Origin of the sequence: Sphingosinicella sp. CPCC 101087 (assembly GCF_004151485.1) — a bacterium.
Taxonomy (GTDB): Bacteria; Pseudomonadota; Alphaproteobacteria; order Sphingomonadales; family Sphingomonadaceae; genus Allosphingosinicella.
Genome location: NZ_SBFF01000012.1, coordinates 55,753 through 171,095, shown reverse-complemented (window position 1 = coordinate 171,095; position 115,343 = coordinate 55,753). Strand labels below are relative to the sequence as shown.

Below are 115,343 nucleotides of genomic sequence, written 5' to 3'. Positions count from 1 at the left end.
TCGCTCGCGGAGATGCGGTTGCCGAGCGCTTCCCGCGCATCGACGCAGCCCGCCGAGCCGAGCGGGAAGATGATCTTCCATGGCCCCTGCATCAGATCGAGCGCGGCATGCTCGACGAGGATCGTCGATCCAGGCGGGACATTCGCGCGGATCCATTCGCTGGCGATCTGACGCGTATCGTTGCCGCGCTCGAGGCTTCGTCCATGGCTGGCCTGAAGCATGGGCACGGCCAGCGCCAGGGCCAAAGTGAAGGACGCGATCCATCGCCATGGCGCGGCCATGAGCCGAGCACAACGCACCGCCGCCCACGCCAGGCCAAGCGACAGGAATGGGAGCAAGGGTACGAGCCACCGCTCCCAGACCAGGCTCTGCATCGAAATCAGCAGCAGGAAGGCGATAAAGGCGGGGCAGACGGCAACCAGGAACGGCCTCGACTTGAGCGCCGCGCCCAGAATTCCCGCAAGGGCCAGGGCCAATCCGGCCCAGCCGAAGGACGAAGCCAGCGGGCCCGCCAGATACCAGCCGAGATTGCCGACAAAGCCGTAGCCGGTGGAGCCGGGATGCACCGGCCGCGCTTCCCCCGCGAGATCGCGGAGCACGACATCGTAGCTGATCAGCAGGAAGGGGGCGACCGCAACCACCGTCATGCCCGGCACGAGCAGCAGGAGCCCCAGCCCTGCTCGATCGCCTCGGCCGCGCCTCAGGCGGTCGAGAGAGGCCGCGAGCGGGCTTGCGAAGACGATCGCCGCCGGCCACTTGGTGGCGCAGGCAAGCCCGGCGAACAGCCCCGCCACGACATGGCTGCGCACGCCTCCATCCCGATAGATCCGGATCGCGGCAAGAATGCACATCAACATGAACAGGCTCGCCTGCACGTCCGTGCGGATCACCTGCGACCAGCCGATATGGACCGCATTCACGGCCAGCACCGAGGCGGCAACCAGGCCCGCCCCCCTGCCCCACAGCCGTCTCCCGACGAGATAGGTCAAATAGACGCAGGCGACCCCGTTGGCGGCGACGAACAGGCGCGCAGGCAGGATGACGATAGCCGGATCGAGATAGACGGCCTGCGCGAATTCCTCGATCCCGGCGAAGCGCCCGCTGGCGATTCCGAGCATGGCGACGGCGCCCATGATCAGCGCCAGGCAATAGAGCGTGACCGTGCCCGGATGCCCGAACCATTGCGGATCGGGCGAGCCTCTTTCGAGCATCCCGAAGGCCAGCATCATGAAGAGCGGCTCGTCCGGATCGTTGAGCGCGGGCAGGCCGAATGCGATGCCGTCGAGCCGCAGGAAAGCGGCGAGGCAGAGCAGGCCGAGAATCGGTCCATGCTCGCCGAAAAATGACGAAGCCCGCGTACGGAATCGGTCGAACGGTTTCGTCATGGCCTTGAATGCCTAGACGTGGAGGATCCATGAAAACCGTAATCCTGGCGGGCGGGCTCGGCACCCGCATCGGCGAGGAAACTGCCCTGCGCCCGAAGCCGATGGTGGAGATCGGCGGGATGCCGATCCTCTGGCACATCATGAAGATATATTCCGCCAGCGGATACAACGACTTCGTGATCTGCCTGGGCTACAAGGGCTATGTCATCAAGGAGTATTTCGCAAACTACTACCTGCAGACGTCCGACGTCACGATCGACCTTCGCAACGGCAACGGCATGGAGATTCATCGGGCGCGCAGCGAGCCGTGGCGAATAACGCTGGTGGAAACCGGGGCGCTGACCATGACCGGCGGAAGGCTGGCGGCGGTACGGCCCTATCTGGATCCGGACGAGCCCTTCTGCTTCACCTATGGCGACGGCGTCGCCGATATCGACGTCGCCGATCTGGTCGCCTTCCATAAGACACATGGTGCGCGCGCCACGATCACTTCCGTTTCGCCGCCGGGGCGCTTCGGCGCGCTCACCACAGAGAACGATCGGGTGACAGGCTTTCGCGAAAAGCCCGACCAGGAGGGCGGCCGGATCAATGGCGGCTTCTTCGTCGCCGATCCTTCGGTGCTCGACCTCGTCGACGGCCCCGAAACGCCGTGGGAAGCGCAGCCGCTCGAGCGGCTCGCCAGCAGCGGCGAGCTCAGGGCCTATCGGCATGACGGCTTCTGGCAGCCGATGGATACGCTGCGCGACAAGCAGCATCTCGAGGAGCTGTGGAACTCCGGCAATGCGCCGTGGAAGCGCTGGTGAGCGCGTCCTGGGCGGACCGCCGGGTCCTCATCACCGGCCATACCGGCTTCAAGGGAAGCTGGCTGTCCTTGTGGCTGGGCGCGATGGGCGCCAGGCTCACCGGCTTCGCGCTCCCCCCGCCGACCCGGCCGAGCCTGTTCGAGGCAGCGCGTATCGAACAGGGGCTCCACCATGTCGAGGGCGATGTGCGCGATCTCGGCGCGGTGGTCGAGGCCTTCGAACGGGCCCGCCCGGACATCGTGTTCCATCTGGCCGCCCAACCGCTGGTGCGCCACTCCTACAGCGAGCCGGTGGAGACCTACGCGACGAACGTGCTGGGCACGGTGCATGTGCTGGAAGCCGCGCGCCGCGTGCCCGGCATCAAGGCGGTCGTCGCGGTGACCAGCGACAAATGTTATGAAAATCGCGAATGGGACTGGCCCTATCGCGAGATCGATCCGATGGGCGGCCACGATCCCTATTCGAGCAGCAAGGGCTGCGCCGAGCTGGTCATCTCGGCCTGGCGCCGGTCCTTTTTCGCCGAAACCGGCCCGCTGCTCGCGTCGGTGCGGGCGGGCAATGTGATTGGCGGCGGCGACTGGGCGACGGATCGTCTCGTCCCCGATCTCGTCCGCGCCTTCGAACAGGGCGCGTCGCCGCTCATCCGCTCGCCCGCATCGGTCCGCCCCTGGCAGCACGTGCTCGAGGCACTGGGCGGCTATGTGCTGCTCGCCGAGCGGCTGCTGGCGGGGGAACGCACCTTTGCCGACGGCTGGAATTTCGGTCCGTCGGACGAAGACGCCCGGCCCGTATCGTGGATCCTGGAGCGCATGCGCGCGGCCTGGGGCGGCGCGCCCGAGGCGGTCGGCGACAACACGCCACAACCGCACGAGGCGGGGCTGCTGCGGCTCGATTGCTCCAAGGCCCGGACGGCGCTCCGCTGGCGCCCGGTCCTGCCGCTCGCCGAAGCGCTCGACTGGATCGTCGCCTGGCACAAGGCGGTCGCCGCCGGACAGGATGCGCGGGCGGTGACGCTTGGGCAGATCGGCGAATATCAGGCGCGCTCCAGCGCGCGCTCGCGCGCTTCGATCGCAGCGTAGCTCGAGAGGAGGGGCGAGCGGGCCAGCGTCAGCATGTTGCCGAGGCGCAGGCGCAGCGGGATAGAAGGAAGCGGCAGGCCGTCGAGCCTCAGCCCCGCCGCCTGCGCCGCCTGGCGGAGCAGGAAGTCGCTCGGAAAGACATTCTGGCAGGCGACGACCTCGATCCTCTCATAGCCGGCCCAGCCGAGCAGGCTGCGCATGGTCCGGGGGTTGAAGAGCTGGGGATGCTGCAGGCAGAAAGGCGGCCATCTTTTCCCCAGCATCCGGCGCAGGAACGAGGCCTCGTTGTGGGTCACGATCACCAGCATCCCGCCGGGACGAAGCTTGCGGACGATCTGCCGGGCCGCGGCGAGCGGATCGATCATGTGATCCAGCACATGGATCATCATCGCCAGCCCGACCGATCCGTCGGGGACGCCGGACAGATCCTGCATCTCGCAGATGATCGTCGCCGGCCTCCCCCTTGCGGCCTCGGCCAGCAGGTGATGCACGCTCCCGTTCGGTTCGTAGAGCCAGAAATGCTCGAAGTCGCCACGCGCGGCAGCCTCTGCGACCACATGACCGACATCCGGTCCGATCTCGAGATAGCCGCCTGAAAGCTCTCCCGCCGCGGCGGCGGCTTCGAAATAGCCGCGCTGCGTCGCTTGCACCATCTCGCGCGGAACCATGTCCATATTCGGCTCGAGATCGGCGTAGAGCCCCGCAAGCATGGCAGCGGAGAAATAGAGCGGATTGTAAAGCAATCCGCAGCCATCGCAGCGGCGATAGGAAAAGAAGACCTTGTTCCTGCTCAGTCCCGACCAGAACGGGTGAAGCTGGCCCGCCGCGAGAGTCTCCGCCGCAGGATCGCTGGCGACCGCGATGCGCCCGCGCTCATCGCCGCAAGCCGGGCAACCGCGATGATCGACAGCTGCACCGGTCATGACCGCTCCCCCGCCACGCGGAAGGTCACGCGGCTGTGCCAGAACCAGCTTCCGACGATCAGCACACCGGTGAACGCTGTCTGCGCGACGACCGGCTGGATGCCTGCGAGTTCCACCAGCACGGGCAGCGTCAGCCAGTTGGCTGCGTAATTGGCGATGTAGAAGGCCGAAAAGGCGCCGAATTCCTGCGCCACGCGGCCGCGCGTGCGGAACACGCCCAGCTTGTAGGTGAGATAGGCGAAGACCAGGCACACGGCCTGGGCGATCGCCAGCGCCAGCAGATAGTGACGGTGCAGGAAGGGGACGTTCCAGACCAGCAGCGGATAGAAAGCGAGACCGAAGGCTGTGTTCACCACACCGGCGGCGAGGAAGCGGATCGGGCGGACCATGACCCTGCCCCCCGTCACGGCTCGTCCATCAGCGGGATGCGCATATTCGCCTGCAGCACCTCGCGCGGAAGGAAGGGAGAAAGATCTTCGAGAGCGGGCGAGGTGATCCGCCCGTCGGGATGCGCCTTGGCCCCCAGCTTCGGGGCGAAAGGCACGTTCTCGTCGGCGAATAGCTCGCAGATCGCCGGGCCGTCGGCATCGAGCGCGGCGGCGATCGCATCGGCCAGCTCGGCGTGCGAATGGGCCGCCGAATAGGCCAGACCGAAGGCGGCGGCGACGCGGCGGAATTCGGGGAAGGTGACGTTGCTCTTCGGCCCCCCGCCGACCTCCACCCCGCCGAAGAAGTTGCGATGGGTCTGGAAGATCGAGGCATAGCCCGAATTGTTGATGAGGAAGATCTTCACCGGCAGGCGGTTGCCGGCGATGGTCTGCAGTTCCTGGAGGTTCATCATGATGCTGCCATCGCCAGTGACGCAGATGACGCGCTTGCGTGGCCCCAGAGCCGCACAGACGCCGATTGCGGCCGGCAGGTCGTAGCCCATCGTGGCGCAGCCCGAGTTGGTCCACAGACGCTGCCCGCGCCGGAGGTGCGCGGCCTGAAAGCCGACCACGCAGGCGCTGCCATTGCCCGTGACCACGACGTCGCTGTCGCCAAGGCCACGGAACAGTGCGTCCATGGCGACATAGGGATGAACCAGCGGGCCATGGTCGCCATATTCCGGCAGCACCGCCGGGAAGCACCGCGACCTCTCGCGCGACCATGCGAGCCATTCACCGTGCTGCGGCGTGGGGCCGCCATAAGGCGCCTCGAGCAAAGCGGGGATCAGCCCGGCAAGATCGGCGACCACGGGCATGTCCGGCCGGACATTCGGCTTCGACAGCTCCACTGGGTCGATATCAACCCAGATCTTGTAGGCCGCTCGCGCGAAGCTGCTCCAGTTGTAGCTCACCTGCCGGATGTTCAGACGGCTGCCGAGCACGAGCAGCAGGTCCGCGCTCTGGGTCACCATGTTCCCGCCGCGGTCGCCCACGGTGCCGGGCTTGCCGCAATTGAGCGGGTGGTCGGTCCACAGCGCGTCATGCGCGTTCCAGCCGGTAACGACGGGCACGCCCAGCCTGTCGATGAGGCGGAGGAAGGCATCATGAGCGCCGCTGAGGCGGACACCGCTGCCGGCGAAGACGACGGGTCGCTCGGCGGCGGCGACCCTGGCCAGGATCGTGCGTGCGGTGCCCGGAAGATCGGTCTGGCGCCAGGGCTCCTCGAGCTCGGCGGGATCGAATCCGGGAAGGAGGTCTTCGGGGTCGATCATCGCCGCCTGCACGTCGAGCGGGATGTCCAGCCAGACCGGTCCGGGGCGTCCGCTCTTCGCCAGATAGATGGCCTTGCCGAGGTGAAAGGCGATCGAAAGCGGGTCGTTCACCATGGCCGCATATTTGGTGATTGGCCGCACGATCGGCTCTATGTCGAGCTCCTGATCGCCAAATTGCCGCAGCGGCAGGCCGGTACTACGCACCGTGGTTTCACGCTTCACCTGGCCCGAGATGACCAGCATGCCGACCGAATCGACGAAGGCGCCATAGACGCCGGTGATGGCATTGGTGCCGCCCGGGCCCGACGTGACATTCACCACGGCAAGGCGATTGGTCAGCCGGTAATAGGCCTCGGCCGCGATGGCGAGCGCCTGCTCATGATGGGTGAAGGTGGTCCGGAGCGCCTCATGCCTCCCAAGGGAGTGGTTGAGGTGCATCGCCCCGCCGCCGGTGAGCATGAAGACGTCGCGGATGCCGTGCGCCACGAGCTGATCGGCGACCCAGTCGGAAAGCTTCACGCGGGGCATCTGTTTTCTCCACTGGCAAAAGCGGTGCGCCGGATCGCCTCGTCCAGCGGCACGGTGACGGCGACGCCGAGGTCTCGGCGGATCGCTTCGGTCGACGGGACGAAGCGGCCGGGATTCCATCCGACATCGGCGGCGCCCATCACGTCGACACCGGGCCCGCCGAGAAGCGACGAGATGCGCTCGGCCAAGGCGACCAGCGACACGGCCTCCTCCGAGCCGCAATTGTACACCGCGCCCGGGGCGGCAGCGGCGAGCATGGTCCACAGCCAGACGGCGAGGTCGGCGGCATAGAGGTAGGAGCGCACGGCACGGCCGCTGCTCTCGATACGGATGCGGCGCCCCGCCATCGCATCGCGGATGAAGTTCCCGGCGGCGAAGTGCGTGTCGAGCGGCAGCATGGGCCCGAGCAGCGCGAAGATGCGCGCGGTGACGACGTCGAGGCCGAACTGGTGCCCGTAGATCGCGCAAAGCGTCTCGGCCGCGCGCTTCCCTTCCGCGTAGGCGGATTTGGGGTCGCGCAGATCGGGCCCACCCATCCAATCCTCGCCGACGTGCGACAGGCTTGCGGGCTGCACGCCGTACACCGCGCCCGAGCTCATGAAGAGGAACCGCCGCGCGCCGCAGCCGAGCGCAAAGTCGAGAGCGCGGCGGGTTCCGGTGGCTATCGTATCGAACATGAGCCGCGGATCGCGCGCCGTCAAAGCCGCGCTCGCGTCGGTGGCGCCGTGGATCACGTCGGTGAACCGCCCACCGGAGAAAGCGAGGTTGGCAATGTCGCCTGCGACGAAAGTGACGCGCCGCGCCAGATGCGGCGCCCGCCGTTCGAAGGCGCGCGGATCGCGACTCAGCAGCACCATCTCCACATCGGTGGGGGCGCGAGCGAGCACTTCCAGCATCCATCGACCGATGAAGCCGGTGCCGCCGGTCATGAAGATGCGTGCGCCATCGAGCCATGGCCAGACGGGCGCGAGGGCGGCCACCGCCGCCTCGATATCCTGGTCGACGATCATGCCGGCGCGAGGTCCAGGCTCGGGCGTTGCCGCAAATGCGCCCGCGCCGATTCGGCAATCGCGTCGAGCGACAATGCCCAGACCATGAGGACGATGAGGCCCGGCCGAACGAAATGGCCCCAGGTCAGCCCGAATTCCGGGCTCACCGTCCGCTCGCCCAGCCAGCTCGTGCTGGTGATCTCCAGCACCGTCGCCAGCGGCACGTCGCCAACCAGGCAGAGCGAATAGGCGCAGATGACCGCCACGGCCGGCCCGAGCCTGCGCAGCGGCTCCAGGAAGACGAGGAACAGCAGGAAGGTCTGCGTATATCCGCCAGGCGATTGCGTCACGAGATAGGCCCCCAGCAGGATCGCGGCGATGCGCGTCGCCGAGAGTGCGCAAGGCTGCAGCCAGGCGGCGAGCAAAGCTGCCAGCGCCAGCGCCTGCGTCGTGCCGATTGCCAAGGGCACGGCGAATTCGACATTCTCGATCGTGCGCGAGGACACGAATTCGAGCAGCGGCACCTGGGCGTCGCGCATGTTGAGGAACGGCGCATAGCTCGTCGAATAATTGATTTCGTTCCAGACCTGGCCGCTCTGGAACTCCACCCAATTGGCCATGTTGGAAAGTATTTCCGACGGCGTGCCCGAACCCACCAGAGCCAAAGTGAGGCAATAGAAAGCGAGCGTCGCGATCCCTGCCAGTTCCAGCCTCCGCCACTCGCGGCGAATCGCGAATTGCAGCACCGGGAGCACCAGATAGGGCTTGAAATTGATCGTGATCGCCGTCGCAGCCGCTCGCCAAAGAGGCGATTGCAGCAGCGGACCGTGGGCGAGGATGAAGGCAGCCAGGCAGACGAGGATCAGATTGCCGCGTTCGAGCGTGAACAGCAGCGGCAGGCCGAGCGCCATGGCGATGGTCCGCATGGGCGCCGTCGCCGGATCGGCACGGCGGAAGCTCAGCCACAGCAGCGCCACGTCCAGCAGGTAGAAGGCGGCAATCGCCGCCCGCCCGAGCCAATCGCAGTCGCGCGCGTGGAAGGAGGATTGGAGGTAGCAGCCGGGCAGGCTGAACAGGTCGAGGAACAGGAAGGAAAGCGGCGGATAGATGCTGCGCCAGACGTCGTAGATGCCGCGATTGTTCGCCCAATAGGCCGTGTTGAACCAGTCCATGAAGGTGTCGTTCGTGTCGAGCACGAAGGGCTGCGGCAGGTAGCCGCGCGCGCGGAAGAACAGCAGCGTCGCGGCGAGGCTCGCGATCACCGCGAGCGCCAGCACCAGCTCGAAGCAAAGCGCCATCCGGCGCGAAGCGCGAGTCATCGGGCGCTTGCCGGGAAATTGATCCGCTCTTCCTCGATCACCAGCGGCACGTTGCGGCTACGCTCGACCAGCAGGCGGACCTGCTCGGCGACGAGGCCGATGGAAAGCAGGATCAGCGCCAGGGAAGCGGCGGCAAGGGCGAGCCAGGCCAGGATGGCGGCCGGGCCATCGAGGAAGGATGCAAGCACGGCCGCGAGAACCAGTGCCGCGGCGAGGCTTCCGACCAGCGCCGCGACGAACAGCGGCAGCCGCAGCAGCGAGCGCGCGGAACCAGACAGCGCGGACATGGCAAAGGCGAACAGGCTGCGCACGTCGTTCTTGCTCTCGCCCGCGTTACGCTGGGGGCGATCGAAAGGGACCACCGCGATGCGGAAACCGGATTCCACCAGCATGCCGCGAAAGAAGGGCTCGGGCTCGTTCCAGCTTGCCAGCGCCTCCACCACCTTTCGGTCGAACAGGCCAAAGCCGGTGGCGCCCGGAATGATCGGATAGTCCGCCACCCTCGAAAGCACGGCATAGCCGAGTCTGCGTACCGCACGCAGCAGCAGCGGCGCCCGCTCGCGGCGACGCTGGCCGAGCACAACCTGGGCGCCGGCACGCCATTGCTCCACGAAGGTGGCGATCATTTCCGGCGGGTCCTGGAAGTCGGCGCCCATGCCGATCACCGCCGCGCCGCCCGACTGGTAGATGCCGTGGGTGGGCGAGCGCATCTGGCCGTAATTGCGGTTGTTGAAGATGGCCCGGATGCGGGGGTCCTCGCCGCACAGCGCGCGGATGAGCTCGCGCGTTCCGTCGGTCGAGCAATTGTCGATCAGGACGATCTCGTGAGAGGCTGACGCCTTCTCGGCCTCCGCGGTCACCGCCGCGCAGATGCGGCGGACATTCTCCGCCTCGTTGTAGCAGGGGATGACGATGGAGAGTTCGGGGCGCGTCATGCCGGTTCGTCCCCACGAGACAGGAGCCGCAGGCGGATCCCCGTCGCAGGCGCGTAGATTTCGGTGAAGGCGGCGAGGAGGAGGAGCAAGGCGAGCGCGCCGACGGCGGGGATGTTGACCTTGCGATCGGCATCGAGCCGAGCCGCCTCGATCACCTGCACGTCCGAGGCCGTCTCTCCCGCGAGCGCCTCGACCGCGACCTCCTCGTTCGCGCGGGCATAGACCTCGTAGAGCGCCTGGGCGAAGCGGTAGTCGCGGTAGAGATTGAGATAGTCGCTGGAAATACCGGAAAGGCCGGCGACGTTCGGCCCCGATGCGTCGCGGCCCGGGACGGAGGCACGCGCGATCTGCGACTGAAGCGAGGCGATCTCGGACTGGACGGCGAGGAGGCGCGGATTTTCCGGCCCCAGGAAGCCGCTCAACGTGCGAAGCTCGACGCGCTTGGCCTGCAATTGCGCCTGGAGCCCGGCGCGAAGCGAGATCTCGGTGCCGAGCTGCACTTCGGGCGCGGCGAGATTGTTCCGTCGCCGGAAGGCGTCCAATGCCGCTTCCGACCGCGCGACGCGTTCCGAGGCTTCGGCGAATCGTTGCTCGACGATGCCGCGCTTGCGCGCCGTCCTTTCCTGCCCAAGCAGGACGATGCGGTCGCTGATCGCTTCGCTATAGGCCCGGGTGAGGGCCTGCGCCTCCTCGGGGTCGTGGCTGCGCGTCTCGACCTCGATCAGCCCGCCGGTGAGCGAATGGACATCCACCCGGCGCGACAAAGCGAGGCGAGCGTTGCGCGGGCTGCCATAGGCCTCGGGGCGGGCGAGACCGAGCCGTTCGATCACCGCATCGCTCACCTCGGCGCTGCGCGCGATGGCCAGGTACATGTCGATCGGCTGCCTGCCGCCGCCGAGCAAAGCGGCAAAGCCCTGGAGCCCGCCGCCCAAGCCTCCCATAGTCGAGAGTCCGAGGCTGCCCGGGTCCTGGGGGAGAACCTTGGAGCGCGCCACATAGGGTTGCGGGAACAGGCACAGCACCGCCAGCATCGCCCCGAGCAGCCCGTAGAGAATGCGCCGCCTGCCCGCATGGCCGAGCGTCGCCTCGATGCGCCTGCGCATGCTCATTCGGCGAGCGACTTGATCGATGCGGCGCCCACCACGCCGCCGAACAAGGTGCCCACGATGTCGCGCAGGCGCGCCCAGAACTCGCCGCGATTGGCGTCGATGGGGATGAAGACGAGGTCGCCGGGCAGCGCCGAAGCCCGCAAGGTTCGCTCGCCGTCAGCCAGCACGGTTCCGTTGGCGCGCACGACGAAAATCTCGTCGTCGTCGCCCATGTTCTGGATACCGCCGGCGAGCTCGACGAAGTCGCGGATCCGCCGCCCCTCCTGGTAAGCGAAAGAGGCGGGCGTGGGGACTGCGCCGAACACCCCCACCGTCACCGGGCGAGGGGGAACGTGGATCGTGTCGTTATTCTCGAGCACGAGCTCGCCCGGCAGGTCGGCGGCGTCGACGGGCAGATCGAAGACCAGCCGCCCCGTCGGTTCGCGCTGGCCCATCTGCTCGACCACCGAGCGGATCAGCTCGATATTGGCCGGCTGGATCATTTGCGACCGCTCCGCCGAGATGAGCGGCTGCGCGGTGAGCAGCAGCTCCGCATCCTCTATCGCGCGTTCGAAGCTGGCCCGCTGCTGCTCGCGCACGCTCTCGCGCGTGATGACGCTGGCATAGGGAAAGGCCTGGTCCGTGAGCCCCCCTGCCCGCGCCAGCACGTCGGAGAGGCGCGTACCGGGTTCGAAGAAATATCGTCCCGGCCGCGCCACCTCGCCGCTGATCGTGACGAGCAAGGACTGCTGCTGCAGCGGGCGAGCGATGCCGGCGTTGCTCAGCACGCGGATGACGTCACCGCGGCGTACCGGCCGCGTGCGCGCGTCGGCGGCGGAGATCTCCTCCCAGCCGGCGCCGTTCTCCCCCAGGGAGTCGAGCACCATCAGCCGGCCGCGGTCGGCGAGCGTGCTTACGCCGCCGGCATAGAGCAGCGCGTCGGCCAGCGTCTCGCCGGGCGCGAGCTCATAGATCGCTTCCCGATTGACGCTTCCCGTCACCGCCACCTGCTCGCCGGCCGGCGCGACGAAGATCACGTCGCCGTTCTGAAGGACGGCGTCCCCGCTGCGGTCGCCTCTGAGCAGCAGATCGTAAAGGTCGAAATCGGAGACGAGCTCCCCGCCCCGCCGCAGCTGGATCGAACGGAAGCTGCCTCCGGGCGCCGGTCCGCCCGCAGCCAGCACGGCGTTCACCAGGGTCGAAAGGCTGCCTACCGTGAACGAGCCTGGCGAGGCGACGAATCCCGTGACATAGACCGTCACGCCGCCGAGCCGGGCTACCGTCACCTGCAGCTCGAAGCTGCTATATTGTCGCGAGACTTCCCGGCCGATCACCTCCCGCAGATCGGCATAGCGCACGCCGCCGACCATGACCGGGCCGATGCGGGGGATGAAAATCCGCCCTTCGGCGTCGATCGTCCGTTCGAGATCGGTTGCCTGGACCGCTCCCGTGAGGGCCAGCCTGATCCGGTCGCCAGGATTGAGGCGGTAGTCAGGCGGAATCGCCGCCGTCGGCGGGGCGGAGAAATCGCGTCCGTCCGGCACCAGCAATTCGCTGCCGAAACGCCGCAAGGGCTTGCCCGCGACGGCAGAGACGAAGCTCTCGAACTCGCCAGGGGAAGCGGCTTGCGTGAGCCTGGTCTCCCTCACGGCCATTCGGTTCGCTGGATCGTCCGGTGAGCCTTGGGTCGGGCCGTCGATGCTCACGGGCTCGAAAGACGTGACCGGGGCCGGCGCCGGAACCTGGGCGGTCGTAGCCGTGTCCATGTTCCTGCCCGCTTCCCCCGCCTGCTGCTGGGCGGAGGAGACGGGAAAGGAAAGCTGCGCCGAGCCGGGCGCGGCGAACATCAGGCCGCAGCCGACGGCAAGGCTGGCCGTGAGGACCCGAAGCCGCATCGTCAGGCCGCCCGGGCCATGGCGGGGGCAAGCCCCGCTGCGGGACCGAGCAGGATGCCGGCTGCCTGCTCCCATAAGGCGGGGCTGGCCGCGGCGAGAATGCCGCTCCCCTGACCGCCGACGCGATAGTCCGAGCGGTCCCAGTGCGTCACGCGCCCGCCCGCCTCTTCCACGATCAGCGCACCGGCGGCATGATCCCAGGGCAGCGAACGCTGGAACAGGGCGATGTCGTCCTGCCCCGCCACCAGGCGCGCATAGCTCGCCGCGGCGCACATCGGCACGGGCACGCGATCCAGATGCCGCGCCGCGGCGGCATGCACGCGTTCGCGCCCGGCGGGCGAGAGGAAGTGCGTGCCGAGCGCCGCAATCGGCCGCCGGCGGGCTTCGGGGCTGCACCTGATCCGCTGATAGCCCCGCCAGGCGCCCTTGCCGCGCTGCGCAAAGCACATCCGGCCCTCGAGCCCATCGAGGATCCAGCCCATTTGCGGCACGCCATTTTCGACCAATGCGACCATGACGCCGAAAGGTCCGCGCCCGTTGGCATAATTGGCGGTGCCATCGAGCGGGTCGACCAGCCAGACGAGACCGCGCCCCACCGCGTCGAGCAATTGGGGATCCGCCGCCGTAGCCTCCTCGCCGACGATGCGGGCCTGTGGCAGCAGCGCCGCGAGGCCGGCGCCGAGCCTGCGCTCCGCGGCCAGGTCCACGCTGGTGACGATCTCGCCCGGGCTCTTCTCGGCGATGTCGCCTTGCGCAAGGCGGCGGTAGCGCGGCACCAGGACGTTGGCCGCGACATCGTGCATCAGCGCCGAAACGCCGTCGGGAAGCGCCATGGGATCACGCCGCCATGCTTGGGACGCGCCCGGCGGCGGCCGATTGGCTGCGGTCGCGGATCATGGCGATCCGCTTCGCATCTTCCCCGGCAATGGCGCCGTAATAGTCCCGCTTATTCTCCAGCCAGGCGAGCTCAAAGGCGGCGGCCTCGGCGACCGCCTGCTCGAAATTCCGGCTTTCCGCCACAGCGCCGTCGAAGACGACCTTGCGAGTTTCGAACCGGTCCAGTCGGATCGCGCGGAATTCGCGCAAGGCAAAGCCGGCTTCGGCGGAGACGCCGCCGCCGACCACCAGTTCTAGATCCTGATCGGCGCAAGCCTGGGCCACGCGCAGCACCGCGTCGCTGACCTGGCGCGAATTGATCTCGGCGCGCGACAGACCACTAGAAAGCGTGAAGTCCACGCGGCCGAAGACGATGCCGTCCAGATGATCCGCTGCGATGGGCAGCATCTCGGGCAGATTGGCCAGCCCGGTGACCGTCTCCAGGTTGTAGAGGAATTTCGCGTCCGCGGCCTCCTCGCCCCAGGACTTGGTCCGTGCCTCGACATATTTGGTGAGCGCGTAGGTCGTCTCGACCATCGGGGCGATCAGATAGTCCGCGCCATAGAGCTTCGCTGCCAGCAGATCGCTGACCGCCTCGCAGCCGCCGATCTTGAGCGCGACCCTCAGATCGGCACGATGCGCCAGTTCGAGCAGCCGGTGCAGTTCGTCGGGTCGTGTGCCTTCCGCCTCGAACTCGGCCTTGACCGCCACGACACCATATTCGTCCCGGCCCTTCCTGAGCATGTCGAGCATGTTGCGTTCGGTTGCGTTCATCACGGGGCCTCCGATCCGGTGGGGTTTCGCGAGGGAGACGGCGCAGTCGGCCTGCGCCCGCAGCAAAAAAGTCGGCATGCGAAAAATCTCACGCGACGTGCGGAATTCTCCTCCGCCCGCCTGCGGGTCTGGCCGCTCGGCCTCGTCTGAAAGCTAATGCCTGTCCGTATCGGCCTGTCGTGCCTGTCCGCCCTTCTCCTGTGCTCGCAGGCGAACTGGGCCTGGGCCCAGGGCGCGCCGGAGCTTCCGAGCGCGACGGAGTTCCGATCGCGGATGATCCCAGGGTCGGCCGAGAGGGCAGCGCCGGCCGAAAACCCCGCCGCGCAGGACGAGGCGGTGGCGCGAACCGAAACGCTGCCGCGGATAAGCTCGCACTACGGACTGCGGCGCGATCCGCTGGGCGGGCGGACGCGGCTTCATGCCGGCATCGACATACCGGGCCCGATCGGAACGCCCGTTCGGGCGGCACAATCGGGCCTAGTCCGCCGCGCCGGGACTGCCGGAAACTATGGCCGGATGGTCGAGATCGACCATGGGCATGGTCTGCAGACCCGCTACGCCCACCTGTCCCGCATCGGTGTGCGACCCGGCGAGCCTGTCGCCGAAGGCCAGGTGATCGGGTATATGGGTTCGACCGGGCGCTCGACCGGAAGTCATCTCCATTTCGAGGTCCGCCGGGGCGGGGCGGTCCTCGATCCGCTCGAGCACCTCGCGCCGCCGCGCACGCGTTTCACGCCGCAGGCGGCGCCGCTCGATGCCGCCCGTCCCCACGTCTCTGCTTTCGCGCGCCGCCGGGATGCGACCGAACGTGGTTCAGCCGGGAGATTCTGACCCCGCCTGAAGCCGCGGCTCAGCTTCATCGATCCGACCCTCCGGAACCACAACGATATCGCCGCCTTCTGCTCGGATCCTGTTCTCCTGCCATCGCCCGCCAGCATGAGGTCGCAAGGCGAGCTCATCGCCCTTTCTGGAGGCGCGGCAAGAGGGCAGGTCGGAGCACGGTATTTCAGAAGCTGGGCATGAGGTCGTCGCCGCGGGCGCCCTGGTTCGTGGCATGGGCCGCCACCAGCGGTCCGAGGCACGGTCCGGCCGCCACATCCGTCCCGGCATCGTCCTGCTCGCCATCCGGACCCGGCAGCTCGAGCTGCTCCGGCGCCGGCATGCGGCGCCGGCGTGACGGCAGCGCCGGCTGGCGCGCCTGCTGAAGCCCACCCTCCCCAGGATCGCTCGGCGCTGTCGCGAGCCTTGCGTCGGGGAGACGGACGGCGCCCGCCCAGGCATGCGGGCGCCGCGGGGGCGAGTCGGCATATTCGCCTTCGCCGTGGACCGGCGCCGGCAGCACCCGGCCAGTGAAGTTGCCGTCCTCATAATAGCGAAGCTTCAGCGCCCGGATCGGTGGCAGCCCGGAGACGAGCACCAACGCCTCGGCGGGCGACAGCTGCATCACCTCGCCCGGCGTCAGCAGCGGCCGTGAGGTCTCCTGCCGGCTGACCATGACATGGGCAAGCCAGGGCGCGAGCCGGTGGCCGGCATAGTTGCGCATCGCCCTTTGCTCGGTCGCCGTCCCGAGCGCGTCGGAGATGCGCCTCGCGGTACGCTCGTCGTTCGACGCGAACGCGACCCGCACATGGCAATTGTCGAGGATCGCATTGTTCTCGCCATAGGCCTTGACGATCTGGTTCAGGGACTGGGCGATCAGGAAGGCGCGCACGCCGTAGCCGGCCATGAAGGCCAGTGCGGTCTCGAAAAAGTCCAGCCGCCCCAGCGCCGGGAACTCGTCGAGCATCATCAGCAGGCGGCGGCGGCGCCCGGCGTCGTCGAGCCGCTCGGTCAGCCGCCGGCCGATCTGGTTCAGCACCAGCCGGACGAGCGGCTTGGTGCGCGAGATGTCCGAGGGCGGCACCACCAGGTAAAGCGACACCGGCCGCTCGCCCTCACCGAGATCGGTGATGCGCCAGTCGCAGGCCGAGGTGACCGCCGCGACGGTCGGATCCCGGTAGAGGCCAAGGAAGGACATGGCCGTCGACAGCACGCCGGAGCGCTCGTTCTCCGACTTGTCGAGGAGCTCGCGCGCCGCCGAGGCGACCACCGGGTGGACCTCGGGCGCCTCCTCGGTGCCGAGATGGTTGGTGGTCATCATCGCCCGCAGCGTCGCGGCGAAGCTCCGCTGCGGATCCGACAGGAAGGACGCGACCCGGGCGAGCGTCTTCTCCTCCTCGGCGTGAAGGACATGGAGGATCGCGCCGACCAGCAGCGAATGGCTGGTCTTCTCCCAATGGTTGCGCCGCTCGAGCGCACCTTCCGGGTCGACGAGGATGTCGGCGATGTTCTGGACGTCGCGCACCTCGTGCACGCCGCGCCGCACCTCGAGCAGCGGATTGTAGCGGGCCGAACACGGATCGGTCGGGTTGAACAGAAGGCAATGCGAGAAACGCGAGCGCCAGCCGGCTGTCAGCTGCCAATTCTCGCCCTTGATGTCGTGGATCACGGCGGAGCCGGTCCATGACAGCAGGGTCGGCACGACCAGGCCGACGCCCTTGCCACTGCGGGTGGGCGCGAACGCCAGGACATGCTCGGGGCCGTCGTGGCGCAGATAGGCGCCGCGCAACGATCCCAGAAAGACGCCCGCGTCGCCGAACAGCCCTGCCCGGCGGATCTCGCCTTGCGTCGCCCAGCGGGCGGAGCCGTAGGTGGTGACGAGCCCAGCCTGGCGCGCCCGCCAGATCGAGCCCGCGACGGCGGCGGCGCAGCCGAGAAAGCCGCTCGCTCCGGCGAGCGCGCCGGCCTTGTCGAAGACCTCCGGCGCATAGGCTTCATAATGGTACCACCAGCGAAACAGCTCCCAGGGCCGGTAGAGCGGGAGCTCGCCGAGCCTGAACCAGGGCAGACCCAGCTCGGGCTGGTAGCCCAGCATCGCCGCCGCCCACTGGGTCGCCGCCCACAGGCCGAGGATCACGATCGCGAACACGACCAGGATCTGGCCGATCAGCAGCTTGGTGGGCGTCATGTCGAGCTCCCCTGCCGGCGACGTGCCGACAATGGAGACACAGATCGGGATCAGGCCGAGTCGGGAGCATTCCCTGTCCGCCGCACGAAGCGCCGCTTCGGCGATTCCCGCGCCCGACCGGGCGGAACCGCGCGGCCACGGATCGGAGCGCACCGGCGACGCGGCGATCATCCCTTGCGCAGATATTGGCTCCGCCGAAGCGAGCGTTCCTCCGGCGCCGGGCCAGGGCTACGCCTTCACGGCCCGCCGCCGCCCGATCGATAAAAGCCTGTCGCAGGAATTACCTAATGTCCAGCCTGCGGCATTGACGCTCGGCCATGCACATTGTCTTACAAATGTATCACAAAGCTATTTCGTGTTTCGTTTATGCATCGCTTGGCGTGCAGCATGAAATCCCCGACGGTAACAGTTATGGCCGCAGCCGATGAGGATTCGGCGGTCGACATAATCACGCTTGCGTTTGCGGCAGACCCCATGGCGCGATGGACGTGGCCGCACGCACGCCAGTACCTTGCCGCCATTCCGCAAATGGCCCGCGCATTCGGGGGCAAGGCATTCTCCAATGGAAGCGCCTTTTGCACCGACGGCTATGCCGGGACGGCGCTGTGGCTGCCGCCCGGGGTGCGTCCGGACGAGGAAGAGCTTGGCGCCGTGATCGAGAGCACGGTTGAGCACTCTCTCGCCCTAGAAGCCGCACCCATATTCGAGCAGATGGCCGCGTACCACCCGACCGAACCCCATTGGTACTTGCCATGATCGGCGTTGATCCGGCGCACCAGGGCGAGGGTCAAGGCAACGCCTTGATGGCGTACGCCCTCGCGCAGTGCGACCGCGATCACGCGCCGGCCTATTTGGAATCCTCGAACCCGCGCAACATCCCGTTCTACCAGCGCCACGGCTTCGAGCCGCTTGGCGCAATCCAGGTCGGTACGTCGCCGACTCTCGTGCCGATGCTGCGGCCACCGCGTTAGCCTGGGCGACTCCGAGTGCGCACATGCGTTACAATAGGGCGGCCTGGGACCGTTTTGGCGTTATCTGCCGCTCGCCTCTAACCGATACGAACTTCCGCTCTGGAACCTCGGGAAAATCGCGCTGAACGACTCGAAGGGGGGCGCATCCGCCATTCTGTTATCGCGATATGTCACATCGATTGCACGCTTCGCCGTCTCTAGGCGAAAAGGTCCGCACGATATCGTACAGTCCCGGCTCAAACTGCGCGATGGCAAGCGCCTCTTTGAAAAGAGGCAATGGATCCGGATCTTCGCGCATGGCCTGATAGTCCTCCACGCTGCGCCACTGTGCGTACATCGTGACCTTCGCGCCATCGAGGGTGCGATACAGCGTCGAAGAGATGAAGCCGGGAGCCCGGCAGACGAATCCATCCGTGGCACGGGCGAGCAGGTCGACCAGGCGTTGTTGGTTGGCAGGATCAATCGTGAAGACGTTGATGAGCGTAATCATTCTTCTTGCCCCCAGGAGCTCCGGCTTGCTCTTTTCCCCTCAGAACTGGTTGGCGCGAGCATCCTGGCGGGTGATCGCGCCATGCACTTCGAAGGCATTTCGCTCGACCCAGTTGTGGCGCAGCAGGCCGTCCGATCCCACTTCCCAGACGGCTGTCCCGGTCATTTCGAAGGGAGCGCCGTTCGGCTCGGTTCCCATCAAGCCATTGTTGCGTCCCGTCACCCGCCATCGCGACGCGACACGGCTGCCGTCCTGGTTCTGGAAGGTCTCCACGACGTGGAACTCGAAGCCGTGGACCCTCGTTTGAAAGTCCTTCACCCACAGCTTGAACGCCTCGCGACCGACGATATCGCGGCCGCCGGAGGTGATGACGAAATCCTCATGAACCAGGCAGTCGATTGCGTCGGGATTTTGCGGCTGCTGCCATACCTCGCGCCAGAAATTCTCGACGATCGCGATACCGTCTAGCTGCGTCATACTGTGATGCTCCTGCCTTGACCGACGTATTGGCGGAACGTCGGACCGCGGGTCTGTCGATCGATCCGCCCGGTCGATGAACAGTGTTGCTCGGCGATGCAGCCGGCTCAGCTCGGCCAGGCGGAGCCGAGTATGATAGAGCAGAAATTGCCGCGGACGAAATGCTCGGGATCCTTCAGCGCGAGCACGTCCGCCTTGACGTTGCCGAACGTCGTCTCGGGCTTCCTGAAGATGCCCTTGGCGAAGTGATCGATAATGCCTTCCTTGAAGTTCGCCTCGCGCGGATGATGGTCGCAGACATGATGCCGCTGATCGGGCTTGAAGTCGTGATAGGCGATGCCGAGCACGTCCATCTCGACACCAGCCGTCACGAGCGCGATGGTCGGGCCCATATGCTCGGGGATGCCGGGCGTGGTGTGCAGCGCGATCGCGGTCCAGACGTCCTCGACGTCGCGCTCCGGCACGCCATAGCTCGTCATGTAATCGCGCGCGGCATTGGCGCCGTCGACCTCGAAGCGCAAATCGGGGCTCGAATATCGGTCGGTCAGCCCCATGTCGTGGAACATTGCGCCGAGATAGAGCAGCTCCGGATCGTATTTGAGGCCGCGCCGCTCGCCGGTGAGCGCGCCCCAGAAGAAGACGCGGCGGCTGTGATTGTAGAGGAGGTCGTCCTCGGTGTCGCGGACGAGATGGGTGGCAGCACGGGCAATCGCGCTGTCGGGCACGCGGATTCCGGCGATGATCTCGGACATGAAGAATCTCCTTCGTTGAGCAATCCTCGGCGTGGCGCGAATCGTCACGCGAGGTCCTGCGGTCGTGATGCTCGGGAGGTTGCCGCGAGCTATTCTGCGGCGATCTCCGTCGGCGTAAGTCCCAGCGCCTCGGCGACACCTTCACCATAAGCGGGATCGGCCTTCGCACAGTTGGCGACGTGGCGCTGCTTCACCTCGAGGCGCGCGTCGCCCATCGCGCGGGCGGTGTTCTCGAAGAGAAGCTGCTGTTGTGCCGGCGTCATCTTGCGGAACAGGATTCCCGGCTGCTCATAATGATCGTCCTCGACGCGGTGGTCCCAGTGGTCGGCCGCGCCAGTCAGCTCGAGCGGCGGCTCGGCGAGGCGGGGATCATGATCGATCCACTCGCCCTTGCTGTTGGGCCAGTAGCTCGGCGTCGCGCCGAGATTCCCGTCGGTGCGCATCGCGCCGTCGCGATGATAGCTGTGAAACGGGCATCTGGGGGCGTTGACCGGGATGAGATGGTGGTTGATGCCCAGTCGATAGCGCGCCGCGTCGCCATAGGAGAACAGGCGCGCCTGCAGCATCCGGTCGGGCGAGAAGCCGATGCCCGGCACGACATTGGCCGGCGAGAAGGAGGCCTGCTCCACCTCGGCGAAATAATTGTCGGGCCAGCGGTTTAATTCCAACACGCCGACTTCGATCAGCGGATAGTCCGCCTTCGGCCAGACCTTGGTCAGATCGAAGGGGTTGTGCCGGTGGGTCCTGGCCTGATCCTCGGTCATCACCTGAATGAACAGCGTCCAGCGCGGGAAGTCGCCGCGATCGATGGCCTCGAGCAGATCGCGCCCATGCGTTTCGCGATCGTCCGCGACCAGAGCAGCCGCTTCCTGGTCGCTGAGGTTCTCGATGCCCTGCCGGGTGCGGAAATGGAACTTGACCCAGACCCGCTCATTCGCGGCGTTGATCATCGAGAAGGTGTGGCTGCCGAAGCCGTGCATGTGGCGGAAGCTCTTCGGAATTCCGCGATCCGACATGACGATCGTCACCTGGTGCAGCGCCTCGGGCAGCAGCGACCAGAAATCCCAATTGCTATCGGCCGAGCGCAGCCCAGTGCGCGGATCGCGCTTGATCGCGTGGTTGAGATCGGGGAAGCGCAGCGGATCGCGGAAGAAGAATACCGGCGTGTTGTTGCCGACCAGGTCCCAATTGCCTTCCTCGGTGTAGAATTTGACCGCGAAGCCTCGAATATCGCGTTCCGCGTCTGCCGCGCCCCGCTCGCCGGCAACGGTCGAGAAGCGTGCGAACATCGGCGTCGTCTTGCCGATTTCGGAGAAGATCTTCGCCTTGGTGTAGCGCGTGATATCGTGCGTGACCGTGAAGGTGCCGTATGCGCCCCAGCCCTTGGCGTGCATTCGCCGCTCGGGGATCACCTCGCGATCGAAATGCGCCATCTTCTCGATCAGCCAGATGTCCTGGAGCAGCGCCGGCCCACGCGGGCCCGCGGTCATGATGTTGAGATTGTCCGCCACCGGGGCGCCGGAGGCATGAGTCATGGGGGGACGAGAGTCGCTCATCGTTTGCTTCCTGTCTGTGAATGAAGGGGAACCTGCGCCCCGTCAGAAATCGAGGTCGGATAGGCCCGGATGATCGTCGGGCCGGCGGCCGAGCGGCCATCGGAACTTCCGCTCGGCCTCGGCGATCGGATGCTCGTTGATGCTTGCGATGCGGCGGCGCATCAGCCCGTCGGCATCGAACTCCCAGTTCTCGTTGCCATAGGCGCGCAGCCAAGTGCCGCTGTCGTCATGATACTCATAGGCGAAGCGCACCGCGATGCGGTTGTCCCGGAACGCCCAGACTTCCTTGATCAGCCGATAGTCCAGCTCCCTTGCCCATTTGCGGGTAAGGAACGCTTCAATCTCCGGGCGGCCGGAGATGAACTCCGCGCGGTTCCGCCACTGGCTGTCGGGCGTGTAGGCGAGCGCGACCGTGGCCGGATCACGGCTGTTCCAGGCGTCTTCCGCCATGCGGACCTTCTCGATCGCGGTCGCCTCGGTGAACGGGGGCAAGGGTGGACGCATGGATTGTATCTCCAGAGCTGTTCTTCGGACCGGTTCGTCCGAATTTCGCAATGGAGCCTTGGTCGGGCAACGCGGATGATCCTGCAGATCAGGACAGCCGCACGTCATTTCCTGACAAACGGCTTCATGCCGCGCCCGCGTGCCGCACTACAGGGCGTCGGGCGCCCGGAAGCTGGCGCGATACTGGGCCGGGGTCACGCCGAGACGAGTGTTGAAGATCGCGCGCATCCTGTCGGCCGAGCCGAAGCCGCAATCATAGGCGACGGTCTTGAGCGGCTGGTCGGTCCCTTCGAGCATCCGGCGCGCAGCGTCGACGCGGGCGCGCTCGATGAACTCGTGCGGCGTGATCCCCGTCTCCTGGACAAAATGCCGCGCGAGGGTGCGCGGACTCATGCCGACCAACGCGGCGAGCGCCTCCAGCGTGTGGCGGCTTCGGATATTGGCCATGACGTGGTCCTGGATGCGTGCAATCGGCGAGGCCGGATCGGCGGGAGCGGTGAGATAGGGGCTGAACTGCGACTGCCCACCCTGGCGTTGCGCGACCACCACCAGGCGCTTGGCGACCTTGAGCGCCGTCTCCGCTCCGTGCCGCTGTCCGACCAGTGCCAGGGCAAGGTCGATCCCGGCCGTCACGCCGGCCGAGGTGATGAGCCGCTCGTCACGGACATAAATGAGATCCGGCTCTACCCTGGCCTTCGGGAACTTTGCCGCGAGCGCCTGCGCATTTTGCCAATGCGTCGTAACCCGTCGCCCATCCAGAAGGCCGGCATGGCCGAGCAGGAACGCTCCGGTGCAGATCGAGCCGTAGAGGCTCGCGCGCCAGGGCGCGGCTTGGATCCATTCGACGATGACTGGATCGGGCGCCGCTTCCGGCAGGGCGGGACCGCCGGCCACCAAGACGGTATCGAAGCCGCCCGTCGCCTCTTCGAAGGTGAGATCAGCCACCAGACGCATGCCGTTCGACGCACGCAGCGGGCCGTGATCAGCCGCGATCAGCACCGTTTCGTAGCGGTTCGCGTCGTCGAGATAGATGTTCGCCTCGTTGAACACGTCGACCGGCCCGGCGACGTCCAGCGCCTGGACACCGTCATGGATCACGATCGCGACCGTTTGAGCCGGCACCTCGCTCTGACCCTTCCTGTTTTCAGACTGCGCCGTGTTGGCGAGCTGCGCTCATCGTCGTGGGCCGCTCGCCAATATACTATTCCTCCGATACCAGCTCGCGAACGAAGTCGAGAAATGCGCTCACTTTCGCGGAGACGAGGTGCGAAGCGCGGTGATAGGCGTATAGGGGAAAGGTCTCCTCCGACCAGTCCGGCAGCAGATGGACGAGCCTTCCATCAGCCAGGATCTCGCTGGCATAGAGTTCGAGCAGCTGCGCAATACCGATCCCGCCAACACAGCCGGCGATCAGCGAGCCCGTGTCATAGACCATAAGCCGGCCGGACGCCCGAAACGGTATGACGTCTCCCGCGCGCTGGAATTCCCACTCGAAAGGACGGCCGGTTGCCGGATCGCGGATGAGAACGCATTGATGTCCGTTCTCCAGGTCCCGCGGATGCGTCGGTTCGCCGAAACGCGTTAGATAGGCCGGCGACGCGCAGGTCAGCACGCGGGTCTCCAACAGCAGTTCGGCCCTGATCGCGGAAGGCTCGGGGAAGCCGAAGCGGACGGCGACGTCGAACCCGTCGGCGACAAGATCGCCCATCGAGTCCCGAACAGCGACGTCGATGGCGAGCTCGGGATAGCGATCGAGAAATTCCCCCAATCGCGGCATGAGCACGAAATGCCCAAACGCCCCGTCGACATTGACGCGCAACCGCCCGCGAACCAGCGCCTTGGTCTTTCCGGCGCTCACGGTTGCGTCCTCGATCGCGGCGAGTAGCGGCGCGACGGCTTCGTAATATTCGCGGCCTTCGTCGGTGAGCGAAATGGCCCGGGACGTTCGATTGAAGATGCGGATGCCCACGCGCTCTTCCAATCGCGCCACCGCCCGGCTCACGGCGGGCTGAGTCAATCCCAGAGCCTCCCCGGCCCGCGCAAAGCTGCCGGCCTCTACGACCGCGGAGACGACCCCGATCCCGTTCAGCAAGCGACTGTCGAAGGTCATAAGACATACTTTCAGTCATGATTTGCCTGACAAGTATGCATTTCAGTTATCCAACTGTCACGCCTAGAAGTTCGGGCAGACAGCGCCCCCCAGCAGGAAAGGCAGTTCCATGAGCAATGAAGGGAAAACGGCTTTGATCACGGGCTCGTCGCGCGGCATCGGCGCGACGATAGCCCATCGTCTGGCGGCCGACGGCTTCAAGATCGTCGTGAACTATGCGGGCAGCGCCGATGCCGCGCAGGAGGTCGCGGACAAGATCACGGCGGCCGGTGGCGAAGCGATCGTCGTGAAGGCGAACGTTGCCGATCCCAAGGCGGTGGCGGCCATGTTCGATGCCGCCGAGCGCGCCTTCGGCGGCATCGACGTCGCGGTGAACAACGCCGGCATCATGACCCTCAAGCCTGTGGCCGACTTCGAGGACGACGATTTCGAGAAGATCATCGCCATCAACCTCAAGGGCACATTCAACATATGCCGCGAGGCCGCCAGGCGCCTGCGCGACGGCGGGCGGATCATCAACTTCTCGTCGAGCGTGATCGGCATGCGCATGCCGACCTATGGGCCCTACATCGCCACCAAGGCCGCCGTCGAAGGGCTGACCCAGGTGCTCGCCCAGGAGATGCGCGGCCGCGGCATCACCGTGAATGCCGTCGCGCCGGGGCCGGTCGCCACCGCTCTCTTTCTGCAGGGCAAGAGTTCCGAGCTGATCGACCGGATGGCCAAGATGAATCCGCTCGAGCGCCTCGGCCAGCCCGAAGACATCGCGCGTGTCGTTGCCTTCCTGGCCGGTCCCGAAGGTGCGTGGATCAACGGCCAGACGCTGCGCGCCAATGGCGGCATGTGCTGAACGCCCGCGCGCAAGGAGGCGAAGCAATGGCGCATGACGCAAATTCAGTCCCCGCCTCGTCGGCCGATCCGAAGACCGGGATCGGGCTCTATGTCGCTCTGACCCTGTCTGCTGCGATCGTCGCGGCGGTGGCGGCCAACACGAGCGTCCTCCTGACATTGCCGCCCTGGGCGATGTTCATGGGCTGGGTCGCCTACTTCACCCGCCGTCCGTCAGCCAGGGAAGGCGTGCAAAGCTTCGTCTGCATCTTGCTCGGGCTTGGCCTCGGTGCCCTGGCGACGATCGCGGTCGGCGCGCTGGCGCCGAGCCTCGGCGGGATGGCGTTTCCGTTGGTGGTCCTCGCCGTGGGGACAGTCGTCATCGCGACCCGCGGCCTGCCGGTGCTGGGCAATCTGCTCGCCTACTTCATCGGTATGATCACGTTCTTTGCGGCTCACCTCGAACCGGAACTGGCCTCGATCGCGCGGCTTGGCGGCGCGACCGGGCTTGGCTGCGTCGCGGGATGGGTCGTCCAGGCCGTCGAGGAACGGATCCGCCGTCTCGTTGCCGCCTGACCCCCAAGGCCGCTGCCACCCCATCTATATGGAGAATCCCATGAACAAAGTCATTGTCATCACAGGCGCCGGAACCGGCATGGGGCGCCTCATGGCGAGAACGTTCGCCGTCGCGGGCCATACCGTCTACGCTACGATGCGTTCGGTTTCGGACCGCAATAAGGGCAAGGCCGATGAAGCTCGCGCTTTTGCCCTTGAGCACAAGGTCGATTTGCGTCCCCTGGAACTTGACGTTCTATCGAATGAATCGATCGGGGCCGCGATAGGCGCCGTCGTGACCGAGCAGGGACGAATCGACGTCCTCGTCCACAATGCAGCGCATCTGTATTTCGGGATCACCGAGGCGTTCACGCCCGAGCAGGTCATGGCGAGCCTGAACACGAACGCGGTCGGGCCGCTGCGCGTAAACCGTGCGGTTCTGCCGGTGATGCGCCGGCAGAAGTCCGGCCTGCTCCTGTGGATCGGCAGCGGCACCTCGCGCATCGTGCCGCCGTTCCTGGCACCCTATACCGCGGCGAAGGCGGCGATGGACTCGCTTGCGGACAGCGTCGCCTATGATGTCGCCCGCTTCGGGATTGAAACCTCGATCCTCATGCCCGGTCCCTTCGTGGAGGGCACTGCCCATTTCCCCAATGCCGAGCTCCCCCGCGACGGCGCGGTTCAGGAGCAATACGAGGCGCTCTACGGCGATGCGCTCGCGGGAAATGAACAAGCGACTCGCGCACTCTTTCCAAAGGACGTCGTCGCCGACGTTCAGGCTGTCGCGGAAGAAGCGCTTCGGATCGTCGACCTGCCGCACGGATCTCGGCCGTATCGGTCCGAGGTCGATTTCGCTGATTTCGGAGATCGACCGATCAACGCCGTGGCTGCCGTGATGCGTGAACGCACGCTGATCCGCTTCGGCCTTGGAGACCTGGTGCGTCCGCGCGCGATCGACGCATCTCGTGCCTGTCAGGATCAAACCTGAGGGAACGGCAGCTTTGGAGAAGCGGTAGTTGAAGTCGAAAACGCTGCAATTGGCGCGAGATCGCCCAAAGCGGGATAACGAGCATTCCGGGCGAGGGAATGCTCGCCAAGTTCAATTGGACCTCCGTTCCTTCGGCGAGAGCGAGAGCATCGTCACCTCAACTCCGAGATAGCGAACTGTCGTTTGGGTCTTCGTATGTCCAAGAAGTATCTGGACGGCTCTCGAATCTCCCGTCCGTTTGTAGATGATCACCGCCTTTGTTGAACGCAGCGAGTGCGCGCCATCATCCTCCCGCCGCAAGCCGACAGCGGTCAAGCTACTCCGCAGCATGAAGCCTCGCAGCAAACTCTGCTGCGACCCCTTCGTCGGTCATCGCTGCCAGATGACGGAGAAACGCCGCGGTCGATCGTGGCTCCTCGCTCAGACCGATGGCGCGCGAGAGGCTGTCCAGCCGGTCGCGGCCGATCCGCGCCTCGAGGTCGAACAGGGCAAGCGGCCCTTTGAAGTAAAGTGCTGCATTGGTCGCTTCTCGGTCGCCACCTCGTACGGCGATCGGCCCTGCGTCGGGCGGCATATACCGACGATAGAGATCAAGCATTGCTTCTCGGGAGGGCAAACCGAAACGCTGCTCGACGAAGCGAAGGCCCACATAGCTAACCACCGATTCAGCAAGCCATTTGTCGCCTGTCGAAAGCACGAACTCCGGCCAAAAATGATGCGCGAATTCATGGCTCATCAGATAGGCCGCTTCCGAAGCGTACATTTCAGGGACAGGTGGCGTGCGTGTTTGGCGAACGACCACGATGCCGCGATGATAATACCCACCCTGCCGTTGATGATCGAGCGAGACGACTCGGATCGGGCGCGATAACGGCCTAAACCAGTCTTCGACGAAGGTCAGCGCCGCTGCGGCATGATCGGCGAAGACCCGATTGTCGGGGAGCGCGTGATCGCCGGCCACGAATTCCACATCGCCGGCCATGCGGCCGCTGAGGCCGGGGGCACCGACGAGCACCAAGTCGTAATCGGGCTCGGTCAAGCGAATGCGGACACTGTCTCCATGTCGAGAGACGATGCCATTACTAACGAGGTGCATGTTCCCGGGAATTCCAGCGATGGTGGCCTCGGCCGTGAACGGACCCATTGCACCTTGCGTGATGGGGAACCAGAAATCCTCCCGGCCGCTCTCGATCAGGGTCCAACTGGCGGCAGATGGGCCGGAAAAGCGCACCCGGATGGCGCGCGGGATTCCCCGCACGACATGTGTCCGCAGGGTGAGGATATGCATCTGCTCCGACGTCGGATGGGGCAGTCGTCCCACCAGGTCCGCGCCGCGGATCGAATGGACGATGTGGTCGCGACGGATGAGGAACTCGAGCAGCGGCGGCGCACTGCCCGAAGGTTCGTAGACGAACGCGCCCTGGATCGCGCCACGATCGAGGTCGAAGGTCGCGTCGAGCCGATAATGTCCCGACCTGGCCTCGGCCGGGCCGAACCAAGCCAGTAGGTAAAGTGCGATCAGGTAAGTCATCGTCGTATCTCGATTGCCATCATCAAGGCGGGGGCACCGTCCTTCGAGACTATCGAGTGATGACAGAGGTGTTTCCTCCACGGCTCCAGCGCGGACCGGGCTCCCGACGATCACCCGAAACCCGAATGTGCAGCGTTCACGCTGGTCCAGCAAAATTCGCGTAGTCCAAATGCCTGTCGGCATTTGGCCGGAAGCGGACGGTCGGCTTCGGAGTGATGAACCACGAAAGCGGACGTTGCCGCGTGACCCCTGGGGCAGCTGACTCTTAATCAGCGGGTCCTAGGTTCGAGCCCTAGTGCGTCCACCACCTTTTCAAGCACTTAGCAGCCCCCTCTCCTCCTGCTCAAAACCGAAAGGTAGCAGGCTAGGTAGCGAGCGATATGGGACGAGCTGAGATTTCCTCACGCCAAATGGGATTCGCCGGCGTGGTGGTTTTCGAGGTCTCACCCTGAGACCCACTCGCGCTGAATGAGACTCACCGTATCAGCTTTGACTGCATTACGGGTGTTGGCGACCCCTGCTCACCGAACGAATGCCGACGACCAGGTGATACCGAGCTAAGCCCGCGGCCTCAGGCGCGCGCGAGCTCCACTCGCTCCTGCGAGAGCTGCTCCAGCTTTCGAAGCGCAGCATCATCGATCCTACCGTCGCGGCGAGCGCGAGCAATGTTCGCCATTAACGAACTCTTCTCTCGATCGATCGATGCGAGGCGAGCTTGTCGTGTCATGCTCCACATATAACACCTTGTGACGTGAAAAGAACCGTCAATCAGCATTGCCATTGCCTATGCGAGCATCCCGCTCCGAAGGCTGAGGCGCCCTGTTCGCGACCGCAAGCAAGGCCATGATACCCGCGACGTCACGAACCATGTCGACAGCTTGAACCTCGCCCTGTGGCGGCTCGTCCTTGAAACGGCCGAGCCGATCGCTGGTGGCGGTCGCGATGCCCCAGATCTCCTGGTCAGGACCGACGAAGACCGGAACGGCGGCCACCGACCGATAACGCTCGAAATCGTATTCGCGGGTCTTCTCGCCGGGCACTACATAGCGCCGCGTCGCGCGGGGATCGGAGGTGTCCTCCTCGATCACCTCAGACGCGTCGCGCCAAGCGACGCCCGAGTAGCCCTCGCCTCGCTTCCAAGACCGGCCGGCTGTCTGCTCACCAGCCCGATCCGCCCAGACCGCGGCAACCCGAACCAACTCGTCGCCTCGAACTTCAAAGACCGAAAGAGTCCAGTATTCAGCCGAGTCGAAGCCGATTGCCCCGTCGATGTTACGAGCGGCCACTTTCAAGATGGCCTCGGCCGCGACGCTGGCGGGGAGCCCACTCGCGAGGCTCTGCTCTGTCATCTCGCGCATGTCGGCAACGGCGGTCAGACGGTGGACCCGGCGCTTGTCGAGCGCTCGCCGGTTCGATTCGCAGACCTCCAAGTTTGTCAGTGCGGCACGCCCCTCCCGAATAGCTTTCTCGAGGAGCCCTTCCACTTTGGCGAGGTCGGCGGACAGCTCCAGCTTTTTGAAGTCGAAGACGGCGACCGCCAGCCCGCTCAAAGCAGCCACGATCGCACCGACGATCGCCATCACGGTGCCCGTAGTTCCAGCGTCAAGCCTCGACAGCGCGGCGACGCCCGCTCCGAGCACTCCGATGCCGATCAGCCAGGGTCTACCGCGCTCAAGCGTCTTCACCCGTTCGGTAAGCTTCTTCTGGACACCGCTGCGACCGTCGCGCAGGTTCTCTTCAAGGCCATCGAAGACGCTCATGTGCCGAAGCTAAACGCCTGGGCGCCGCGAGCACAAGGCACGTGATCACCGCTCTGCCTATCGTAGGCGCTCACAAGCTGTTTTTGTCCGACGCGCCGCTGGCTCGCTGCCTCCCGCGCCGACTTTCCAATTTCCGGGGCCCACGCGCGGCGCTCGCCAGCTGAGCGTTAACTGACGGCGCGGGTTTCGGCACACCAGGATGGGGGCCTAGAGATCGGCTGAAAATCGCCCCATCCCTTACGAATCGGACGCCGAAGTCGCCCAAAGCGCGAAGTTTGACTTCCTCGCTCGCGTGCGGGGATCTACCGGGGGTCGGGCCCCCACATACCCTGAGGCGCCCCCTCATCCGCTAGAGCGGATGCGGTTCGAGGCCGTCACATCAGCTGACGTGCTGCAGGGCGATCCACGGCGCCTCACCACAGAGGGGGACATTCTGGAGCGGCAACGGGATTCCCAGGGGCGGAATCGAAGAACCGCGGTAGCGTCCCATTAGCGCGAGCATTTCGCAGGCGGCACGAGTTCGTGCCCCCAAAAGTACCCCCAATACGCGGGGTGCGGCCCAACCAGCAGGCTCGATCGAGCGCTCACACTTGGCCCCTCCTGGGCGTGAATTGAACGCCCTCCACCCGTAGATGAGCAAATGCCACAAGTCCGGCTGTGGTGCCGATCAGGTCGGAATCGCTTTCGGGCGTGGCGCTTCCCCACCCTGATCGCCTCCTCAAGCCCCCAATGTGGCGTTAGCAAGGTCGGCTGCTTCGTGCCTTCTCTGACACAGGAATTGAACAGCGTGGGGCGGCGCACTTGAAAGGTAAATTATGAAAAAAGTGACTTGATAGGGCTCCCGAACTAGTTAGCCTACCAGTCACGAATCTGTGTGGCGCCGTAGCCATTAATGGCTTGGCGGCCGCTGTAGATTTGCAGTGCATTACCTGCGTTGCTCGCAATTTTGTAGCGAGCTAATTTCGTTAATGGGTTCCGCTCTTCCTTCAGACGAGAGCTGGACACACGTACCAGTGCGCTCGGGGGGGCTTACTGTGTTTCGGAAAGACATCAGCAAGTCATGGACAAGCTTACGCCGGTTGTCTGACCCTCTGGGCACAAGCAACCCACAGCTTCTTCCGGTAACGCGTCGGCAGTTTTTCCAGCTGCCGGCCGCCATCGCCTCCGCAGACGTTGTAGGTCGGATTGCCGCTGCAGCGGAGGTGCCCGAATTCAGACGAATATTTGATGACGAGGGGCGCTTGCTGGGCATCCGAGTCCGGCTTGCCGGGCGGACCTGGATGGTGCGCAAGGACGCCTTCGGCCCGACCCCGACCTTTACAACAGCGACCCGCAGACTTGAAGTCGCCAACGCGCAGCTGCCGGGCACTGGACTGCCTTTCGACCTCAGTATCGAGTTCATTCGCTCCGACGAGTGGATGCTGAAGGTCGCGTCTGCCGGGTTGGACTTCGCCCCGGGCCCCGTCGGCTTCCACAACTTCCTGGACGGGACAGAGGCGCCGGTCTCCCACGACACGCGCTCGATTGCGGCCAGAGCGAAGATCGCCGGGTGGTCGCTGGCAGGCGGTCACGGCGGAACCATTGCCTTCCTGCCCGAACTCGAATGGCTGCTCTCCCTTTCCGACGGAGTCGTCGGGCCGCGCCGTTTGACCGAGGCTCGCCAGCTCGTCTTCAAAGTCCACTCTCCGCGCGAATCTCCGTTGAGCCGGTTCGAGGAGCAGCCGACAGGCTGGTCCACAGCGGCGAGCGCTCGGAATGCGAGATTACGTCCGCGAGCCCGGCTACGCTGGTCTGTCCCAGGAGAAGAGCGAGCCGAGCTGCATCTGACGGACGTGCATGAGTGCGTCGCTGTGCGCTGCGAGCAAGGCCGCAGCCGCTTCGCGCTTGCCGGCGCCTGGCGCGTCGATTCGGCCGCCGGAGCCAATCGCTGGGGCGGCTTTCAGTCGGACAACGGCCTACTGCTCCTGGGACGCGATGGCACGCGCAAGGCGGGTTTCGTCGCCGCGCTCCCGATCTCCGACCGCGAACACGTGATATCCTGTCCGTCCGGCTCGGCCGTGGTCAGGGGATCCAGCGATCGCCACTGCATCGAGGTTCGCGCCGGCGCTTCCGACGGGGCCTGCTGCCAGATCCGCACAGAGGTTGTCGCCATCCCGATCAGGGTCGACGGAGCCGATCTCAGCCAGCTCGAGTTTGAGGGACAGGAAGCGTCGATTCAACTTGGCGGCAGCCGCAGGCCGGAAAATGTCTGGGACTGGATCACCTCGACCGGACTCTTCGGCAGGTGGTGGATCCCCCTCGAAAATGCAACGCTGCGGGTTGCCCGGGCAGAGGACCTGCTCAGCCTCAGCTTCCGCTTCAGGGATATGGCGCTGGTCCGCCGCATCGGCGGCTGGCGCCTGGAGCAGCACGGGCAAGCTCCTGTCCTGGTGGCCGAGTTTCCCCCGCAACACGTGATGGAGGAGACCATCTTCCGTCAGGTGCAGACCGCCGGCCTCGATGCGGATCGGGACATTCCGCCGGTCACGCCCATCAACGAGGAGCGAATGCGTGAAATGGACGGGTCGCTCCCGTCGGCTTGCAAGATCGAGGCGGAGAAGCGGGCGCAGGATCGGGACTATGTGTCCCCCACCTGTCCGCTGCCTCCTCTGCCCGCCGAACCGCCTCTGGCCAGGGTAGTGGAAGCGCGGCTGTCCGGCTGCAGCCGGATCGCGTTCAAGGTGAAGAGACGGCGGCGCAGCCGACGTCGCGTGGACGTTCCCTTCACGCTGGCGGGCCTCACCGACTGGGAGCGCCTCACCCTGGAGGTGCCCAAGGTCGCTCGGACCGTGATGAGGCCACGGCGGCCACGCGAAAACCCAACCGACCGGGCCGGCGCGAAGATTGACGAGATTCCCGAAACCGACCCCTTGAAGATCCTCGAGGACCTTGGTCTCGTGCCGACGACGGATCTGAGAGAGCGACTGCAGGCCGTCACGGCGCTTGCCGTGGCGGACGACGATTCGACGCAGTTCCAGACACTGATCGAGCTTCCGGCACGGCTGCTCATGTCGCCCGATCAGAATGCCGTCGTCAGCGCCCGCGGCCCTGACCTTCGCGGCAGCTTTCTGGGCTCGCCACCGCCGTCCGCGGATCGGCCCCGGTCTCGCTGGGATGTCGTCCCCTTATGGTCGACGAAGCTTGTTGCCGAACTGGGTCCCGACGTGGCGGACAGGCCCGATGTCGATCGCAACAAGAGGTTCGCTCGAAACAAGGTTCGAACCGTCGGCAGCAAGGATTTCGAACCGGAGGTCTTTCTATCCGGTCGCGACTATCCGCAGGATCATAGCACGCCATGGGGCGGTTCGACCCGCTTTCCGCTCAGTCGGAAAGATCGGCATGAGCTGGTCGCGCTGTCGACTCTCTTCGGCTTGCCGATCCTCCCGGCGCTGCGCCAGCCGCCTGCGCATGTCGGCGATTTCTCTCCGTCCGCGACATACCGGCGAGGGAGCATCGTCCGGTGGGCAGGCAACGGCAGATACTATCTCTACACCCATCCTTCGCCCCAGCCAGGCGTTCAGCCGTGCACGGCGACCCACTGGAAATTGATGGATGATCCCGCGGGCTCAGTCGATCGCGGCAACTATCAGTCGGCCCGGGAATATCAGTGGGGCGACATAGCGCGCGCCGCCGATGGCTATCGCTATCGCTTCGTCAGCGAGACGGCGGCATCGGCACAGCCTGTTTCGAATAGCGCGTTCTGGGTCCGGCTACCGGTGCCGACCGGCCCCGGCGATGCATTGCCCGAAAGCATTGTCGCGCCGGAGGCATGGCAGATCCCCGGGCTCGAAGAGCAGGCGCTTTTCATTCCTCCCGCGATCGAAGTGAAGGATCTGAGGCTTTCATCGCTTGGCGGAAACCTGGGCGTCTTCGCCCGCTTCAATCCGCCGGCCGCGCCCTATTGGAAGGACCAGCCGCAGCCCAGTTGGGATAATCCGCCGTTCGAAGCCCTCAATGTCGAATCCTGGAACCAGCGAACCAACTTGGGCCGCGACCAGTTCGTCGAGGTGATCTACAAGGGGTTCCTGTTCCCGATCGGCCATCGGGCATCGCTCGTCAAATGCACCGATCGCTACTTCCTCCCGGCGCCGGACGGCGACTATCCGGTGGCCTATCTGGTCCAGCGCTATTTCATCCGGATCAACGATCCGGAAAAGAGCTTTGCGGCGCTCGGGCACCCGTTCGACGGACGCGATTTTCCGGTTTCCAACGCGATATTCCGAACGCTCCAGACGGCGGACATTCTCGATCCGACCTCGACCGACGGCGCGCTGCAGGACGGGGTCTATCCGGGCGGCAAGCTCCAGCTTCCCGCAAGTCGCGGCATGATCTTCTGGCCGAGGCTTCGTCCCGGCCGCGGCGGCGAGGTGAAGTTCGAGCTCTTCCTGGACGGCAAGGCCGGCCTCACCACCCTCCCCCTCCTCTTCCTCGATAATACGGCGGTTCATCATCCGGACACGGTCAAGGCGGTCGTCGACTATTATATGGGCCTGCGCGGCGAAAGCGGCCTCAGCACGGCCGACCAGCACGGCCGGGCAATTCGCTATGCCCCGGAGATAGAGCCACGTTCGGCTAGCTTCGAGACGGCGCGCTGGATCCTTGGCGCCCGCGGCCGGGGGGATCGACCGGGCAAGCCCTATCAGATGGATGCCGCGATGGAGGGGGAGGACCAGCCGCCCTTCTACCCGTTCGTGCGCGAGGCCCATGTCCGGCTTCGGTCGCTTCAGGCATTTTCGGCGCGCACCAGCGACCATGCCATCGTCTCATACGACGACCTCTTCGTCCGCCACGGGATGACGCCGGCGAACCCGGCGCGGATGTTCCTCGCCGTTCACGGCTATCTGCCGACCGATCCAGCAAACTGGTACGTACCCCAAGCTCCCCCTGTTCGTCTCGACCTGAACCAGTCGGGCGAGCGATCGGGAGGCATTGCCCAGCCCACCATAGTGGCCGTCAACTGGTCGCAGGTCAGCGGACCGGTGGGGGGGCAGCAGGCGCCATCGCGGCCCTTGCTGGCCTCGGCAGGCTCTATGTCCGCCGAAGGATTTGCGGCGGCCAGTGGGGCCGCGGCCGGGGCGCGTGAAGAATTGCACCGAGCGGGTTCAGCCCCGGCCTCCGGCGGTGCTCGCGGAGGCACGTTCTGCGGCGCTGATTTCTTTCCGCAGGACGCCCTTCTGCTCGGCATCCTGTCGCTTCGCGACATCGTCAAGACGGCCCTCTACGCGCAAGCGCCCAAACTGATAGAACAGGTCGAAGCTTCGGCCGACCGCGTGGCGCAGGAACTGACGAGGCTTCTGCAGCAGGTCGATCCGATGATCCGGGCTGCCGAGAACGCGGCCCAAGAAGTCTCCGGGATGCTGTCGCAACCCACGCCATTCGGCGGGAATGTCGGGGAGCTCTATCCCGGGCTGAAGCTGGAGCTCGACCATGTGCTGGCCGAGATCGCCGATCTGAGGCGCTTCACGGCCGGCCAGTCCACCGAGAACCCGCTCCAGCAGCTGCAGGCCATTGTTGCGGCAGCGAAGCGGCTCAACCGAGCGCTGCTGGCCCTGCTCGCCGAGGTCGACCGGATCGGTCGCGACCCGATTCCCCAGGGGCTGACGCAGTTCATCGAGAAAATCGCATCCGCGGCCAGGACCTTCACCGCCGACGTGAAGGCGAAGCTGCAGGAGGAGCTGCGTCGCCAGGCGGCGGAGGGCCGAAACGCGCTCCTGCGCGAGCCTTCGCGCGAGTGGCTTGCCACCGTCCTGGGTCCCGACGCTTATCCCAATCTCGCCAATTGCCCGACCGATTCGTGCAATCTGTCCTCGCTCCTCGCGAGGCTGGCGTCCACGGCGCCCGAGGCGCTCTGCTATGAGGCGATCGGTCGGCCCGCTCTTGCCGCCCTCGGCGCCTGCCACGGATTGGTTGAGGAAGCGGCACAAGGCCGGCTCGACGACGTGCGCACGATCAGCGCCGAGATATTCGCGACCGTCGATCGGGTCCTCGAAGCCCTTGCCGCCGCGCTTCCCGGGCCGCTGGCCGTTCCGGATATCTGCCGAGAGGACGGCCCCCTGGGCGAGGCCCTCAAAATCATCAGGCAGCGCTTCAGGTCCGGGACGGACACGCTGATAGGGCCCGTGGATTCGGTGGAGAAGCTGCTGCGCGAGACCGATCCCTACCTAGCGCAGCTGGCCGAGAAGGAGAGGCAGCTTTCAGCCTGCCTTCAATCGCTTTCGCGCGAGACTCACCGAATTACCATGGTCGCGAGCCGCTCGGCCGATCGGGTCGCGCTGGCGCGCGATTCTGAGCAGGTGCGGGCACGTATCGAGCGAGCGCTCGAAACCGTCTCACAGCTTCGCCGGAAGCTCGGCGCCACCGTTGACAGGATGAAGGATACGATCGCCGCCCTGAAGCGTGAGCAGGCGACGCTTGACGCGGCCCCTGGCAGAATTTGCGACGGTCTGGCGACCCTTCTGGGTTCGGCGTCGAGATGGATGAATCATCGTGTCCGCCTTGCTGCGGACGGTTTGCTTCTGGTGCGGGAAGCGGCCCGAGCGATCGGCGCAGAGCTGCCGGCGGCGCCGCAAAGACAGGGGGAGAGCTGGAGGGCGTTCAGCGACTGTACCGTCCTCGCCGACGGCTGGCTCAACCAAGCCGCACGTCAGGCCTCCGGCCTCCTGGCGAAGGGAATTGCGACGGCCAGGGAGCTGACAAGCCTTCGCTCCCAGGCGGCGCTGGACGGACTGAGGAACGCGGTTCGTTCGGTCGCGAGCGAGCTCGCCGAACCCGCCCGATCCGAGATCGTCCAAGCGATCGGCGCCTTCGAGCGCGAATGGACCGGCAGGAAGGCTGACCTGGAGGCCCTGTACGTCTTCCTTATCAATCTTGCCGACAGCCAGACAGGCACCATCGAAACGCTTCGACTGCACCTCGTCGCCAAGGCGGAGCCTGTTCTCCAGCTGGAGCGATTCGCGTTCGACGTCGAGCGTAAGCTCGTCGGAGCGGCGACCGCCTCGCTGGCCACCGCCGAGAAGGCGGCGCGCGACACCATCTTCGCCGCCGCCAAGCCGGTCATGCTGGCGATCCTGGATTCTCTTATCGAAGTGCACACCCGCGCGGATCTGCTCTTCGAACCGCTCCGGGAGGTCCAGCAGGCAATCGGCGAAAATCAGCCCTACCGGCGGATGCTTGAGCTCATCCTAAGGCCCGAGCTGCAGGCAACCCTGCTTCAGCCCGAAACACTTAATCTGTTCAAGGTTCAGCGCGCCGAGCTCGACGAGGCAAAGCGCGCCGTGGACAGCGGAAACATGCAGGAGGCGCTGCGCAAGATAGTGATCTGGCGTGACAGGTTTGCCGCCATCCGCGACGGCGGCCAGGCGGGCGACAGGTCCCCGCCCGCCCTCTATCGGCTAACCCAGGATCTGGGCGAAGTGCTCGACTCGCTCCTGCATGGACGTCTCCAGGATCTGATCGATCTGAAGCGGATGCGACGGCAGATCGAGGCGGCGATGCTCGACCTCGTGCTGCCCCGGATCAACCTTTCCTACAGCTTTGACACGGATCTCAACGCGCTGCCGCCCTTCTTCAGGATGATCGAGTCCGGAAGGCAGGACTATGGCGGCGACCCCGGTTCGGACGTCAAGGCGCTCAAGGTAACCTTCCAGACCAGCATCGACGCGCGCAACCCGTCGGCCACTGCGATCAGCACCCTGGGGGTCCTGCAGCCCTTCGAAATCAACATCTTCGAAGTCGTCACGCTCTATTTCACGAAGACGACATTCACCATCAAGGATGGCGGCTCGCCGAACCTCGACATACGGATCGCCGAAGTGAAGCTCGGCGCAGCGGTCGAGTTCATCCAGCAGCTTCAGGAATGGCTCGGGATCGGCGGCGACAGCGGCTTCTTCATTGACCTTCAGCTGGCGCCGCCGGCCATCGAGGCCGGCTTCATGATCGACCTCGGCACGATCAGCATCGGATCCGTCGCCTTCGCGAACGTCTCGCTGGGCGCAAGCGTCGTGCTTCCATTCACGAACAAGCCGGCCACCTTCAAGTTCAATTTGGCAAGGCGCGCGGCGCCGTTCCTGATTTCCGCCGCGCCCTATGGCGGCGGCGGCTTTGTCTCCCTGCATGCGAATGCCAAGGGCATCACGGGTTTCGAAGCCTCCTTCGAATATGGCGGCATGGCCGTGGTGAGCTTCGGCCCGGCGAGCGGCCAGGTCCGGGTGATGACCGGGCTTTACATCATGCGGTCGGGCGCCAGCGCGCGTCTATCCGGCTATTTCATCGCTGCCGGCTCGATCAAGATCGCCTTCTTCGGAGTCAGCACTTGCCTGCTCGTGTCGGTCGAGCAACGCGCCGGCGGAAAAATGGAGGGGTCGGCTACCTACACCTTTTCCTTCTCCATCGGAATCAAGGACTTCGACTACGAGGTCCCGGTCCTCAGGGCGATCGCGAAAGGGTGGAGCGGTGGCAACCGGCTGACGTTTCGTGCGGTCACCGAGCAGCACCTCGCCTTGCTCTCGAGCTGGTCGAATCCGGAAACACAGCGATTCTACACACCGATGCTGATGCCGGGCCCCTCTCATATCGGCGGAGAGGCGCCCCGACGCCCCGTTTCGCGCGCGGTCGCGATGAACGCGGAATGGCGAACCTACCGAAGCTATTTCGACGAAGGGCTGTAGCATGGAAGAGCTGAGCGGGTGGGGCGACACGGACGCGGAGCTCGAAGCGGGCGATTGGGGCGGCGCGCAAGCGGAAGGCGGGATCTGGGCACCGCCACTCATCCGCTTCATTCCGCACGAAGTAAGAGGTACCGGGGCGGACCTGCGTCTGCGCGGGGCCCTGCTCATCATGCCCGGCGACGGCGAAGAGGTGGATTCCTGGCCCAGGACCGTCAGGAACATGCTCGAAGCTCCTGACGAAGTGTTTCTCCGGGTCAGCGTCGATCCGGATGGCAGACAAACGCCTGCCAACAGCGCGACCCTCGGTGCGTCCAGGCTGCGCTTTCTGACCGACTTCAGCCAGGAGAATGTGGACAAGGCCATGCTGGTTTGGCGCAGGCTGGCGCGGGGCGAAAGCGACCGCATCAGCGACCGCACGCTGGCAATCCTGCGCACGGCCAGCGCGCCGAGCCCCGCCGCCACCCCGGACGAGGCCGACGCCCGGCAGAACGTGGCTTCGATTGTCAGCGAATTTCTGGGGCCGCGTGCCTATCAATGGCGTCGCGACGACCAGCACCGCCCGTTCAGACTGGGGGCTCGCGATACCGAGGGATCCGCGCTGGTCGCGGAGGGACCCTGTTTCGTCACCGCCACGCCGTCGGCGATGCTCGAGAGCGCGTTCACCGCTCTCGATACGGCCCAATATCTGTTCAGTCTCGACCGGCCGATCGTGCAGGCCTCGACAGGCTATACGGCGCAGGGAAGGATCCCCGGCCATCGCGCCGCAAGCCCGGCCGACGAGCCACACGAACCCGCCCCCGCCTCGCTGGCTGTCACAGCCTGGTCCGGGACAACGAACCTTTTCTTGGGGATCGATGGCGGCCAGTCACTGACGTCCAGGCAGGGCGTCCCCGACCCTCACCTCGAATTTGCGTGCGGACTGGTCGCGGGCCGCGGGCTCGCCGTCGCGCAGCAGGTCGCCGCGGAGGCTAATGACGCGTGGCAAGAGGCGGGCGCCGCCAACGCGCGCCGCGATGCAGCCTCGGCGATCGCCCACCCCTTCCATCGCTATGCAATGGATCCCGGCCCCGACAGCAGCCTCCCGTCGACGCTTCGCGACGCCATCCGCGCGGCTCGTCAGGAGCAGATGGAAGCGGCGCGATCGAGCTATATGGCAGGCGGCTTTGCGCCGGAGGCTTCGGTCCGGGCGGAGACAGCCGCGCCCCGCCGCCGACATTCGATCGAGGCCGACGTCGAGCAGGCGCTTGCCGGCGTCGAGCTGGAGTTGCAGAGGCGAAATGTCTCTCTGACCAGCCTCGGCGAGGGACTGGTCAACGATATCTTCGCAAGGGACCTTCGCGTCCGCTTGCGCCGCAACCGGCCGGCGTTCCAGAAGCTGATCGCGGCACATCTGCTTGCGGCCCGCCCCGACCCTGAACCGGAAACATCCGGGCTGATCTTCCCCGTCACGCCCGAGACGGGCGCGGCCTACTCGCTCTCGGCTTCCGAGGCGCACCAGTGCCTGCTGGCGATGAAGGATGCCGATCGACGGCGCCTGTTCGGAATGCTCGCCTATCCGACCGTGGCCAGGGTGATGAAGCTGGTCGTCGATGTCGAGTTCGCGCTGGACGTGCTTCCGGAAGATGTGCGCAGCGCGGTCGGCAGCGGCAGGCGAGCAAGATTTTTCATCGCCCCGCGCAGCAACAGCGCTGGCGAGGACGTCACCTACTGGACGGCGTGCGAGCTCGCCCCGCTGGGGCCGGACCGCTGGTTGTTCACGACCTTCGACCAGGTCAAGGGCGGCATCGGGCAGGACCAGGCCGATCATCTGTTTGGAACGCTGAACCTCAACCAGTCCGACGGTCAGGGGTCCCGTTACTTCCTGACCAGCCTGGACGTCAGCGGGCGCGCCGAGCAGATGATCCAGAAAGCGGAGGGCGACGCGGCCAATACGCGCGCCGGAGGCGATCTCGAGCTCGGCGATCTTCCGGCAAGGACGGCGGGAATAGCCCTCCACGACAGCGCCCGGGCGCAAGCGGTCGAGGGCGAAATCAAGGCCAGCGACGATCTGCGCCGTCGTGGCGAGCCGAACAAGAAGCTGTTCACCAAGGATCTTGTGACCGGCTATCGGGTCGACGTCGCGGTGGTGTCGAAGCGGACCCAGCAATGGGAGTGGCGCAGTCTCACCGAACGCGACGTCAGCTTCCCCATCCCCGTCGGCGAAGAGCCGCTCGAGCCCCTGATTGCAGCGGCTCTTGCCGCCATCGCCGAGCCGGCCGAAATCCCGGCTCTTCGCCGGAGCCTCGATGCCGCGAGCGTCCGCCCGGCAACTCGCATGGTTCCCGCTTCGCCTGTGAAGCTGGGGCAGAGGAGCGAAGCCGGCGAATATCTCGCGATCGACACCATCATGCAATGGGAGATCGATCCGCTCGGCGCCCCGTGCACGGCTGGGCTGAACCTGCACGAGGACGATGTCGACGAAACCGTGGACCTCGCTTTGTATCCCGAGTTCGGCTTGCCCGGTCCTCCGCCGACCAGTGGGGCAAGGGATCGGCGTCCACCCCGAATGGAATTCGGCCGGTCCTATCGCTTCGGTCTGCGATGCACTTATGCCGGAGGCGTCGGGCTCCCGCTCGAGACGGCCCGGCTCGTCTACGAGGGGGTCGGCACCGCGCCGACCGCAATCCCCCGCCAGACCGTCGATGCGCCTTACGTCCTCAGACGGCAGGAGCGGATCGCAGCGCCGGTGGCGGCCATCCTCGATCCCGCAACCGTCTCACGGCCCGGCGACGCCCTCGACACGCTCGTCGTTCGTTCCGGGGACGACGACCTCAGGACCCCGTTGGCGCGGCGCATCCTTTATGTGCCGGGGCTTTCGCTCGAACAGGCCAGTTGCCATCCCCACCCCACGAAGCGGGCCAGGCTCGCGCTGGACGAGCTGCCGGCTCCGGCGGGTCGACCAATTGGTGGCCTTTTCAATGTCCGCTGGGACCCCGAAACGGGCGGCCTCGGCATCCGCAAAGGCGACAGGCTCGAATGGGCAAGCGCTGCATGCAACCAGGAAGTTCCCCCGCCGAAAACAGGTCCGCGTCGTGCCGCCGAGCCGGCTCCCAGCCCGCGCGAGGAACGCTGCATAGGAGTTTTCAGCGTCGAGCGAACCGACGCACAGGCGCTATTGGGACGGAAAGCCCATTATTATCCGGATCCGACCGCGAGACGGATGGCATTTCAGCTTTTCACCCGGGGCCCCGATCCGATGGCGGTTTCCGAGCCGCTGTGCGTCGACATTTACGATGACGGCTACTTCCAGGATGCGCCGAATATCCCCTCTCCTCGCAAGGAACCCGGACTTCCCGACCTTCCTGGCATCTCCAATGGCTGGGTCGCGTGTGGCTATCCTTTCGCCATGCCGATCGTCCTCGACGTCGAGAGGGCGAGCGGTGATGCCGGAACCGAGCTCGTCCTCGACGGCACCGGTTTTCTGACCGCGGCCCGCCGATTCCACCGGCTGCGCGAGGGGCAGAATCCGCCGAAAGGCTCGGTTACCGTCCGGCGCGTACGTCTTCGGCTCAGCCCGGGCGCAGACTTCGACCTGCGCTGCTGGTGCGTGCCGGACGCCGACGATCTCGATCTTTTTGCCGGCTTCGCGGCCGCGCAACAGATGCTGGCTCGAGCCGGACTCCGCTTCCGCGACCAGGCCTTCAGGAACGCCATCCTGTGCCGGCCGGTGCCTGAGCAGGCGGAGATTCTCGACCTGCGCGTGGTACACGCGGTGCAGACCCCGCTGAGACCTTCCTGGCCGAGGGGTGGCGACAGCCTCCAGCTGTTGCGCGAGGAGATCGCCCGGGAGAAGTGGCCGGAGAAGGTCGGCGATGTCACTCGCTGGAGCGACCGGCAAGAACTCGCAGCTGGAATGACCTGGGTGGGGGGCACGCTCAGCGTCGACCGACAGGTCAGCGGAAACGTCACGCTCGAGATTCGATACGAGGACCAGCGGGACGAACCCGGCGCCAGGCTTGCGACCGTCGGCGGCCGGCTCGCCTTCGAGATGGCCGGCATACCACCTTCGAGAATGCCGCTGAGCCCGCGTCCGCTGCCCGATCCGCGCATGGAAGATGTGGACTTGGTGACGGAAGGGCTGAAGACGGAACCTCTCTTCTCCCCCTCCCTCGATTCCCGCGCCTACCGGCTGGAGGTGACTCCGGTCACGGCCTCGAAATTCGCACCGCTGATGTCGGCGGATACGAGCAGCCCGCGCTTCGTGGCCCGAGGCGCATCAACCACCGTCTGGGCCGTCGCGACACGCCGGCCCGACCCGATGAGCTTCGTCGAGATGCTGCCGGCCTTCGTCTGGGAGCGAAGCCTGAGGGCTCCGAGATTCGTCGAGCGGCACATGGCGGTCCGCCTTCAGTGGCGGCGCTCGCGCCTGCTCGGGGCCCGGGCCGAAGATGTCGCCCGACCCGCCCCCGGCGGCTGGTATTCCTCGGGCGCCGGCGAGCGTTTCGCGCTTCTGGCCTGCCCCGACGGTGCCGATCCCAGGAAATTGGGTCCGCTCGCCCGCCACGTCAGCCAGTGGGGAGCGGACGCAATCCGTGAGAGCGGCGACCGCCCCCCATGGCGTCTGCCGCTCGCCCTTTTCAGGGGCGATCCGAGCGCCCGGATCCGTGCAGGGCAATGGGTCCCCATGTACGGGGCCTCCGATCGCGAAGGCATTCCCATTCCGCGTGAACAGGGCCGGTCCCTGGACCTGCTCACCATCGACCCGCAATATGACAGCGCCCAGGATCTCTGGTACGTCGATATCGACATCGATGCGCGAGCGGCTGCGCATGGCCTGGCCGGTGCGCCGATGATGAGGCTTGGCATCGCGCGTTATCAGGAGCACGCGCTGGAACGCTCCGGCAACGTGCCGGGCTATCCCTGGTGCGATCTTCACGTCTCGACCCCGGACGTGATCGATTTCCGCCTCGAGCCGTCGCGGCGGGTCGAAATCTGGCAGGGACGCAAGGTGGATGGGCGCTGGCCGGTTCACGTCGCGGTTCGCGGGCCACTCGCGACAGTCGCGGGCGGCGCCGACCGGCTTCCCGAACCGCTACGTTCCCGTTTCGACGCGATCACTGGGCCGCGATTCAAGGCGTCCCTGCGCCGCGAGCCGAAACTGCTCGTCGATGCGATCAAGTCCGATGCCGACGAGACGGTCGATGTTACGACGTCTCTGGCCTCACAGAAGCAGGGCGATCTCATCTGGGAAGGCACGCTCTACAGCCGCCGGGATCCGCGTCGTGCCCCCTATTACGTCTTCCTAGAGGAAACCGACCTGATGCTGTCGGCCCACGGGCAGGAAATCGTCGAAAGCGGTCCGCGCTTCATGGCGAAGGTAGCCGTGCCGAAGGTCTGAAACGAGAGATTGGCGATCGTCCAATGACTTCGATTCTGCTTTACACTCTCCACTCCGAGTGCCAATTTGAGACCATTAAACTTCAACGGGGAGGAAATCGTGAAGAGGTCGAGAACTCAATCGGAGCCGCCGGAACTGGAAGCGTCTCAACAAGACAAGATTGACGCCTTGTCTGCAAGAATTCTCGAGCTTGAGGAACGAGTAGAAGGACTGTCGTGGAGGGCGTTCTACGAGTCCTCGACGCGTAACTTGATGACCGAACCGGGCATTCTGATGCAGGCTCGCTACGTCGCTTCCACCACTAGTGGCTGGCTCGTGGTGCTGATAAACAACACAAGAACATCGCTGCCGTCCGGCCTCAAAGTCGACTTTATTAGAACTGTACAGGGCCGGGACTATGGGACCGTCCTCGAAGGGTATCTTGCCGGAAGCAGCTTCGATGTGACGACCGGGAACCTGCAGGTCAGCTATCGCCGCCTCAGCGACCTCGCGCTGCGCGTGAAGCCTCGGCCTGGCGGGCCGATCGACGTCGACGGCGAGATGTATGATCTTCAGCTCTCCATTTCGTACAAAGAGAATGGCCAAGCCAAAACGGCGGGCCCGTTCGCGGCTAAGACCGACCCCCAAAACCCCCTACCGGAGGGCGATCACGACCTGGAGATCGCCGATTACCCGCACCAGTCGCCCTACGGAGATCCGAGCACTGTCTGGTTCCGTATTGGGCATTCCGGCGACCGCTATCTCCATGCCGGGCGCGTATCTGCCGGCTGCATCACCTGCGCACCCCGGAATTGGCGCGCCATTTACGACATCGTCAACTGCGCTCGGGTGGACACCAGAACCGCGGGTAAGCTGAACTTTTCTCAGTCGCTTGCTGCATCCAAATCGAAGGCCAAGGCCGAACGCAAGACAAAGCGGTAGGAGCCGGCGGGAAAGGAGCGCCACTTGACTGGCGTGTGCAGACTTCAGCCGACCACGACTACTTGAATGCGAACGCCAGCAATGGGCGCATTGGGCGACATTCCGAATGCAATGTTCCTGACACAGTCCGCGGAACCCAACGAGCGCATCACGCCGACCCGGCCACCGAAACTGAGCGGATGGGCGCTTGTGGCACCGCACCCAATGTGCGGGCACACGCCCGCGAGTACGAGCCTTCTAAGCTTGGGGTCGCAGGTTCGAGTCCTGCCGGGCGCGCCAGTTTTCCGCCATTTTTCTGTTACCTAGTTTTGCGTCAGGTAACGCATAGGTAACAAGCGAGCGGCTAGGGTGACATCTCGCGGCGCCTGGTGGGACGACGCAGGCCTTCGCGGCCGCTCGTGGCCGTCAGCGGTCTGTCAGCTTTCGTTCTTATCAGGAGCTAAAGCGGACGCCCGAAAAAACTAGGTGGAAAGCAGTTTGGCGTTTGCTGATTGGCACCTTCGGGTCGGAGCCACAAAATGCGCTTGTTTTCCGACTACCAGGCTCGTGATACTCGATGCTCGCCGGTGACCAGCGACGCACGATTTGGCCACTTTGTCGGAATGGAGTTCCGCGATGAGCGCCAGTTTTAACGATCTGCTTTTGGAACGGGGCATTGTTCCAAAGGAGGTCGCGCTTCTCCGCCATCACACGCCCAAACGCGGCGCCTCTGCGGCGAGCATCGCGGACCTTTGGCGCGACGACCCGGAGGGTTTTATCCTCTACCAGGATACCCAGAAGGAGAACCGCCCTATCTTTCGCAACCGAAGGATATGGGCCTCGTTCGTCTCGCCGGTTCCGGGCGAAACACTCTTCGTCGGGCTTTTCGATGCGAAATATTTGTATACCGGAGTGGCCGATTGGACGTGTCCATATCGCGGGGACCAGCCCGGTGAAGGAAAGCCCGTCGACCGCTTTTCCACGCGCCTCCGGAGCGAACTGTCCGAGCAAATTGGGAAGCTCTGGGTTGACTGGCCGGATTCCAATGTCCGAACCTGGAAACGCAAAGCTGAGGGGCTGACCCTCCCGGTGGTCCCATCGACGCTCGTCCGGCAGACTGGACTTCCTATTCATGATGCGGCCCTTGTCGATGCGCTTGAGACGTTGGGTTTCAAAGAGCGCAATCGCACCGGCAAGGTAGTGCAGATGCGACGCGGCGATCTCGTCGTTTACGTGAAGCGGGAGACTGCTACTCGGCCCCTCGTCGTTCACCCCGGCTTCCTCGACGTGGCGGATAGCCTTCGGGCTCTAGGCGTCGACACCGTCGAGCCGCCTCGGAGCTATGTGAACGCGCACCTTCGGGAATTTCCGGAATACATCGCACCACATCGCACGACCGTCGGCCGTCACGGCTTCGCTCTCGGCGTCTCCGATAGCAATCTGGCCGCTACGATCGCGTTGCTGGAGGGCGCAAGTCGCCTCGAGACTGACGACGGCCCAGTCCGGGTGGTGGCGCCCGCCGAGGACCCGCTCACTGAGAAGGAGCGCTTGCAAGCCGCGAGGATCGGTCAAGGCGACTTTCGCAACGCCCTCGTCGTCGCCTGGGACGGGACGTGTCCGCTGGCTGGCGTTGACCACCTTCCGCTCTTGCGTGCTTCGCACATCAAGCCGTGGCGAAGCGCCACGAACGCTGAGCGGCTCGACCCCTTCAACGGACTCTTGCTCGCAGTGCATGTCGATGCCTTGTTCGATCGAGGTCTCATTTCCTTCGAGGACAACGGAACGCTGCTCATCTCCAATACACTGAGCCAGGATAATCTCGACCGATTGGGAATCGTCCGAGGCGCGATGATCTCCGGACTCGATGCACGCCATGGGGCGTACCTGGCGCATCATCGCGCCCACTGTTTCGTTCCATAGCGCGGCTCCGTAATGAGCACGTTCGCCCACATCACATTGGAGGACCGTGACGAACCCCTGACCCTGGCCTGGCCGGCGACGGGCAACGCCGCAGCATTCCTGCTTTTTGATCGCGCGGACGCTTGGAGGGGCTTCATCGCCGGGCTGGGGATCGACCAGCGAATCCCGGAGATCACCCAGCGAAAATTCGCACGGGCGCAGACGCTCTACCTGTTGGGCTGGATCGACTTCAGCCTGATCAAGGCCGGCGAGCTGGCGGCGCTGATCGCGCTCGAACTGGCCGTGATGGACCGCTACGGCGGGGAGCTCTCGAAGAGAAACCGCAGCTTCGCGGCGCTCCTCAAGCATATGGTGACAGCCGATGGGCTGACCGACAGCGACATACCCATGGTCGAGCGCTGCGGTGGGACGGCAATCGGGCAGCTCGTCGGCGACGTTCACCCGACCCTTGCCGAGCGGCGGAACACACTCGCCCACGGCGACCCGTTCGACGGCTTCCCGAGCGGCGGCCTCCTTGAGCTCGTCCGCGAACTGATCAACTACGCTTATCGCGATTACATCGCCGAGGCAGCTTCGTTGGGAGCGCCAGCATGACCACGATCCGCTGGATGAACTGCTTCGCCGACGTCCTGACGAGCAAGCACGACCTGACCATCCACTCCTTTCTGGATGACGTGATCGTGCCGGCACTCGCGACGCTCGACGCAAAGATCGCGGAACTGGGGGCGAGCGACTGGCCCGGCCATCAATTCGCTCAGGCCGACATGGAAGCGATGAAGAGTGAGGCGATCTTGGCCTTCGGCCTGTCGATCCAGTCGATCTGGGAACGGCAGTTTCGCAGCTATCTGCGCGGTTGCGCGAACGAACTACGCCCGGGCAAGCCCATCGCCGGCAAGATCGACAAGGCCAACTGGCAAGATCTGCAAAAGTGGTTCCGAAGGTTGCGCGGCATCAATTTGGACGAGTTTCCCAGCTTCCCGCTCCTCGACACCCTCCAGCACCTCGGCAATGCGTGCCGCCACGGTGACGGGGACTCGGCGGTGGAACTGCATCGGCGCCGACCCGACCTGTGGCCTGTGATCCCGCCCATGCCGCCCGGCTTTGGCGAGCCGCAGGTAGGGTCCGCGCCGCCGCCGCCTGCAGGCTCGATGGAGATCCCGGTCGCCGCCCTGCGCGAGTTCGTCACCGCGATCGCCGCGTTCTGGCGGGATACCGAATATATCTACAATGAGAGCATCGAGGGGAAGCACGAGAACCTCGAAGCCCATCTGGTCGAGCAGCGGGCGGAGCGCACCTGGTTTCCGCAGGCGCGCAGCGAGGCCGGCTGATGGGCGCGAACGCCGCCATGATCGCAATGGTTGAAGATCTCTGGCGCATCCCCCGGCCGGGGCCCAAGAACCTCCTGAGAGCGCCGCGCTTCACCGCTCTGAGCGAGCTCTGCGCGGCGGAGTATGGCATCGACAAGCCCGTGTTCGCGCTCAGCACCGCTCTGCGATCGCTTGGGCTCCCGTGCCATCTGCCGGCAGGGAAGACTCATCTGGCGCTCGATCCTGTCGTTGCGGCGAACGCTCTCGATGAGGCTTGCCGCCACAAGACGTCGGTGCGCCGTCACCTATGCCCGCTCGATCTTGCCGACGATCTGCCGGTCATGACGTTCGGGCGGTCGCGGATCGCGCAATTCAGCGCCGACGAGTTGGCCGCTCTTTTCGATGTCCCACGGATTGAGCGGACTATGCCCAACGAGCCGCTCGACGCTCGGCGGCTTGCGCAATTTCAGTGGCTGGTAGTCGAGGAGGAGATTGCCCTCGACCCGCAGCCGGAGAAGCGCGCGTCGCCGTGGATGTATATGGCGATGAACCGCGACTTCGGGGAGATCGACCCGCACCTTGGGCGATTTCCGCCGGCAGTTGAGGCTGCGCTCTTCTACTTGATCCTCGCCCCATGGGAGGACTGGTCGACGATGCAGGAGGTCGACTGGCGCGGCTTCCGGCTGCCCTGGATTCACACGGTGGACGAGGACCTGTTCATCCGGCCGGCGACCCCGCCGAGCGCGGACAGCCTTACGCTCGAACCGTGGATCGTCGGCGACGACGGCGAAGAGCTCGAGCTTGAGCGGCCGACTGAGCTTCCGCTGAGCGACGACGCCATGCGGGGGCTCGCGTTGGTGACCAATCAGGCTTGGCGAGACCTCGAGACTGCCCGCGCGACCCCCCTATTCGAGACTCCGATCGCGCACTTTCTGGTGCGGGCCTTCCTGTCGGACGGCATCGACGAGGTCATGGCCCACATGACCGCGATTGAAGCGGCGGTTGGCCTGGAGATGGATCACAAGGCGTTTATGCGACCGAAGCCGGACCCGCATAAGGGCATGAACGCGACAAACCGGGTTGCAGCTCGCATCGGCGCGCTCCTGAACGATAAGTCGAGCGTGCAGGAATATAAGGACCTGTTCGAATTGCGCAGCCAGTTCGTCCACGGCCGGGGTGGGCTGCAGAAGATGTCGACTCCGCAGCGCGTGTTGGCGAGAAGCCTGGCCCGCAGCGTCGCGGCCGGAATCGTGGACTTGGCGTTGCAGGGCCCCCGGCCGCGCGTCGACGTCCTGTCGGACCTGCTCGATCAGGGCGCACCGCTTTTGTAGGGGGGTATCGAAGGGGGGAGATATGGCTGAAATCGACAAGGCAACTGCAGCCGAGCGCCTGGTGGTCAGCGCGATCATCATGGCGGAACGTGGCGAGGATCCGTTGGCGATCCACGTCGTCGCGGCGTCAGCGCTGAACGTGTTGCGCGACCTGATCAAGAAGGCCGGCGACGAGTATGTCGAGCAGGTGCTCAAGATCGGCGCCTTCACGATCGCCTCGGCGCGGGTGAAGGGTGAGCCGGTCAATCTCCCGACCAATGCAGAAATGGACGCCGTCATCGAAAAGGTTATCGGCGGAATCGCAGCGGGCGAGGTGACGCAAGCAGCCGACCTGATCATTAACTTGGACGCTGCGAGCCGGCGCGCGCTGCTCGACTGCATCGTGAAGCCGTACAATTTCCTGAAGCACGCCGACAACGATCCGCTCGCAACGATGGACGATAGCGACATCGACCCAGACCATGTGATCGGGCACGCACTGTCGGCCCTGACGATGGTCAGTCCGGGCAAATCCCTTCCTGACACGATCAAGCCTTATCTGGAGCGACGCGATCTAATGGCCTCCGAACAGTCGTCGTAGACGTAGGCGGACCATCGAAGAGATCGACGATTCAAAGGGACTAGGGCCCGGGCAGCTTCCGATAGCGAAAGCCATGGGTCGTCTTCTTGTCGAAGACGAAGCCCGCCCAGGCGAGGTCGCCGGGGATGAAGTCATCGTCGGCTAGGATGTAGCGCGCCTCCCGTGCAGGAATTGCCGGTCGGTCTTGTAAACCGGATCAATAAGAGCGGAAGAGCAGAGGACCTTGCCGCCATGCTTCGCAAGCGGGATATTTTCTAGGACATTTTTGGACGAAGCGCTTCAATACTGGGATCTCCACGAGCGGTCCCATACGCTGCGAAACGAGAAGCGGCTCAACCGCAAATGAGGGGGTGGTCCGCGGCCGAGCTATGGCTATGCTTCTCGTCGCATGACCGGCAGCATCCGCTTCTCCACCTTTCCACGAACCGAACCGCCTCCCGCGTTCGTTCATGATATCGTGAGTGCGTTCCGCCGGTGGGAGCCGGCGATCTCCACTCAAGCCGCTCGAAAAGGGCTTAAGAGCAACGACGTTCTCGCAACACTTACGCCAGCTCTAATAGAGCTTGGTTTTGAGGTCGAGGCAGGGAGATCCCGCGTCAAGCGGCCCGTATTTTTCGGTGAAGATGGTGCATCCGCTCTGCAATATGAAATTGATTCCTTTCATCCCGGTTGGCGATGTGGGCTCGAGGTTGAAGCGGGACGTGCTTGGCTGGGTAACGCGGTTTATCGGGATCTCGTTCAAGCCTTGGTTATGGTGGACCTCGAGAACCTAATCCTGGCGGTTCCGCTCGGCTACCGGCGGAAGAGCTTAGGTCGTGATGTCGTCAGCAAGGACTACGTGAACACGTGTGCGGTAGCTGACGCTCTGTTCGGCCATAGCCGCATCCGTATGCCTTATCGCTTGATCGTCATCGGCTACTAAAGGCCGTCGAGCGACCGTCGCGTTTCTAGAAAGCTTCACTGCGTGAACTGGTGTCGCGGCGCCGGCATGTCCATCCGGAGCGGGCCTCAGCTTGCCCCAGAGCATGAGCATGAACGGTGCGAGTGAGGCATAGAGATAGGCGCTTAGAAGGCCCTAACATCAATCCTCCGCGCCGGCAACAGCACCTTGGAAGAAGGCCTCAGGGCTGTGGTGGGTGCCCCCGATAGTCCCGCAGACACAGAGGCTTAGCAGGGATGGTGGCTGGCGGAATCACCCTCGGCGTATCGTAAGGCTTGTCGGTCTACGCTGAAATCTGCTGTTGACTGAATTTGTCAACGCCTTAGTCTCAGCGACATGGAGAGCGTATGAGTTCGGCGGGATTGCACATTCAGAGGCGCCGAAAGGCTATGGGCATCTCTCAGGCGGCCTTGGCGTCCCAGGTGGGCGTGGACAAGAGCTACTTGAGTCTCGTCGAGAGCGGCAGGCGGGTTCCAACTGAGGAACAGGTTGGGAAGCTCAGCGCCATCCTGGGATTGCCGCCAGAACTCCTCCTTCTGCAAGCCGGACGCCTCCCCAAAGACGTGCAAGGAGCCATCGAGGCTGATGCGACAGCTGTCGCTGCAGCCGTACGCGTGTGGGCGGAGCAAGACGCGATCGTCTATCCGACTGAGCCTGCTACAATACCGCGATCCGGTTCACGTCAGAAGCGGGCGTCACGTGCCTCTTCTTCCATCCCGCCTTTGATCCATGTGACAAAGGCGAGCACGACCTATCGCGCTCATAGCTACCACACCAAGGTCCCGCCATCGGCGATCACTCCGTTTATCGAGGCATTCACCCGCCCCGGCGAGCTGGTGAGCGACCCATTCTGCGGCTCCGGGATGACGGGGGTCGCCGCACTGGATCTGGGACGGAACGCGCTTCTATCTGATCTGTCACCCGCGGCCGTGCACATCGCCCGAAACTACACTGCGCCATGCGATCCGGACGCTTTTAAGCGAGCACTATCGCTCGTGGAGCAGGAGGTCGCAGCGACCATGGACTGGCTGTACGTCCCGATCGGCAGCCAAGGTGAGCGGATCGAGTACACCGTCTGGAGTGATGTATTCATTTGTGACAGCTGCAGCAGCCACATCAGCTACTGGGATGCTTTGCATGAAGGGTTGGGAAAGGAGCTCGTGTGCCCTGAGTGCACGCTAATACTCGAGAAGGGGGATCTGCTTTGGACTGGCGAGGAGCCCGTGCGGACCCACGTCTCGAGAGCAGGAAGGCGAATGACGTGGCATGAACCGACCGGTGCGGAACTGGCACTAATAGAAGAGGTGGACGCGACGACCATACCGTATTGGATCCCCTCTGCTCCCTTCGGAAGGGATCGGGAGATGTGGCGCTCCGCTCATTCGGCAATGGGCATCTCGGACGCGGCCGGTTTTTACACGAAACGTAATCTTCATGCACTGGCGGCGCTGCGCCACGCGATTGTCCAAATGGCAGAGGGTCGCGTTCGTGAGGCGCTACTGTTCGCGTTCACCGCATGCGTCAACCGCGCCTCTAAGCGCTACCAATGGAACCCCAAACGTCCGACGAACGTCATGACTGGGACGATGTATGTGTCGTCGCTTCGTTACGAGTGGAACGTCCTTAGCCTCTTCCGCCGCAAGGCGGCCGACGTGCTGAGGTTCTATCAGACGCGGCAAGGCATCAACACGCAAGCCCAGGTCTTTCAGGCCTCGGCGACTGATCTAAGATGCATTCCAGATGATGCCGTGGACCTAGTGTTCATGGACCCCCCGTTTGGCTCCAACATCTTCTATGCCGACAGCTCCCTGCTGTGGGATGCATGGCTCGGCGCCCAGACGGACCAGACGAATGAGATCGTCGTCAACCAGCGGCGGCCGCGGGCAGCTGGCGGCAAGGACCTTGATCTCTACGGTGACCTCATGGCCAAGGCCTTTGGCGAGGCGGCCCGGATCATGCGGCGAGGTGGACGCGGCGTCTTGGCCTTCTCCAACACCGACGACCGCGTCTGGACCGAAGTACAGGACGCTCTCTCGGATGCAGGCTTAGAGACCCAGAGCGTCCATGTGCTGAATAAGGGGCAGCCGTCCATCAAAGGCGTTAAGGGCCAACTGGGACAGGAGCGGGTGACGAGGCTAGATCTGACCTTGACGCTCGCGCACCGGACGCGGCCCGCGCGGAAGCGCGAAGCTGCTCCGCCAGCATTTGTCGACGCCTCGATCCAGCGTGCTCTGTCGGAAGGCGCGACGGACTCCGATCATCTCTACACCGCTGTGCTGCGCGACGTGCTGCAGTCGGATCTGTCGGCCACGGGGATCACCATCCACAGCATCGAGGCTCGGCGGGCGAAGCTCGGTCGGCCTGAAGCCGCGGAGAAGATGGCCGACTTCGTCGCCGGATATTTCTCGGACGAGCCGCTTCCAGCGACGACGGGCGGCCCGGCTCCCGATGGACCTCCCGAAGAGCGCATGGTCCCGGGCTCTCGCAATACCGCGCTTTACAACGCCCACAGCTACCACACCAAGGTGCCGCCTGAGGCGATCCGCCCGTTTATCGAGCACTTCACCAGGCCGGGTGACGTTGTCCTGGACCCATTCTGCGGCTCTGGAATGACAGGCGTCGCGGCAGCGATGGCGGGGCGCCGCGCCATATTGAGCGATCTTTCCACGGCCGCCGCACATCTCGCGTGGAATCACACCCACGCCTGCAACGGTGAACAGCTGGAAGCTGCTTTCCAACGTGTGGCCACGGCAGTGAAGAGTGACTTCGACCGTTATTATTCGACCCGGGACGAAAATGGCGATCCGGCGACGATAAGGTGGACCCTCTGGAGCACGCGTCACCGGTGCCCCCAGTGCCGGGGCGACTTTCTGTTGTGGGGCACAGTGGACCGGAAGACTGGGCGCATGACGCGTGAAACGGAGTGCCCGACATGCTCCCACCGCGCCGATCGCCGGCGCTTCGAGGTGGTGAGCAATGAGCCGGCGCTGATTGCGTTCACGCGCGCTAACGGGTCGCGAGGGGAACGGGCCGCCACCGCCGACGACCGACTCGACGCCGATGCCTTCGCTCTGGAGAGTTCGGACGTGCCCTTTCCCGATGTGCCACTCGGCGCCGATCGCGAAATGTACCAGCGCTGCGCGCTTCATCTGCAAGGGATTCGATCCGTTCGGGACATGTATACGGATCGGAACCGGTTGGCGCTCGGGGTGCTTTGGAATGCCATCCAGGACGAGCCGGACACGCGGCTTCGGGCAGCTTTAGCCTTCGCCTTTACGAACACCGCTTGGCATGGCACGCGAATGCGAAGGTTCAACGCCCGCGGCGGCCATCGGCCGCTTACCGGCACGCTTTACGTGCCGCAGCTCTCCGCCGAGGCGAACGTGCTCGAGGTGATGCGCAAGAAAATTGGACAATTGCGCGCCTATTACGCTGCATTTAGCCCTTCCGCCGACGAGCCTCCTCGGGTTCTCTCCGGCAGCGCTACCGATCTCTCCCGCATTGCGGATGCAAGCATCGATTACGTTTTCACCGATCCTCCCTTCGGCTCCAACATCTTCTACGCCGATTGCAACCTGATCTGGGAAGCTTGGCTCGGCCGCGTGACGAATCCGGCCCTCGAGGCCGTCGTGAACCGCTCGCTTCAGCCGGCAGACGGGGGAAAGACGCTCACCGACTATTCCGCGCTCATGGCGCAATCCCTCACCGAGATGGCGCGTGTCCTCAAGCCTGGTGGGTGGGCCACAATCGTCTTTCACAATACCGACAGCGCGGTTTGGCGATCACTCAGCGAAGCGGCCTCGGCCGCCGGATTCGAGTTTCACGAAGCTGCGTCGCTCGACCGAAAGCAGCAAAGTCACAAAGGCTACAAAGGGCGCGACGGGCACGAGAATGTCGCCCATTTCGACGTCGTGATGAACCTCAGAAAGCCGCTCGAAATCAATCGTGATCGACCGGTGGCGAACGCCACCCTCGACCTTGCCCGCATGGTCGGTGACGCGGCGGCTATCCCGGAGGTCGCGGCGCGGGGCGTTCAGGGGGTCCACGCGGAAGTGATGCGACGCCTGATGTCGGAAGGGCGGTCAGAGTTCCCGGATTTTCAGCAGGTCCGAAATCTGTTGAACGAACCGGTCGCTTGACTCCAGCTGAAGATTAGCTGATGCGCAGCTTTCTAAGCTGCGCAATATGCGGCATCAAGCGTGAGGCCGCTCTGAACGACATCCTGACCATTCGAGAGATAGCGACACGGCTCAAGCTCGGTGAGCGGACCGTCACGGCCATGCTCGCCGCGGGCGAGCTCCCCGGCTTCAAGCTTCGTGGCCAATGGCGGCTGCGGCGCGAGCATTTCGAGCACTGGCTTTCCCGCGTCTCCGCCGGCGGCAACGTGGTGGCGGTGACGGCGGAAATCATGGCGACGAGTGTGCAGTCGGGACCGCCGGTGTACGTCGGAGCCGTGCCGCCGCCGCTCGAGCCTGATGACCACGCCGAGCCCGAGTCAGGTATCGATGCCCTCACCGAACGCGTCTCGCAGGCCGAGCTCCACCGCCGCTTCATCAAGGCGCTCGGCAGCGGCGTGCGGTCCCACACCGACCTCGACCGCAAGCCGCTCGAGGCGGACCTCCTCTCGCCCCTGCCCTCCCGCATTCGGCTCTACATCTACAACGCCACGCGCCCACCCGGAGGCCGACCGCTCGGCGAGCACAAGGTTCAGCTGATCGTCCCCGGTCAAAGACGGGGGGAACGTGCCAGTTTCGATCAGACGGGGGGCCGCATTGTGCTTCTCGCGGGCTATGCCGCCGAGGAAGACATCTTCATCCTGTGGGACGCGGGCCTCTATACCGACTTTGCTTGGTCTCGAAACGTGCAGGTGAAGGCCAGCACCATCATCGCGGCGACCGCCGGCAAGATCGCCGAGCAGGAGCGCCGGCTGAGGCCGTCCGGCAGCGGCGCGGTCACCGAGACGCTGCTGGCTTGCCCCCCCACACGGTTGGCCGACGGCCTCGTCCGCCGCGTCGGCATCACGCGCGACAGAATGGCTCGCGGCTGATCATGGCGAAGCTACGTGATCACGTATTCAAGCGGGCCTACCACAAGCCCGAAGACGACGTGGCGGAGGAATTCTACCTGCCCGCGGTCCGCGCCTGCGTTAAGTACGACCGCGCCGTCGGCTTTTTCTCGAGCACGATCTTCCTGCTGGCGTGGCCGAGTCTCAAGGAATTCGTCGCCGCAGGCGGCCGGATGCGCCTGATCTGCTCTCCCATTCTCTCCGACGGCGACCATGAGGCGCTCCGCGACGGTTATTCGGAGCGAGCGGAGATCGAAGCCGGCCGTGCGATCGCCGAGTCCTTCAACGCGCTGATGGCCACTGAGGGGCTGGCAAAGCCTGCCGTCGTTCTGGCCTCGCTGATCGCCGCAGGCGTGATCGACTGCAAGATCGCCTGGGTCGGCAAGGAAGCCGGCGGCAGGCCAAAGCGCTTGTTCCACGACAAGGTCGGCATTCTCGAGGACCGGTTCGGCGATCGCGTCGCGTTCAAGGGGTCCATGAACGAGACTTGGCCGGGCCTTGCGCGCGACGGCAACCTTGAATCGGTGGATGTCTTCGCCAGTTGGCGTGACGAGGGGGAAGAACTTCGCGTCATCGACGAGGCGGAGTATTTCGAGCGGGTTTGGGACGACCGGTGGCCTGAAATCACTGTCCGCGCCCTTCCCGACACCGCCAGGAGCGCGATCGTGTCGGCCTCGGACGCAGGGCGCTGGCCGGACTTCGTCGATGAGATCTGTCTCGAGCTGGAGCACGCGGCTCGTTGGTCGGCAGAGGCCGGGCGGTCAGGCGGCCGGACTCCACGCCCGCATCAGGTCGCGGCGCTCGACGGCTGGGAGGCGCGTGGGCGCCGCGGAATTCTGAAGCACGCGACCGGCTCCGGAAAAACCTTCACTGCGCTCTGCGCGATCAACGACGGGCTCGCCCGGCGCGAAATACCCATGATCCTGGTCCCAAGCGACCTCCTCATGAAGCAGTGGAACGAGGAGCTCCGCACGACGTTCGACGGGACCGGTTTGCAGCTGATGCTCTGTGGCGGCGGGCATGGTCGGTGGCGCGATGGGGCCCGGCTTCGTACTTGGAGCCGTCCTGGAGACGGAGCCTCCCGCGCGATCCTCGCCACGATCCAGACCGCGTCGAGTGACCAGTTTCGCGGCCTTATCGTCGGCGGGGATCATCTGTTCATGGTAGCCGACGAGGTCCACCGCCTAGGCGCGACCAGTGCAAGCCAGCTGCTCACGCTCGAAACGGGGGCGCGGCTCGGCCTCAGCGCGACGCCCGAGCGGGCCGGAGATCCCGACGGCACCGCGATGCTCATGGGCTATTTCGGCGGGATCGTGCCGCCGCCATTCGAGCTTCAGGATGCGATCAAGGCCAAGGCGCTGACACCTTATGCTTACAACGTCCACACCGTCGCCCTGGAGGACGACGAGCGAGCCGAGTGGATCAAGGCTACGGACGACTTTCGCCGCCTGTACGCGCGGTCGATGGCAGGTGGCGGAGACGCCACCGACGGCCTCTCGGCCCGCCTCAAGCTGCTGCTGATCCGCCGCGCGAGGATCGTCAAAGGCGCCCGGGCGAAGGTTGCCCTTGCAGGCCAGGTCCTGGCGGGAGCATACCGCCGCGGCCAGCGCTGGATCGTCTATTGCGACGACCAGAACCAGCTCGCCGACGTAAAGCGATCCATCTCGGAGGCGGGGGTGGACGACGTCTACGAATATCATAGCGCCATGCCCGGTGACCGCAGCCGGACCTTGGAGGTGTTCGGCGAGCGCGGCGGAGTGGTGGTTTCGATCCGCTGCCTGGACGAAGGAGTCGACATTCCGGCGGTCACCCATGCCCTCATCCTGGCTTCGTCGAAGAACCCGCGCGAGTTCATCCAGCGGCGCGGCCGCGTGCTCCGCAGGTTCCCGGGCAAGGCGCTGGCGCACCTCCACGACGTGGTGGTGGTCCCTGAGGCGAACGACGAAGATGCGATGGGCGGCTCGATACTTAAGGGCGAACTGGCACGCGCCATCGAGTTCGGGAGCCACGCCGTCAATCCCGGCGCGGTGGCGGACCTTCGGCGCATTGCGGCCGCCACCGGCTTCGACTGGGCGAGCGTCACGGGGAACGGCTTTGAATCCGACGATAGCGAAACAGACGAATTGGAGACGGCAGATGCCTAACGACGCCCACGCCCACCGGGACGCCTCTGTCGCGGACACGATCGAGAGGGTGCGTTCCGAACGGTACCCGGACATCGACCGCGATCTGGTTCTCGAGGTCCTTCGCCTCCACGCGGACGGCGTCGTGGCCGACAATGTCGCAAGATCGGTGGACGAGGCCATCGCCGCCCGCGCGGCGGAGTCCAACTGATGCTGCGGATCAAATCGCTCCACCTCAAGGATTTCGGCGCCTTCAAGGGCCAGCAGGCCTTCAACCTTCCGGACGAAGAGGGCGTCACCGTCTTTTACGGCGAGAATATGCGCGGGAAGACGACGCTGTTGAACGCGTTTCGCTTCGCGCTCTTCGGGAAGATCATCGGGCGAGGCCGGCGGCCCGTATCGTTCCATGACATGATCAACTGGGAGGCTCGCGCGGAGGGCGCCCGAAGCTTCGAGGTGAGGCTCCAGATCACCCACGCGGGTGCCGAATATCGGCTGACGCGGACCTGTCGACCAAAGTCCGGAACCGACGTGCCCGCCGGCCACGACGACTATGTCGCGGACTACTATCTCGAGCGTGGCGGGCACATCCTCCCGGCGCAGCAGGCCGCCCTTGAGCTCGAACGCATCCTGCCCGAGCAGATCGCACGGTTCTTCCTCTTCGACGGCGAGCTGCTGCAGGAATATGAGGACCTGCTGCACGGCGACACCGACATGGGCCCGAAGATCAGCCAGGCGATCGAACGGATACTGGGCCTGCCGACGCTCACGCGGTCGCGCGACAGCCTAAAGGCGGCGCTCGACAGGGCTGAGGCGCGCGTCGCCCTCGCCGCCCAGGGCGACCAGAAGACAAGAGAGTTCGGCAACCAGCTGCAGAGCCTTGTCGAGGAACGCGAGGTTCTCACGTCGGACCTCTTCCGGCACGAGAAGAATCTCGAGACCCTCAGGGCGAAGAAGGTCGCGATCGAGGACGACATGCGCCGCCGCGAGCGCATGGCTTCGCTGCTCGACAAGCGCGACCGACTGGCGGGTGAGGTCGCGAGCCTCGACGAATCTCTCCAGAAGAAGAAGGACGCCATCTCGAAGGCCATGGCACCGGCCTGGTCGGCGCTCATTCGTCCGCAGTTGGCGGCGGCCGTGACCGTGCATCGCACGAAGGAAGCGGAACTGCAGAGCGCCGTCACCCGGGCTCAGGTTCTGCACAGCCTTGCCGAGGGCCATGATGTAGCATGCCCGACCTGTCTCCAGACCGTCTCGCCGGACGCCCAGGCGAAGATCCGGGGTCTCTTGCCACAGGGCGGGCAAGGGTCGCGCGAAGCCGATCAGCGGGAGCTGGCCGGCGTCCGCCGCCGTCTCGACGCGCTTGAAACGCAGCTGGCGGAGGCGAACCCCGAGGCGCTTCGACTGCTCTGGGCCGATCTCGAGGCCCGCAAGCGCGAGATCTACGCCAAGACCGCAGAGATCGAGGAAATCGGCAAGCAGCTGACTGGAGATGAAGAGGACGAGCTCAAGGGCCTCCGCCGCGAATATGACTCCGTCGTCCGGCAGATCGCGGCGTTGGAGGAAGGGGTCAAGGCAACGGCCGGAAAGCTGGCCGACAACGCCACCTACCGGGACAACATCCAGAAGCGGCTGGACAAGCTGGCCGGCGGCCAGATGGAGTCCGAGCGCCGCCGCCGGGACCTGGCGAGCCGGCTCTATGATCTGTTTAAGGAAAGCGTTGATGTCTACCGCGACCAGCTGCGCCATCGCGTGGAGGCCGACGCCAGCAAATACTTCCAAAAGCTGACCACCGAGTCCGATTATGCGGGTCTGCGCATCAACGACAGTTATGGCCTGACGATTGTCCACCGCGATGGGAGCGACATTCCCGTCCGCTCGGCCGGCGCCGAGCATGTCGTCGCCCTATCGCTGGTTGCTGCGCTGCAGAACAATGCCCAGCTCCGCGGGCCTATCGTCATCGACTCTCCTTTCGGCCGCCTCGACGGGGGGCACCGATCGCGCATCGTTGAGGTCCTCCCCGACATGGCCGATCAGGTCGTTCTGCTGGTCTACGAAGAGGAGCTGCCGCCCGCCCGCGCCCGCGCCGCCCTCAAGGGCCGGCTCCGTTCTGAATGGTCGCTGGAACGGCAGTCTGCCCGTCACACCGAACTTGTAAAGCGATAGGAGAAGGTCATGGCCGCAGAGAGAACGATGGACAAGAAGACCATCGGGGTCACCTCGGCGAACGAGCGCGTCCTCGCCGCTCTGGCGTCGGAAGGCCTCTTCGCTTCCGAAATCGAGGCGGCCAAGTTCGCCATGGCGCACGCGATCGATTCCGGCGTAGCGCGCGGCACGACGGAGGGCGCCGGCACCAAGTGGAACGTCGGCAGCGTCGATTCCGATGCGGCCCTGAAAGCCGTCGTAGAGGCGCTGTTTCCCGACGAGACTCAGCCTTATAGATTGGTCGAGCACCTCATGAATGAGGGACTGCGCCTGTTCGATAAAGGCGATGCTCTCCCACCCGATGTCGCCGGGGTGCTATTCGCCACCAAGGGTGAATAGGGAGAAGAGCGATGGCCCGCCTCAACAAGGAAGCGCTGATCCGCCGGGCGATGGATTCGATCGCCGCTGACGGTTGGACGGTGACCCCCTTGACCAAAGGCGGAACGCATCCGGCGCGCTTCACGATGGAGAGCGAGGGAGTCCGCCACACGGTGAGGCTTTACATCTGGAATCTTTCCCACGGCGGCAAAAGTCGATCCGCCTCGGAATTCCGGATTCAGGTCACCGGGATCGATGGATTCGAGCCTGAACCCGGTGGGCGCACACTCATCTTGGGCTGGAGCGACGACTTCGGCGTCTTTGCCGGCTTCGACGTGCAGCACCGCCTCGGGAAGCTCGGCGCGTCCCCCTCGATCCAAATCACTGCGGCTACCCTCAAATCGGCCGGCGCAGACGGCGGCGCACTGCAAGACAAGACGAAGGGCGAATGGGCGGTAGCGCTCCGGCCGGATAAGCTCGGACGCTACGCTCAACACCTCTCGACGGTACACAGCGGGAAGTTAGATCCTATCCTCGCGCCGGATGACAGTCCGGCGGCAGATCCGCTTGCGTCCGAGATCGCCCACCTCGCCAGGGACAGCACGGAATTCAATCTTGACGCGCCCGAGGAAGCCGATCTGCGCACCGACCTTATCGCGGGCGTCGACGAAGTGCTCGCTGCCTTGAACACCGGCAAGCAGGACCCGCCGGCTGGCATGGGACACAACCAGCCTCCGGGGCCTATCGACAAGCACCCTGGGCTTGCTCCTGAGATCGAGGTGGCTGCACAGGAGCTAAAGGCCGATCTAAGCTTGGGGAAGCCCGACCCCCGGGAAATCGGGAGGGCCGGTGCGTTCCTCGCGTGGGCGGGCAAGATCCTGCAGATGGCGAAGCAGGAAGGTGCCAAAGTCCTCGACAAGGGCAAGGACATGGCCCGCGAATACATGGCGAAAGCGCTCTGGGGCACGACCGCCACGCTCGGCGTGACGTTCAAGGAGGAGTTAGTTGAGATGCTGCGACATTTGGCCAAGGGCATCCTAAACTGGCTGCAGCAGATATCGATCCTTTAGGTAATCAAGCGGTCGCAGATCGCTGTGGCCTAGTGTCCCTTGCTAATCTCTCCGGGTGACTCGTCCAATCGCATCAGCCGCAGTTTCGAGTCGGACGCCAGGCGTCGCCCCACGAGGTCGATGAAAGCCTGATAACGCTTGAGCCCGAGCTGCTTCGTCTCTTCGTCGAACGGCGGCTGGTGCGCGACCATAGTCAGCTGATGGTGAACGAACGTTCCGAAGGCTTCGGCCAGAAGGTCGACCTTGTTCTCGAGCCGCTCCTGCCCTCGGCTCATTCGATCCAACCGCACCCCGAACCTCTGGTCCAGCTCGTGCCCGGCACGTCGCTCCAGCACGGCCTTCAGCCCCTCCGTGAGCAAGGCCGTCTTCGACGAGTGAGACGATGCGCAGAGCCGATCGAGAGCCTCCGACAGATCGTCCGGCAGATAGAATTGGTGGCGTGTCTTGAAGGTCTTCATGGCAGCGCCAGTATGGAGGCTGGCCGTGTCCGCGCGAACAGCGCTTCCGCCGCACCGAGCGCTCGCTCACCGCAGGTGCCCCCGGCTCACATGCCGATGCTGGGGCCTTGCCGCTCCCGTCCAATGGTCCAGCTGACCCCTCCGCCGCGCACAACCCCGGAGATCTCGCGCCCAATCTGCCGCTCCAGCACCGGCCGCCATGGTACCAGGCTGAACTCAAGCGAGTGCTCGACCAGCGCGAACTTGCGATCCCCGACCTGCACCGGCCCGCGGCATACCCCCTCCACATGATCGCCGATACCGTGCTCACGAAAGGCACGCCCGCTCTCGCGCCCGACCTTCGCCGCGGCAGCCCTGAGCTCCCGCCGCTCCAGCTGGTCCACCAGGTCGGACCTGAAGCGGTAATGCTCGCCATCGAGATCGATCAGCCGCTGCGCCGCCAGCCATTGCAGGCGCCGATCGATCGCCTTCCGAACTTCAGCCCCGAATCCGCGCCCGAGCTCCACCGGCTTCTCCGCAACGATCTCCCGGTCGAGCCAGGTCGCTCCGTCCCGCTCGGGCAGAAGATCAAGGCGGTCACCGCTGAGGAGCGTGACTGTGACGGGCATGCGGGCGCGAAGCCGCTGCTCGTGCGCCTCCACCCGCTCCTGGTGATCCGGCGGGATCTGCCAGTAGCCATCGACCTCTCGCTCGACAGGAAGCCCGCTGCGGCGAAGCGCTTCCAGCCGGCGGATATGCGCCGTAGCGAACGGCTCGGTCGCCGTGGGGTCACGGAACTGATGAAGCTCGACGCTGTACCAGCCCTTGCTGGCTTCGGCGATCGCCGCGATCGTCCGATCCACCTCCCGCACGCCCGCCTGCCGCGGCTCGACCTGGACGATCGCTCCCGGCCGCGCTTCGAGCATGCTCGCCCCGACATCCACATAGTGGGTCTGGCCATCCACACCGTCGATGATGAGGAACCGCCGATCGGCATGCTCGTCCGCGAGTCCGGACGCGACAAGCCGGCCGACAACCGGCCGCGCATCGGGTGCGTCCGGATCGTAGATCCCCTGATCCTGTGGCGCCCGCGGCTGCATCGCGACGCGGAGCGCGTGGTTCATCGTGCGAATGATATCGCCGCGCCGGCCCATCTCCCGCAGCGTCGTTTCCAGCTCCGGATCGAGCTTCCATCGGCCGCCCCGCTCCTCGCTCGCCAGGCCCATGGCGCCGAGCGTCCGCAGCCGAGCCGTCCGCAGGTCCTGCTCGACCCAGCTCCCGTGCCGCGGATCCACGAGCCCCTCGGCGTCCATCGACCTGATCAGCCGCCGGTCGATGCCGGTCAGCCGCTCCTGCTCGGCCTCCCGTAGGTCGGAGCGAAAGATCTCCCGCTCGGTCCGCGGCCCCAGGTCCAGGTTGACTAGCTCGGCGGCGCGCTCGCGCAGCCCCTGCGTCAGGTACTCGCGTGCGATGATCAGGTCCTTGCCCCGATCGTCCTTCCCGCGGACGATCACGTGGCTGTGCGGGTGGCCCGTGTTGAAGTGATCGACAGCGACCCAGTCGAGCTTCGTCCCGAGGTCTTTCTCCGCCTGGGCCATGAAGCGGCGGACGAGCGGCTTCAGGTCGTCATATTCCGAGCCGTCCTCCGGCGCGACGATGAAACGGAACTGGTGGCGGTCTCCGGCGCCGCGAGCGACGAACTCCTTGCCGTTCAACCGATCCTCCCGCTCCGAATAGAGCGCGCCGCGCTCCCCTTCGCGTGTTGTCCCGTCCCGCTGCAGGTAGCGCATGTGCGCCGTGGCCCGCGCGAGCCCCTTCCGGCCCAGCTTCACGATGCTGGCCTTCACCACCACGCGCCGCGCCGCGCGGCCCCTGTGCCTTGGTCCGCTCGACAGCACACGGCCGACCCCAGCACCGCGGCCGATGCGGCTTCCGTCGAACTTCCGAGCGCCGCCGCGCGCCGTCGGTCCGCCGGCGAGCTGCGCCGCCTGCCGGATACGGTTCGCGAACCTCTTGCCGCTCCCGCGACCGCGATCACCGATGCGGCCGAGCCAGAGTTCGAAGTCGTCTTCCTGGGCCATGGCAAGGAGATGAGGCGAGGCTGCGAAGCAGCTTCAAGGTCCTCCACAATGCGCCGCAGAAAACCGCCACTTCTTGAGCAAGTGGAGGCATGCGCCCCCGCATGCCTCCACAAAAAACGATGTGCAGACGCCACATTCAGGGCCTCAGGGAGGCACTGCTTTAATCTTGCCTTCCCCTGCTCCTTCTGTCTCCCTACCGCATATTCTTTCCAGGACGTCTCACCCCCAGCACCACCGATCGCGGGCAAAGCTGCATCCGAGCCAATAAAAAGAAAGCGGGAGCGACGCTGCCGCGCCGCCCCCGCAAGAGCCATTTGGAGCGATCATCGCGCCCGAACAAGTTCGAATTCAGCCTCTCCGCGGCACTCGAAAGGCCGCTTCCAGAGCAGCTCCACCGCCGCTCCTTCGCCATCGACCAGGCACAATCCGACGTACCAGCGGCCATCCAGAACGCTCAGAATCGAGATCCGCGAGAGCTCCTGGGACGCATCTCCATCGTCGAAATCCCAGCTGATCTGCTGACCCAGGTACCGCTCTCGGACCCTCGCCTCCCATAGGAAGTCGACGGCTTCAGCCTCGATAATCCGCGCGGCCAGAACCGCCCCGAACTCCGCCCGAAGCGCGTGCACCGCGGCATCACACCCCCGCCCGATCGTCGAAATCATGTTCATCGGATGTCTCCTTCAGCATCGTCTTCCGATCGAAGACGGCGCCTGCGGAGCGAGCGGCGGAGCGGCTGTCAGGGCCGCCGAAGGCGCCGCGAAGCGGGGCGCGGGGGAGCCGATTTGCGAAGCAAATTGGGGGCACCGCGCAGCCTTGATCAGCCGCTTCGCCGCCCGCCACACTGGGTCTCTACGAGACGAGCCCCCCTCCCCCCGCAGCCTCTCCTCCCGCATCACAATGCACGAGCCGGAGAGCCTCTCGGCGGTGGGATGACAGGATGATTGAGCACGGAAAAGGCCCCGGCGGCCGAAGCCGCCGGGGCGACCGATGACCTCAGAACGGCACGTCGTCGTCCAGATCCTGCTGCGGCTCGGAGCCGCCGGACGAACTGTTCTGCCGGGCTCGGCTCAAGAACTGGACGTCCTCGGCGATGATCTCGCAGCCGTAGCGCTCGATGCCGTCGCGGTCGGTCCAGCGGGTGTAGTGGAGCCTGCCGCGGACTGAGACGAGCATGCCCTTGGTCGCGTGCTGGGCGATGATCCTGCCGAGGCCGTTAAAGCACGTCACGCGGTGCCACTCGGTGTCCTTGGCGGTGAAGCCGCTCGCATCCTTGTAGGTCTTGCCCTCGCTGTCGCGCTTCGGACGGCTCGTGCCGAGGCTGAAGGAGGCGATGTCGGTGCCGCTGTTGGCGCTGCGGAGCTCGGGGTCGGCGCCCAGGTTGCCGACGAGAAGAACGGTGTTGGTCATGGCTGAAATCTCCTGTCCTGTCGCCGGGACCACCCCGTCGACAGCCCGGAAAAAGGCGCGGCGAATGCGGCGGAGCGCACCGGAGGCGCAGCCGCAGGGGAACCTAAGGCCCTAGGCCGGCGCGGGCAGCCCGAAGGGCAACACGGGCCGTAGGGCCGCGGGTTGCGCCCCGCCGCAGCCGTGCCAGAAGGGCTGACGAAAGGAGATGGGTGTGGCCCGGTGGACGGCTACGGGAGAGCCGAACGTGACCAGAAGACGGTGCGCTCGCGCTCCTGACGATCGGCTCACCGCCGTCCGAAATCAGGGGATCAAGCGGCCTTCGCCTGCGCCTCGAGCATAGCGATCCGCTCGGAACAGATCACGTGGACGGCCTGCCCGAGCTCTTCCACGCGCTCACCGAGCCAAGCAAATTCCTCTTCACTGATGCGGTAGTGGCGGGAGTATCGCGCCTTTACGTAGGCGGCTTTCAGCTTCTCAAAAAGGTGTCTGTCGCGGCGGCTATCCTGCGACCAGATGTGCACCACCCGGCGATCAATCCGCTCGGCCTGCGTGCGTAGGAACGCCAGATTGTGGACGTGCGGCGTGTAACAGGTCGGCCTTGGACTCAATGTCCGACAGGAGCTGCCGCGCCTTCTTGCGCGGCTGGAAATCCGCCGCCAGCTGATCGATCAAGATCACCGCCATCTGTCAAACTCCATTCGAGACGTCTCTTGCGCCATGTGTGCGACGCCCGTGCTGCGCGAAAGGTTCGCTCAGGCAATCGCGGTGGCTTGCCCGTTCGTATAGCTTGGCGAGATTGCGCTGAGCATGCCGGTGTCCGGATCGCGCTGGACGGCGACCCACAACCCTTGCGCGAAACGCGCCTCGGCCGGCGAGATGGCCTTGATCTCGACGCCGGTGGCATCGAGCAGCTCGCTGGGAAATTCCCCGTCGATGACACGCAGGGTCAATTCGCGCTGGCTGCCGTCCGGCGAAATCGGCAGCAACAGGCGCGGAGCGTTGGCGGCCTGCTCGACCGTCATGCCGAAGTCGATCACGTTCAGCAGCGATTGCGTCGTCTGATAATGAAGGCCGACGCCCATCGACGACCAAGCGATTTCGGGACGGCCGTCCTTCAGCACCAGGCCGACCTCGATCGGGTTCGGCAATTGCGTGCCGGGCGGCGTCGCCGCAACCATCGACTGCATGTAGGAGGCCGGATCACCGACCGACACGCCATCGACGACGATCGCCGTCTTGCCCCAAATAAGACAATTGATCGAATGACACAGCGCAGCCATGTTGCCGTCGGCGTCGATGGCGACGACGACGTCGGAATGCGTGCCCCTCGGTATCAAACGGATCGGCGACCCCTCCTCCAGACGCGACCACAAGGCAGCGGCATGGTCGCGCGTGAGGCGCGAGGTACGGCTCATGTCGATGCCGGGGAAGGCGGCCTGCTGCTCCTCGGGGCTGTCGTAGCGCATGCCGCCCATCGCCGCGCAGCATTTGGCGAGGCAGACCAGGCTCTCGGCAGATGTCGACCAGTGACCGATCTCCCGGATGCCGGCCGCTTCGGTCAAGTTCAAGGATTCGATCAGGTTGACGGAGCCTTCGCAGGGCTCGCCGAGCAAGGCGAGCGTATAGCCCTGCCGCTCGATTGTCACCGGGTCGGACCAGATCGGCTGATAGGCTGCCAGGTCCTCGAGCGTCATCTTGCCGCCGTCGCGCTGCACAGCCTCGACACAGCGCGCGGCCCAAGCGCCGGTATACATGTAGTCGGCGCCCTCGCTCGCCACGCGCCGCAGCGTTTCGGCAAGCGCGGGCTGACGGAACTTATCGCCCTCACCATAGGGCCTGCCATCCGCCTTGAAGAACACCGCCCGCGTCTCGGGAAGCCGGGCGAGATCGTCCTTGCGGACGTCGATATAGCGGGCCAGCCCGGGCGGGACCGTAAAGCCGTCTTCCGCCAGCTCGATCGCGGCATCGAACAGGCGCGCGAAGCGCAGCTTGCCGTAGCGGCGGTGTGCGGCCTCGAGCCCGCGCATGAAACCGCCGACCATCGCGGTACGGCCCGACGGCTCGCTGTCGCCGATCATATTGGCCATGCCATCGCCGGCGGGGTTGATCTTTCCGGGGATCGATAGCGCGTCGGTTTCGCCGCGCACCGTGTTCCAGCCGGCGTTGAGCGAGGTCGTCTCGCCGCTCGCTGCGTCATGATGCATCAGCGCGAGAATGCCGAAAGCGCTGATAACCGCCCCGCCGCCGAGAACGATCTGGGCAAGCGCGGCGCTCATCACCGCGTCCACTGCCGAACCGCCCTGCCTAAGCGCTTCCTCGCCCACTCGCGCCGCTAGGCCGTTGAGGGCGGTGGAGACCGCGCCGCGCGTGCCTGTTGCCGACGGGTTACCCGGCAGGGCGGCCTGCTGGATGCTCCAGAAGCGTTCACGATCAGCGTCAGACCATGCCGATGGGGCCAGTGTCGTCAATTTCCATCCCTTCCTGATTGCCAAGCCGTGTGCTCCGCCCCGAGCCACGCCGGCACGGACCACCTAGAAAGAAGTGCACAAAGTGCCACGCAAGGCCGCGGCAGGCGCCCGCGTAACAATCCGCCGCTGACAAAACACTTTTGGACGATCACGAAAGGATGGCGCTTAAGCCGATCCGAGCAAGGGTGTAATCCCGTGGAATATCGGCCAACGCCTGGCCGCAGGTCTACCACGGAACGAGTGCAAGAATGGACGCCAAGGCACTGCTTCGATCAAGTCTGGTCTGGGACAATCACGGCTGCCTGCCGCTGCGCCCTCTGGACGAGGCATTCCTGCCGCAGCTCGAACTCTACAGGTCGAGCGGGATCGACGTTGCGATGATCAACATCGGCTTCGGCGAACAGGGAGTTGAGGATCATGTCCGGATGCTCGCCCACTTTCGGCGGTGGATCTCGGCCCGACCCAATGAGTATCTGCTGATCGAAACGGTCGAGGATATCGATCGTGCCCGCGCTACCGGACGGCTCGCCATCGGCTTTGACATCGAAGGGGCCAACGGCATCGCCGATCAGATCAGCCTGATCTCACTTTATTACGATCTTGGCGTTCGCTGGATGCTGATGGCCTATAATCGCAACAATCGCGTCGGCGGTGGCTGTCAGGACGATGACCAGGGCCTCACCGCCTTCGGCCGCGACGTGCTCGATGAAATGGCACGGGTCGGAATGGTCGCATGCTGCACCCATACCGGATACCGGACGGTGCGGGATGTGATGGACTATTCCAAAAATCCAGTGATCTTTTCACATTCGAACCCGCGCGCGGTCTACGACCACCCGCGCAACGTGCCCGATGATCTCCTGCGGCGATGCGCGGAGAGCGGCGGCGTCGTCTGCCCCAACGGCATCGGCATTTTCCTGGGGAATAACGACAGCTCGACGGACACCTATTTTCGCCACATGGATCACGTCGTGCAGCTGCTCGGTGCCGATCATGTCGGCATCGGCCTCGACTACGTCTTCGACCTTGCCGAGCTCGGCGACTACGTGGTCGAGATGAAGGGGACCTTCCCGGACGGGCTGGGATATGAAGTCGGCGCGGGCCTGCGATGCGTCTCCCCCTCCCAGATCGAGAAGCTTGTCGAGCTGCAGATCAAGGCCGGCTATGCTGAGGGCGACATTCAGAAAATCCTGGGCGGAAACCTGCTACGCGTGGCCAAAGCAGTCTGGAAATAGTCTTCCAGGTCGCCAATGTACCACTCGGACGGCAAGTCCGTGTCAGGGCCGATTTTGCCTTGGACAGGCGTCAGGCAGGCTCGGACATCGCCCGCACTCTATTGACCGTCGCCAGAATCTGCTTTTCCGCGAGGCGGAGGGTGATCGAGGCAATGAAGAAAGCGGGCGCGCAGATGACCACGGCGGCCTTGATGAGCCCGCCGCGCCCCGTGAACACATGATCCGACAGCAGGCCCACCGCGATAGGGCTGGTGACGTGGAACAACGTCGCGACCACCATCGAGATCGCGAACACCCTTCCTCTTAGGGTACCGGGAGCGAGGTTCTGCAGCAGGGTCGGCATCAGTGAATTGCCGCCCACGCCGACTCCCATCAGGATCGTCGCGATTAGGAAAATCTCCTCCGGAGACCGAGCGAGCAGATAGAGCGGCGAAAGCAGCGCGTAGATCATATAGCCGATATGCGACAGTCGGATGGGGGTTTTGTCGCCCCACTTCGATCTCAGGTATTTTGCAATCACGGCGACAATCGCGAGCCCGCCGACGCTACCGACGATGAACGTGCTACCCAGGCCCGCGCCGACTGCGCCCGCCGAAAGGCCGAAGTCGCGCATCAAGATGACCGGCAGCCATATCAGGACGGAATAAGCGCCCAGCAGCGCCAGGCCGTACGGCGCGAACACACCCAGAATCGCCTTCCAGTTGAGCACGAGGTGGGGCAGCAATTGCGGCTTTGCCTGAGGCAGGGTTTCTGCATCGTGGAACTCTGCGGCCGCGTCTTCAGGCAGAGGTACCAGAACCTGTGACGTCTGCGCGGCATCCTGCGGGGTAAGGATCGGCGGTTTGGCTTTCACGAGCGCGGCGCGGCGATTCATGCGGATCGCCGCGACGGCGAGTGCGAGGAACGGCCCGGGTATAGCAACGACGAAGAAGACTAGCCGCCAGGTTTCTCCCGCGGCGAGATCGGCGGGGAACATCGGAGCGAACAACCCAATATTGTCGATGACGGCCCCCGCGATGGCAATGCCGGCGCCGGAACCGAGGATCGTCGCGGAATAAAAGATGAAGTTGGCGGTCATCCGCTGCCGCTCCGGAAACAGGTCCGGGATCATCGCGAAGACGATCGGCGAAACGCCCGACTCCCCCGCCGCCAGCAGGGCGACGAAGAACAGCAGGCTCCAATAGCTGTTCGCCAGACCGCAGGCTGCGATCGCGACAGACCAGATCAGGATGCAGCATACCAGAAGCAGTCGCCGGTCAATCCTATCCGCCAGCCAGCCTAGCGGCACCACCGCGATCGCGGAGAAGAGCGCCGCGCCCAGCCCCTGCAGGCTGCCGATTTGCGTATCGCTGAGATCAAGCGCGGTCTTCAGCGGCTGAGCCAGCAGCATCAACACTTGGCGATCCATGACCGAGTACAACACGGTCACCGAAACAATTGCGAGGGCATACCAGGCGGAGAGAGGGGCGCGTTTCTGCATGAAATGTCCACAAGCCACGGCATTGTGGCGTTCGAAGACTGGAGCCGCGGGAGCAATCCGTTCAAGCAGGATCGCCCTCGCACCGACGCGCGCAAAAGAGATTTAGCCGAACGCGAAAGTCCCGTGGGAACCGATTACGGCATTCCCACCCAGAGGGGTGCGAGGTGCTCAGCCGTCACACGCCTGGCCCAGCGACGATCGGTCAGGCGGGCGACAGCCCCTTACGAAAGAAGTGGCGCACGACGGGCAGCGATGCCGATGCCTGCGCCGTGCTGAGATGGTCCCCGCCTTCGATCCACTCGATCTGCCACCCCATGGCCTTCAAATCCGGTTCGGCCTCACGCAGCCTGGCTGCCAGCGGAATGTCGACGCCGTGCGCGGGTACGCCGACGTCGGCCGTGCCCATATAGGTCATGCATGGCATACGGAGCTTCGTCACTTCCGCCCGCTCCGGCCAGTCGGCCAGCGGCCCGTAGAAGCCCACGGCGGACCAGAGCAGCTTCGGATCCATGCCGGCGGCACCTTCCGATGCCGTCGCCATCCGGGTCGTGATCTCCACCATTTCCCGATAGGGCGCGCGCAGCGGCGGGAAGCCGCCCACGGCCAGGGCCGATACACGCGTGCTCCGGCACGCGACCTGGAGGCCGATCGCACCGCCATAGCTGTAGCCGACCCAGCCGAAACGCTCCACGCCGGCGGCGTCGGCAATGCGGTCATATTCTTCGGCCGCGACGTCGGGCGTGAAGTCCAGTCCGAGGGGGTTTCCGGTTCGCCCGAACCCGCGTGGATAATCGGCGACGATCAGGAAGAATTCGTCCCTCAGCCCATCGATCCACCGGCTGGTATCGTCCTCCTCCGTTCGGCCAAGAGACGCATAGAAATGCGGCCCCAGGAGCAGGGCCGGGCAGGACGGATCACCATGGGTTGCGAACCAGATCTCCGTTCCGTCAGCGACTCTCACGCTCTTCATGGATTCCTCCGTCGGAGCCGCGGTCACATCCCGCCCCTTCGATGCGAATGCGATACTCTTCCACCACATTCGCGAGCCCCCGCTGCGACATTGCCGCATACTCGCTTGTGGATGCCGGTCCTTGGCCTTCGGCGAAGGTCCCTACGGCGATCACGCCGATGGTGAGGCGAGAGCCGTCCCCATCGCGTTCCCCGCAGGCACGTGACCAGCAACGGCGCCGGTGAATATGTATTCCCGCAGGGCGATACGTTAAGCTCAGACCCAGCTAGTACGTCCGTCTTCATCTAGTACGGGGTCTGGCCGTTGGGCATGTACGACATGACGAAGCCGATGAAGCCCCGCACCTCCTGCATCGCCTTGAAGCGCGCTTTAACGGTGTAAGCGTCGGTGCGCTCGAGCCAGGGGAGATAGCCGAGCAACTCCGCCGCGACCTGTGAAGTCATTTCGACCTCCACCTCGAACGGCGGTTCGACCTTGAATGGCTGGCCATACGGTTGTGCGAAGGCGCGAGCGGCCGCCTTCTTGAGCGCCTCGCACGCCTGGCGGGGCGGCAGCGACATCGCCGAACGGAACCCGAAGGATTGTTTGGTGGTGTGGAGGACGGCGTCGGGCGCGTAGCGGCGCGCGTCCTCCAGGGTCTGCCGGTCGCCCGAAACGAACAGGACCGGCTTGCCGAACTCTCCTGCAACCGCCGCGTTGATATAGCCCTCGGATGCGAGTACGCCGTTCAACCGCACCGAGCGTAGTGCGGCACCGGAAAAACTGTGCGCGAGGATGCTATCGGGCGTGCCGGCCGCGCTGTGATAGCCGATGAAGGCGCAGGCATCGACGCTCGGATCATCGATCATCTGCATCTGAAACATCGGTCGCGGCGACGAACGGACAAGCTGGATATTGTCGATCAGCTGATCGGGATCGACATTGTGCGAATTGCCATGCCCGTCCACGGCGATTACCTCGGCATAGCCCGCGTCGAACGCGGCTTCCGCTACGGCGTTGAGCTCGGCAGTCATCCAGCGGCGATAGGCGGTATATTCCCAGCCCGTGGGCATTAGCGACACGGCGGACGCGACGCCTGCAACGCCCTCCATGTCGACGGAAACGAAAAGCCTACGCATTGCCATTCTCCAATAGAGGTCGTTCGTTTGCCTGATCATGGTCGGCGCGCTGCAGTCCTATGCAGCGATCCCGTCGGCTGCGCGCCGATACTGTCGAGCTGATGTATCTTACCGGTCGCAGCCTCGTAATTGAGCATAGCGACGAGACCGGCAGGGTTGGCATGTACGGTTCGACCGCCGCCTGAACCATGGCGACAACGGCGTCGGCCGCGTTTCCGCCCCCGTTCAGGATCTTCATCATCGTCTCGGTGACGATCGCATTGTCGATGACGGCCGCCTTCAGCCCCGTGACCGAAGTCTTGGGACCGCAATTATCGATGTAGCTGCTCTTGTCGGTCATGCGTCCGTCCTGTGATCGGCCTGCGCCGCGCCTCCCCCGATCGAGTAATTGAGGGGGGGCTCCTCACCCATCAGATGCTCGACGAAATAATCCCACATCCGGCGGACCAGATACGGCTCCGCCGTCAAAGCGTGCATCCGGTTGGGGAGGTAGAGCAGGTCGTAGCTGCGATTGGCGCGATTGAGCGCATCGCAAAATTGCAGCGTGATGGCGGGAAAGGCGTTCTCGTCCATGTCGCCATAGACAAGCATCAACTTACCCCGGAGATTACCGGCGAGAAGGTTGTTGTCGAGCGCCTGGAAATTGCGCGGGACGGCACGGTGGTCGGGCTTAACCCCCAAGCCTTCGCCATAATCGGGCGCTTCCGTGATGGTGGTGATGCTGCGGTAGATGGCGTGCAGGTTGTAGATGCCCGCCGAGGAGACAGCCACCTTGAAGATATCCGGGTAGCGCAGGATGGCGCGGGCGGAGGTGTAACCGCCGAAGCTGTGGCCGTAGATGCCGATGCGGTTGCGATCGAGAGTCAGATCGCGATCGCACAGCTGGCGCAGCACCGCCGCGTGATCGTCGACGCATGTATCGGCAAAGGCGCGGTGGCCGGCGTCGTGGAATGCCTTGGAACGCAATGGCGTACCGCGGCCATCGACCGTTATCACGGCAAATCCCAATGAGGCGAAGGCGCTGCGGCCGTAAGCGCCGACCGGGCGCCGTGCGGCCGGAAAGTTGCGGGGCGTCACGGTCATCTGCGGCCCGCCGTAGATCGCGTCGATCACCGGCGCCGGGTCGTCGGACTGCCCGTGAGGCCGATAGAGGACGCCATAAAGATCGGTCATGCCGTCGGCGGCCTTGGCGACGAAGGGCTCGGGCGGGCGCCAGCCGGTCGCCAGCAGGGCGCTCGCATCGGCGGTCTCAAGCGTGCGAACGATCGCGCCGTCCTCCGCCGAGCGCAGCACCGAGACGCTGGGCGACGAAACGGTGGAATAGGTGTCGATCAGCAGGCGACTGTCCGGGGACAGCATCGCCGGCGGCGTAGCGGCGCCGAGCAGGAGCGCGATCATAGCGGTCGGCGCGCCGTTCAGCATATGGTCCGCTTCCTCCGGCGTCAGCAGGGTCAGGTCGCTTCCGTCGAGGTCGACGCGGTAAACGCGCCGGAGATAAGGGTCGCCGCCCTCCCGGCCTGACGCGGTGAAGAATATCCGGCCGCCCGCCTCGTCGACCTTGAGGATGTCGCGCACGACCCAATCGCCCGATGTGAGCGCATGGACGAGCGCTCCGCTCTCGAGGTCGTAGCGGTAGAGATGGCCGAAGCCGGTCCGCTGCGAATACCAGATTGCTTCCCCGCCGCCGCCGAGGATGCGGATATTGGGCTGCGCGTAGAGTTCGGAGCCGAGATTGATGAAGCCCTCGACCCGCTCGGCAATGAGAGTGCGGACGGCTCCGCTCGTCACGTCAACTTCCATCAGCCGCGCCTCGCGCGCGCCGTGGAGCGCGGCAGCGAAGAACAGGCGTCGATTGCCGGCCGCCCAGGCGATCGGCTCGATCGACAGAATTTCCGAGGACAACTCGGCGGGAAGGTCGAATGGGATTCGCCGCCCGGTCGCCACCTCAATGCCTGAGGCGCTGAAGATCGGGTTCGGCTCGCCGGTGAGGGGCTGACGGATGTGATAGGCCTTGGGCCTGAAGCCGCCGTCCTGGGGCACCGACTCAAGGAACGGGTAAGGCTCGATATGGCGCTCGTCGAGCCGGCCGCCGACGACGAAGGCGCCGTCGGGCGACCAGGACCAGCCGAAGGGCGGGAAGCGCAAGCCGCTGCGCTGGCGCACCACGGCGAGGAGCCCGGCATCCGGGTATTTTCCCCAGGCGAAGTCCGATTGCCCGTCATCTGTCAGCCGCCGCTCGCCCCTCTCCCCGACGAGGTAGAGGTCGTGATCACGCGCGATGAGGCCGTGGCTCTTGTCCGGCGACAGCAGGACGTCAGGTTGCGGCGCTTCGATCGCGCCGAGGTCGGTGACGACGCTTTCCGCGAACCGCCAGCGGTGATTGCCGGCGGTGAGAATGACGACGCCGTCCCCCGTGATCTCCTCGACCGCGAGCGACCATGGGTCGACCGGGGCATCCGTGGCGGCGCCCATCGCCGCGGCCACCGCTGCATGATCGAAGGCGGGGCCTGCCCGCTCTCCAGTCACCAGCACATATTCGCCCCCGTCCGGGCGCTGCCGCCGATACCAGAAGTCGCGGTCGTTAAACCAGTGCGGGTGAATGCTCTCGTTGAGCACGAGCGGCGCGAGGTTCGCGTCGAGCATCGCTTCGGCCGCGCGATAACGGTCGATCATTTCTGCAACTGGGCTGCCAACGCTCACCACGACGATCCCGGAAATTTCAGAAAAAAGGCGGCGTCACGAGCAAACCGTGACGCCGCGTTGCGGCTTGCTCTCAAAACCGCGTGCTGGCGCTGATACCGAGCGTGCGCGGCCGTTGCTCGATATTGTCGGCAATCGCGCCGTAGGGCCCGATCAGGATCGGGGCATCTTCGTTGAAGAGGTTGGACGCGAAGGCAGTCAGCTCGATCGCGCCCAAGGCAACCCCGACCCGGAGGTTTACGAGATCACGCTTCGGCCGCTCGCTGATGATACCGGCGCCGCCGAACGAACGGACGGTGATTTGACCGCGCCCGGCATGCTGATAGTCGATCCGGAAGATACCCGTGACATCATCGCCGAGTTCAGGGCGATAGTCGAGCGACGCTGAGTAGGACAGCCGGGCCGCGCCGTCGACCGGATCCCCCCTCAGCTTGTCGTTCGTGTTCGTTTTGTACTCCATGTTGTTCCAGCCGAACGTAGCACTGAGGCTCAGCGCGTTCGTCGGACGCGCCGTCGCGGAAAAGTCGACGCCCCATCCGGTGACACGGCCCGAATTGGTGGTGAACGCCGTAGGGCTTCCCGGCGCGGAGGTCACCGTCTGCACCCGCGTCCAGATGTTGCGGTAGACGCTGGCGTCGAGCACGAGCCGGTTGTCAGCCAGCGAGACCCTACCGCCGCCTTCATAGGTCCAAATGACGTCCGGCTCGTATGTCGGCGGAACGACGACCCCGCCGGCAAGCCCCGCCGAAGTCAGGTTGAAACCACCGCTGCGGAACCCCTTGGCGACGCTCCCGTAAAACAATGCGTCACGCGAGAATTGGTAGCTCAGGTTGAAACGCGGGTTGAACGAGTTGAACTTGCCGTCGTTCAAGTCTGTGATGGGTGTTCCGAAACTGATCTGGTCGACACGCCGCCGTTTGTGCTCCTCGTAGTAACGTGCTCCGACGGTAGCGGTCAGCGCCGGCAGGATTTCATAGCCAAGTTCGCCGTAGACGGCATAGGAGGTATTCCGGCTGGGTCCGCTGGCGGACAGCAGGACGAAAGGCAATGTGCCGGGCGCCGTCGACGTCGCCTGCAACAGATCCTGCTTCAAATTACGGTAGGTAGCGCCGATGGCGTAGGTGAGCGGGCCGCTGCCCTGCGAAGCGAGTCGCAGCTCGGCATTGTAGATCTTGAAATCGGACGCGGTGCTGAGCGGGACCGCGGTAATGAACCCCGGAGGGCCGAGCACCGGCAACAAGCTCGTGAGCAGGCCCGTGATATCGAGGACGTTGGTGTTGCGACGATCGATATAGCCGCCGATGCCCGTCAGCGTCGCGAAGTCGAGGTCGTAGCTCGCCTTGGCTTGGATGAAGGTCATGCGATCGACGATCGGGGTCGGGACGCGATCCGTCGTCGTGCCGTCGACGCCGAAATTCTCGCTGTCCTGCCTCGACTTCTGATATAGGCCGAGCAACGAGAAATCGAAGCGATCAGTCGGATTTATGCGAAGCGTTCCGCGGACCGAGAACAGGTCGGCCTCGTTGATGTTCCGCTCGCCGGTAAGGGCCCTGTCGATCCAGCCGCCCCGGCGCTCATAGTTCGCGGCGACCCGCACGCCGACCACATCGGTGACGACCGGCAGATTGATCGCACCGCTCAGCACGTAATTGCCGGCGCCGCCCCTGGTATCCGACCATTCGCCGTCGAGCCATCCGCTCACGCTGCCCAGATTGGGCGCTGCCGGGATGTAGCGAATGACGCCGCCCATCGAGCCTTCGCCATACAGCGTCGCCTGCGGACCGCGCAGCACTTCGACACGCTCCAAGTCCAACAGTTTGACGCTGGGATCCAAGCCGGCATTGATCGTGGTCAGCGGCGTTTCGTCATAATAGATACCGACCGTCGCCGCGCCGCTGATGTTGGAAACGCCGCGCAGCTGCGTCGAACTCGCGCCGACGCCATAGCCGTACGTGGACAGGCCCGGCACAGAATATTGCAGTTCCTCGAGCAGCTCCGAATTGCGCGCCTGGATATCCCTAGCGGTTACGGCGCTGATCGACATCGGCACGTCCTGGAGCCGCTGCTCGTACCGCTGAGCGGTCACGACGATGTCGTTGGGGGTTTCAAGCTCCTCCTCGGCGGCCGTCGTGGTTTGCGCGTGGGCGATGCCCGGCAGAAAGGCGACGCTCGCCAGCCAGAAGATTGCTTTCGTTTTCATTCCCCCGCTCCTACTTGCGTCTGTTTGCTTTTCCCCGGCCGAGTGGCTTCCAGCATAATGGCGGCGGCCGGGCCGGAGGCGCGCTTGGAGCACTCCTTCTTGGCCGATCCGCTGCTTTCGCCTGGTGGAATCACTCGGTCATGTTCCGCTCTATGGCACCACTGCCCATGCAAGCCTGCATGAAATGGAGGCGTTCCGTCGCCTGATCTTTCAGAGATGAGGCTGCCGTATCCCGCTAGTCAATCCGGGAACCGCCCGGCCGGACGCGCTCGAAAGCAATTCGGCGAAATACGAAAGTAGCTGCCGATTCGGGCTGAAACACGCGAACGATGGCCGCTCATCTTAGCGATCAGGGAGGCTCGATCTGCGCAATCGCGCACTGTCGCTTAGCTAATGGAGAAAGCAGGCTTCGAGGCGACGGCGATCCCGGGCATGCGAGCTCCGGTCACAAAGACTGTGGCGCCTCTGTAACACATTTGGAGAAAGCGATCATCGCCGAAATCGCCAATATCATACAGAGTTGTATGATTTTCGAAACTGGGCCATTCTCGCCGGCTAGCGAACGAGGTTGAACCTTCGTCGTCTTGCACTGGGTAGCGAAAACCTTGGCTGGCGGCGAACCTTGAGCGGAGAGGCAGTCCATGCAGTATCGTATTTTAAGCGCTTGCAGCGTTGTTGCACTCGCGGCGGCGGCCGCATCGCCTGCTTGGGCGCAGACCGGGCCTTCTCAGACGGCCGACGAGAGCGTGCCGGAGTTAGCCGAAGGCGACTCGGCCACCGAGGAGGCGACCAGCGCCGAGATCATCGTCACCGCCAACAGGCGGGAACAGCGCCTGCAGGATGTCCCCGCCTCCATTAGCGCGCTGACGTCCGAGAAGATCGAGAATCTCGGCATCACCGACGTTGCCGATTATGCGGCGCTGGTTCCCGGCTTCGCATACCGCACAAGCGGGGCGCCCGGCACCGGAGCGGTGATCCTGCGCGGGCTCAACACCGGCAACTACCAGACCAATGCCACTGCGGCATATTATATCGACGACACGCCGTTCACCGCGAGCGGCCTGCTGTCGTACGGCGGCATATTGACGCCCGACCCGGACCTTTCCGATCTCGAGCGGATCGAGGTTCTCAAAGGACCTCAAGGCACCCTTTACGGCGCCTCCAGCCTCGGCGGTCTGGTTCGCTTGATCTCGAAGAAGCCGGACCTCGATACGTTCAGCGGCTCGCTTCGCGTCGATGTTTCCGACGTGGACGGCGGCCAGATGGGCTATGGCGGACGGGCCTCGCTCAACGTTCCCCTGGTCACCGATACGGTCGGCCTGCGCGTGACGGGCACGGCCCGGCACATCCCCGGCTATACCGACAACCTCCTCACCGGCACCGAGAACGTGAACCAAGGCGAAAGCTATGGCGCGCGCGCCTCGCTGCTCGTCCGGGCGACGCCGGACCTGGATATCGAGGTCGGTGGTCTCTACCAGTCGACCAAGACCACCGGCTTGAACGCGACGCTGGCGGTCACCGACACACTGACGCCGCGCTTCGATCGTTTCGAATACCGTTCCTTCTTCGACACCGGCGTCGACCTTGAATATTATACCACCAACCTCAGTGTCCGGTACGGGACGTCGCTGGGCGATTTCGCGCTGAACGGCAGCTACGGCCACTATGACGTCGCCATCTATACGGACTATACCAACGCCTATAACGTCCTGCTGCCCTTCCCATCCGCCCTGCCCGGCTTCGCCAGCCCCAGCATGGACAAGTACAATGCCGAGGCGCGCTTCGCCTCCCGTCGGATCGGCCCAGTCGAGTTCATCGCCGGCCTGTTCTACACGAAGGAAGACACGGCCTATCCGGTGGACCTCCAGGTCTTCGACCCTACGACCCGGGAACGGCTCCCCGCGCCCTACAGCTCGCTGGTCCGCAACGAGACCGAGGGCACGTTCGAGGAATATGCGGGCTATACAAACGTCACCGTCTACCTGGCCGACGAGTTCGACGTCACCGGCGGCATCCGCTACAGCAAGAACGACCAGCGATATCAGTCGCGTCCGGGAATCAACGTCTTTGTGCCCACGCCGGGACGCACCATCGAGGACGAGGACAGCGCCACCACCTATGTCGCCTCTGCGCGCTGGCGCCCGACCGACAATTTGACCGCCTATGTCCGGGCGGCCAGCGGCTACCGCCCAGGCGGCCCCGCCAACACCTCCAACCCGACGCTGCCGCAGAGCGTCGATCCGGACACCGTGTGGAGCTACGAAGCGGGCGTGAAGGCGTCGACCGCCGACCGCCGCTTCTCGGCAGACCTTGCGGCCTATCGGACCGACTGGACCAACATCCAGCTTAACTCGCTCGTCAACGGGCTGCTCGCCTTGCTCAACGCCGGCAAGGCGAAGGTCGAAGGCATCGAGCTCGAGCTCAATGCGCGTCCGGTGGACGGCCTGGTGCTCGGCGCAAGCGCGGCGCACACGTCCGCCAAGCTCACCGAGATCGACGCCGGCGTGACCGCCGCGATCGGCGCGGTCGAGGGCGACCGGCTTCCGCTGACGCCGAAGTTCGCCGGCGCGCTGCTCGCAGACTATACCTTCTCCGTCGGCGGAACCGAGATGTCGGTGGGCGCGACGGCGAAGCATACCGGCGAGCGAATCAGCTCATTCCCTGGCTCCACCAACAACCCGGGGCAGGAGCTGCCCAGCTTCACTTCGTTCGACCTGCGCACCAGCGCCGTGCTCGGCGAATTCAACGTCCAGCTCCGCGCCGACAACATCTTCAACTCGCACGGCATCCAGACCGCGACGAGCCTCAAGGTGCTGCCGGGACAGGCCGGCACCGACACGCTCCTGTATTACATCCAGCCGCGAACGATAACGCTGTCCGTCGGTTACAATTTCTAGTTCCAGAAGACCTCCCGATCCGTTCCAACGCTCTCCCGCTCCCTCCGACGCGAAGGAGGAGCGGGAGAGGCTTCGGCGCCGCCATTGTCTCCGGCGCCCTTCACGGACGCAGAGCGGCTTTGTTGCTCCGGCCGAAATGTGACATTGTGCGGCAGGTCACCCGTCCCATATTGCCCGAACGAGCAGGACATCAGACGCGCATGGTTGGACGCACACCGAAGAACACCCAGCAGGACTGGATCGAGGCCGCGCAGCGCACGCTTGTAGATGAGGGGATAGCTGGGCTGAAGGTCGATCGCCTGGCCAACCGCCTCGGCGTTACGCGCGGCGGGTTCTACCATAATTTCAAGGACCGGGACGAGTTCCTCGATTGCATCATCCGCCATTGGGAGAAAAGCTGCCGCTTCCTGCCGAGCGACCCGCCGCCTGCCAGGGGGCCCGACGCGATCGGATGGTTCAACCGCGCCATTGACCGGCTGATCGAGTCTGACGGTTACGACTATCGATTCGACCTGGCCGTGCGTGAGTGGGCCCGGGCCGACAAGCGTGCCGAATGGGCTGTCGAGCGCGCCGACCGCGAGCGGCTGGTCACTCTGCAGAAGTTCTTCGAGGCGATCGGCTACGACCGCGAGCATGCCGCGATCAGGGCGCGGGTCTTCTATTACCACCAGATCGGCTATTACGCGATGGGCGTGCGGGAGAGCATCCCCGAGCGCCGCCGCAACGCGCAGCTCTACATCGACATCCTGTGCGGCGAGGAAGCGCTCGCGGCGGTCCGGTCCGTCGCAGAGAAGCAGCGCAAGGCCCGCGCCGGCTGACGGCTACGGCCGGACCTACTCCCGGATGCCGTCGGCCACAGCCGTGCGGCGCGGATCGGCGACGGCCGTCAGCATGCCCGATGCCTCATCGCGCGCGATCACCGAGAAGCTACCCATGTGGAAGTCGTAGGCGGGCGTGACGCCCACCCGCACGCCCAGCTTGTAGAGATCCTCCACCACGCCCGGCCGGAGACGGTCCTCGATCACCACGCCCTTGTTCTCCGTCATCGGCAGCATGCGCGGCGCGTCGACCGCGGCATAGGGGTCGAGCTTGAAGTCGAGCAGGTAGGTCAGCACCTGCGGCAGGGTGCAGTGGATGTTACCGGGCGATCCGGCCGAGAAGACCGGTTTGCCGTCCTTCAGCACCAATGTGTTGCCCATGATCGAGCGGCTCTTGGCGCCCTTCAGCAGCGTCGCATCCATCGGGCTCTGGAGGTGTCCGAAGGTGGCGTGGCTGCCCACCATGGGAATGCCGCCGACGACCTGACCTGGAATGCCCGAGCCCTGGAGCGTGTCCATGAACTGACACCAATTGCCCTCGGCATCGACCACGGCGATTTCGCAACTGCCCGACGGCTGCTTGTCCTCGGTCTTCACCAGCCGCGGTCGGGCCCCGCCCCCGCTGAACGCCGACATCAGGTCGCCACCGGCGGACGATCCGTCGCCCGCGAGCCTGATATGCTCGGACAGGTCAACCTTAGGCCGGGTGCCGCGGACGAGCCTTGCGAGATGCGCGTGATAGTCGTCGTCGAGCACCGCCTCGCGCGGGACTTCGAAGAACTGGTCGTCTGCGGCATATTCCCAATGCCGCGCACCCTGGCGGAGCGCATGGCCCATCGCCCACCAATGCTCCGCGGAGCCTGGCTCCATGTCCCGGATGCCGAGATGCTTCAGCACGCCCATCGCGACGGCGGTGAAGAAGCCCTGCGCCTGAGGCGGGCCGAGGCACACCACCTCATATTCGTTGTGGCGGAACCGCAGCGGGTCGATCCAGCGCGGCGGCGTCTCGGTCATGTGGCCCAGCGTGACCTTCCAGCCTAGCGCGTTGCCCCTCGCGACGAACGCCTCCGCCCAGGGGCCGGTGATCATGTGATCGGGACCGTTGTCGCGCACGCCGCGCAGCGTGTCGGCCATGCCCGGCGGCGTGAAGATGTCGCCGACGTTCGGGAAATAGCCTTCGGGCTGAAAGAAGTCGCGCCCTTCCGGGAAGTAGGTGATGAACTTCTCGACGAAGACGTTGACGCCGTATTCGAAGGTGGACACGGGATGCCCCGTCTCCGCCCAGTGCACGGCGTCCTCGCACAGGGCAGACCACGCCTTGGTCGCAAACCGCTCGTGAATCGCCTTCAGGCCGGGCATGAAGCCGGGGATGATCGCCGAGGGCGGCGAGGCGGCATAGGGCCCCATGCCCGGCGGTACCGGCCGGAACGGCGACAGGCCCGACGGGTGGCCGCCGAGGCTGTCCAGCTGGTGGATGATCCCCGTCTTCGCCTCGTAATAGAGCATGGTGACGAGGCCGGCATGGTTGGTCATGAACGGCTCGACCGCCGCCTGCACCATGGCACCGGCGATCACCGCATCGGCCGCGTTGCCGCCGTCCTCCAGCACCTTCATCATCGTCTCGGTGACGATCGCATTGTCGGTCGTGACGGCGGCCTTCAATCCCTCGGCCGCCGTCTTCGGCCCCGGATTCACGATATACTTAGCCATGTCGGCCATGATGCTCTCCTGCTTCGGCGGGCTCACAGCACCACCGTCTTGTTCCCGTTCTCGAAAATGCGATGCTCGGCATACCAGCGCACGGCGCGCGACAGGACCGAGGCCTCGATCTCGCGGCCGATCGCCACCATCTCGTCGGCGATGGTGGCATGGCTGACGCGGCGGACGTCCTGCTCGATGATCGGCCCTTCATCGAGGTCGGGCGACACGAAGTGCGCCGTCGCGCCGATGATCTTCACCCCGCGTGCGTGGGCCTGGTGATAGGGCTTGGCGCCCTTGAAGCTGGGCAGGAAGCTATGGTGGATGTTGATGCAGCGCCCGGCGAGCTGCGCCGAGAAGCCGTCCGACAGGATCTGCATGTAGCGCGCGAGGACGACGAGGTCGGCGCCGCTCTCCTCGACGATCGACAGGAAGCGGGCTTCCTGCGCCTCCTTGCCCTCGCTCATCGGCAGGTGATGGTACGGAAGGCCGTGCCATTCGACGATCCTGCGCATCGCCTCATGGTTGGAGACCACGCCGACGATGTCGATCGGCAGCTGGCCGATCTCCTTCTTGTGGATGATGTCGACCAGGCAATGGCCGAATTTCGAGACGGCGAGCAGGACCGGGATGCGGCGGGCGAGGTCGTGCAGCTCCCAGTCGAGCGCCAGCTCGGCAGCGACCGGGGCGAAGACCTCGGCCAGAGCGTCGCGGCCGAGCGGGCTGGTCAGGGCCATGCGCAGAAAGAAGCGGCCCGTGTCGTCGTCGCCATAGACTTCGGCTTCGCGAATGTCGCAGCCGCGTGCGGCGAGGGCCTGGTTGACGGTCGCCATGATCCCGGCCCGGTCTGGTGCGCGAAACTTCAGGACGAGATTGGAGATCGTCACGGCGCGGCCCCCGTGGTCGTCGCGTCGAGCAGGCGCTCGGCATAAGCGGCCATCGTCTGGTCGAAGATCAGCCTGAAGCAGGGCGCGCCATCCCGGTCGGGCCTGCGGCTGATGAACACGCCCGTATCGGAGAAGGTCGACCTTTTGGCCGCGCCGACCGGCATCTCCTTGTCGGAGAGATCGAGTGGGCAGTGGGCGGCGAGCACGTTGCGCGCGCCAACGCCGCTCAACTCGAACGCGGCGCGCGCGTGGGTGATGTCGACCATCAGGCCAAGATTGCCGGCCACGTTGTCGCAGCGCTGACGGACGCGCTCCACATCCTCCTCGGGGCCCGTCACCAGCCATTCGCCCGGTGCAAGCCACGCGCAGGCCACCGGTTCCGGCTCGATCTCACGCAAGGGCGCAGGCGCGGCGATACCGAGTGCCTCCTCGAACCAGAAGTCGGGATCGCTGCCGAGGACCTGGAGCTTGGCGATGCCGAGCCGCGGCTCCACGGCCAAGCGAACGCCCGCGCCCTCACGCGCGAAGCCGCTCGCGGCGTCGCGCGCCAGATGAAAGGCGCTGTCAGACATCGAGCCGTTCTCCTGCCGGATCGTAGAAACGCGGCTCAACGATCCGCGCCAGCCGGCTTTTACCGACGTCCCAGACCTTGACGGTCTCACCGATCCGCGCCTCGCCGCGCTCGATCAGCGCCATGGCCACCGGGCGGCGAAGCGTCGGCGAGAGCACCGAGGAGGTGACCCAGCCCTGCGTGGCGCGAGGCCCTGCGCCATCGCCAGCGAGGACGTGCGCGCCGGTCTCGATCGCGTCGCCGCCATCAAGAACCTCCAGCCCGACGAGCTGCCTTCGATCGGGGCGTAAGCCCTCCGGGGTCATGGTGGAGCGACGGCCGATGAAGTCGTCCGGCTTCTTCGCCATGCTGGAACCGAATCCGACATCCTGCGGCATGGTCGTGCCGTCGGTGTCGGAACCGACGTGCAGGAAGCCCTTCTCGATGCGCATCGCCATCAGCGCCTCGACACCGAACGGTGTGATGCCGTGGGGCTGGCCGGCGCGCATGAAAGCGTCCCACAGGGCGCGACCATATTGCCAGGGCACGGCGACCTCATAGGACAGCTCGCCCGAGAAGCTCACCCGCTGGATCCGGCATCTGACGCCGCCGACCTGGCCCTCGCGATAGGCCATGTGCGGGAAGGATTCGCGCGAAAGGTCGATGTCCGTCCCCACCGCCGCCAGCACCTCACGCGCCTTGGGACCGGCGACGTTCACCACCGCCCAGGCGGTCGTCACGTTCTCGACCAGCACCTTCAAGTCGACCCATTCGCACTGCAGCCATTCCTGAAGGATGTCCGTGATCGCCGCGGCGTGGCCGCTCGTCGTTCCCACCAGGAAATGATTGTCGGCGACCCTCGCGAAGACCCCGTCGTCATAGACGATCCCGTGCTCGCTCAGCATCAGGCCGTAGCGGCAGCGGCCGACCTTGAGGTTGCGAACGCCGTTCACATAGACCCGCTGCAGGAATTCGGCGGCATCGGGCCCCTTCACCTCGATCTTGCCGAGCGGGGATGCATCAAAGAGGCCGACGCTGCTGCGCACGGCCAGCACCTCTCGCGTCACTGCCGCATGCTCGTCTTCGCCGGCGCGCGGGAAGAAGGCGGCACGCAGCCACGAACCGTGATTTTCCATCTGCGCACCCGCCGCGACGGCCGAGGCGTGGGCGGCGGTCGTCGCGAGCGGCATCAGGTTGTCACCCACCGCGCGCCCCGCAAATCCGCCGATCGTCACCGGATCGAACGGCGGGCGGAACTTGGTCGTGCCGACCGCCTGCGGCCGGGCGCCGATCAGGTTCGCCAGGATGTGAATCCCCGTCACGTTCGAAGTCTTGCCCTGGTCCGACGCCATGCCGAGGGTCGTGTAGCGCTTGAGATGTTCGACGGACCGGAAGTTCTCCCGCGCGGCAAGCTGCACATCGCCGGCGGTGACATCGTTCTGATAGTCTACCCATGCCTTGGCCGCACGCGTGTCGCCGTTCGCGAAATGGCGGGTGGGGCCGACCGGGATCGGGCACGGAGCCGCTACGTCCTCGCCTCGCCCGGCTGCCCAGCCGCTGACGATGGCAGTGTCGAGATCGAAGATGCCCGCCGCCGCACCGATGTTCACCGCGGCCTGGGCGGACTTGCTCGGCAGGAATGCTCCGAGCGCCTCATCGAATGCCAGCGACCCGCCCGACTGCGAATGAAGATGGACCACCGGATTCCAGCCGCTCGACATGAGGATCGTATCGCAATCCATGGTTCGCAGCGTCCTGCCGCTTGCAGCATGGCCGATAGTCACGCCCTTAACCCGCCGGCGGCCCTTGGCCTTGATCGGCGCGCCGCCAATGATCATCGGAATCCCGCGTGCAGTTGCTTCCGCCGCCGCGCCGCTGCCCTCCGACCGCGAGTCGACGATGGCTGCGATCTCGACGCCAGCGTCGTGCAACGCGCAGGTGGCGTGATAGGCACTGTCGTTGTTCGTGGCGACCAGGACGCGTCGACCCGGCGCGACGCCGAAGCGCAGCGCATAGGTGAGCGCAGCCGATGCGAGCATGATACCCGGCAGATCGTTCCCCGCGAACGATATCGGCCGTTCGAACGCGCCGGTCGCCAGGATCACGCGCTTGGCGCGCACCTTCCAGAGCCGCTGCCGTGGCCCGCGACGCTTGCCCGGCGGCAGATGGTCCGTTAGCCGCTCGCAGAGGCCGACGAGACCATGATCGTAGAAACCGAATGCCATGGTGCGGTTCATGACCGTCACATTCGAGCGCTTCCGGAGCGCGAACAGGACTGCGTCGCGCCAGGCCAGCGGCTCCGTTCCGTCGATCGCGGCCGTCTCCGCTAGGAGACCGCCGCCGAGCTCGGAATCGGACTCGACGAGCAGAACGGTCTCACCCGCCTCACTGGCAGCCGCAGCAGCGGCCAGCCCCGCGGCCCCCGAACCGACAACCAGAACGTCGGTGTGCGCGAAGCGATGCTCGTACGTGTCGGGATCGGCGGCCCCAGGCGCCTTGCCCAAGCCGGCTGCCTTTCGGATCGACGGCTCGAACGCGTGCCAGTTCGGCCACATGAAGGTCTTGTAGTAGAAGGCCGCGGGAATGAATCGCTTGAACAGGCTGTTGACGGCCATCAGGTCAAAGTCGACGCCGGGCTTCACGTTGACCGAATTGGCGATCAGCCCCTCATAAAGCTCGATCTGCGTCGCCTTGACGTTGGGCACCGTCGTCGCGCCCGTCTCGAGCTGGACGATGCCGTTCGGTTCCTCAAGTCCGGCCGCGATCAGCCCACGCGGGCGGTGATATTTGAAGCTTCGGCCGATGATGGAAATCCCGTTCGCCATCAGCGCAGAGGCGAGCGTGTCGCCAGGGTGGCCGTGAAGCGTCCGCCCGCCCCAGGTGAAGGCGATCCGATTGCCGCGATCGATGCGGCCGCCGGCGTCGAGGCGCCGGCCGCTCACGCGGCTCCCCCCATGGCCGTCCCGGGTGTCATGGACGGATCGCCCACCGGCGCCCCCGTATCGTCGGGCAGCGGACAGGGCTCCGTCATCTTGTACACCGCAAGTACTTGATGCGTGACGGTATTGCGCGCGACGTTGAACCAGCGGCGGCAGCCGGCGGCATGCAGCCAGCGCTCCCGGTGCTCGCCCTTCAGGTTCTTGCGATTGTAGAGATAGTCTGCCCATTGCGCGTCCGACACCTCGGCGTGGGGGCCGGGCCGCCGGATATGGCTCTCGCCGCCGTAGCGGAACTCGATCTCCGCCCGCGGGCCGCAATAGGGACATTCGAGAAGCAGCATCGTGAAGATCCTTAGTGAGCGATGCCGGAGGCCGAAGCTTCGTCGATCAGGGCACCGGTCTCGAAGCGCTCGATGCCGAATGCACGCGCGAGCGGATGCGATTCCCCGGTCGCCATAAGATGCGCGAGACACCAGCCGCCGGCCGGGACTGCTTTGAACCCGCCAGTCCCCCAACCGCAGTTGATGAAGAGCCCGTCGACGGCGGTGGGGCCGAGGATCGGGGTCGAGTCATGGACAACATCGACGATCCCCGCCCATTGGCGAAGAAAGCGAAGGCGCGAGAATCGAGGGAAGAGCTCCACCACGCCGGCGGCGGCGCGCTCCATCCAAGGAAGGCTGCCGCGTTGCGCATAGGAGAGGTAGAGATCGAGGCCAGCGCCGATCACCAACTCGCCCTTGTCCGACTGGCTGAGATACGTGCCCGTGGCGGGCGATAGGATCACGGTGTCGAGGCACGGCTTGACCGGCTCGGACACGAAGGCCTGCAATGCGTAGGAGCTGACGGGCAGCCGCAAACCGGCCTTCGCCGCAATGACCGAACTGTGCCCGGCCACGGCCATACCCACGCGATCCGAGCGCATCGCGCCTAGGCTGGTCTCGACGCCCCGCACACGTCCGCCCTCGATGATGAAGTCGAGCACCTCGCAATTCTGGATGATATCGACCCCGAGTGCCGAGGCGGCGCGCGCATATCCCCACGCCACCGCGTCGTGGCGCGCGGTCCCGCCCCGCGGCTGATTGATACCGCCTAGAATCGGAAAGCGTGGATCCGGATTGAGACCCGGTATGCGCGCCCGGACACTCGGCTCGTCGTGGAATTCCGCATCGATTCCGTTGAGCAGCATCGCGTTCGCAGACCGGCGCGCCATCTCGAGGCCGTGACGATCGTGCGCGAGCGTCCACATGCCGCGCTGCGAGAACATGATGTTGTAGTTGAGTTCCTTGCTCAGACCTTCGTAAAGCTTGACTGAGAAATCGTAGAACGCCGCCGATGCGGGGAAGAAATAGTTTGAGCGGATTACCGTGGTGTTGCGGCCGGTATTACCGCCGCCGATCCATCCCCGCTCGACGAGCGCGACGTTCGTGAGCCCGTGGTTCTTCGCCAGATAATATGCGGTCGCCAGGCCATGCCCCCCGCCGCCGATGACGATGGCATCGTATCGTGCCTTCGCCTGCGGGTTCCGCCAGGCCGGTTCCCAGCCGCGCTGGCCGTTCACGCCTTCCCGCAACAGCGATAATGCTGAATAGCGCCTGGTCACGGCCGTCTCCCTTTGCGCATTTAATACACATCTGCATATTAGCCGCAAGAGTGGTATGACGATGCTCGATCTGTCAGTGCAGCCCCGCCGCCACAGGCGTCAGCATTCGGGGAAGTTGACGGCCAGTCCTCCGAGGGAGGTTTCCTTGTACTTGGCATGCATGTCGCGGCCGGTGCGCATCATCGTGTCGATGACCTGATCGAGCGAGACGATGTGCGTTCCATCCCCGCGCAGGGCAAGCGACGCCGCGTTGATCGCTTTGATGGCACCGAACGCGTTCCGCTCGATACAGGGCACCTGAACGAGGCCTGCGATCGGGTCGCAGGTCATGCCGAGATGGTGCTCCATGGCGATCTCGGCGGCATTCTCGATCTGGAGGTTGGTGGCGCCCATCGCTGCCGCGAGACCGGCGGCAGCCATCGAGCTGGCTGTGCCGACCTCGCCCTGGCAACCAACCTCCGCGCCGGAAATGGAGGCGTTGAGCTTCGTCACCATACCGATGGCGCCGGCGGTCAGCAGCAGATCGCGCATGCCTGCGCGGTTAGCGTCCGGCCAGAAATCCCGATAGTAGCGCAGAACCGCGGGCACGACGCCGGCCGCCCCGTTGGTCGGCGCGGTGACGACCCTGCCGCCGGCTGCATTCTCTTCGTTCACGGCGATCGCGAACAGGCTCACATGATCCATGATCGCATGCGGAGCCTGCCGGTTTCGGAATCGGTCGGCATCGAGCTTCTGCCGGATGCCCTTGGCACGGCGTTGTACGTTGAGACGTCCCGGCAGCACGCCCTCCGCCTGCATGCCGCGATCGACGCAGTCCATCATCACGTCGATGACGCGATCGAGATACTCCCGCAGCTCCGCAGCCGATGTGCTGGCGCGCTCATTGGCGCTGACGATCTCCGCGATACTGAGCCCGTTGCGCTCGCAAAGCGCCAGCAGTTCCGAACTCGTCGCAAAGGGGAAGGGAATATGTTCCGCATCCTCCGATCCCGAAGCGCCGACGAGGTGCTCCGGGGCAACGAAGCCCCCTCCTATCGAGCACCACCGCTCGGCCAGAACTTCGGCGCCGACGTCGCTCAACGCCGCGAAGCGGAGCGTGTTGGGATGCACTGGTGTGCGGCCCTCGCGGTCGAATATGATGTCGGTGGCGGGATCGAACGAGATTTCACGACCGGCTATGCGCAGCCGCTGCGTCTTTCGCGCCTGATCGAAGATCCCGTCGATCAGTCCGGGCTCTATGGCATTGGGCAGGAAACCGGCGAGGCCGAGAACGACTGCCTTGTCCGTTGCGTGACCGGCCCCTGTCCAGGCCAGCGAGCCCAGCAGGTCGCAGCGCACGCGCGCGAATGTCCGGCCGTCGAGTGCTTTCGCGAACTCGGCGGCGGCCTTCATTGGACCGACCGTATGGGAGGATGACGGCCCGATCCCGATCCGAAAAATGTCCCGAACGCCGATCATTTCCTATCGTTCGCTTTCCGCCTCGCGCAGCAGCGCCTCGACATATCGGGCGAAAGAACGCCAGACCTCGAGATGAAAGTTTGCTGCCCCCGTGCGCCAGAGCACAATCTCGGCCTTTGCGAACATGGTGCGGGTGCACATGCCCACCGGAAAGGCCGCGATGGAATGGTCGAGCGCGCAGCCCGTAGCGAGGATATCCTCTGCCCTGGGGCCGTGGACGGATAGTGCCACCTGGCGATGGCTAACGTCCACCAGCGAGCAGAGCGCGCCATCGAGCCGAGCCGAGAGTTCCGATACCCAGCTATCCGCCGGGGTGGCGTTCAATATCAGCCACTCGTCCGGCCCCAGCCAGAGCGCACTCAACCCGCTGTCCTGCACCGAGCGGCAGGCTGCGCGTGGTAGAGCTATATCGATTCTATTGGAGACGAGATCGATATCGCTCGCGCGGCACCGGATTATAGCGCGAGAGACGGGACCCACGGGCGTGATCGCCGGGCTACCGTCGTCCAGCGGCGAAGTGACATCGGGGTCAAACATTGATGCGCTTCCCCTCCGGATCGAAAAAAACCGGTGCAACGACTCCCACGGGAATGCTCCCCCCCGGCATCGAGACGTGGAGTATCTGTCCAATCCGGGCGCGGCCACCGCGCACCAGCGCAAGCGCAATCGACTTCTTGAGGACCGAACTGTGATAGGACGACGTAACATGGCCTATCGAGGTGCCTGGCGCGGACGGGCTCACGATCTGCGCGCCTTCCTCTAATGCAATCTGCGGATTCCGCGTCAGGAGACCGACAAGCTGCTTGCGGTTCGACGCCGCAAGGGCCGGGCGTGCCAGGGAGCGCTTGCCCACGAAATCCGGCTTCGCCTTACCGATCGCCCAGGCGAGGCCCACATCGTCGGGCGTGACCGTGCCGTCCGTCTCCTGGCCAACGATGATGAAGCCCTTCTCCGCGCGCAACACGTGCATCGTTTCCGTGCCGTATGGCACCATGTCGTAGAGCTTGCCGCGTTCCCAGATGGCCTGCCACACCATGGCGCCATAGCCGCTCGGGACATTGACTTCGAAACCGAGCTCGCCGGTGAAGCTGACCCGCATCAGGCGCATCGGCACGCCGCACATCTGCGCGTCGGCGATGCTCATGTGAGGAAAGGCCTCGGCCGATACATCCAGCCCCTCGATTAAGGGCGATAGGACTTCGCGGGCGTTGGGCCCCTGCACCGCAATCACGCTCCACTGCTCCGTCGTGGAAGTAAGCCAGACCCTGAGATCAGGCCATTCCGTCTGGAGATAGTCTTCCATCATGTTGAGGACGCGCGCGGCGCCGCCGGTCGTGGTGGTGACGTGAAAGCGATCGGGCGCGAGCCGGCCGACTACGCCATCGTCGAGGATGAAACCATCCTCGCGGAGGAGCACGCCATACCGGCACTTGCCGACGCCCAGCTTCGTCCACGCATTGACGTAGAAGCGGTTCAGGAACTCGGCCGCGTCAGGGCCGACCACCTCGATCTTGCCGAGCGTCGAGGCGTCGAAGATACCAACGCTTTTCCGCACCTGGAGGCATTCGCGGGCGACGGCGGCATGCATGTCCTCCCCGGGACGCGGGAAATAATGCGCGCGCTTCCAGTTGCGGACATTCTCGAACACCGCGCCTTGCTCGATCGCCCAGTCATTGAACGCGGTCACCCGCGCGGGATCAAACAGGTCGCCGCGGGCGCGGCCTGCTAGGCTGCCGAAGGTGATCGGCGTGTATGGTGCCCGAAAGGTGGTGAGGCCGATCTCCGGGATCGTGCGACCCGTAGCTTCGGAGACGATGCCGAGGGCGTTGATGTTGGAAAGCTTGCCCTGATCCGTCGCCATGCCGGTGGTGGTGTAGCGCTTCACATGCTCGATGGAGATGAACCCCTCCCGCGCCGCCAGCAGGATGTCGTTGGCGGTGACATCGTTCTGCCAGTCGACGAAAGCCTTGTCCTTTGCTCCTTTCGACGATGATGTCGCTCCGATATGGCCGCCCTCGCCGATCGGGTGGCTCACAGTGACGGCAGGACCATGGACCTCCACCCCAGTCGCAAAGCCCGCCGACCGAGCGGCCGCCCTTCCCGCCTCCATGCCGTCCGCAAGCGCCTCCTCAAGCGCGAAGCGCCCGCGGCAGGCGCCGGCCGAGCGCTCGGCTTCCGCCGATTGGCCAGGGAGGTAGGCCTGGAGCTCCGGATCCCATGCAAGCTTGCCACGCGACTGCGAGAACAGGTGCACGCTGGGGGTGAAGCCGCCCGCCATCAGCACGGTATCGCAGGCGAATGTCTCTCGCTTACTCCCGGCCGACAGCGTGATGGAAGTAACGCGCAGTTTGCCGGTCGTTCCCTCGATCGAGGCATCGGAGAGGATTCGGGTGCCGGCACAATCCGGCGGGTTGGCGACTGCGGGCCGGCTGCGGATGTCGGCGATCACCACCACCGCTATGCCGGCCGCCCTCAACTCGTGGGCGGCGCGATAGGCGCTGTCGTGAGCCGCGACGATGGCAACTCTGCGGCCCACCGAGACGCCATATTGCTGAAGGTAGGTGCGGGCTGCGTCGGCGAGCATGATGCCCGGCCTGTCATTGCCTGGGAAGACGAGCGGCCGCTCGATCGCACCCGCCGCGATGACGACCTCCTTCGCCCGTACCTGCCAGAGCCGCTCGCGCGGCCGGCCCGCCGGCATAACCGCGAGATGATCGGTAAGCCTTTCGGTCAAACCGATCCAGTTATGCGGATAATAGCCGAAGGCGATTGTGCGGGACAGGAGCGTGACGTTCGGCATGCGCGCCAAAGCTGCCAGTGACTCGTCCAACCAGACGCTCGAATCCTTGCCGGCGATCGTCACACTCGCGGCGGAGAGCAGCGATCCTCCCATGGCCGCTCGATCGTCGCACAGGATGACGCGGGCATCCGCTGTCGCCGCTTCCATTGCCGCCGTGATGCCCGCCGGACCTGCGCCGATCACCAGGACGTCGCAATGCGCGTAGCGCTGGGTATAGCTGTCGGGGTCCGGCTTGTCCGGCGCTACGCCGAGGCCGGCCGCGGCGCGGATGCGCGGCTCGTACAGCCTGTCCCACGCCTTATGCGGCCACATGAACGTCTTGTAGTAGAAGCCGGCGGGAATGAATCGGCTCAGCAGCCTGTCATTGACCGCCATTCGATCGTTCTCGAGGCTCGGGTGCCGGTTCTGGCTTACGGCGTCCAAACCGTCATAGAGTTCGACCTGCGTCGCGAGCAGGTTCGGCGTATAGCGGGCATCGTCGCGTCGGACGCCGACCAGCGCGTTCGGCTCGTCGGCACCGATACCCATGATCCCGCGCGGCCGATGATATTTGAACGAGCGCCCGACGAGATGCACGCCGTTGGCCAGAAGCGCGGATGCGAGCGTGTCGCCCTGCAGGCCCGAATAGGACTTGCCGTCGAAGGTGAAACGCAGCGGGCGCGAGCGGTCGATCAGCCCGCCGCTTCCCGTTCGGAAGAGTGTAGTGGTCACGTGCTGGGCACCTCGGGGGCGGGCTCGCCCATCTTGTAGGTGGCGAGGAAGTGATCGGTTCGGGTGTCGCGAACCGCGTTGAAGAAGCGAGCGCAGCCATGGATGTGCCGCCACCGCTCGCTGTGCCATCCCTTGGGATTGGCGCGCAGGTTCAGATAGACGTTCCAGTCCTCATCGTTCTGATCAGACGGCTGCAAAGGCCGCGCGATATGCGCCTGGCCGCCATAGGCGAACTCCAGCTCCGGTCGTTCACCGCAATAAGGGCAGCGGATGATCAACATCGCCCGACTCTCTCCTCAGTGCGCTACGGCCGCCGCCGCAGCCTCGTCGATCAGATAACCGTCGCGGAACCGCTCGATCGTGAAAGGTGCGTTGATTGGATGCGGCTCGTCGCGGGCGATGGTGTGGGCGAAAAGATGCGCGGCGCCGGGCGTGGCCTTGAAGCCGCCCGTGCCCCAGCCGCAATTCACATAAAGGCCCGTCACCGGCGTCTTGGCGATGATGGGTGAGCGGTCCGGCGTCACATCGACGATTCCGCCCCAGTTGCGCAGCATTCGCATCCGGCGAAATCGCGGGAACAGCTCGCAGATCGCCTCCAGCGTATGGGTGGCGATGTGCAGGCCGCCGCGTTGGGTGTAGCTGGTATAGACGTCCGTGCCTGCGCCGATCACCAGCTCGCCCTTGTCCGACTGGCTTAGATAGGCGTGAATCGTGTTGGACATGACGACACAGGGGAAGACCGGCTTCACCGGTTCCGAAACCAGCGCCTGCAGCGGGAAGCTTTCCAGCGGAAGGCGCACATGCGCCATGTCGAGCACGACGCTGGTGTGGCCTGCCGCCGAGACGCCAACCCGCTTGGAAGCGATGAAGCCGCGGCTCGTCTCCACGCCCGCGACTGCCCCCGCCATGTCGCGCCTGATCCCGGCCACTTCGCAATTCTCGATAATGTCGACGCCCAGCGCATCGGCGGCGCGGGCATAGCCCCAGGCCACCGCATCGTGCCGCGCCGTGCCGCCACGCCGCTGGAGCGCTGCGCCCAGCACCGGGTAGCGGACGTTCGGGTCGATGTTGAGCGGCGGGCAATAGTCCTTCGCCTGCTCCGCCGTCAGCCATTCATTGTCGACGCCGTTGATCCGGTTGGCGTGGACGTGGCGCTTGAAGACCTGGATATCGTGGATGTTGTGCGCGAGCATCATCACGCCGCGCTGCGAGAACATCACATTGTAGTTGAGCTCCTGGCTGAGCCCTTCCCACAATTTGAGCGCGTGATCGTAGAGTGCCGCGCTTTCCTCGAACAGGTAGTTGGATCGGATGATCGTTGTGTTACGACCCGTATTGCCGCCGCCGATCCAGCCTTTCTCCACCACCGCGACGTTGCGGATGCCGTACACCTTGGCGAGATAGTAAGCCGCCCCCAGGCCATGACCACCACCGCCGACGATGATCGCGTCATAGCTCGGCTTGGGAGCTGCGTTACGCCATTGCGGCTTCCAGCCTTGATGTCGGCCGAGACCATGCCGAAGGAGCGCGAGGGCTGAAAAGCGTTGCATCTGGGATCGTCAGCCGCGCGTGGTTACGTAGATGGGGAAGCGCTCGCACAGCGCGGTCACGTTGCCGCGCACGTCCGCCAGCAACGCCTCCGGCACCTCGCCCGCCGCCGCTGCGTCGAGCACGCGGCCGATGAGCCGCCCGACCACGTCGAACGCGGCGGCGTCGAAGCCGCGCGTCGTCAGCGCGGCCGAGCCGAGCCGAATGCCGGACGTCACGGACGGCTTTTCGGGATCGAACGGAATGCCGTTCTTGTTGCAGGTGATCCCGGCGTCGTCGAGCAGGCGTTCCGCCCCCTTGCCGGTCAGCCCCTGGGCCCGCAGATCGACGAGAACGACATGGGTGTCGGTGCCGCCGGAAACGATCGTATAGCCCGCCCGCTCGAGCGATGCGGCAAGGACCTTGGCGTTCTCGACGACACGGCGTGCATAGCCGGCGAACGACGGCCGCAGCGCCTCGCCGAACGCGACGGCCTTGGCCGCAATGACATGCTCCAGCGGCCCGCCCTGGATGCCGGGGAAGATAGCCGAGTTGAACTTCTTGGCCAGTTCCTCGTCATTGGTAAGGATGAGGCCGCCGCGCGGCCCCCGCAGCGTCTTGTGCGTGGTCGAGGTCACGACATGGGCGTGCTCGAGGGGATTGGGATGCGCCCCGCCCGCGACGAGGCCGGCGAAATGCGCCATGTCGACCATCAGCTTGGCATCCACGGAATCGGCGATCTCTCGAAAACGCGCGAAGTCGATCTGCCGCGGATAGGCCGAGCCGCCGGCGATGATCAGCTTGGGATGATATTCGCTGGCGAGGTCCGCCACCGCTTCATAGTCGATCCGCTGGTCGGCTTCCCGAACGCCATATTGCACCGCGTGCAGCCATTTGCCGGAAAATGTCGGCGCGGCGCCATGGGTCAGATGGCCGCCATGGGCAAGGCTCATCCCCATCAACGTGTCGCCCGGCTGGAGCAAGGCATAGACCACCGCCATATCGGCCTGGGCGCCGGAATGCGGCTGGACATTGGCGAACCGCGCGCCGAACAGCCGGCAGGCACGATCGATCGCGAGCTGCTCCGTCGCATCGACATGTTCGCAACCACCATAATAGCGCTTGCCCGGATAGCCTTCCGCATATTTGTTGGTGAGGATCGAGCCCTGCGCCTGGAGCACGGCCGTGGAGACGATATTTTCCGACGCGATCAGCTCGAGCTTATCGCTCTGCCGGCCAAGCTCCGCCGTGATCGCGGCGTCCACCGCCGGGTCCGCATCCGCGAGCTGGCCGCCGAAGAAAGCTGTATCATCCCGGCTGATCGAAGCGCTGACCATCACTGCTCCTAGGACAAGGTCGTGCAGCCTCCATATGGCAGGCGATAGGGATGAGATTGAAGAAACGTGACGATCTTCAGAATGATTGCGCCAATCCATGACGCTAGATCTGGGACGTAGCTAGCCGTTCGCCGCGGCCTGCTTCCGGTGCAGTGAAGGCAGGATGCCGAAATGCGTCTTGAAGGTCCGGGAAAAATGCGCCGAATCCGAAAAGCCGCAGTCAAGCGCGATCTCCGTCATCGACCGGTCGGTATGTTCAACGAGCCACTTGGCGCGGGAGAGCTGCAGGCTGCTGCGATATCCGCGCACGCCAATACCGATGTCGCATTCGAAGCGCCGCTGCAACTGGCGGACGCTGATGCCGAGCGAGCCTGCCAGCTTCGGCAACGGAGTGCGGTGGCCGACATCCTGTTCGATATCCAGCATCGCGCGCTTGACCAGGCTGTCCTGCGCGGGGCGGGTGACCACTTCTTCCGGTTGCCATGCGCCGGTCGGCAGCGCCGCCTGCTCAATGAGGATACGAAGGCTCTTTATCGCCTGGCTACGTCCGCAATGCTTTTCAATCAGGTGGCTGGCCAAGTGAACGACGCTGGTTCCGCCGGCGCAGGTCAGCCGGTCTCGATCGATCACGAACATGCGGCTGGATTCCGCCTGGAGCGCCGGGAACTCCTCCTTGAAATCGGCGATATGGAACCAGCTGACGCAGACCTGATAGCCGCCGAGCAGGCCCGCGCGGGCAAGAATGAAGGATCCTGTGCACAAGCCCCCGAGGGAGACCTGGGCGTCCGCTGCAGCTTGCAAGAATGCGTTCACGCGCTGCGACACGCGCATCCCGCCATGCAGCAGCCCGCCGACCACGATGATATAGTCGAAGCGTCCGGGGTCATCGAGCGTGTCCCATGGCTGGACATGCAAGCCGCAGCTCGACTCGATCGTCCCGCCTGGCTCGCCGAGCACCGCCCACTGGCAGTCGATCTGCCGGCTGCGATCCCCTTCGTCCGCGGCGAGCCGCACCGCATCGACGAAGTTCGCGAAGGCGGCCAACGTGAACCGCGGCGCCAGCACGAAGCCGATCCGCAGTTTCGGCCGTTCTGCCGTGCTGTCCGCCATTGATGTCTCCGATGCTCTGTGAGGCGCGAAGGTTATGCAGCGTGTCGTATTTGTTCAAGAACTCAACTCGAAGGCGGCCAACGCTTGGAGGCATATGACGGAAGATCAAATCTATGCCGGCCTTGTCGAAGCCGGTATCGCCTTCGAAAAGCTGGAGCACATGGCTGTCTTCACTGGCGATGAGAGCGACGCGGTCCACCGTGACCTTCCGGCAGCTCACACCAAGAACCTCTTCCTGAAGGGCAAGAAGGGCAATTTCTGGCTGATCGACCTGCCGAGCGACCGACGCGCGGACTTGAAGGAGATGGCTGAGACGCTCGGCGCCGGCAAATTTTCGTTCGCCAAGCCCGCCGAGATGGAGCAGCTCCTCCGCGTGACCCCGGGATCGGTGACACCCCTTGCCGCCTGCAACGCCCCGCCGGGCACGGTCCGTGTCGTTTTCTATGCCGGTTTCAGGTCATCCGACCGCATCGCGGTCCATCCCCTACGAAACACCGCAACCATCGCCCTTGCGTTCGGCGATCTGGTCGCGTGGCTGTAGCAAAAGGGCGCGGCCCCACAGGTCATGGACCTGCCCTGACTCCTAGATCCGAGCGATCGGCAACGCACTCGTCTGCTTGACCGCGCTCATCACGACGCTGGATGTCGTCTCCCTGACACCCGGCAGCTGGGACAGAACGTCGTAATAGAAGGCTTCATAGGCCTTGATGTCCGGCGCCACGATCTTGACCAGCACGTCGCTCGTGCCGAGCAGGATGTAGCATTCCATCACCTCCGGGATATCGAGTACCTTCTCCCGAAACGAAGTGGTGGCCGCCGCGTCGTGCGTCGCCAGACGAACCGTGGCGAAGACCACGACGTTGAGCCCGACTGAGGCCGGATCGACGTGCCAGCTGCGATGCGTGAGGACGCCCTCGTCCTTCAGGCGCTTGACCCGCCGCCAGCATGGCGGTCCGCTCATGCCGAGCTGGTCCGCGAGCTCACTAATCGACAGGTCGCCGTCCCGTTGAAGGCGGGCGAGAATCTCGCGGTCAATTCTGTCCAGGGTAGTCATGCAACGCCTATAGCCCATCTTCGGTAAGAACGTCACGCGTTTCCACGCAAGAATGGGCAACGATGTAACTGATTCAACCCTCTGCTCGGGTGTAACCTTCGGAAAGGAGGAACCCCATGTACGGCGCTTACCCAGATCTTGATGACCATGTCCTGATCGTCAGCCGCGACAATCCGAGGCTTGGATTCACAGCGTTCATCGCGATCCACAACGAAGCGCGCGGGCCGGCGATGGGCGGATGCCGCATCGTCCCCTACGCCACCGTGGCCGAAGCGGTCACGGATGTGCTCCGGCTCTCCAAGGGGATGAGCTACAAGAATGCCATCGCCAATATCCCCTATGGCGGCGGCAAGGCGGTCATCATCGCGGACCCCGGACGCGCGGATAAGAAGGCTGTCCTGCACGAAATGGGCGATTTCGTGCGAAGCCTCGAAGGCCGCTACATCACCTCGTTCGACTCCGGGACGACGCTCGACGACGTCAAGACGATCGGCGAACGGACGACCTTTACCGCGGGCACGCTCGCCGAAGCGGGCAACGCGTCGCAGACGACCGCGCGCGGTGTCTATCATTGCATGCGCACGGCCGCCGAGCTGCGCTTCGGCGCAGTCGGGCTCTCGGGATTGAGGGTTGCGATCCAGGGCGTCGGCAATGTCGGCGGTCGGCTCGCGCATCTGTTGGCAGCCGATGGCGCCGACCTGATCGTGGCCGACACTGATCGGCGGATTGCGGACCAACTTGCTGAGGATCTCGGAGCGACAGTCGGAAGTGTCGATGATATCCTCGCGAGCGACGTCGACATCATCGCACCGTGCGCGCTCGGTGCCATATTGAACAATAACTCGATCCCGAACATCCGCGCCAAGGCGGTGGTCGGCGGTGCCAACAATCAGCTTGCCCATCCGGAAGACGACCTTCGCTTGAAGGAGCGCGGCATCCTCTACTGCCCGGATTACGTGGCGAATGGCGGAGGAATCATCGACCTTCATTACCAGCGGTCGGGCTGGAGCCCGGAAGCGGTCGAGCAGCACATCCTGACGCTCGCCGATACCTTTCGCGAAGTAGCAGCGCGAGCGCGCGAACAGGATCGAGGCACCGGAGCAGTTGCCGACGACATCGCCCTCGAGCGTCTCTCCCCGGCTTCCTAGGCGACACGTCGTGACACACATCGCTCCCTTCGATCTGGCCAGCCTCTATGAAGCCCAGCACGGTCCCGTGTTCATGACGGGCATCCAGGCCCTCGTGAAGCTGCCGCTTCTGCAGCGGGCGGCCGATCGTCGGCGCGGCCTGAACACGGCCGGCCTGGTCTCCGGCTATCGCGGGTCGCCGCTCGGAGCCTACGACCAGCAACTCTGGAAAGCGGAGAAGCAGCTCAAGGCCAACGACATCCTGTTCCAGCCCGGGCTGAACGAGGACCTGGCGGCGACGGCGCTCTGGGGCGCGCAGATGCATCGCGCCTACGGACCTGCGCGGGTCGATGGCGTGTTCGGCATCTGGTACGGCAAGGGGCCTGGCGTCGACCGGACGGGGGACGTGTTCCGCAATGCCAACATGGTGGGAACATCGCCGCTGGGCGGCGTGCTGGCGGTGGCCGGCGACGACCATTCGGCGCAATCCTCGATGTTCCCGCACCAGACGGACGGCATCTTCCAGTCGGTGATGATGCCGATCCTGCAGCCGGCGAGCGTGAGCGAAATCCTCTTGCTCGGTCTGGCCGGCCTCGCGCTGTCGCGCTTCTCGGGCCTGTGGGTGACGCTGAAGACCATTGCGGAAGTTGTCGAGGGCGCCGCCGCTTTCGACCTCCCCGATGCCAATTGGATCTACGAGACGCCGTCCCACCTCGTGCCCTCGCACGGCCTCAACTGGGATCCCCGCATCATATGGCCGGCGGACCGGATCGAGCTCGAGCGCCGCATGATCGAGGAGCGGCAGCCCGCCGCGGTGGGCTGGGCGATTGCGAACGGTATCGACCGGCCGATCATGTCGGCCCCGCATACCCGGCTGTGTATCGTCACCGTTGGCAAGGCGCACCAGGACGTGATGCAGGCGCTCGACAGGCTGGGCATCGATAAGCACCAGGCCGACGCGCTGGGTCTTTCAGTTTACAAGGTAGCGATGAGCTGGCCCCTGGCCAGCGCCCCACTGATCGCCTTCGCCGGCGAGGCGGAAGAGATCCTCGTCGTCGAGGAGAAGGCGCCGATCGTCGAGAACCAGCTCAAGGCGGCGCTTTTCAACCGTCCCGGTCGCAAGCCGCGCGTGATCGGCAAGACCGGCCCGGGCGACGAACCGCTCCTTCCGGTCACCATGGAATTCTCGCCGTTGATGGTGGGGCGGGTCATCGCCGCGCGCCTGGGCAACATCGGCACGATCGATATGGAATCGCGCCTCAGCGCCTGGGAGCGGCGGGCGGCGGGACCGCCGGTCATGCCGTTCCCGGTGCGCAAGCCTTTCTTCTGTTCCGGCTGCCCGCACAACAGCTCTACCGTCACGCCCGAAGGATCGGTCTCCGGGGGCGGGATCGGTTGCCACGCAATGGCGATCGCCATGCCGGACCGCCGCACCCCCACCTTCAGCCAGATGGGCGGCGAAGGGATGCAGTGGGCCGGCGCCGCACCCTTCTCCAACACGCGGCATATCTTCCAGAATCTGGGTGACGGCACCTACCAGCATTCCGGGTTGCTGGCGATCCGTGCCGCGGTGGTGGCCGGCACCAGCATCACCTTCAAGATCCTCTACAACGATGCGGTCGCAATGACGGGCGGGCAGCCGGCCGAGGGCAACATCGATCCGGCGCTCATCACGCGCCAGCTTGCCGCCGAGGCAGTGGAGGAGATCCACCTCGTCAGCGACGATCCGGAGAAGTGGCGCAAGGCCGGCGGATTGGCCGAAGGCGTCCGCATCGCGCATCGCGACGAGCTGGACGCGGTGCAGCGGCGGCTGCGCGAGGTGCCCGGCGTCACGGTGATCATCTACGAGCAGACGTGCGCCGCCGAAAAGCGCCGCCGACGCAAACGCCGGGACTTCCCCGATCCCGACCGCCGCCTGTTCATCAACGCCGCCGTTTGCGAAGGCTGCGGCGACTGCTCGGTACAGTCGAGCTGCATCGCGGTCGAGCCGCTGGAGACGGCGTTCGGCCGCAAGCGGCGCATCAATCAGTCGAGCTGCAACAAAGACTTCTCCTGCGTCAAAGGATTCTGCCCCAGCTTCGTCGACGTGGAAGGACCTGTCCTCCGCAAGCCCGACAGCCGGCGCCTGAAAGCGATCGAGGAGGCGCAATTCGCGGCGCTGCCCATGCCGACGGTCGCGACGCCGGAGGAAGCCTGGAACATCTATGTCGCGGGAATTGGGGGCCTGGGCGTGCTGACGATCGGCGCGATGCTCGGCGTCGCTGCCCACCTCGACGGGCTGGAGGCGACCGTGCTCGACTTCACTGGCCTCGCGCAGAAGAATGGCGGCGTCGTCAGCCAGGTGCGGATCGGATCGAAGGGCAAGCCGCTCCATGCGGTGCGGATCGGTGCCGGCGAGGTCGATGCCCTGCTCGCCACCGACTTGGTCGTTTCGGCCGGGCGCGAGACGCTGTCGAAGTTGAATCCGGAACGGAGTCGCGCGGTGGTCAACCGCGATCTCGCGCCCACCGCCGACGCGGTCACCGACCGGGACGCCACGCTGCCGGGAGAAGAGATGCTGGATGCGTTGGATCGCGCGACCGGCGGGCGGTCGTTCAGCCTGGGCGCAACGCGGCTCGCGGAGGGCCTGTTCGGTGACGGCATTGCCGCCAACACGCTCATGCTGGGTTTTTCGTGGCAGCAGGGGCTGATCCCGCTTTCGCTCTCGGCAATTCGCGGCGCGATCGAGGCCAACGGCGCGGCTGTGTCGCTGAACCTGCGCGCCTTCGACTGGGGTCGACTTGCGGCCAGGGACATGGCGGCCGTGGAGGACGCGGCGGGCCTGCGTCAATCCGAGCGCCGGCCGGAGACGCTCACTGACATGATCGCGCGGCTCGGCGCCGAGCTCGAAGCCTATCAGGACGCGGATTACGCCGCCCGCTATGCCGGGCTCCTAAGCGATGCATTGCAGGCGGCGCGAGATTTCGGCGACGATGGCGAGCGCTACGTCCGGGCCGTCGCCGCGAACGCCTACAAGCTCATGGCGTACAAGGACGAATATGAGGTCGCACGCCTCTACGCGCTGCCCGCCTTCCGGCAGAGCCTCGGCGCACAATTCGCTTCGGTCAAGCGGCTTTCCATCTGGCTCGCGCCGCCCATTCTAGCGCGGATCGATCCGGCCACCGGGCGACCGAGGAAGCGCCGCTTCGGGCCATGGATCTTCCCCGTTTTCTCGGCTCTCGCCAGCCTGCGCAGCCTGCGCGGCACGGCCTTCGACCCGTTCGGCCACACCGAGGAGCGGAAGGCGGAACGTGCCCTTCGCGATGAATATCTAGCCACGATCGGCACGCTGACGGCGACGCTCGACCGCAATGGCCTGGAACGCGCGATCGCGCTCGCCAGCCTCCCCGACATGGTGCGGGGCTACGGACCGGTGAAGGAACGCGCGATCCACGCCTACCGAGAGCAGCGGGAGGCGCTTCTTGCCGCTCCGCCCGCATCGGCGCTCGAACAAGCAGCTTGAGAGGCTGCTATGATCCTCAATGATACTCAGGAGGCCGTCCGCGACGCGATCCGCGCTTTCGCCCAAGAGAAAGTTCGGCCAAACAGCGCGGCGTTCGAACACGCCAAGGCCTTTCCCGCCGACCTGTTCGAACAGCTGGCGGAGCTCGGGCTGATGGCGGTCACCGCGCCCGAAGCTGAAGGCGGCGCGGGCCTCGACTATGTTTCCTACGCCCTGGCGCTGATGGAGCTGGCTGCTGCCGACGGAGCGCTCTCCACTATCGTCAGCATCCAGAATAGTCTCATCGTCGGCGGGCTGCTCAAGTTCGGCACGCCCGATCAGCGCGCCCGCTTCCTGCCGGACCTGGTTGCGGGCCGGGCGATCGGCGCCTTTGCCCTGACCGAAGCGGACGCCGGTTCGGACGCATCGGCGCTCCGCACCCGTGCCGATCGCGTCGAAGGCGGCTGGCGACTCAACGGCGCCAAGCAATTCATCAGCAACGGACGGATCGGGCGCCTCGCCATCGTGTTCGCGGTCACCGATCGCGAAGCGCGCAAGAAAGGTATTACCGCTTTCCTCGTTCCGACCGGCCGGGAAGGCTACCGGGTCGAAAAGGTCGAGGACAAGCTCGGTCAATATGCGTCCGACACATGCGCGATCGGCTTCGACGATCTGTTCGTGGAGGACGGACTCGTCCTTGGCGAGGTAGGCGCGGGCTATCGCATCGCGCTGGCCAATCTCGAAACCGGACGGATCGGCATCGCCGCACAGAGCGTCGGCATGGGCCAGGCGGCGCTCGAAGCCGCAATCGCTTATGCGACGGAGCGGAAGAGCTTCGGCCTGCCCATCATCGAGCATCAGGCGGTCGGACATCGGCTCGCCGATTTGGCGACCCGGCTGGAGGCGGCGCGGCAGATGACGCTGCACGCCGCCGCCACCAAGGACGCCAGCCGTCCGTGCTTGACCGAAGCTTCGATGGCCAAGCTCTTTGCCTCCGAAGCGGCCGAGGCGATCGTCTCCGGTGCGCTGCAGACGCTTGGAGGTTACGGCTATCTTGAGGAGTTCGGCATCGCGAAGATCTATCGCGACGTGCGCGTGTGCCAGATCTATGAGGGCACATCCGACATCCAGCGCATGGTCATCGCGCGCGCGCTGTCGGCAAAACCGTGATGGCGGGCCCGCTGGAAGGTATTCGCATCGTGGAGATCGGCGGCATCGGGCCGGGGCCGTTCGCCGGCATGATGCTGGCCGACCACGGCGCCGAGGTGATCCGCGTCGAGCGGGACGATCCCATGCGCGACTTGATGGGGCCGCTGCTGCGCTCCCGCCGCTCCGTGACCCTCGACCTCAAGTCGGCGGAGGACGTCCAGACGCTGCGCGCACTGTGCAAGACCGCGGACGGCATCATCGAGGGCTTCCGGCCAGGCGTGATGGAGCGGCTCGGCATCGGTCCCGACGTGCTGCTCGGCGACAATCCGCGTCTCGTCTATGGAAGAATGACGGGATGGGGCCAGACCGGCCCCTGTGCTCAGACGGCGGGCCATGACATCAATTATATCGCGCGCTCGGGCGTGCTGGCTGCCTGCGCCCGGGTGGGGGAATCGCCAGTGCCGCCGATGAACCTGGTGGGGGATTTCGGCGGGGGCGGCCTGCTCCTCGCCTTCGGGATGGTAAGCGCGTTGCTGGCCGTCCGGTGCGGGGGACCGGGCCAGGTCATCGACTGTGCGATGACGGACGGCTCCGCCCTCCTGATGACTATGATCTGGGGCCTGAAGGAACGCGGCCTCTGGAGCGCCGACGCCGGCACCAACCTGCTCGACACCGGCGCGCCGTTCTACGACGTCTACAAAACTGCCGATGCCAAGTTCATGGCGGTCGGCTCGATCGAACCCCAGTTCTTCGCCGCCTTGTGCAAGACATTAGACTTTGCGGACGATGTCGACTTCCACGATCAGCATGATCGCGACTCTTGGCCAGCCCAGAGGAGAAAGCTCACGGCCCGGTTCCGATCGGAAAATCAGACTTACTGGGCACGTCTTTTCGATAATATCGACGCTTGTGTCGCACCTGTTCTCTCGATGGACGAGGCGGCTGATGATCCCCACAACGTCGCGCGCCGAACCTTCATCGAACTGGGCGGTATGAAGCAGCCAGCGCCTGCTCCTCGTTATTCGAGGACATCCTGCCCTGTCCCCCGACCTCCGCGCAATCTCGGCGAGGATCAAGAGCTGATCGAGCAGTTCGTACTTCGACGACCGCGGTCGCCGCGCTGATCACTAAATCCGCAGGAAGATTCACGCCTGAGAAGAGGTCGGTGTCGGCTGGGTTTGCCACCGGTTCCCCGAAACGGTGTCGGACACCGAACTGCTTGGGCCGCGGCATCACGCCGGTCCCGGCCGGGTTGGCGCAACGACGGTCAACATGCTGCTTGAAGATGCCGCTCAATCGATCGTCGAGCGCCCGACCATGCGGCGCAACGCCGGCGTGCTCGTCGCAACCGCCAGCGTCTTGATGACGCTTGGTGCTAGCGTCGACACGGCACCGCCGGGCGCTCGGCGCGGCGATCTCATCACGGATGGCGCGGCGGCGTGAATGGCAATCTACAAGACTCTCTCCACGCCGCTGCTCGTGCGCACCGGTGCCATTGCCTTACCGCCTTCGGCATGGGCGTCGGCGCCGGCAGTCTCTCTGTCCTGTCGCTCGCGACCGGCGGCGCAGCTGATCTCGCTGGCCTGTCGGAAGTTCATTGGTGGGCGCTGGCCTACCTCGCGGTCGTCGGCGGTGCCGGCATCTACGGCCTGATCAGAAAGAACTCGTCCTTCAGTCCGTTGATCCCTCGATCCTTATCGTCCCCTTCCGAGCGACCGAAAGAGGCGTAGAAATGCGGTCCGAGGAAGATCGCGGGACACGACCGATCACCATAGGTAGCGAACCATATTTGGGTTCCGTCAACCTCTTCATCACGGTCCCCATGGAAATGCTCAATCAGCGTCGGCTTCGATGCGCCTGCGATACACTTCCAATGCCTGCTCCAATCCCTGCCGGGACAGAGCGGCATATTCATCACGCGATGCCGGCCCGGCACCTTCCGGGAAGGTTGCGACTGCGATCACGCCGATTGTGAGCCGGCATCCGCCATTTTCCTCCTCGATCCGGTGGTCGAGCCACCCCGTCGACCCCCACTCCGGCGCCTCGATCTTCAGCAGCAACTGTGCTTTGGTTACGCAGCGTATGACGGTTTCGATGCGAACCATCTCGAACTCGCCCTTGTTCATCGCGACACGCGCTTGAGCGGTCTCGTCCGGCCACACTCCGGTGAGAAGCTTCCACGATGTCAGGTTGGGCCTGCGCGAGAGATCCGCGACTACCGCCCAGACGTCCGCTCGTCCCGCGGCAATGTGCCCGGCAGCTTCGGCGTGTATCTCAAGGGTGACTTGTGCGGTCATTACGTCGAACGATCCTTCTATTCGATACTAGAACGGGCGATCGCCGACGTTTCCAAGCTCCGCCCAAGCGACGCCAATCTAACGGGAACACGCCAAGGCGCTGCGCCGCTTCCTCATTCAGCCTCCCCGTTTCATTCGATCCAAGCGCTCAAACGGCTTGTCGCGATAGGCGTCGGATTTGCGTCTGAACTCTATACCACATGCCTTTCGAATGCCGCCAAAGTGCTTTCGAGCACTGCCAAAAAAAACTTATGCTAAGCTTTTGTAATGAGCGGACTTTTGCTTGAGCGATGTCCCGCTCAGCGATTTCGACGCTGGAGAAGTGCTAGCGCCGCAGTCATCGGCAACCTCTCCGCAAGCGGCATCGGGCCGACTTGACGGCGTATGATCGGCAAGTGCAACATCTTGCCATGTCGACGTCCAATCTTCGCCGAACGCCAGCCTTGCTGCGCTCCGGCCATGTCCGACGCTTCCCGGCCCCGCCTAGCGACGCCGCGACAGTGATTGCGCCTTATGCGCTACAGGACCATTCCATCGACAGGCTCGACGGGCGGCAAGAGTTGATCAAGGCGTTCCTGCCGCTCAGCGATCATCATTATCGCATGCAATCCATCGGTCGCTACGGTGACGGACACTATGAGTGCTGCGGCTTGTCGGACGGCTTTTTCATCTGGTTCGGCGACGTTAATTTCCACACCCCCCTGTCGCTGCACATGTCCTTTCCGGACTTGTTGCAGGTTCACGTCGCCAGCCACGGTGATAGTGAATATGTGTTTCCCCAGGGCGACGATTTCAGCCTCGAAGCAACGAATTCGTCGATCTTTATCCACCCCGCCCGGGAGCCGGCCACCGAAGCGACCTTCGCCGGCTGTCATCGCTTCGTCAGCATATCGATTCATCGGGAAGTGCTGAAGGCGCTCTATTCCGGCAGCGAACTCGAGCTGCCGGTCGTTCTGCGCCGGTTCCTGAACGGCGACCTTCAGCACACGCTTGCGCGGCCGCTTCCGTTGCGAGCCGCCTTGCTGCGCTGTCTGGACGATGTGCATGCCTGTTCGCTGGAGGGACATCACCGACGTCTTTTCCTGCAATCCAAGGCAGTCGAGATTTTGTGTCAGGCCATTGAGGCCCTTGAACATGCTGAAAGTGGGTCGATTGAAACGACGATGCTGACCGCGCGGGGCGTCATAAAGGCTCAGCGCTTCTTGGCGGAAAACTTCATCACACCGCCGTCGCTTGAAGACCTTGCGCACGAGGTCGGGCTCAGTCGCAGCGGACTGTGTGCAGGATTTCGTAAGATCGTCGGACGGTCAGTGTCCGACTACACCCAAGACCTGCGCATGCAGCAGGCGCTGGCGATGCTGAGCGAGCGGGATGTTTCGATTGCTCAGATTGCCTATGCCGTGGGGTATAACCGCCCCTCGAGCTTTTCGGTGGCGGTACAACGTCACTTCGGCGCGACGCCGACGGAACTTCGCCGGCGCGGCGCCCGTCGGGACAACTGATCACGATGCTCAGTCGCTCACTCATCGCCTATTCGAACGGGCACCCGAACCTTAGAGTCCGTTTTGAGAATGGTCATGGATGGACAATATTCCGGAGCATGAGGCTGCCGAGAGCGACATGGATCATGGCCTCCGAGACGTCGATCCGCTGCTCGTAGTCGCGAATGAGGCGTTTCCAACGCGTCGTCCAACCGAAGGTGCGTTCGACAACCCAGCGCTCCGGCAGCACCTTGAGGCCAAGTTCCTTGTCGGAGCGGCGGATGATCTCGAGGACGAAGTCTTGATAGGTCGCGGCGTCCATAAGGCGGGTGCGGTCGTAGGCGCCCTCGGCGAACGGGTGTTTGAGCCAGGGCCATCGCTTGCGAACGGCCGCGATGATCGCTTGAGCGCCGGCGCTGTCGGAGATGTCGGCGGCGGTCAGATTGACCATCAGCAATCGGCCATCGGTATCGACGGCAATGTGCATTTTACGACCGACAACCTTCTTGCCTGCATCAAAGCCCCGCTTTTCCGCCGCTGGCGCCTTGATGGACTGGTTCTCCATGACGGCCGCCGTCGGGCTCTGTTCACCCTCTGCGCGTTCACGATCGAGCATCAGGGTGATGTCGTGGATCGTACGGAACACTAGCCGGCGAACGAACCGCCTGAACCACCAATACACCGTCTGCCAGGGGCGGGAAGTCGCTCGGCAACATCCGCCATCCACCGCCTGTTCGTGCCAGATAGCCAAGCGCATCGAGCACATCGCGCAAGTCCGTCGCTGGCTTGCGACCGCGCTCAGCCGCCGGCGGCGGGAACGGCTGTATGAACAGCCACTCTTCGTCCGTCAGATCGGTCGGGTAGCGCTTCGATCGCTTTTCAAATCCAGCCACCCGGCTACGGCTCGCTCGGGTCCACATCCCAAGCTTGAATCACGACCAGACCACCCCATCAACCCATTCTCAAACGGTCTCTTAGAACGGGAGCTGCCCGTTCGGCGCGTAGATAATCGCGAAGCCGATGAAACCCGTCACCTCTTCCATCGACGTGAATTCGGCGCTGATCGTGTAAGCGTCCGTCCTCTTCAGCCAAGGAAGAAAGTTAAGCACCTCTGCCGCAACCTGGGTCGTCATTTCCAGCTCCACCTTGAACGGCGGCTGAAGAGTGAAGGGCTGGCCGGGCGGCCGCCGAAATGCTTGAGAGGCGGCTTCTTTCAGCGCCTGACAGACCTGCTTTGGCGGAAGCGACACGGCTGACCGAAAGCCAAACGATTGCTTGGTTGCATGGAGAACGGCGTCGGGGGCGTAGCGCCGCGCGTCCTCTAGCGTCTGACTGTCGCCCGAGACGAAGACTACAGGCTTTCCGATGGCGCCAGCGAGCGCGGCATTGACATAGCCTTCAGAAGCGATCTCCCCGTTGAGACGGACCGATCGAATGGATGCGCCCGAAAAGCTGTGTGCCAGGATACTGTCGGTCGTGCCCGCCGGGGCGTGATAACCGACAAAGGCGCAGGCATCGACGCTGGGATCGTCGACCATCTGCATCTGCATCAGCGGCCGCGGCCATGAGCGGACTGTCTGCACATTGTCGATGAGCATATCGGGATCGATGTTGTTGCCGTTGCCGTGACCATCCGCGGCAATGATCTCGTCATATCCTGCCTCGAGCGCAGCCTCGGCCACGGCATTGAGTTCAGCAGTCATCCACCGGCGATAGGCGGCGTACTCCCAGCCGGTCGGCATAAGCGAAACGGCCGACGCGACGCCTGCGACACCCTCCATATCCACCGAAATGAAAAGTCTACGCATGTAACCCTCCTGACAATATTCGATCGTCGTACCGACGGATTGACACTTCCAGTCGATCCCCCGCTCGTCCGGACATTGGGGGAAATCCGGAGAGAAAATGAAAAATCTAGGTTCTGATACCGTCCGCAACGCCGCATCGACGGGGATCTGCTACTGCCGTCAACGTATCGTCGGCCTGGTCACGCGCAATCACCGCAAAGCTTCCCATATGCCAGTCAAACGCGTTGAGAACCCCGACGCGCAAGCCCAGCTTGTGCAGCTCCGCCACGACACCGTCACGCAGCCGATCCTCGATGATCACGGTCCGAGTTTCGGACATTGGAAGCATGCGCGGAGCCGCCACCGCGCTATAAGGATCGAGCTTGAAGTCGAGCAAGTAAGCCAGGACCTGCGGCAGTGTGCAGTGAATGTTCCCCGGCGAACCAGCCGAGAAGACCGGTCGACCGTCCTTCAAAACCAGCGTATTGCCGATCACCGAACGCTGTTTGGCGCCCTTGACCAACACGGCATCCATCGAACTGTGCAAATGGCCGAACGTCGTATGACTGCCGACCATTGGAATGCCGCCCACGACCTGGCCTGGAATTCCCGAGGCCTGGAGCGTGTCCATGAACTGACACCAATTGCCTTCTGCATCGACAACCGCAATTTCGCAGCTGCCAGTAGGTTGCTTGCGGTCCTGCGTGGCCAATCGCGGCTTGCCGCCGGATCCCCCGAACTTCGATAGATAGTCATCGCCACTCGATGCACTGTCGCCCGACAAGCGAATATGGTCGCTTAGATCAACCTTTGGTCGAGATCCGCGGACAAGCTTGGCCAGGTGGGCGTGATAGGCGTCGTCGAGGACTGCTTCGCGGGGGACATCGAAGAACTGGTCATCATGCGCATATTCCCAATGCCGCTCGCCCTGCCGCAGAGCATGCCCCATAGCCCAAAGATGCTCAGACGACCCAGGCTCCATATCACGAATGCCGAGATGCTTCAGAACACCCAGCGCGACGGCGGTATAAAAGCCCTGCGCTTGTGGCGGACCGAGGAAGACCAATTCATATTCATGATATGGAAAGCGCAGCGGCTCGACCCAGCGAGGCGGCGTTTCGGTCATATGGTCCATTCGGACGTTCCAACCGACCTCATTGCCCTTTGCCACGAATGCTTCCGCCCAAGGTCCCGTGATCATGTAATCCGGGCCGTCGTCCCTCACGCCACGCAGCGTCTCGGCCATGCCGGGCGGGGTGAAGATATCGCCGACATTGGGGAAAAACCCGCCAGGTTGATAGAAGTCGCGCCCCTCGGGAAAATAGGTGATGAACTTTTCAGCGAAAACGTTCATTCCATATTCAAAGGTGGATACGGGATGACCACGCTCGGCCCAGCGTACCGCGTCCTCGCAAAGTTCTGGCCAGCGCTTCGTGCCGAACTTGGCATGGATGGCCTTAAGCCCGGGCATGAACCCTGGAATGATCGCTGAAGGAGCCAGGGCGGCATATGGGCCCATGCCGCTGGGAACCGGCTTGAACGGCGGTAAGCCCGATGGATGACAGCCGATGCTGTCAAGTTGGTGAACAATCCCCGTTTTCGCTTCATAATATAGCATGGTGACCAAACCAGCATGGTTGGTCATGAACGGCTCGACGGCTGCTTGCACCATCGCGCCCGCGATGACGGCGTCCGCGGCGTTGCCGCCTCCGTTAAGTACCTTCATCATGGTTTCGGTGACGATCGCACTGTCGGTGGTCACCGCTGCCTTCAACCCCGCGACCGGCACTTTGGGTCCGGAATTGACGATGTAACGGGCCTTATCGGTCATCCTCATACCCTCGAATATCCGGGACGCGCGACGGCGTGGACGCTTGAAAACGCCCCCGCCGGCGAGGCGATCGATCAAGCGGGACAATGGGTTTGGCTTCGTCGTGAAATTGAGGCGGTCTCGTCGTGCCGGTCAATGGGCGAGCCGAGCTTTTCCGACATGATCGAAAGCAAATTGGCGATGCGCGAAAGTGGGCCGCGCAAATCGGCTTTTGCCGCTTGCCAAGCGTCCCGGCGGGCGTGGAGGCAGACTGAGTCCCGGCCGGCACGCTGCTTGCGTGATCCAGTTCATGCGATGCGCAGACTGCGCGAGATTTCGAAGCTGGGACCGCTACTATTCGGCTGCGCGCGAGCGCTTCGATCACACCAGTCGCATGGGCGCGGTCGTTACCGCCGTCATCTTGCCATCGCTCCATAATCCACGCGGCCGATCGGCACAGGAGAGAATAGCGACTGCACGCAGCCCGCGAGGCGCCGCACCGGCAGCGCAGTCAGCGTGCGATAGGCGATGATATTTCGAGGACCAACGCCGTGTTCGGCACTGAAGCTGCCGCCAAAGCATTCCACGACCTTAGTGGAAACGCGAAGCCGCAGCGCGTCCGCCAGCCCGTCGGGAACCGCGCCGGCCGCGTGCGGCCAAACGAGATTGAAGTGCAATCCGCCGTCGCCGATGTGCCCGAAGTCGCAGACCAAAATCTGTGGGTGATCTCGCGCGAGTTCGGCGATCATTTCGGCACGAAAGGTTGCGACATCGCCGCGGCGCAACGAAATGTCGCAGCCGATGACGGTTCCCGATGCACGCAGTCCTTCGGTGAGCGCATGTCGTAGCGCCCACAGTCCGCCGCCGTGGTCGAGCGCGACGTCTGCCACTTGCGGCTCCACACCCTCCAAGAACGGAGCGACCGCCGTTACGAGCATCTCTTCGAGCTGATCGCTTTGAAGCAAGGCACCGCCTGAAAGCTCAATCAGCACGAAATACGGATAGTTCGCGGTGAATGGCCTGCGGAGGCGCGGCACATGCGCAAGGGCTGCCGCATATGCGGCGGCCGAGATCCCTTCGAATGCGGTGAGCAACATGCCCCATTTCTGCTCAAACGCGACCAGCAGCGCACCAATTGCGCTAGCGTCGCTCAGTGCAATTAAGGCGCTCACCGAATGAACCGGGCGAGGCTGCAGCGCGAGTGTAGCGGCGGTGACCACCCCTAACCCGCCCCCGGCGCCGATCACCATTTGCTTGAGGTCTATTCCATCGTTTTGCTTCCAGCAGTCACGGCCGAGTTCCAGTACATGAGCTTCAGGGGAGCTCGCCACCAGCTCGACGGCCAGCGTGTTGCGACGAACGTCGCCGTAGCGAAAGAAGCGAGCACCGCCTGTGTTCGCCGAAACCATGCCGCCAACGGTGGGGTCAGCCCCTAAATCGATCGGAAAGAACAGGCCATGTTCGGCTGCCGCGGCATTGAGGCGCGAAAGGGATACGCCTGCGCCGACACGCGCGGTGCGGTTGATCGGGTCGATCTCGAGCGGTTCAACCAATCGCTCGAGCGACAGCAACAACATCGAGCCTGTGTCATCTGCCGCACCGCCCGCGACGAGCCCGGTTCGGCCGCCCTGTGGCACCACATGGACTTTCTCGCGCGCTGCGAGGGCGATCACCGCCGCGACCTCTTGGACAGATCGGGGACGAACTAGAGCCGCGGCTAGACCTACAGGCCCACGCCCATCGGCATCGTAGCCGGCCAAATCGGCGCGCCCTGTGACGACATGGCCAGTGCCGACGATCGCGCATAGCGCCTCAATCAGGGCGATATCGCTCATGCTGCCTTCGTCATTTGGAAGATCCCGGCGGCATTGCCGCTATCGAAGCTGAGGTCCAGCCGGCCGGTTGACGGATCGACATCGCGACTGATGATCTCGTAAAATGATCCCGGCACTTGCCGCTCAACGGCTCGATCGGCGTCTTTGAACATGCGAATCACGGGGTCAGCGCGAAAAGCGGTTTGGCGAACGCGGCCTGTCTTGGAAATTTCGACCTGGTCCTTCACGGGGAGACCGAGGCTGCGCTGCCGATCGGCTTCGGCGGCGACGTCATCGACACGACTAGTCGCATGGTTGAACACGTTCCCTTCGGTGGCGATCCACGCCGCTTCGGCTGAGTGGCCGAGCAGAAACGCATAGTCTGCCTCATCGGGTATCGGGTGCTGTCGGCCGAATGCGGCAACAATCGTCGGCAGCGCTGCGACGGCGTCGTCCAGCGACACGGTTTCTCCCCGCCTGTATCGGTCGAGCGTCAAACGTGCGGCTGAATCAAGCGGATCGGTGCTGGCGCCAAAAACCCGGTGCGCGACAGCCGCGAATGGAGCATCGAACTGTTCGACGTGAAGTTCACTCACGAAGAATTGTGGCAGCTGCTCGGGAAGCTCGTCGTGGACCCAGGCCCGTCCGGTCATCTTCAACAGCGGCAAGGGATAGACGCCCCCCAGCCTGTAACCGAGCGGCTCCAGGATGCGCGTCAGCGCTTCCTGGCCTGCGGGCAGCTCTCCGGTCGGTCCCGTTCCGAAGCGAATTGTGCGAAGCGCCCCATGGTCGAATGCGATACGATGACCACGGGCGCGCTGGTCGGCAACGAATGCCGCGCCGGTGGGGACGCGCTCGAGCAGTCGATCGAACAAGACGGCATTGAGCGCGGCTGCGAAACCGATACGCGAGACATTCAGTTCATCGGATCCCGCAGCGACAGCGCGATCCAGATCGAGCGTTTCCAGCAACGCGTCGGCTCGATCGCCAACGAAAGCAGCGATCAACGCTGTGGCGGCGGTGCGATTAGACATGATATCCGTTTGATGACCGTCAGACATCGAACTTCACACCTTGCGCCAGAGGTAGTGTGCGGCCGTAGTTGATCGCGTTGGTCTGGCGCCGCATGTACGCCTTCCAGCTGTCCGATCCGCTTTCGCGGCCGCCGCCGGTTTCCTTCTCGCCGCCGAATGCGCCACCGATCTCGGCGCCCGAGGTGCCCATGTTGACGTTGGCGATACCGCAGTCGGAT

The 115,343-nt window shown here is 64.8% G+C and carries 89 protein-coding genes, 2 tRNA genes and 3 pseudogenes (2 of these 94 only partly in view); 38 read left to right on the top strand and 56 right to left on the bottom strand.

The window, feature by feature from the left end:
• Window positions 1-1,385 carry the 5' portion of a glycosyltransferase family 39 protein gene (locus EKM57_RS18465; RefSeq protein WP_129793999.1) on the bottom strand. 283 nt of this gene lie to the left of the window's left edge, so the window shows 1,385 of its 1,668 coding nt (coding positions 1-1,385); its start codon is at window positions 1,383-1,385; the stop codon falls past the left edge of the window.
• A 29-nt stretch (window positions 1,386-1,414) separates the two neighbouring features.
• Between EKM57_RS18465 and rfbF the strand changes: the two genes are divergently transcribed.
• A complete protein-coding gene (gene rfbF, locus EKM57_RS18460) occupies window positions 1,415-2,188 on the top strand; it encodes a glucose-1-phosphate cytidylyltransferase (RefSeq protein ID WP_129793998.1) in 774 nt (257 codons plus the stop codon).
• On the top strand, window positions 2,185-3,267 hold the full coding sequence (gene rfbG / locus EKM57_RS18455; protein ID WP_243451137.1) for a CDP-glucose 4,6-dehydratase: 1,083 nt from the start codon (window positions 2,185-2,187) through the stop codon (window positions 3,265-3,267). Before rfbF ends, rfbG begins: the two co-directional genes overlap by 4 nt.
• Here the strand turns inward: rfbG and EKM57_RS18450 are convergent.
• From EKM57_RS18450 to EKM57_RS18405, 10 genes are read right to left on the bottom strand one after another with little or no spacing between them, the layout of a single operon-like run.
• Complete coding sequence (locus EKM57_RS18450; protein WP_129793996.1) at window positions 3,222-4,190, bottom strand: class I SAM-dependent methyltransferase; 969 nt, start codon at window positions 4,188-4,190, stop codon at window positions 3,222-3,224. The two genes, rfbG and EKM57_RS18450, sit on opposite strands and share 46 nt — an antisense overlap.
• Entirely contained in the window at window positions 4,187-4,597 is a 411-nt protein-coding gene (locus EKM57_RS18445) for a GtrA family protein (protein WP_243451136.1), read from the bottom strand. The genes EKM57_RS18450 and EKM57_RS18445 overlap by 4 nt, the downstream gene beginning before the upstream one ends.
• Window positions 4,594-6,417 carry a thiamine pyrophosphate-binding protein gene (locus tag EKM57_RS18440; protein ID WP_129793995.1) on the bottom strand — a complete coding sequence of 608 codons (1,824 nt, stop codon included), beginning with the start codon at window positions 6,415-6,417 and terminating at the stop codon, window positions 4,594-4,596. Before EKM57_RS18440 ends, EKM57_RS18445 begins: the two co-directional genes overlap by 4 nt.
• Window positions 6,405-7,427, bottom strand: coding sequence for an NAD(P)-dependent oxidoreductase (locus EKM57_RS18435; protein WP_129793994.1), 1,023 nt, complete (start codon window positions 7,425-7,427; stop codon window positions 6,405-6,407). Before EKM57_RS18435 ends, EKM57_RS18440 begins: the two co-directional genes overlap by 13 nt.
• Complete coding sequence (locus tag EKM57_RS18430) at window positions 7,424-8,725, bottom strand: glycosyltransferase family 87 protein (protein ID WP_129793993.1); 1,302 nt, start codon at window positions 8,723-8,725, stop codon at window positions 7,424-7,426. Before EKM57_RS18430 ends, EKM57_RS18435 begins: the two co-directional genes overlap by 4 nt.
• Window positions 8,722-9,660, bottom strand: a complete 939-nt coding sequence (locus EKM57_RS18425; RefSeq protein ID WP_129793992.1) for a glycosyltransferase family 2 protein — start codon at window positions 9,658-9,660, stop codon at window positions 8,722-8,724. Before EKM57_RS18425 ends, EKM57_RS18430 begins: the two co-directional genes overlap by 4 nt.
• Window positions 9,657-10,769, bottom strand: coding sequence for a capsule biosynthesis protein (locus tag EKM57_RS18420; protein ID WP_129793991.1), 1,113 nt, complete (start codon window positions 10,767-10,769; stop codon window positions 9,657-9,659). Before EKM57_RS18420 ends, EKM57_RS18425 begins: the two co-directional genes overlap by 4 nt.
• Window positions 10,766-12,643, bottom strand: a complete 1,878-nt coding sequence (locus EKM57_RS18415) for an SLBB domain-containing protein (RefSeq protein ID WP_243451135.1) — start codon at window positions 12,641-12,643, stop codon at window positions 10,766-10,768. The genes EKM57_RS18420 and EKM57_RS18415 overlap by 4 nt, the downstream gene beginning before the upstream one ends.
• A gap of 2 nt (window positions 12,644-12,645) precedes the next feature.
• On the bottom strand, window positions 12,646-13,476 hold the full coding sequence (locus EKM57_RS18410) for an inositol monophosphatase family protein (RefSeq protein WP_129793989.1): 831 nt from the start codon (window positions 13,474-13,476) through the stop codon (window positions 12,646-12,648).
• Window positions 13,477-13,480: 4 nt separating this feature from the next.
• The gene (locus tag EKM57_RS18405) at window positions 13,481-14,293 is read right to left on the bottom strand and encodes an aldolase/citrate lyase family protein (RefSeq protein ID WP_243451134.1); all 813 of its coding nucleotides are present in this window, start codon (window positions 14,291-14,293) and stop codon (window positions 13,481-13,483) included.
• Between the two features lie 156 nt (window positions 14,294-14,449).
• On the opposite strand from EKM57_RS18405, the gene EKM57_RS18400 reads away from it, so the two are divergent.
• On the top strand, window positions 14,450-15,124 hold the full coding sequence (locus EKM57_RS18400; protein ID WP_243451133.1) for a M23 family metallopeptidase: 675 nt from the start codon (window positions 14,450-14,452) through the stop codon (window positions 15,122-15,124).
• Window positions 15,125-15,299: 175 nt separating this feature from the next.
• On the opposite strand, the gene EKM57_RS18395 is transcribed toward EKM57_RS18400, so the two are convergent.
• A complete protein-coding gene (locus tag EKM57_RS18395; protein WP_129793988.1) occupies window positions 15,300-17,300 on the bottom strand; it encodes a conjugal transfer protein TraG in 2,001 nt (666 codons plus the stop codon).
• A 31-nt stretch (window positions 17,301-17,331) separates the two neighbouring features.
• Here EKM57_RS18395 and EKM57_RS18390 point away from each other — a divergent pair, with 31 nt between their 5' ends.
• The 3 genes from EKM57_RS18390 to EKM57_RS22310 are packed head-to-tail and all read left to right on the top strand — an operon-like array spanning window position 17,332 to window position 18,271.
• Window positions 17,332-17,691: a hypothetical protein gene (locus EKM57_RS18390; RefSeq protein WP_129793987.1), complete on the top strand. Its 360-nt coding sequence runs from the start codon at window positions 17,332-17,334 to the stop codon at window positions 17,689-17,691.
• Window positions 17,688-18,056 carry a hypothetical protein gene (locus tag EKM57_RS22315; protein WP_206185493.1) on the top strand — a complete coding sequence of 123 codons (369 nt, stop codon included), beginning with the start codon at window positions 17,688-17,690 and terminating at the stop codon, window positions 18,054-18,056. The genes EKM57_RS18390 and EKM57_RS22315 overlap by 4 nt, the downstream gene beginning before the upstream one ends.
• Entirely contained in the window at window positions 18,053-18,271 is a 219-nt protein-coding gene (locus EKM57_RS22310; protein WP_206185492.1) for a GNAT family N-acetyltransferase, read from the top strand. The genes EKM57_RS22315 and EKM57_RS22310 overlap by 4 nt, the downstream gene beginning before the upstream one ends.
• Before the next feature lie 157 nt (window positions 18,272-18,428).
• Here EKM57_RS22310 and EKM57_RS18380 read toward each other — a convergent pair whose 3' ends face one another.
• From EKM57_RS18380 to EKM57_RS18350, 7 genes are all read right to left on the bottom strand, one after another.
• Complete coding sequence (locus tag EKM57_RS18380) at window positions 18,429-18,761, bottom strand: antibiotic biosynthesis monooxygenase (protein ID WP_129793986.1); 333 nt, start codon at window positions 18,759-18,761, stop codon at window positions 18,429-18,431.
• Window positions 18,762-18,800: 39 nt separating this feature from the next.
• A complete protein-coding gene (locus tag EKM57_RS18375) occupies window positions 18,801-19,238 on the bottom strand; it encodes an ester cyclase (RefSeq protein WP_129793985.1) in 438 nt (145 codons plus the stop codon).
• 107 nt (window positions 19,239-19,345) lie between these two features.
• The gene (locus tag EKM57_RS18370; RefSeq protein WP_129793984.1) at window positions 19,346-19,990 is read right to left on the bottom strand and encodes an HD domain-containing protein; all 645 of its coding nucleotides are present in this window, start codon (window positions 19,988-19,990) and stop codon (window positions 19,346-19,348) included.
• Window positions 19,991-20,079: 89 nt separating this feature from the next.
• Window positions 20,080-21,546, bottom strand: coding sequence for a catalase (locus tag EKM57_RS18365; RefSeq protein WP_129793983.1), 1,467 nt, complete (start codon window positions 21,544-21,546; stop codon window positions 20,080-20,082).
• A 42-nt stretch (window positions 21,547-21,588) separates the two neighbouring features.
• On the bottom strand, window positions 21,589-22,050 hold the full coding sequence (locus EKM57_RS18360) for a nuclear transport factor 2 family protein (RefSeq protein ID WP_129793982.1): 462 nt from the start codon (window positions 22,048-22,050) through the stop codon (window positions 21,589-21,591).
• Window positions 22,051-22,197: 147 nt separating this feature from the next.
• Entirely contained in the window at window positions 22,198-23,172 is a 975-nt protein-coding gene (locus EKM57_RS18355) for a GlxA family transcriptional regulator (protein ID WP_129793981.1), read from the bottom strand.
• A gap of 79 nt (window positions 23,173-23,251) precedes the next feature.
• Entirely contained in the window at window positions 23,252-24,160 is a 909-nt protein-coding gene (locus EKM57_RS18350; RefSeq protein ID WP_129793980.1) for a LysR family transcriptional regulator, read from the bottom strand.
• Between the two features lie 109 nt (window positions 24,161-24,269).
• Here EKM57_RS18350 and EKM57_RS18345 point away from each other — a divergent pair, with 109 nt between their 5' ends.
• Genes EKM57_RS18345 through EKM57_RS18335 form a run of 3 tightly spaced genes read left to right on the top strand, consistent with a single transcriptional unit; the run spans window position 24,270 to window position 26,528 of the window.
• Window positions 24,270-25,007: an SDR family oxidoreductase gene (locus EKM57_RS18345; RefSeq protein WP_129793979.1), complete on the top strand. Its 738-nt coding sequence runs from the start codon at window positions 24,270-24,272 to the stop codon at window positions 25,005-25,007.
• A gap of 26 nt (window positions 25,008-25,033) precedes the next feature.
• Entirely contained in the window at window positions 25,034-25,561 is a 528-nt protein-coding gene (locus EKM57_RS18340) for a DUF1097 domain-containing protein (protein WP_129793978.1), read from the top strand.
• Window positions 25,562-25,601: 40 nt separating this feature from the next.
• Entirely contained in the window at window positions 25,602-26,528 is a 927-nt protein-coding gene (locus EKM57_RS18335; RefSeq protein ID WP_129793977.1) for an SDR family NAD(P)-dependent oxidoreductase, read from the top strand.
• Window positions 26,529-26,646: 118 nt separating this feature from the next.
• Here the strand turns inward: EKM57_RS18335 and EKM57_RS22545 are convergent.
• Window positions 26,647-26,843, bottom strand: a pseudogene (locus EKM57_RS22545) (tyrosine-type recombinase/integrase); the annotation flags it as partial.
• A gap of 1 nt (window position 26,844) precedes the next feature.
• Window positions 26,845-28,212: a hypothetical protein gene (locus EKM57_RS21995; protein ID WP_165357544.1), complete on the bottom strand. Its 1,368-nt coding sequence runs from the start codon at window positions 28,210-28,212 to the stop codon at window positions 26,845-26,847.
• Between the two features lie 77 nt (window positions 28,213-28,289).
• Between EKM57_RS21995 and EKM57_RS18320 the strand changes: the two genes are divergently transcribed.
• Window positions 28,290-28,366: transfer RNA gene (locus tag EKM57_RS18320), tRNA-Lys, on the top strand.
• 457 nt (window positions 28,367-28,823) lie between these two features.
• On the opposite strand, the gene EKM57_RS18315 is transcribed toward EKM57_RS18320, so the two are convergent.
• Entirely contained in the window at window positions 28,824-29,819 is a 996-nt protein-coding gene (locus EKM57_RS18315; protein WP_129793976.1) for a hypothetical protein, read from the bottom strand.
• Between the two features lie 1,241 nt (window positions 29,820-31,060).
• Between EKM57_RS18315 and EKM57_RS18310 the strand changes: the two genes are divergently transcribed.
• The 17 genes from EKM57_RS18310 (at window position 31,061) to EKM57_RS18230 (ending at window position 61,660) form a co-directional block, all read left to right on the top strand.
• Window positions 31,061-38,524: a hypothetical protein gene (locus EKM57_RS18310; protein ID WP_129793975.1), complete on the top strand. Its 7,464-nt coding sequence runs from the start codon at window positions 31,061-31,063 to the stop codon at window positions 38,522-38,524.
• 1 nt (window position 38,525) lies between these two features.
• Window positions 38,526-43,901 (top strand): hypothetical protein, encoded by a 5,376-nt coding sequence (locus tag EKM57_RS21990; protein WP_165357543.1) that lies wholly within the window; start codon window positions 38,526-38,528, stop codon window positions 43,899-43,901.
• 99 nt (window positions 43,902-44,000) lie between these two features.
• The gene (locus EKM57_RS18300; RefSeq protein ID WP_129793974.1) at window positions 44,001-44,822 is read left to right on the top strand and encodes a hypothetical protein; all 822 of its coding nucleotides are present in this window, start codon (window positions 44,001-44,003) and stop codon (window positions 44,820-44,822) included.
• Window positions 44,823-45,005: 183 nt separating this feature from the next.
• A tRNA-Arg gene (locus tag EKM57_RS18295) sits at window positions 45,006-45,101 on the top strand.
• A 336-nt stretch (window positions 45,102-45,437) separates the two neighbouring features.
• The gene (locus EKM57_RS18290; protein WP_129793973.1) at window positions 45,438-46,721 is read left to right on the top strand and encodes an HNH endonuclease; all 1,284 of its coding nucleotides are present in this window, start codon (window positions 45,438-45,440) and stop codon (window positions 46,719-46,721) included.
• A 12-nt stretch (window positions 46,722-46,733) separates the two neighbouring features.
• Window positions 46,734-47,315, top strand: coding sequence for a hypothetical protein (locus EKM57_RS18285; RefSeq protein ID WP_129793972.1), 582 nt, complete (start codon window positions 46,734-46,736; stop codon window positions 47,313-47,315).
• Window positions 47,312-48,049, top strand: a complete 738-nt coding sequence (locus tag EKM57_RS18280) for a hypothetical protein (RefSeq protein WP_129793971.1) — start codon at window positions 47,312-47,314, stop codon at window positions 48,047-48,049. Before EKM57_RS18285 ends, EKM57_RS18280 begins: the two co-directional genes overlap by 4 nt.
• A gap of 26 nt (window positions 48,050-48,075) precedes the next feature.
• The gene (locus tag EKM57_RS18275) at window positions 48,076-49,359 is read left to right on the top strand and encodes a hypothetical protein (protein WP_243451132.1); all 1,284 of its coding nucleotides are present in this window, start codon (window positions 48,076-48,078) and stop codon (window positions 49,357-49,359) included.
• A 22-nt stretch (window positions 49,360-49,381) separates the two neighbouring features.
• Window positions 49,382-49,939 (top strand): hypothetical protein, encoded by a 558-nt coding sequence (locus EKM57_RS18270; protein ID WP_129793969.1) that lies wholly within the window; start codon window positions 49,382-49,384, stop codon window positions 49,937-49,939.
• A gap of 388 nt (window positions 49,940-50,327) precedes the next feature.
• On the top strand, window positions 50,328-50,861 hold the full coding sequence (locus tag EKM57_RS18265) for a hypothetical protein (protein WP_129793968.1): 534 nt from the start codon (window positions 50,328-50,330) through the stop codon (window positions 50,859-50,861).
• Between the two features lie 365 nt (window positions 50,862-51,226).
• Window positions 51,227-55,018, top strand: a complete 3,792-nt coding sequence (locus EKM57_RS18260) for a DNA methyltransferase (RefSeq protein ID WP_129793967.1) — start codon at window positions 51,227-51,229, stop codon at window positions 55,016-55,018.
• 20 nt (window positions 55,019-55,038) lie between these two features.
• Entirely contained in the window at window positions 55,039-55,926 is an 888-nt protein-coding gene (locus EKM57_RS18255; RefSeq protein WP_129793966.1) for a helix-turn-helix domain-containing protein, read from the top strand.
• A 2-nt stretch (window positions 55,927-55,928) separates the two neighbouring features.
• Window positions 55,929-58,088 carry a DEAD/DEAH box helicase family protein gene (locus tag EKM57_RS18250; RefSeq protein ID WP_129793965.1) on the top strand — a complete coding sequence of 720 codons (2,160 nt, stop codon included), beginning with the start codon at window positions 55,929-55,931 and terminating at the stop codon, window positions 58,086-58,088.
• On the top strand, window positions 58,081-58,278 hold the full coding sequence (locus EKM57_RS18245; protein WP_129793964.1) for a hypothetical protein: 198 nt from the start codon (window positions 58,081-58,083) through the stop codon (window positions 58,276-58,278). Before EKM57_RS18250 ends, EKM57_RS18245 begins: the two co-directional genes overlap by 8 nt.
• On the top strand, window positions 58,278-60,233 hold the full coding sequence (locus tag EKM57_RS18240) for an AAA family ATPase (protein WP_129793963.1): 1,956 nt from the start codon (window positions 58,278-58,280) through the stop codon (window positions 60,231-60,233). The genes EKM57_RS18245 and EKM57_RS18240 overlap by 1 nt, the downstream gene beginning before the upstream one ends.
• Before the next feature lie 9 nt (window positions 60,234-60,242).
• Window positions 60,243-60,611 carry a hypothetical protein gene (locus EKM57_RS18235; RefSeq protein ID WP_129793962.1) on the top strand — a complete coding sequence of 123 codons (369 nt, stop codon included), beginning with the start codon at window positions 60,243-60,245 and terminating at the stop codon, window positions 60,609-60,611.
• A gap of 11 nt (window positions 60,612-60,622) precedes the next feature.
• The gene (locus tag EKM57_RS18230; RefSeq protein WP_129793961.1) at window positions 60,623-61,660 is read left to right on the top strand and encodes a hypothetical protein; all 1,038 of its coding nucleotides are present in this window, start codon (window positions 60,623-60,625) and stop codon (window positions 61,658-61,660) included.
• Between the two features lie 29 nt (window positions 61,661-61,689).
• On the opposite strand, the gene EKM57_RS18225 is transcribed toward EKM57_RS18230, so the two are convergent.
• The 7 genes and pseudogenes from EKM57_RS18225 to EKM57_RS18200 all read right to left on the bottom strand — a co-directional run bounded on the left by EKM57_RS18225 (window position 61,690) and on the right by EKM57_RS18200 (window position 68,056).
• Window positions 61,690-62,118 (bottom strand): CopG family transcriptional regulator, encoded by a 429-nt coding sequence (locus tag EKM57_RS18225; protein ID WP_129793960.1) that lies wholly within the window; start codon window positions 62,116-62,118, stop codon window positions 61,690-61,692.
• 86 nt (window positions 62,119-62,204) lie between these two features.
• Entirely contained in the window at window positions 62,205-64,178 is a 1,974-nt protein-coding gene (gene rlxS, locus EKM57_RS18220; RefSeq protein ID WP_129793959.1) for a relaxase/mobilization nuclease RlxS, read from the bottom strand.
• Window positions 64,179-64,501: 323 nt separating this feature from the next.
• Window positions 64,502-64,849 carry a hypothetical protein gene (locus EKM57_RS18215; protein ID WP_129793958.1) on the bottom strand — a complete coding sequence of 116 codons (348 nt, stop codon included), beginning with the start codon at window positions 64,847-64,849 and terminating at the stop codon, window positions 64,502-64,504.
• Window positions 64,850-65,174: 325 nt separating this feature from the next.
• Entirely contained in the window at window positions 65,175-65,588 is a 414-nt protein-coding gene (locus tag EKM57_RS18210) for a single-stranded DNA-binding protein (protein WP_129793957.1), read from the bottom strand.
• Between the two features lie 308 nt (window positions 65,589-65,896).
• Window positions 65,897-66,181, bottom strand: a pseudogene (locus EKM57_RS18205) (nucleotidyltransferase); the annotation flags it as partial.
• Window positions 66,120-66,272 carry a hypothetical protein gene (locus EKM57_RS21985; RefSeq protein ID WP_165357532.1) on the bottom strand — a complete coding sequence of 51 codons (153 nt, stop codon included), beginning with the start codon at window positions 66,270-66,272 and terminating at the stop codon, window positions 66,120-66,122. The pseudogene EKM57_RS18205 and the gene EKM57_RS21985, both read right to left, overlap by 62 nt.
• A gap of 68 nt (window positions 66,273-66,340) precedes the next feature.
• On the bottom strand, window positions 66,341-68,056 hold the full coding sequence (locus EKM57_RS18200) for a gamma-glutamyltransferase (RefSeq protein ID WP_129793956.1): 1,716 nt from the start codon (window positions 68,054-68,056) through the stop codon (window positions 66,341-66,343).
• A 248-nt stretch (window positions 68,057-68,304) separates the two neighbouring features.
• Here EKM57_RS18200 and EKM57_RS18195 point away from each other — a divergent pair, with 248 nt between their 5' ends.
• Complete coding sequence (locus EKM57_RS18195; protein WP_129793955.1) at window positions 68,305-69,291, top strand: dipeptidase; 987 nt, start codon at window positions 68,305-68,307, stop codon at window positions 69,289-69,291.
• A gap of 70 nt (window positions 69,292-69,361) precedes the next feature.
• Here EKM57_RS18195 and EKM57_RS18190 read toward each other — a convergent pair whose 3' ends face one another.
• The 6 genes from EKM57_RS18190 to EKM57_RS18165 all read right to left on the bottom strand — a co-directional run bounded on the left by EKM57_RS18190 (window position 69,362) and on the right by EKM57_RS18165 (window position 77,759).
• Window positions 69,362-70,771 (bottom strand): MFS transporter, encoded by a 1,410-nt coding sequence (locus EKM57_RS18190; RefSeq protein WP_129793954.1) that lies wholly within the window; start codon window positions 70,769-70,771, stop codon window positions 69,362-69,364.
• Between the two features lie 202 nt (window positions 70,772-70,973).
• On the bottom strand, window positions 70,974-71,741 hold the full coding sequence (locus EKM57_RS18185; protein WP_165357541.1) for an alpha/beta fold hydrolase: 768 nt from the start codon (window positions 71,739-71,741) through the stop codon (window positions 70,974-70,976).
• Window positions 71,742-72,025: 284 nt separating this feature from the next.
• A complete protein-coding gene (locus tag EKM57_RS18180; RefSeq protein WP_165357540.1) occupies window positions 72,026-72,859 on the bottom strand; it encodes a M55 family metallopeptidase in 834 nt (277 codons plus the stop codon).
• Window positions 72,852-73,199, bottom strand: a complete 348-nt coding sequence (locus EKM57_RS18175; protein ID WP_129793951.1) for a hypothetical protein — start codon at window positions 73,197-73,199, stop codon at window positions 72,852-72,854. Before EKM57_RS18175 ends, EKM57_RS18180 begins: the two co-directional genes overlap by 8 nt.
• Window positions 73,196-75,532, bottom strand: a complete 2,337-nt coding sequence (locus tag EKM57_RS18170; protein ID WP_129793950.1) for an alpha/beta fold hydrolase — start codon at window positions 75,530-75,532, stop codon at window positions 73,196-73,198. Before EKM57_RS18170 ends, EKM57_RS18175 begins: the two co-directional genes overlap by 4 nt.
• 100 nt (window positions 75,533-75,632) lie before the next feature.
• A complete protein-coding gene (locus EKM57_RS18165) occupies window positions 75,633-77,759 on the bottom strand; it encodes a TonB-dependent receptor (protein WP_129793949.1) in 2,127 nt (708 codons plus the stop codon).
• 746 nt (window positions 77,760-78,505) lie between these two features.
• On the opposite strand from EKM57_RS18165, the gene EKM57_RS18160 reads away from it, so the two are divergent.
• Together EKM57_RS18160 and EKM57_RS18155 are read left to right on the top strand one after the other, a co-directional pair.
• Window positions 78,506-80,656, top strand: a complete 2,151-nt coding sequence (locus EKM57_RS18160; RefSeq protein WP_165357539.1) for a TonB-dependent siderophore receptor — start codon at window positions 78,506-78,508, stop codon at window positions 80,654-80,656.
• 200 nt (window positions 80,657-80,856) lie between these two features.
• The gene (locus EKM57_RS18155) at window positions 80,857-81,474 is read left to right on the top strand and encodes a TetR/AcrR family transcriptional regulator (RefSeq protein WP_129793947.1); all 618 of its coding nucleotides are present in this window, start codon (window positions 80,857-80,859) and stop codon (window positions 81,472-81,474) included.
• 15 nt (window positions 81,475-81,489) lie between these two features.
• Here the strand turns inward: EKM57_RS18155 and EKM57_RS18150 are convergent, their stop codons facing one another.
• The 13 genes from EKM57_RS18150 to EKM57_RS18090 form a co-directional block, all read right to left on the bottom strand.
• Window positions 81,490-83,193 carry a gamma-glutamyltransferase gene (locus tag EKM57_RS18150; protein WP_129793946.1) on the bottom strand — a complete coding sequence of 568 codons (1,704 nt, stop codon included), beginning with the start codon at window positions 83,191-83,193 and terminating at the stop codon, window positions 81,490-81,492.
• 23 nt (window positions 83,194-83,216) lie between these two features.
• A complete protein-coding gene (purU, locus tag EKM57_RS18145) occupies window positions 83,217-84,059 on the bottom strand; it encodes a formyltetrahydrofolate deformylase (protein WP_256386913.1) in 843 nt (280 codons plus the stop codon).
• Entirely contained in the window at window positions 84,056-84,631 is a 576-nt protein-coding gene (locus tag EKM57_RS18140; protein WP_129793945.1) for a sarcosine oxidase subunit gamma, read from the bottom strand. Before EKM57_RS18140 ends, purU begins: the two co-directional genes overlap by 4 nt.
• Window positions 84,624-87,551: a sarcosine oxidase subunit alpha family protein gene (locus tag EKM57_RS18135; RefSeq protein WP_129793944.1), complete on the bottom strand. Its 2,928-nt coding sequence runs from the start codon at window positions 87,549-87,551 to the stop codon at window positions 84,624-84,626. Before EKM57_RS18135 ends, EKM57_RS18140 begins: the two co-directional genes overlap by 8 nt.
• On the bottom strand, window positions 87,548-87,889 hold the full coding sequence (locus tag EKM57_RS18130) for a sarcosine oxidase subunit delta (RefSeq protein ID WP_129793943.1): 342 nt from the start codon (window positions 87,887-87,889) through the stop codon (window positions 87,548-87,550). The genes EKM57_RS18135 and EKM57_RS18130 overlap by 4 nt, the downstream gene beginning before the upstream one ends.
• Window positions 87,890-87,900: 11 nt before the next feature.
• Window positions 87,901-89,148: a sarcosine oxidase subunit beta family protein gene (locus EKM57_RS18125; protein WP_129794021.1), complete on the bottom strand. Its 1,248-nt coding sequence runs from the start codon at window positions 89,146-89,148 to the stop codon at window positions 87,901-87,903.
• A gap of 99 nt (window positions 89,149-89,247) precedes the next feature.
• On the bottom strand, window positions 89,248-90,606 hold the full coding sequence (locus EKM57_RS18120; RefSeq protein WP_129793942.1) for an L-serine ammonia-lyase: 1,359 nt from the start codon (window positions 90,604-90,606) through the stop codon (window positions 89,248-89,250).
• A gap of 3 nt (window positions 90,607-90,609) precedes the next feature.
• Complete coding sequence (locus EKM57_RS18115; RefSeq protein ID WP_256386915.1) at window positions 90,610-91,086, bottom strand: sarcosine oxidase subunit gamma; 477 nt, start codon at window positions 91,084-91,086, stop codon at window positions 90,610-90,612.
• Window positions 91,087-91,135: 49 nt separating this feature from the next.
• Entirely contained in the window at window positions 91,136-94,117 is a 2,982-nt protein-coding gene (locus EKM57_RS18110) for a sarcosine oxidase subunit alpha family protein (RefSeq protein ID WP_129793940.1), read from the bottom strand.
• Window positions 94,114-94,398 (bottom strand): sarcosine oxidase subunit delta, encoded by a 285-nt coding sequence (locus tag EKM57_RS18105; RefSeq protein ID WP_129793939.1) that lies wholly within the window; start codon window positions 94,396-94,398, stop codon window positions 94,114-94,116. The genes EKM57_RS18110 and EKM57_RS18105 overlap by 4 nt, the downstream gene beginning before the upstream one ends.
• Window positions 94,399-94,413: 15 nt before the next feature.
• Window positions 94,414-95,667, bottom strand: coding sequence for a sarcosine oxidase subunit beta family protein (locus EKM57_RS18100; RefSeq protein ID WP_129793938.1), 1,254 nt, complete (start codon window positions 95,665-95,667; stop codon window positions 94,414-94,416).
• A gap of 9 nt (window positions 95,668-95,676) precedes the next feature.
• Entirely contained in the window at window positions 95,677-96,981 is a 1,305-nt protein-coding gene (glyA, locus tag EKM57_RS18095) for a serine hydroxymethyltransferase (protein WP_129793937.1), read from the bottom strand.
• 120 nt (window positions 96,982-97,101) lie between these two features.
• Window positions 97,102-98,091 (bottom strand): GlxA family transcriptional regulator, encoded by a 990-nt coding sequence (locus tag EKM57_RS18090; RefSeq protein ID WP_129793936.1) that lies wholly within the window; start codon window positions 98,089-98,091, stop codon window positions 97,102-97,104.
• 34 nt (window positions 98,092-98,125) lie between these two features.
• Here EKM57_RS18090 and EKM57_RS18085 point away from each other — a divergent pair, with 34 nt between their 5' ends.
• Window positions 98,126-98,632, top strand: a complete 507-nt coding sequence (locus tag EKM57_RS18085) for a prolyl-tRNA synthetase associated domain-containing protein (RefSeq protein ID WP_243451129.1) — start codon at window positions 98,126-98,128, stop codon at window positions 98,630-98,632.
• Window positions 98,633-98,674: 42 nt separating this feature from the next.
• Here the strand turns inward: EKM57_RS18085 and EKM57_RS18080 are convergent, their stop codons facing one another.
• Window positions 98,675-99,205, bottom strand: a complete 531-nt coding sequence (locus EKM57_RS18080; RefSeq protein ID WP_129793935.1) for an Lrp/AsnC family transcriptional regulator — start codon at window positions 99,203-99,205, stop codon at window positions 98,675-98,677.
• 56 nt (window positions 99,206-99,261) lie between these two features.
• Between EKM57_RS18080 and EKM57_RS18075 the strand changes: the two genes are divergently transcribed.
• From EKM57_RS18075 to EKM57_RS22305, 6 genes are all read left to right on the top strand, one after another.
• Window positions 99,262-100,293, top strand: a complete 1,032-nt coding sequence (locus EKM57_RS18075) for a Glu/Leu/Phe/Val dehydrogenase dimerization domain-containing protein (protein ID WP_129793934.1) — start codon at window positions 99,262-99,264, stop codon at window positions 100,291-100,293.
• A 10-nt stretch (window positions 100,294-100,303) separates the two neighbouring features.
• Window positions 100,304-103,774: an indolepyruvate ferredoxin oxidoreductase family protein gene (locus EKM57_RS18070; protein ID WP_129793933.1), complete on the top strand. Its 3,471-nt coding sequence runs from the start codon at window positions 100,304-100,306 to the stop codon at window positions 103,772-103,774.
• Between the two features lie 9 nt (window positions 103,775-103,783).
• A complete protein-coding gene (locus EKM57_RS18065; RefSeq protein WP_129793932.1) occupies window positions 103,784-104,923 on the top strand; it encodes an acyl-CoA dehydrogenase family protein in 1,140 nt (379 codons plus the stop codon).
• A complete protein-coding gene (locus EKM57_RS18060) occupies window positions 104,923-106,026 on the top strand; it encodes a CaiB/BaiF CoA-transferase family protein (protein ID WP_129793931.1) in 1,104 nt (367 codons plus the stop codon). The genes EKM57_RS18065 and EKM57_RS18060 overlap by 1 nt, the downstream gene beginning before the upstream one ends.
• A gap of 76 nt (window positions 106,027-106,102) precedes the next feature.
• Complete coding sequence (locus tag EKM57_RS18055; protein ID WP_129793930.1) at window positions 106,103-106,345, top strand: hypothetical protein; 243 nt, start codon at window positions 106,103-106,105, stop codon at window positions 106,343-106,345.
• Window positions 106,346-106,416: 71 nt separating this feature from the next.
• Window positions 106,417-106,632, top strand: coding sequence for a hypothetical protein (locus EKM57_RS22305; protein ID WP_129793929.1), 216 nt, complete (start codon window positions 106,417-106,419; stop codon window positions 106,630-106,632).
• A 102-nt stretch (window positions 106,633-106,734) separates the two neighbouring features.
• On the opposite strand, the gene EKM57_RS18045 is transcribed toward EKM57_RS22305, so the two are convergent.
• Window positions 106,735-107,199: an SRPBCC family protein gene (locus EKM57_RS18045; RefSeq protein WP_129793928.1), complete on the bottom strand. Its 465-nt coding sequence runs from the start codon at window positions 107,197-107,199 to the stop codon at window positions 106,735-106,737.
• Window positions 107,200-107,609: 410 nt separating this feature from the next.
• On the opposite strand from EKM57_RS18045, the gene EKM57_RS18040 reads away from it, so the two are divergent.
• Window positions 107,610-108,701 (top strand): AraC family transcriptional regulator, encoded by a 1,092-nt coding sequence (locus EKM57_RS18040; protein WP_129793927.1) that lies wholly within the window; start codon window positions 107,610-107,612, stop codon window positions 108,699-108,701.
• A gap of 73 nt (window positions 108,702-108,774) precedes the next feature.
• Here EKM57_RS18040 and EKM57_RS18035 read toward each other — a convergent pair.
• The 6 genes and pseudogenes from EKM57_RS18035 to EKM57_RS18010 form a co-directional block, all read right to left on the bottom strand.
• Window positions 108,775-109,600: pseudogene (locus tag EKM57_RS18035) on the bottom strand (IS5 family transposase).
• Between the two features lie 54 nt (window positions 109,601-109,654).
• Entirely contained in the window at window positions 109,655-110,488 is an 834-nt protein-coding gene (locus tag EKM57_RS18030) for a M55 family metallopeptidase (protein ID WP_129793926.1), read from the bottom strand.
• A 106-nt stretch (window positions 110,489-110,594) separates the two neighbouring features.
• A complete protein-coding gene (locus EKM57_RS18025; RefSeq protein WP_165357536.1) occupies window positions 110,595-112,298 on the bottom strand; it encodes a gamma-glutamyltransferase in 1,704 nt (567 codons plus the stop codon).
• A 395-nt stretch (window positions 112,299-112,693) separates the two neighbouring features.
• Window positions 112,694-114,112, bottom strand: coding sequence for an FAD-binding oxidoreductase (locus EKM57_RS18020; protein WP_129793924.1), 1,419 nt, complete (start codon window positions 114,110-114,112; stop codon window positions 112,694-112,696).
• Window positions 114,109-115,152 carry a 2-oxoadipate dioxygenase/decarboxylase family protein gene (locus EKM57_RS18015; protein WP_371414157.1) on the bottom strand — a complete coding sequence of 348 codons (1,044 nt, stop codon included), beginning with the start codon at window positions 115,150-115,152 and terminating at the stop codon, window positions 114,109-114,111. Before EKM57_RS18015 ends, EKM57_RS18020 begins: the two co-directional genes overlap by 4 nt.
• Window positions 115,145-115,343, bottom strand: the 3' portion of a protein-coding gene (locus EKM57_RS18010) for an aldehyde dehydrogenase family protein (protein WP_129793923.1). It continues 1,319 nt past the right edge of the window; 199 of the gene's 1,518 nt are visible here — the last part of the coding sequence; its start codon lies beyond the right edge, outside the window; it ends in the stop codon at window positions 115,145-115,147. The genes EKM57_RS18015 and EKM57_RS18010 overlap by 8 nt, the downstream gene beginning before the upstream one ends.

Coding starts and splice junctions, on each gene's coding strand:
- rfbF (WP_129793998.1), top strand. CDS start 1,415: ATGAAAACCGTAATCCTGGCGGGCGGGCTCGGCACCCGCATCGGCGAG.
- EKM57_RS18450 (WP_129793996.1), bottom strand. CDS start 4,190: ATGACCGGTGCAGCTGTCGATCATCGCGGTTGCCCGGCTTGCGGCGAT.
- EKM57_RS18440 (WP_129793995.1), bottom strand. CDS start 6,417: ATGCCCCGCGTGAAGCTTTCCGACTGGGTCGCCGATCAGCTCGTGGCG.
- EKM57_RS18435 (WP_129793994.1), bottom strand. CDS start 7,427: ATGATCGTCGACCAGGATATCGAGGCGGCGGTGGCCGCCCTCGCGCCC.
- EKM57_RS18430 (WP_129793993.1), bottom strand. CDS start 8,725: ATGACTCGCGCTTCGCGCCGGATGGCGCTTTGCTTCGAGCTGGTGCTG.
- EKM57_RS18425 (WP_129793992.1), bottom strand. CDS start 9,660: ATGACGCGCCCCGAACTCTCCATCGTCATCCCCTGCTACAACGAGGCG.
- EKM57_RS18420 (WP_129793991.1), bottom strand. CDS start 10,769: ATGAGCATGCGCAGGCGCATCGAGGCGACGCTCGGCCATGCGGGCAGG.
- EKM57_RS18415 (WP_243451135.1), bottom strand. CDS start 12,643: ATGCGGCTTCGGGTCCTCACGGCCAGCCTTGCCGTCGGCTGCGGCCTG.
- EKM57_RS18410 (WP_129793989.1), bottom strand. CDS start 13,476: ATGGCGCTTCCCGACGGCGTTTCGGCGCTGATGCACGATGTCGCGGCC.
- EKM57_RS18405 (WP_243451134.1), bottom strand. CDS start 14,293: ATGAACGCAACCGAACGCAACATGCTCGACATGCTCAGGAAGGGCCGG.
- EKM57_RS18400 (WP_243451133.1), top strand. CDS start 14,450: ATGCCTGTCCGTATCGGCCTGTCGTGCCTGTCCGCCCTTCTCCTGTGC.
- EKM57_RS18395 (WP_129793988.1), bottom strand. CDS start 17,300: ATGACGCCCACCAAGCTGCTGATCGGCCAGATCCTGGTCGTGTTCGCG.
- EKM57_RS18390 (WP_129793987.1), top strand. CDS start 17,332: ATGGAGACACAGATCGGGATCAGGCCGAGTCGGGAGCATTCCCTGTCC.
- EKM57_RS22315 (WP_206185493.1), top strand. CDS start 17,688: ATGAAATCCCCGACGGTAACAGTTATGGCCGCAGCCGATGAGGATTCG.
- EKM57_RS22310 (WP_206185492.1), top strand. CDS start 18,053: ATGATCGGCGTTGATCCGGCGCACCAGGGCGAGGGTCAAGGCAACGCC.
- EKM57_RS18380 (WP_129793986.1), bottom strand. CDS start 18,761: ATGATTACGCTCATCAACGTCTTCACGATTGATCCTGCCAACCAACAA.
- EKM57_RS18375 (WP_129793985.1), bottom strand. CDS start 19,238: ATGACGCAGCTAGACGGTATCGCGATCGTCGAGAATTTCTGGCGCGAG.
- EKM57_RS18370 (WP_129793984.1), bottom strand. CDS start 19,990: ATGTCCGAGATCATCGCCGGAATCCGCGTGCCCGACAGCGCGATTGCC.
- EKM57_RS18365 (WP_129793983.1), bottom strand. CDS start 21,546: ATGAGCGACTCTCGTCCCCCCATGACTCATGCCTCCGGCGCCCCGGTG.
- EKM57_RS18360 (WP_129793982.1), bottom strand. CDS start 22,050: ATGCGTCCACCCTTGCCCCCGTTCACCGAGGCGACCGCGATCGAGAAG.
- EKM57_RS18350 (WP_129793980.1), bottom strand. CDS start 24,160: ATGACCTTCGACAGTCGCTTGCTGAACGGGATCGGGGTCGTCTCCGCG.
- EKM57_RS18345 (WP_129793979.1), top strand. CDS start 24,270: ATGAGCAATGAAGGGAAAACGGCTTTGATCACGGGCTCGTCGCGCGGC.
- EKM57_RS18340 (WP_129793978.1), top strand. CDS start 25,034: ATGGCGCATGACGCAAATTCAGTCCCCGCCTCGTCGGCCGATCCGAAG.
- EKM57_RS18335 (WP_129793977.1), top strand. CDS start 25,602: ATGAACAAAGTCATTGTCATCACAGGCGCCGGAACCGGCATGGGGCGC.
- EKM57_RS18315 (WP_129793976.1), bottom strand. CDS start 29,819: ATGAGCGTCTTCGATGGCCTTGAAGAGAACCTGCGCGACGGTCGCAGC.
- EKM57_RS21990 (WP_165357543.1), top strand. CDS start 38,526: ATGGAAGAGCTGAGCGGGTGGGGCGACACGGACGCGGAGCTCGAAGCG.
- EKM57_RS18290 (WP_129793973.1), top strand. CDS start 45,438: ATGAGCGCCAGTTTTAACGATCTGCTTTTGGAACGGGGCATTGTTCCA.
- EKM57_RS18285 (WP_129793972.1), top strand. CDS start 46,734: ATGAGCACGTTCGCCCACATCACATTGGAGGACCGTGACGAACCCCTG.
- EKM57_RS18280 (WP_129793971.1), top strand. CDS start 47,312: ATGACCACGATCCGCTGGATGAACTGCTTCGCCGACGTCCTGACGAGC.
- EKM57_RS18275 (WP_243451132.1), top strand. CDS start 48,076: ATGGTTGAAGATCTCTGGCGCATCCCCCGGCCGGGGCCCAAGAACCTC.
- EKM57_RS18270 (WP_129793969.1), top strand. CDS start 49,382: ATGGCTGAAATCGACAAGGCAACTGCAGCCGAGCGCCTGGTGGTCAGC.
- EKM57_RS18265 (WP_129793968.1), top strand. CDS start 50,328: ATGACCGGCAGCATCCGCTTCTCCACCTTTCCACGAACCGAACCGCCT.
- EKM57_RS18260 (WP_129793967.1), top strand. CDS start 51,227: ATGAGTTCGGCGGGATTGCACATTCAGAGGCGCCGAAAGGCTATGGGC.
- EKM57_RS18255 (WP_129793966.1), top strand. CDS start 55,039: ATGCGCAGCTTTCTAAGCTGCGCAATATGCGGCATCAAGCGTGAGGCC.
- EKM57_RS18250 (WP_129793965.1), top strand. CDS start 55,929: ATGGCGAAGCTACGTGATCACGTATTCAAGCGGGCCTACCACAAGCCC.
- EKM57_RS18245 (WP_129793964.1), top strand. CDS start 58,081: ATGCCTAACGACGCCCACGCCCACCGGGACGCCTCTGTCGCGGACACG.
- EKM57_RS18240 (WP_129793963.1), top strand. CDS start 58,278: ATGCTGCGGATCAAATCGCTCCACCTCAAGGATTTCGGCGCCTTCAAG.
- EKM57_RS18235 (WP_129793962.1), top strand. CDS start 60,243: ATGGCCGCAGAGAGAACGATGGACAAGAAGACCATCGGGGTCACCTCG.
- EKM57_RS18230 (WP_129793961.1), top strand. CDS start 60,623: ATGGCCCGCCTCAACAAGGAAGCGCTGATCCGCCGGGCGATGGATTCG.
- EKM57_RS18225 (WP_129793960.1), bottom strand. CDS start 62,118: ATGAAGACCTTCAAGACACGCCACCAATTCTATCTGCCGGACGATCTG.
- rlxS (WP_129793959.1), bottom strand. CDS start 64,178: ATGGCCCAGGAAGACGACTTCGAACTCTGGCTCGGCCGCATCGGTGAT.
- EKM57_RS18215 (WP_129793958.1), bottom strand. CDS start 64,849: ATGAACATGATTTCGACGATCGGGCGGGGGTGTGATGCCGCGGTGCAC.
- EKM57_RS18210 (WP_129793957.1), bottom strand. CDS start 65,588: ATGACCAACACCGTTCTTCTCGTCGGCAACCTGGGCGCCGACCCCGAG.
- EKM57_RS21985 (WP_165357532.1), bottom strand. CDS start 66,272: ATGGCGGTGATCTTGATCGATCAGCTGGCGGCGGATTTCCAGCCGCGC.
- EKM57_RS18195 (WP_129793955.1), top strand. CDS start 68,305: ATGGACGCCAAGGCACTGCTTCGATCAAGTCTGGTCTGGGACAATCAC.
- EKM57_RS18190 (WP_129793954.1), bottom strand. CDS start 70,771: ATGCAGAAACGCGCCCCTCTCTCCGCCTGGTATGCCCTCGCAATTGTT.
- EKM57_RS18185 (WP_165357541.1), bottom strand. CDS start 71,741: ATGAAGAGCGTGAGAGTCGCTGACGGAACGGAGATCTGGTTCGCAACC.
- EKM57_RS18180 (WP_165357540.1), bottom strand. CDS start 72,859: ATGCGTAGGCTTTTCGTTTCCGTCGACATGGAGGGCGTTGCAGGCGTC.
- EKM57_RS18175 (WP_129793951.1), bottom strand. CDS start 73,199: ATGACCGACAAGAGCAGCTACATCGATAATTGCGGTCCCAAGACTTCG.
- EKM57_RS18170 (WP_129793950.1), bottom strand. CDS start 75,532: ATGATCGACCGTTATCGCGCGGCCGAAGCGATGCTCGACGCGAACCTC.
- EKM57_RS18165 (WP_129793949.1), bottom strand. CDS start 77,759: ATGAAAACGAAAGCAATCTTCTGGCTGGCGAGCGTCGCCTTTCTGCCG.
- EKM57_RS18155 (WP_129793947.1), top strand. CDS start 80,857: ATGGTTGGACGCACACCGAAGAACACCCAGCAGGACTGGATCGAGGCC.
- EKM57_RS18150 (WP_129793946.1), bottom strand. CDS start 83,193: ATGGCCGACATGGCTAAGTATATCGTGAATCCGGGGCCGAAGACGGCG.
- EKM57_RS18140 (WP_129793945.1), bottom strand. CDS start 84,631: ATGTCTGACAGCGCCTTTCATCTGGCGCGCGACGCCGCGAGCGGCTTC.
- EKM57_RS18130 (WP_129793943.1), bottom strand. CDS start 87,889: ATGCTGCTTCTCGAATGTCCCTATTGCGGCCCGCGGGCGGAGATCGAG.
- EKM57_RS18120 (WP_129793942.1), bottom strand. CDS start 90,606: ATGATCGGCGTTCGGGACATTTTTCGGATCGGGATCGGGCCGTCATCC.
- EKM57_RS18105 (WP_129793939.1), bottom strand. CDS start 94,398: ATGTTGATCATCCGCTGCCCTTATTGCGGTGAACGACCGGAGCTGGAG.
- EKM57_RS18100 (WP_129793938.1), bottom strand. CDS start 95,667: ATGCAACGCTTTTCAGCCCTCGCGCTCCTTCGGCATGGTCTCGGCCGA.
- glyA (WP_129793937.1), bottom strand. CDS start 96,981: ATGGTCAGCGCTTCGATCAGCCGGGATGATACAGCTTTCTTCGGCGGC.
- EKM57_RS18090 (WP_129793936.1), bottom strand. CDS start 98,091: ATGGCGGACAGCACGGCAGAACGGCCGAAACTGCGGATCGGCTTCGTG.
- EKM57_RS18085 (WP_243451129.1), top strand. CDS start 98,126: ATGCAGCGTGTCGTATTTGTTCAAGAACTCAACTCGAAGGCGGCCAAC.
- EKM57_RS18075 (WP_129793934.1), top strand. CDS start 99,262: ATGTACGGCGCTTACCCAGATCTTGATGACCATGTCCTGATCGTCAGC.
- EKM57_RS18065 (WP_129793932.1), top strand. CDS start 103,784: ATGATCCTCAATGATACTCAGGAGGCCGTCCGCGACGCGATCCGCGCT.
- EKM57_RS18060 (WP_129793931.1), top strand. CDS start 104,923: ATGGCGGGCCCGCTGGAAGGTATTCGCATCGTGGAGATCGGCGGCATC.
- EKM57_RS22305 (WP_129793929.1), top strand. CDS start 106,417: ATGGGCGTCGGCGCCGGCAGTCTCTCTGTCCTGTCGCTCGCGACCGGC.
- EKM57_RS18045 (WP_129793928.1), bottom strand. CDS start 107,199: ATGACCGCACAAGTCACCCTTGAGATACACGCCGAAGCTGCCGGGCAC.
- EKM57_RS18040 (WP_129793927.1), top strand. CDS start 107,610: ATGTCGACGTCCAATCTTCGCCGAACGCCAGCCTTGCTGCGCTCCGGC.
- EKM57_RS18030 (WP_129793926.1), bottom strand. CDS start 110,488: ATGCGTAGACTTTTCATTTCGGTGGATATGGAGGGTGTCGCAGGCGTC.
- EKM57_RS18025 (WP_165357536.1), bottom strand. CDS start 112,298: ATGACCGATAAGGCCCGTTACATCGTCAATTCCGGACCCAAAGTGCCG.
- EKM57_RS18020 (WP_129793924.1), bottom strand. CDS start 114,112: ATGAGCGATATCGCCCTGATTGAGGCGCTATGCGCGATCGTCGGCACT.
- EKM57_RS18015 (WP_371414157.1), bottom strand. CDS start 115,152: ATGTCTGACGGTCATCAAACGGATATCATGTCTAATCGCACCGCCGCC.